We start from the raw sequence: 105,490 nt of genomic DNA on the forward strand, positions 1-105,490 counted from the left end.
TAGGTGTCCCGAGCCGCAAGGCTCCTAAAGACCCCTCGTAGACTACGAGGTTGATAGGCCGGGTGTGGAAGCGGAGTAATTCGCGGAGCTAACCGGTACTAATCGGTCGTGCGGCTTGACCATACCTCTAAGGCAACATTGAAGCTCGCGCGCGGAGTTCGGGTGACGAATCCGCGCAGCTCGAAGCTGTGTTTAGGACGCGACCATGAAGACCACCCCACCGCCACGGGGACCTTCGTGGGTGACACCCAAGTTTTCCGGTGGTGATATCGAGGAGGCCACACCCGATCCCTTCCCGAACTCGGAAGTTAAGCTCCTTGGAGCCGATGGTACTGCTGGGGCGACTCAGTGGGAGAGTAGGACGCCGCCGGGTCTTTTTCTAAAAGCCCGCAAGTGAAAGCTTGCGGGCTTTTTCTTTTCCATCCCCTCACATTCGCGCCCTGCGCCGACCCCATAGGGTGAGGGTTAACGAATCCGCGCAGTTCTCGAAGCTGCGACGAAGATTCGACCACGAAGACAACTCCACCATCACGGGGTCCTTCGTGGCGTTACCCAAGTTTTCCGGTGGTGATATCGAGGAGGCCACACCCGATCCCTTCCCGAACTCGGAAGTTAAGCTCCTTGGAGCCGATGGTACTGCTGGGGCGACTCAGTGGGAGAGTAGGACGCCGCCGGGTCTTTTTTGAAGGCCTGCAAGCAATCGCTTGCAGGCCTTTTCTTTTTCCATCACCCCGCACCCACGCTTCGGCCGCGCTCGCGCCGTCGCCCGCCGCCGGATTCAGCGGCCTCGAGCCCGCCCGTCGGTCCTGTCCCTGGCGGATGTGTTTCAGATCGCTTCGTCGGGTTTCCGCTCGACGTGCTGATTTATTTTCCTGCGGACAGGCGTTGCTACCCTAGGCGAGGGTTTCGTGGCTTCACGGCGCGTCAAGCTGGCACTGGCAGGGGGCGCGGTCGCAACGCTGGCGGCCGCCGTCTCCTTCGGCCCGATCGTGCGCCACGAGGCCACGCGCGCCGCCGAACGTTACGGCGCCGTCGTCGCCATCGACGAGGTGCGCCCCTCGTTCCACGGCGTGAAGCTCCACGGCGTGCAGGTCTCGCTGCCCGAGGTCCCCAGCGCACGGGTGCGCTTCGAGACCATCGACGTCGCGCTCGGCTGGAGCGGCAAGAAGATCGCCCTGCGAGGCGGCGACGTCTCCGCCGTGGGGCCGCGTGAAGCCGTGCTGCGCGAGGCCGAGCAGTGGCAGAAGCGATACCTCGCGAGGCCCTCCGCGGGCGGCGGGGAGAGCTCGAGCTCGGGCCGGACGGACGCCGAGCTCGAGGGCCTGCGCATCACCTGGCAGGACCGCAACGACGCGCCCACCGAGTCCGTCCGCGCCAGCGACGTGAACTTCGCCCGCCAGGAGGGCAAGGTCGGGCTCTCGGCGGCCGAGGCGACCATCACCGTGGGCCCCGTGTCCGTGGCCGTGCAGGGCGGGCACCTCACGCTCGTCAAGCAGCAGGAAGGTGGGTATCGCGTCGCCGCCCTCTCGGCGCGTTCGCTCGACGCGACCTTGACCCTGGCCGCTCCGCTCGAGGAAGCGAAGCCCGTCGAGGGCGCGCACGCGACGCCGACGAAGGAGCCCCAGGCGTCGCCCGCGCCTGCGTCCAGGCGCGGCAAGGCCTCGCAGCGAGGCGCCGCAATGCGGGCCCAGCTCATCCGAGGCGCGACCTTGCTCGACGCCGTCCTCGAGCAGGGAGCGAAGGTCGAGCTCGACAGCCTTCACGCGCAGGTTCGTCGCGGGCGCGACACGCTGAACCTCGGCCCGGGCTCGCTCGTGGTTCGCCGCGACGCCGGCCGCATGCTCGTCGAGCTCTCGCCGCGCGCGCGCGCCGAAAAGGAGGAGCAAGCGCTCACCTTCTCGCTGAGCGTGCCCTTCGGCGAGTCCGCCAGCGGCGAGATCGTCGCCGACGTGAAGGGCGGACCCCTGTACCTCTCCACGCTGGGCATCCGCGACGGGGATTTTGGCCTCTTCGACGTGGCCAAGACCTCCCTCACGACGCGCTCGCACCTCGTCCTCTCCGCGGACGGCAAGCAGCTCCGCGTGGATGGCGACGGCCGCGTGCAGAACCTCTCGCTCCGCAGCGACGCGCTCTCCGACGAGCCGATCGCGGGCCTCGAGCTCGCCTTCCGCCTTCGCGGCGAGACGGCGCTCGACGGTTCTTCGATCAAGGTGGACGAGGGCGAGGTCGATCTCGGCGCCGTCCGCCTGCTCGCGCACGGTCGTTACGATCGCGTGGGCGAGGGCCACCGCGTCCGGGCCGAGTTCGACGTGCCGCTCACGGCCTGTCAGTCGATCCTCGACGCCGCGCCGCGTGGGATCGTGCCGAAGCTCGCGGGCATGCGGATGGCCGGATCACTCGCGGTGAAAGGACACGCGCGTTTCGACACGGCCAAGCTCGACCGCGACTATGACGTCGCGTGGGATCTCGCGAACACGTGCCGCATCACCGAGGTGCCGCCCGAGATCGACGCGGCGCGGTGGCGCAAGCCGTTCCGCCGCACGGTGCTCGGTCCGGCGGGCGAGCGTGTCGAGATCGAGAGCGGACCCGGCACGGCCGGCTGGGTGCCGTACGGCGCGATCTCGCGCTTCATGGAGACGGCCGTGCTGACCACCGAGGACAGCGGCTTCCGTCGGCACGGGGGCTTCGACAAGGAGGCCATCAAGAACTCGATCCGCGACAACCTGCGCTCGGGCCGCTTCATGCGCGGGGCGAGCACGCTCAGCATGCAGCTCGCGAAGAACCTCTACCTCGACCGCGTGAAGAACATCTCGCGCAAGCTGCAGGAGGTCGTGCTCACGACCTACCTCGAGCAGGAGCTCACGAAGGAGCAGATCCTCGAGCTTTATCTCAACGTCGTCGAGTTCGGCCCGATGATCTACGGGATCGGCCCGGCCGCGCGGTACTACTTCAACACGTCCGCCTCCGAGCTCTCGCTCGGGCAAGCGCTCTACATCTCGTCGATCCTGCCGAAGCCGAAGCAGCAACACTTCGCGATCGGCGGCGCCGTGAGCCCGGGCTGGATGAACTACCTGCGCAAGCTCATGGACATCGCGCATCGCCGGAAGTGGATCAGCGACGAGGAGCTCGAAGAGGGGCTGCGTGAGACGGTCATCCGCGGCCAGCCTGCGCCGACGCGCGCCGCGCGGCCGCCCGAGGGCACGGGGAGCGAGGGAGAGCCGGGGGACGAAGGCAGCGGCGACGCGCCCGAGCCGCCGGCGCCGCCCGAGGACTAGGGCGCGGGGCTGGGCTTCGCGCGACGAGGGGCGAAGAAGGCGCGGAGGAGGCCGGCGCATTCGTCCGCGAGGACGCCGCCCTGGACCTCGTACCGATGGTTCAGGCGCCCGTCGCGGCCGATCGTGAAGAGCGTGTCGACGGCGCCGGCCTTCGGGTCGGCGCAGCCGTAGACGAGGCGGGAGACGCGCGCGTTGACGAGGGCGCCGGCGCACATGGGGCAGGGCTCGAGCGTCACGTAGACCGTGAGCCCGGCGAGCCGCCAGGCGCCGCGCTGCCGGGCCGCGTCGCGTAGCGCCTCGACCTCGGCGTGCGCCGTCGGGTCCTGGAGCAGCTCGCGCCGGTTGCGCCCGCGGCCCACGATCGTGCCCGTCGCGTCCACCAGAACGGCGCCCACGGGCACGTCGCCCGCTTCTGCGGCCGCGACGGCTTCCACGATCGCCGCGCGCATGAACGCCGCGTCCCGCGCGAGGGTCTGCTCGTCAGCGCTCGCGGCGGGCGCGAGCGTCGTGGGGTTCTCCGTGCTCGTCATTGAAACTCCCATCCGGCGCGCGAGCCTCGCGTAGGGCTCGAAAGGATGGGGCTTGTCGAGGTTTGGCGCGCCCAGGAAGATTCGAACTTCCGACCCCCGGCTTCGTAGGCCGATGCTCTATCCAGCTGAGCTATGGGCGCAATCGTCGAGTTGTGCCGCGGGATACACGAGTTCCCCCGCGGGTGCGTCGCGTATTGCTGCGCGACAGCGAGGTGGGGCGTTTAAAGGGCTCTCGCGGTTCTGTCAAGAAGAAATCGTCCGGCCCTTCGACGCGCCCCGTTTTTCAGGGCGTTTGTGAGGACGAATTTTTCGGCCCGGTCCGGACGAGGACCCACAAAAGCAACGCGCGGCGGTCCAGGGGAGCCGCCGCGCGCTTTGTACGCTCGTTCAAGCGATGTCGAGGGAGGCAAAGCCAAGAAGTCGGACGTTCAAGCCAAGCGTCAGGAAGCCAAGCGTCGTAAGCCAAGTGATCCGCCGGACGTAGCCCAACACCCGGGGGATAAGCGAAAGCAGCGGCCGAAGCCGGGGCTCTCGAAGCAGTCGTGCAGAAGAAGATAAGCGACCACCGCCGGAGCGATGGGCAGCGACCTCGGCTAGAGCAGCAGCCGTGCCACCCGGTCCAGGTTCCCCCGTCCCGCACGCGCTCTCCAAGGAATGAGGGCGATTCTCCGCGTGTTTCCCGCCGAGAGCGACGACGACGTTCCCGCGCGTCCGGGCATCCGTGTCGTGGTCCCTCGTCCGGGCCGCAAAGTTTGCAGACCTCCGGCTCAGCGCGCTCGACCGAAGACGTGGTCCTCGGGCGCCTCGGCGTGGCATCGCTCACACAAGGCGAGCCGCCCCCGCTGCTCGACCTGGCCGTCGGCACGTACGACGAGGTACTCCCACGCCGCACCCTGGCCCGAGGGCTGCTTGGTCATGGCGAAGTAGAGGGCGACGTCGGGGCTGCCCGGCGCGTACAGCGCCTCGACCAGGACGGCGCCGGCGGCGAGCGGGCGCTGCGGGCCGAGGGCCGGGTAAGCCGTGGCAACCTCGTTGGCGAGGACCTCGGCGTCGTGCTCGCCCGACAGGTGCTGCGAGCGCGCGCGCGGCGTGGCCTTGCGGAGCGAGCTCAGCCGATCGGCGAGCTCCCAGCGCTGCGGCGCCTGGGAGACGGCCCGCGGGGACGGGGTCGGGCGAGGCGGGGCGCCTTCGGTGGACCACGCCGACGGATCGGCGGCCGAAGTGCTGCTCGTATCGGCGGCGGGCGTGCAGGCAGCGGCGAGCAGGGCGAGCAGGGCGAGCGCTCGGCGAGAGCAGCGCATGGCCGCATGCTACACTCGAACGATGCAAAGCGCTGATTCCAGGGACAAATCCCGCGCTGGACGGTCGTCGTCTCGGGTGAGGGCCGCCGCGGTCCGCGGGATCCTCGGGATCGGGGTCGTCCTCGGGATGACGATGGCCCCCGCGCCGCAGGCTTCGGCGGAGCATCGACCCTCGCGGCGGGCGTGGATCGGCGTCGAGCTCGCGCCGGGTCCGGCGGGCGGCGGGGTGCTCGCGAAGCACGTGGTGACGAGCTCGCCCGCGCGCTCGGGCGGGCTCGTCGACGGGGACGTGATCCTCGCGGTCGACGGGGTCGCGCTCGTGAAGCCGGAGCAGCTCGTCGCGCGCGTGGCCATCGCGGGGCCCGGCGGGTCGATGAAGCTCACGATCCGGCGTGGAGCGGCCGAGCGTGAGCATGTGGTGGTCCCGGTCGCGTTTCCGGGGGCGGAGGAGGTCCTGCGCCTCGACAAGGTCGGGACGTTCGCGCCGACGTGGAAGGCGCTCGAGCGCGTCGCGGGGAGCGTGCCGGACAACATCGGCAAGCTGCGCGGGCGCGTGGTCGTCGTGGATTTCTGGGCCTCGTGGTGCGGGCCTTGTCGCGCGATCTCCAAGGATCTTTCGAAGCTCCACGCGGCGTACGGCGACAAGGGCCTCTCCATCGTGGGGCTCACGGGCGAGCCGAAGGCGGTCGCGGAGAAGGCGGCGACGGAGCTCGGGATGCGTTACCCCGTGGCCTCGGATCCCGACGACAGGACGGCCGCGCTGTACGGGATCCGCTCGCTGCCGACGATGTTCGTGGTCGACAAGAAGGGCGTCATCCGCGAAGTCTTCGTGGGATACGGGCCCGGCCGGGGCGCGACGCTCGAGAAGATCGTCGCGGATCTCATCGCCGAGCCCTCGCCGTCCGGCTGAGCAAACGAGCGTGTTACGCGTCCTCGACGAGCTTCTGTGGGTGCTGCGGCGGGAAGGCCTGCCCGTCTCGACGGCGCAGGCGATCGACGCGGCGCGCGTGGCGGCGCTCGTGGGGCTGTCGGATCGGCAGACGCTGCGCGACGGGCTCGCCGCGGTGCTGGCGACGAAGAAGGACGAGCTCGTGCTGTTTCGCGCTTGCTTCGACCGGTTCTTCGCCGCGGAGCACGCGCACCTCGGCGACCTCTGGAGCCGGCTGCGGGTGCGAGGGTTCTCCGAGGCCGAGCTCGGCGCGCTGCGGGAGCTGCTCTCGGCGGCGGCGCAGCGCTCGTCGGGCGACGCGGCGGGGATGCTGGCGTTCACCGGGGAGGCGCTCGAGCTCGATCAGCTCCTCGCTTCGGCCGGGATCGCGCGGGCGCTCGCGCCGATGACGAGCGCGCTGCAGACGGGCTTCTTCACGCAAGAGGTGAACAAGCGGCTCGGGATCCCGGCGCTCGGGAGCGCGCTCACGCGGATGCGGGACGCGTTACGCGAGGCGCTCGGCGAGGAGCGGGGCGCGCTGCTCGCGGCGGCGCTGCGCGAGGAGCTCGACGCGATGAAGCGGCGGGTGCGGGCGCACGTGGAGGCGTCGCTCGCGCGCAAGCTCGGCGACGTGGACGAAGAGGCCGCGCGGGCCGTCGATCGGCCGTTCTCGTCGCTCTCGCCGGAGGAGATGGCGGAGGTGCGGCGCGCGCTCCGGCGCCTCGCCGAGCGGCTGCGGGGCGCCGAGCGGGTGCGGCAGAAGCGCAGCAAGCGAGGTCGGATCGATCCCCATCGGACGCTGCGGCGGAGCCTGCGCACGGGCGGGATCCCGTTCCGGCCGGCGCGGCGCGTGCGCCGTCGGGACAAGCCGCGGCTCGTGCTCCTCTGCGACGTGTCGGACTCGGTGCGGATCGCGTCGCGGTTCATGCTGGAGCTCGTCTGCGCGTCGCAGGAGCTCTTCGCGGAGACGCGCTCGTTCGTGTTCGTGAGTGACCTCGGCGAGACGACCGAGCTCTTCCGGCGCAAGCGGGCCGAAGCGGCGCTCGCGGCGATCGAGAGCGGGCGCGTGGTCGACAGGACACGCAACTCGAACTACGGCCGGGCGCTCGTCGCGTTCGAGGAGCGGCTCGGGCGCTCGGTGGATCGGCGGACGACGATCGTGATCCTGGGGGACGGGCGTACGAATTTCCTGCCGGAGGAGGTCTCGGTCGTGGAGCGGCTCGCCCGGCAGGCTGGATCGGTGCTCTGGATCTGCCCCGAGCCGCCTGCGACCTGGGGCACCGGCGACAGCGCGATGCCACGTTACGCGGCCGCCGTGAGCCGCGTCCTCGTGGCCCGGACCGCGCGAGAGCTCGAAGGCGCGGCGAGGGAGCTTTTGGCGCGACGAAAGTAGCGCTATGCCGCGCGGGACATGTCCCTCGACGATCAAAAGCTCCGTGACCTCTCCGCGCGCGTCGAGCGCGGGGGGGCGCCCAAGTATCACGAGAAGAACCTCGAGCAGGGGAAGCTCTTCGCCCGCAAGCGGATCGAGCTCCTGTTCGACGAGAACAGCTTCGTGGAGGACGCCGCGCTGGCGAACGCCGTCGACCCCGAGCTGCCCGCCGACGGCGTGATCACGGGGACGGGGATGATCGGCGGCCGCATCGTGGCCGTGATGGCGAACGACTCGACGGTGAAGGCCGGGTCGTGGGGCCGTCGCACGGTGGAGAAGATCCTGCGGATCCAGGAGACGGCCGCGCGCCTGCGTTGCCCGCTGTTTTACCTCGTCGACTCGGCGGGCGCGCGCATCACCGACCAGATCGAGATGTTCCCCGGTCGCCGCGGCGCGGGGCGCATCTTCTACAACGAGGTGCAGATGAGCGGGCAGATCCCGCAGATCTGCTTGCTCTTCGGCCCCTCGGCGGCGGGCGGCGCGTACATCCCCGCGTTCTGCGACGTGGTGGTGATGGTCGACAAGAACGCGAGCATGTACCTCGGCTCGCCGCGTATGGCCGAGATGGTCATCGGCGAGAAGGTGACGCTCGAGGAGCTCGGCGGCGCGCGCATGCACTGCTCGGAGTCGGGCTGCGGCGACGTGCTCGTGAAGAGCGAGGAGGAGGCGATCGCCTGGGCGAAGCGTTACCTCGCGATGATGCCGCAGCACTGCGAGGAGGCGCCGGCGCGGATCGAAGCGAGGCCGCCGAAGCCGGGGCAGAAGCCGCTCGAGGAGGTGATCCCCGTCGACGAGAACAAGCCGTTCGACATGATGACGGTCATCGACGCCGTCATCGACGAGGGCAGCTTCGTCGAGATCAAGAGGCTCTGGGCGAAGGAGCTCGTCACGGGCTTCGCGCGCATCGACGGGCGCGTCGTGGGTATCGTCGCGAACCAGCCGAAGCACAAGGGCGGCGTGCTCTTCGTCGACTCGGCCGACAAGGCGGCGCGGTTCATCTGGCTCTGCGACGCGTTCAACGTGCCGCTGCTCTACCTCGCCGACGTGCCGGGCTTCATGATCGGCACGGTCGTCGAGAAGCAGGGCATCATCCGCGCCGGCGCGAAGATGATCGCCGCCGTGAGCGAAGCGACGGTGCCGAAGCTCTCGGTCATCGTGCGCAAGGCCTACGGCGCGGGCCTCTACGCGATGTGCGGGCCCGCGTTCGAGCCCGACGCGTGTATCGCGCTGCCGCGCGCCTCCATCGCCGTCATGGGCCCGAGCGCCGCGGTGAACGCGGTCTACTACAACAAGATCCAGGCCGTCCCCGAGGGGCCCGAGCGCGACGCGATGGTGAAGCGGCTGCGCGACGAGTACCGTGAGGACGTCGACCTCGTGAAGCTCGCGAGCGAGATGGTGATCGACGGGATCGTGCCGACGGTCGCGCTGCGCGACGAGATCTCGCGCCGATTCTCCCGATACGCCGGGAAAGTCGCGGAGCGGCCGCGCAAGAAGCACATCGTGCCGCCCGTCTGAGCCATGCGGTAGGATGGGCACGTGCGTGCCCGATCGCTCCTCGCCTTCGCCGCGGCCCTGCCGCTGCTCCTCTCCGCCACGTCCGCCCACGCCGAGGGCGCGCCCGCGCGATCCCTCGTGCGGCTCCTGCGCAAGCCGACGAAGGTGCATCCGCTCGCGGACGACTCCGGCCGCATCGCCGTGAGCGTGGCGCTGCCACAGGGCGTGGACGCGCGTTCGCTCGGGCTCCTCCCGGTCGCAGAGGGCGTGGGCGCGATCCGGCTCGCGCCCGACGAGGTCGACACGTTCGCGGCGGCGCACCCGGATCTCGCGCTCAGCGTCTCGCCGCCGCTCCAGCCGCTGCTCGACGTGTCCGGGAGCTGGACGCGGATCGGGGCGTTCCGTCAGGCGACGGGCCTCGGGACGGGCAAGGGCGTGGTGGTCGGGATCATCGACACCGGGCTCGACGTCGCGCACCCGGACTTCCGCACGGCGGACGGGAAGAGCCGCGTCGCGTGGATGCTGCAAGCGGGGAGGAAGCCCGCGGGGCTGCACCCGGAGGTCGAGGAGAAGTTCGGCTGCACCGAGTCGAAGCAATGGACATGCGCCATCTTCTCGAACGCGGATCTCGACGCGATGATGAGCGGGCAGTCCGAGCTCGCGCTGCCGCGGGACGCCGGGGGCCACGGGACCCACGTGGCGAGCATCGCGGCGGGCAACGGCGGGCTGATGAGCGGCAAACCTCCGGTGTACGTGGGGGTCGCGCCCGAGGCGACGCTCGTCATCGCGAGCCCTCCGGCGACCGAAGGATTTCGGGACACGGATCTGCTCAACGCCGCGCGCTTCATCTTCGCGGTCGGGGAGTCGCTCGGCCTGCCGACGGTCGTGAACCTCAGCGTCGGCGGGGATTTCGGGCCTCACGACGGCACGAGCGTGATCGAGAAGGGCCTCGCCGAGCTCGTGGGCGACGACAAACCCGGCCGCGCGATCGTGGCCGCCGCAGGCAACAGCGGGACGCTGTACGGGAGCGGCGAGCGCGGTCCGTTCGGCATCCACACGGAAGTGCGCGTGACGGAGGGCGCCGAGGTGCGCGTGCCCATCGCGACGCCGAAGTCGAAGGACGGAAATGGCTACGTGTGGATCACGTTCCGGCCCGGCGACGAGGTGAGCGTGGGCCTCGAAGCTCCGGGCGGCGAGAGCTGGATCGGCCTCGTCGATCCGGGCGACGAGCGCGGTTACACGGGGGAGAACGACACGACGGCCGCCGTGGTCAACCGCCTCGTGAATGGCAAGACGCCGCTGACGGCGGAGACGAACAGCGCGGTCGTGGCGTTCTCCGGCGCGTGGGACGAGGGCACGTTCACGATCCGGCTCTCGGGCCACGGCGACGCGCACCTCTGGGTGACGGGGCAGGGAGACGTGTCGTCGTCGAAGTCGTCGGGGCTGTTCTTCGAGAAGGCCGTCCGGCAGGGGACGATCTCGATCCCCGCGAGCCACCCGAACCTGCTCGCGGTGGGCTGCACGTTGAACCGGGTCGTCTGGGATCCGCTGACCACGGAGCCGATCGAGCTCGCGAAGGTGGGCGGCGAGATCAACCCGCTGCCCGACGGCCAGTGTTACTTCAGCGCGGCCGGGCCCACGCCGTTCGGCGTCGCCAAGCCCGAGATCAGCGCGCCGGGCGGGTTCGTCGCGGCGGCGATGAGCCGCGACGCCGACCCTCGAACGTCGCCCGGGGGCCTCTTCGACGGGTCGGAGTGTCCCAAGGGGGAGCCTTGTTACGTCGTCGACGAGACCCACGCGATCACCGCGGGCACGTCGATGTCCGCGCCGCACGTGGCCGGCGCGATCGCGCTCCTGTTCGAGCTCGATCAGCAGAAGAACGGGAAGGTCACGCTCACGCAGGCGCGCGTGACGGAGCTTCTCCAGGCCGGCGCGCGGTGGCCGACGGGGACCGTGCGGCACGAGACGCAGCTCGGCGTCGGCGCGCTCGACCTCGAAGGGGCGCGGCGCGCGTTCGAGGAAGAGGGGGCCTCCTCGGGGCCGCCGAGCGTCGAGAAGAGCTGGTGGGTGCTGTCGAGCGCGTACGCGCGGCCCGACGAGACGTGGCCGGTGTGGGGGACGGTGGAGCTCCGGCGCGAGGACGGAGAGATCGCGAGCGGGATCGCGGGGACAGAGCTCGAGCTCTCCGTGACGGGCGGGGTCGTCGTGCAGCCGATCACGAAGGTGCGGCACGGGCTCTTTCGGTTCGCCGTGGCGGGCGAGCGCGGGCGGCAGGGCTCGAAGATGATCGTCGACGTGCGTTACGCGGGCCGCTCGATCGAGTCGCCGCGGGAGCTCGCGATCGGCGAGGATCTTTGGAGGTCAAACGGTCTCCTCGACGCGACCTCGGGCGGCTGCGCGTGGTCGGAGGCGGAGAAGACGTCGAGCCGCGGCGGGCCGCTCGGGCCTGCGATCGGCGTGGCGCTGGCGGGCGTCGGCCTCTGGCGCAGGCGCTCGCGGCGGCCCGAGGCGTGATCAGCGAGTGACTGCGATCGTGCGTAACGAGACGAGCCGCTCCTCGTCCGTGCCCGGGAACCTCGCCCAGATGCCGATCTCGTAGAGCCCGGGTTTGTCCTCGTCGCCGAGGTAGGTCCCGAGCGAGAACGTGCTGCCGAGCAGCGAGAGCACGCCGCGAGGACGGGGGAACGGCGTCTTCAGGCGTCGCGGCAGGTAGGCCTCGTAGGGCTCGGGGACGAGGTAGTCGCCCGTCTTGTTGAGGTCCTTCGCGGATCGCGGCGCGGGGCGATCGATCCGCGCGATGCCCACGATCGCGAGCTCGGCGGGCGCGCGGAGCTCGCCGGCGATGTCGACGAAATCGCCCACCGCGACCTCGCGGGGGAGTTTTTCGTAGGTGCCCCAATCATCGACGAACTCCTGCGCGACGCAGGGGATGCGGCTGCCTTCGACCTGGGCCACGCCCACGCCGACCGCGGTGTGGAAGCGCGACAGGATGTTGCGGCGGTGGCCGTCGTGCGGGGGCAGCTCGTCCATGAACGCGCGCTGGAACCGATCGAGCCCCTCCGCCATGTACGGCGCGTCGAGCGCGAGCGGCGAGGCGCTCGCGTCGACGAAGCAGCCGACGTTCTCGAACGCGACGTCCTCGCCGCCCGCCTCGGTGTAGCGTTGCTCCGGCACCGATCCGTCCGAGCCCCAGTGCGCGGTGAACCCACGCGCGGCCATGTCCTCGGCCTGACGCCGCGCCGCGCGCGCCGCGGCCTCGTCCCACGGCAGCGCCGGCAGGCCGTGCGCTTCGCGGTCCTGGTTGATGAGCTCGAGCATGTAACGCTCGGCGTCCACGCGGCGCAGGGGCCGGCCGGCGAGCGCGCTGCGGATCCCGATCGAGCGCTCGGCGTCCGCGCCGCTCACGTCGGGCGCGGGCGCGCTCCCGCAGCCCGGGAGAAGGGCCACGACGAAGAGCGCCGCAAGGCCTGCTCGCGCTCCTCCGCCCGTCCGTTCGTCGACGTCCGCCACGCGCATCCTGCTTCAGCATAAGCAATCACGCGCCGCGTGGTAGCGGCGGGCGCCTCGCTCGGCTAACTCTCGCCCTCGCCCGATGCGACCCTCCGATCTCCCCCTCCCGAAGCTTTGTGGTCAGCTCATCGTCGGCGGCTTCGACGGCCCGAGCTTGCCCGCGTCGTACGCCGAGGCCCTCCGCGCAGGCTCGCGCGGCGGCGCGATCCTGTTTCGGCGCAACGTCCCGGACCTCGCGACGACGCACGCGCTCTGCCGCGCGATCCGCGACGCCGCAGGGCCGGATCTCCCGCCGTTCATCGGCGTCGATCAGGAGGGCGGGCGCGTGGCGCGGCTGCCGAGCCCGTTCCCGAAGCTCCCGCCGATGCGCTTGCTCGGCGGCCTCGGCGATGCCTCGTTCCTGCGGCGTGCTGGGCAGCTCCTCGGTAACGGGCTCGCGGCGGTCGGGTTCAACCTGGACTTCGCGCCCGTGCTCGACGTCGATTCGAATCCGGACAATCCGATCATCGGCGATCGCTCGTTCGGGCGCGAGGCAAACCGGGTCGCGGAGCTCGCGGTGGCGTTTGGCCTCGGCCTGGAGGACGCGGGCGTGCTCTCGTGCGGCAAGCATTTCCCGGGGCATGGAGACACCTCGGTCGACAGCCACGTCGCGCTCCCCATCGTGCATCACGGGATGGACCGCCTCGACGCGATCGAGCTCGCGCCGTTCCGCGCCGCCGCGCGCGCGGGGCTCGGGACGATGATGACGGCGCATGTCGTGGTCACCTCGATCGACGCGAGCGTGCCGGCGACGCTCTCGCGCGCCGTGTGCACGGATCTGCTCAGGGGCGCAGTGGGTTTTCGTGGTGTGCTCTTCTCGGATGACCTCGAGATGGCCGCCGTCGCCGCGCAATACGCCGTGGAGCAATCGGCCATCGCGTCGATCCGCGCAGGCTGCGACGTCCTGCTCATCTGCTCGAACATGGAGTGGCAAGAGCGCGCGCATGCAGCCCTCGTCGCCGAGGCCGAGCGGGATTCCGTGTTCCGCGAGCGATGCGTGGAGGCCGCAGGGCGCGCGCTCGAAGCGCGCCGGAAGATGCCGCCGAGGCCCGTGGCCGACGCAGAGACGCTCCCTGCGCTGATGGAGCGCGCGGAGTGGGTCGCGCTGTACGACGAGATCAAGCGGCGCGCCGTGGACTCGGTCGAGGTGTGAACATGCGATCGTTCCTCCTGCTCGCTCGTCGAATCGTCACGTGTGATCCCGCGCGGGCCACGGAGGCCGATCCGCTCGGCGTGATCGAGGACGGCGCGATCGCCGTCGAGGGAGGCGCGATCGTCGACGTCGGCCCGCGCGAGGAGGTGCTCGCGCGTCGCGGCGGGCTCGCGCTCGTGTCCGGCGAGCCCGCGCCGCTCGTGACGCCGGGCCTCGTTGATGCGCACACCCACGCGCCGTGGGTCGGCTCGCGCGACGCGGAGTATGCCCTCCGGCTCGCGGGCGCCGGGTACGAGGCGATCGCCGCGGCGGGCGGAGGCATCGTGTCGAGCATGCGCGCCGTGCGGGAGGCGAGCCCGGACGAGATCGACGCCACGCTCTCGGCCAGGCTCCGTCGCATGGCCTCGCTCGGCGTCACGACCGTCGAGGCGAAGAGCGGCTACGGCCTCGACGAGGCCGGCGAGACGAAGCAACTCGAGGCCCTCGAACGCGCGTCCGCTCGCCGCGATCTCCCGCGCGTCGTGCCCACCTTCCTCGCGCTCCACGCGATCCCGCCCGAGGCGCGCGCCGATCGCGCGGCTTACATCGAGGCCGTCCGTGAGCGCACCTTGCCGGCGATCGCGGCGCGCAGGCTCGCGCGGTTCGTCGACGTGTACGTCGATCGCGCGGCGTTCTCCGTCGACGAGGCCCGCCCCGTCCTCGCGCGCGCCGCTTCCCTCGGGCTCGGCGTGCGTGTTCATGCGGGCCAGTTCGCCGACGTCGGGGGCGCGGAGCTCGCCGCCGAGCTCGGCGCGGCCTCGGCCGATCACCTCGAACAGGTGAGCCCCGAGGGCGCCCGTGCCCTCGCTCGTGCCGGCGTGCGCGCCGTGCTCCTGCCCGTCGCGTGTTTCACGTTGCGGCAGGACCCTCCGCCCGTCGCGGTTCTCCGCGCCGCGGGCGTCCGCCTCGTCGTGGCGAGCGACGCGAACCCCGGCACCGCGCCCACGGAGAGCCTGCCGCTCGCGCTCGCCCTCGCGGTCCGGATGTACGGCCTCACCGTGCCCGAGGTGATCCTCGGCGCGACCCGGGAAGCGGCGGCGTCGCTCGGGCTCGGCGACGAGGTGGGGGTGGTTCGTCCGGGCACGCGGGCCGATCTCGTGGCCTGGGATCTCCCGCACGAGAATGCGCTCGTTCAGCCCTGGGGCGTCTCGCGCGCCCGCGTCGTCCTCCGGGACGGCGCGCCCATCGCGGGCGACCTCGCCTAGGTCGAGTCGTCGAACGCGCCGCCGCGCCGCGCGATCCAGCGCCGTAGCTGCGTCCGGTGCATCCCGAGCGCCCGCGCCGCGGCCGAGACGTTCCCGCATTCGCGGCGCAGGGTCTCCATGATCTGCTCGTCGTTCGGCTTCGCCGCGTTCTGCGGACCGGCCTCGCTCTCGCCGCCGAGCGCGAGGCCGGCCGAGGGATCGAGGTCGGAGGCCTCGACGACGGTTCGGCCCGCGGCGAGCGTGTTCTCCGCGGCCTGCCGGAGCTCGTGCGACAGCTCGCGCACGTTGCCGGGCCAGACGCGGAGGGCGCAGGCCTCGACGAGCAGCGGGTGCGGCTCGAGCAGCGCGCTCGATCGCTGCAGCGCCTGGCGGATCAGCCAAGGTAGCTCTTCGAGCCGCTCGCGCAGCGGCGGCAAGCGCACCTCGGGGTTGCCGATGCGGTAGTAGAGATCCTCGCGGAAGCGGCCCTTCGCGGCCTCGGCGCGCAGGTTCTTCAGCGTCGCGCCCACCACGCGGATGTCGACCGTCACGGGCCGGTTCGCGCCGAGCGGGAGCAGCTCACCCACCTCGAGCAGGCGCAGGAGCTTCGGCTGTACGCCGCTCTCGAGCTCGGCGATCTCGTCGAGGAAGAGCGTGCCGCCGTGGGCTGCTTGCGCGTATCCCTCGGCGTCGGCCGTCGCGCCCGAGAACGCGCCTTTCCGTGCGCCGAAGAGCAGGCGCTCGGCGACGCCCGAGGGGATGGCCGCGCAGTTCACGGCGACGAACGGGCCATTCGTGCGGGCCGAGGCCGCGTGGAAATGACGCGCCGCGAGCTCCTTGCCGGAGCCGCTCTCGCCCGTGACGAGCAGCGTGCTTCCGAGCGAGGCCGAGCGGGCCACCCGCGCGAGCGCGTCCGCGAGCTTCGGCCCCACGATCATGTCGCCGCGCGTCGAGACCGTCCCTTGCTGGTACGGGCGGACGTCGGCGACGAACATCAAGAGCGTCCGGCCGATGCGGAGCAGGCGGGGCGCGTCGAAGGTCGCCGTGCCTTGTACGCGGGCGCCGTCGACGTAGGTGCCGTTGCGGCTGCCGAGGTCTGTCACGACGAACCCTCCGGCCGCGTGATCGACGTGCACGTGGCGGCGGGAGAGGCGGTCGTCGTCGAGCAGGGCGTCGTGTGTGGCGCGGCCGAGCTCGATAGGCCCGCGCGCGAGGCTGAGCGGCACGAACAGCGGCGACTTGCACGAGAAGAGCCCGACGAGGCCCGGGATGGGCTCGCCCGCGTGCGCGAGCGGCTCCCCCTGCTCCTCGATCGTCTCGTGCACCTGCGACATGACAGCCGGAAGCATACGGCTGCGAAGCGGGGTTTTATAGGGCGGATGAGGGATGGGGGTTCGGGGGCGCAGCTCGGCTCGTCCGAGCGTAGCCCCCGAGTGTCGATGGGGGTTCGGGGGCGCAGCTCGGCTCGTCCGAGCGTGGCCCCCGAGCGTCGACTACAGCGTGGCGAACGCGTCGGTGGGGATGTCGAGCGCGGAGCGATCTTCGCGGCCGAGGACCTCGGCGTGGAAGCGCACCTCGGGCAGGACGTGACGCGCGTAGTAGGCGGCCGCGTGGCGCTTGCCCTCGTAGAAGGCGCGGTCCTTCGCGGCCGACTCGTCGTTCGGCAGCGCGGCGGCCTTCTCTGCGGCGAGCACGGCGCCTTCGAGCAGGAGCCAGCCCACGGCGACGGCGCTCATCATCTCGAGGAAGCGGTTCGCCGCGAGCGGCACCATCGGCATGCGGCCCGTCTGGAACCACGTGAGCATCCGCATCGCCGTGCCCGCGAGCGCTTCCTGCGCGCCGCCGAGCTCGGCGAGATAGGGCCCGACCGTCGGGTGACCCTGGTGCTTCTGCACGAACGCGGCCACGTCGCCGAGGAACTCCTGCAGGTTCTGCCCGCCGCGCTGGGCGAGCTTGCGGCCCACGAGATCCATCGCCTGGATGTGGTTCGTCCCCTCGTAGATCGAGAAGATCTTCGCGTCGCGGCAGTACTGCTCGACCGGGTAATCCTTGATGTAGCCCGCGCCGCCGTAGGTCTGGATCGCCATCTCGCAGACGCGGAAGGCCTGATCCGAGCCGTACGCCTTCACGAGCGGCACCAGGAGGTCGACCTGGCCCTGGTGGTACTGCGCCTTCTGGTCGTCCGAGCCCTGGTGGACGTGCACCATGTCCTGGTGCAGCGCGAGCTTCACGATGAGCGCGCGGATGCCCTCCACCTTCGCCTTCATCTCGAGCAGCATCCGCCGCACGTCCGCGTGCTCGACGATCGGCACGCGCGGCGCCGTCGGATCCTTCCAGTGGTCGATCGACGGGCCTTGCTTGCGGTCGCGGGCGTAGTCGAGCGCGTTGAGGAAGGCGCTCGACGCGACGGCCACGCCCTGCACGCCCACGGCGATGCGGGCGCCGTTCATCATCTTGAACATCTGGGCCATGCCGACGTTCTCGACCTCGCCCAAGAGCTCGCCGATGCACCCGTCGTTCTCGCCGAAGTTGAGCACGCACGTCGCCGAGCCGTTGATGCCCATCTTGTGCTCGATGCTCCCGACTGCGACGTCGTTCGAGCCCTCGATCGTGCCGTCGTCCTTCACGCGCAGGCGCGGCACGACGAAGAGCGACAGGCCCTTCGTGCCGGGCGGGGCGCCCTCCACGCGCGCGAGCACGAGGTGCACGATGTTGTCGGCCATGTCGTGATCGCCGCCGGAGATGAAGATCTTCGTCCCGCGGATCAGGTACCGGCCGTCGTCGAGCTTCTTCGCGGTCGTGCGCGAAGAGCCCACGTCCGAGCCGGCGTGCGGCTCCGTGAGGCACATCGTCCCGCCCCACTGGCCGCCGTAGAGGGGCGGCAAGTAGAGCGACTTCTGTCGCTGCGACCCGAAGAGCTGGATCACCTCGGCCGCGCCGTGCGCGAGCCCGGGGTACATGTTGAACGCCGTGTTCGCGCCCGAGAGGAGCTCCTCGACGAGCGCATACAGCGCGTGAGGCGCGCCCTGGCCGCCCCACTCGGGGTTCACCGAGACGTTCCTCCAGCCCGCCTCGGCGAGCTTGTTCCACGCGTCCTTGAAGCCCTCCGGCGTGTAGACGCGCCCGCCTTCGAGGCGACAGCCGGACCGGTCACCCACCGTGTTCAGCGGCCCGAGGACCTCGCACGCGAACTTGTACGTCTCGTCGAGCACCATCGAGGCCTCGTCGACGCCCCACGCCTCGAAGGGCGCGTGTCCGAGGATCTCACCCAGACGGAATTGCTCGAAGAGCAAAAACTTCATCTCGCGGAGGTCGGCTCGATAGCGATTCTGGCTTGCTTGAGGGTTCGACACGGGGGCCTCCTCGGTAGCGTCGCCCTGCGGATGAGCCCGGCAGAAGCGCGCAGCGAACGGTCGATCGGCTCGTGTCCGGGTAGCATGTCGATGCGTTGCGTCAATCTCCTTCGTGCACGAAACATCTTGTTGCGAAAAGTTTTCCGGAATGGTCCGCGTTGCGATCGTCCCGACACACGGCGCGCGAGGGGGCTCGTCCCTGTCAATCGACGCCGCCCGGGGCCTCGCCGATCACCCGCAAAAAGCCGTGTCCGTGCGCGGTGACGCGGCCTCTCCCCATGCCGTGGATGCCGAGCAGCTCGTCCGTCGTGGCGGGCCGCAGCATCGCCATCTCCACGAGGGCGCGGTTCGGCGCGACCACGTACGCGGGGACGCCGAGCGCCTGCGCCCGCGCCCCCCGATACCGGCTGAGCGCCTCGTAAAGCGCCGTCGGCACCCCCGCGGGCGCGGCGTGGGCGGAGGCGCGCTTCGGGCGTTGTTTCTCGGGTTCTGGCGGCGCCGCGGCCATGTCCTCGAAGCGCGGCGGATCACGCACCGTGTCCGGCGGCTCGGCCTCCACGCACACATCGCAGCGCCCGCAACCACCGTCGATGACACGTGGATCGTCGCCGAAATGCCGGAGCAGGATCCGTTGCCTGCACGCCCGGTCGTTGATGTAACGGACAAGCGCCGCGAAGCGCCCGAGCGCGCGTGACGCCTCTTCGCGGCTCGCAGGCGCGCCGTCGGGGCCGAGGTGACAGAGCCTCCGCCGGAGCGCGAGATCCTTCGGCGTCGCGATCAAGACCCCACGCGCCGCGAGGCCGTCGCGGCCCGCGCGTCCGACCTCCTGGTAGTACGCCTCGAGCGAGCCGGGCGGCTCCGCGTGCACCACGATGCGGACGTCGGGACGATCGACGCCCATGCCGAACGCGTTCGTCGCGACGAGCACGCGGGTCCTTCGTGCCGCGAACTCCGCCGAGATCCGCGCCCGCTCCGCCGCGGCCGTCCCCCCATGGTAGACGGGCGCGTCCCAGCCGTCCGCGCGGAGCGCCGCCGCGAGCGCCTCGGCCGACTTGCGCGTCGCCGCGTACACGATGCCCGCGCCCGGTCCGGCGAGCGCCTCGGCGAGCGCGTGTCGTACCTCGGCGAGCGCATCACGCGTGGTCCTCGCGCGTACGACGCGGAGCGCGAGGTTCGGCCGGAAGAACCCACGCAGGACCGTGACGACCCGCCGCGCATCCCAGCCGAGCTGGCGCACGATCTCCCCTCGCGTGGCCCGCGTCGCCGTCGCGGTGCACGCGATCATGCGCGCAGGACCGGGGCTGGCGAGGAGCTCGCCGATGCGCAGGTAATCCGGCCGGAAATCGTGGCCCCACTGCACGATGCAGTGCGCCTCGTCGATCGCCACGAGCGACGTCCCCGCCGCCGCGAGCGCCGACGCGAGCGCGGTTTGTCCCAGCCGCTCGGGCGCCGCGTAGACCAGCTTGTAGGCGCCCCGGCGGAGCGCGGCGAGGCGGCGGCCGTTCTCCTCGGCCGGCAGGGTCGACGCGAAAAACGTCGCCGGGATCCCCCGCGCGGAGAGGCCGCGGACCTGATCCTCCATGAGCGCGACGAGCGGCGAGACCACGAGCGCCGTGCCCGGCAGCGCGAGCGCGGGGAGCTGATAACAGAGCGATTTGCCGCCGCCGGTCGGCGCGACGAGCAACACGCGGCCGCCCTCGCCCTCCGCGAGCAGCGCGTCGATCGCCTCGCGCTGGAAGGGCCGGAGCTCCACGAAGCCGAAGTGGTTCGCGAGCAGGGCGTCGAGATCGGGCAGGGGGGCTCGGGCGTTCACGGTCCGCGGCCCGAAGCGAGCCTCGTGCCGCGCAGGATCTCCCCCTGGATCATGCGGGGTTCGTCGGGAGAACCGCCCCCTCCCGGGGTGGCGGCGCCATGGTGGCCCCTGGCGGCCGCCTTCTGCTTTACACTCCGTCCTCCATGTCGTTCGCCGGCTCCGACGAACTCCTCGCCTCCTCCGCCCTCGCGCTCGCGTCCCTCGTGCGCGAACGGAAGCTCTCGCCGGTCGATCTCGTCGACCTCTACATCGAGCGCATCGAGGCGGAGAACCCCGCCCTCAACGCCGTCGTCGCCGATCGGTTCGAGCAGGCGCGGCGCGAGGCCAGGCACGCCGCGGACAAACTCGCCCGCGTGAGCGCGGCCGAGGCCCTGCCGCCGCTCTTCGGCGTCCCTTGCACCGTGAAGGAGGGCATCGCCGTCGTCGGCATGCCCCACACCGCGGGCGTCTTCGCTCGCAAGCACCTGCGCGCCGAAGAGGACGCCCGCGTCGTGCGCCGCGTCCGCGACGCAGGCGCCATCGTCCTCGGCGTGACGAACATGCCCGAGGGCGGCCTCTGGCTCGAGACCGACAACCGCATCTACGGCCGCACCAACAACCCCTGGGACCTCGCGCGTATCCCGGGCGGATCGAGCGGCGGCGAGGCCGCGATCCTCGCCGCGGGCGCCTCGCCGTTTGGCATCGGCTCCGACATCGCCGGCTCGATCCGCATCCCCGCCGCGATGTGCGGCGTGTTCGGCCACAAGCCCACGGGAGGCCTCGTCTCGAACCGGGGCTACTGGCCCGACGTGCCCGGCGCGCTCGACACCTTCCTCTGCACGGGCCCCATGACCCGCCGCGCCGAGGACCTCTGGCCGCTGCTCGGCCTCATGGCCGAGCGCACCGTCGAAGGGAGCCCGGACGCGATCGATCTGCGCGGCGTCACCGTCTACCCGCTCGAGACCACCGGCGCGGCGCGCGTCCGCCCTGCCAAACGACAGGCCGTTCGTCGCGCGGCGCAGGCGCTCGAGGCGCGCGGCGCGCGGATCGCCGAGCTTCGCACGAAGGGCCTCTCGAAGGCGCTCTTCATCTGGACCGCGATGATGGAGGAAGAGGCCGGCGCCCTCTCCTACGGCGAGGTGCTCGGCAACGGCCGCCCCATCCACATCACGCGTGAGCTCCTCCGCGCGCCATTCCCCGACGCGCCGCACACCGTCCAGGCGCTCATCGTCGCCGGCGTCGAGGCGATCTTGAAGAGCGTGCCCGCGCCGATCGCCACCTGGTCCTCCGCGGGCAAACGGCTACGCGAGGAGCTCGAGGCCGAGCTCGGCCCGCGTGGCGTGATCCTGCACCCGACGTACACGCGCTCGGCGCCGCGCCACTGGGAGCCCTTGCTCACGCCCCTCGACTTCGTCTGCACGGCCCTCTTCAACGTCCTCGCGTTCCCCGTCACGCAGGTGCCCGCGGGCTTCGACGATCTCGGCTTGCCCCTCGGCGTGCAGGTCGCGGGCAGGCGCGACGCCGACGCCTTGACCATCGCGGTCGCTCGCGCCCTCGAGGAGGACCTCGGCGGCTGGACGAGGGCGCGCCGAAAGACGGCGCCGCGCGGCCGCGCTACCCTCTCGCCGTGACGAGTCCGCGTTTCCTCTACCTCCACGGCTTCGCCTCCGGTCCCCGATCCAAGAAGGGCGTCGCCACCGCCGAACACTACGGCCGCCTCGGCGTCGACATCGACTGCCTCGACCTGCGTTTGCCCTCGTTCGAGCGCCTGCGTGTCTCCGCCATGATCGACGAGGTCCGTCGTCGTATCGGCGGCGATCGTGAGCGCGTGGTCCTCTTCGGCTCTAGCCTCGGCGGCCTCGTCGCGAGCCGCGTGGCCGAGATGGACGCGCGTGTCGCCTCCCTCGTCCTCCTCGCGCCCGCCTTCGATCTCTCGCGACGCTGGCGCGATCGCCTCGGCGCGGAGGGCATGGCGCGCTGGGCCGATACCGGCTTCCTCGAGGTCGACGATCTCACGACCGGCAGCAAGGCCCGCGTCGACCACGGGTTTTTCCTGGACGTCGAGGCCGTGGACGGCAGCTCGGGCGTGTTGCCCGACGTGCGTGTCCCGACGCTCGTCCTTCACGGCACGCGTGACGACGTCGTCACCATCGATCGCTCGCGCGACTTCGCGCGAGGCCGCCGCCACGTCACGTTGATCGAGCTCGACGACGGCCACGAGCTCATCGCCTCGTTGCCTCGTATCCTCTCCGCGTCGGAATCGTTCCTCGCGCCCTTCCTCGGCTCGCTCGCTTGCTCGCTCGTTGCTACACCTCCCAGTCTCCGTCATGCTTGACGTTCCTTGCCCGAGGGGGCGATCATCACCGCGCGCGGCGCACGCTGTGTCGCGGCCTTTTCATCCAACCATCGCGTGCGCCGAGCGGGGAGCACGCGGCGAGCTCGTCGACGTCATGTACGTTCGCGCCAGGGAGCCATGAACGACGGTCGCCTCTCCGACGCGGCGCTCGGCGTCTTCCCCGAGCCCATCGCCATCGTCGACGGTGCCCTCGTGGTCCAGAAGGCCAACGCGGCCTGGTCCACGACGTTCGCCGAGGCTCCCCTCGCCGAGCCCGCTGTCGCGGCCGCCCTCGCGAAGGTCCTCTCGGGTGAAACCACGCGCGCCGAGGTCACGCTGGAGATCCGCGCCGCGGCGTACGCCGTCACGATCGTGCCCGTGCCCGACGGCGATTCTCGCGCCGCGCTCGTGCACGCCCGCGCGTTGTCCGCGCCCGCCCGCGAGCCTCCGCCGCCGCCTCGTTCTCGGGACGAGCGGATCCCCGCGACGCTCCTGCGCCGCATCCTCGATCGCCTCCCCGTGACGGTCTCGCTCGTCGACGCCGAGGGCAAGAGCATCTTCTCCAACGAGACCCGCGCCCGCTTGCTCGGCGCCGCCGCGGAGCAGGAGCTCGAGAGCGGCACGCGCGCGCTCTTGATCGATCCGGCCGACGCCGAGTTCGCGCGTGAGGTCGAGGCGCGTGTCCTCGCCACCGGCACCGAGGAGATCATCACGAGCGACGTGCCCACCGCGCTCGGCATGCGCTCGATGTTCTTCCACCTCGTCCCCGTCGAGGGCGAAGGGCCCGAGGAGCGCCTCGTGCTCTGCGTGGGCCAGGACGTCACCGAGCAGCTCCGCGCCGAGCGGGATCTGCGCGAGGAGCGGGAGTTCATCCGTCAGGTCATCGACAGCGATCCGAACCTGATCTTCGTGAAGGACGACCACGGCACCTTCCTGCTCGCGAACAAGGCCTTCGCCGACATCCTGGGCAAGACGGTCGACGAGATCGTCGGCCAGCACGAGCGTGACCTGCACGATGACGTGAGTACCGGGGGCTTCCTCAGCGTCGATCGACATGTCCTCGCCACGCTCGAGGAGCACACGGTCGACGAGCTGGTCCATTGGCATACGGGGGAAGACCACTGGTACCAGACGACCAAGCGCCCCCTCGTCCGGCCAAACGGCGAGGTGCACGTGCTCGGCTGCAGCGTCGACATCACCACGCGCCTCGAGGTGCAACGCAAGCTCGAGGAGGCCGCGCACGAGGTCGAGCGTCGCGCCGTCGAGGCCTTCCGTCAGGCCGAGGCCAAGGCTGCCCTCGTCGACGAGCTCGACCAGAAGCTCGGCATCATCGAGGCCCAGCACCAGGAGATCCTCACCCTCTCCGCGCCGCTGCTCGAGGTCGCCGAGGGCGTGCTCGCCGTCCCCATCGTCGGCGCGATGACCCAGACCCGCGCCGAGGAGATCATGCACCGCCTGCTCGGCACCATCGTCGAGCGCCAGGTCGCGAGCGTGGTCCTCGACCTCACGGGCCTCGAGACGATCGAGACCCACACCGCCGATCACCTGATGAGCATCGTGCGCGCCATCCGCCTGCTCGGCGCCGACGCCATCATCAGCGGCATCCGCCCCGCGGTCGCCCAGACCATCGTCGAGCTTGGCATCGACCTCTCCGGCTTCGTCACGAAGCGCACCCTGCGCGCGGCGATCTTCTCGCGCGAGGCCGCCCGGAGCGCGGCGTCTCCTCGACGACGCTGAAGGCATTCTCTCGATCTGATTGACGCCTCCCGACCCTTCCGATGTTCTCGCCGGGGGACATCGGAGGCTGAGGCATGAAAATTTACGATGTAATCGGATGGGCCTGCCGCGTGGTGCCCGTGCTGGGCGTGATTGCGCTCGCTGGCTGCGGCGGGGACGAGCCCAAAGGGCCCGAGGGGCTCGTCTGCGCGGCTCCTGCCACGACTCCGCTGCCTGCGAGCCCGAAGGGCCCGCTCTCCTGGAAAGGGCCCGGCGGCCCGGCGCAGACGTATTCGTCGGAGGCGCTCGGCGTCAATTGCGCGTTCCTCGACGGCGGCCCCGAGGACGACACGGATCACCACAACACCGTCACCATGCTCGACGGCTACCTCGTCATGCCCTGGGCCCCCGAGTGGGGCGGCGGCGGCCTCTCCACCTTCCGCTTCGACGACCCCTGCGCCCCCGCGCCCGTCGGCACGAGCTTCTCGCCCCTCATGCGCGAGACCCACGCCGCCGGGTTTGCCCGGATGAACGGCTGGAAGGCCGTCGTCAATGGCGTGAACGGCATTCAATTCTGGGATCTCGCGGACCCCGCCGCGCCCACGGTCACGAGTGATCTCTCGTTCGAGGGCGTCTTCTGGCCCGACGCGTATGCGCGCGTCGTCCTCTCGGTCTTCTGGCAGGCCCCCTACGTGTACGTCGCCGCCGCCGACAATGGGATCTTCGTGGTCGACGCGACCGACCCGGCCAAACCCGTCCCGCTGACGAAATACAAATTCGACCCGCCGCTGCGCGCCGGCGCCATCTTCGCCGTGGGCAACCTGCTCGCGGTCATGGCCGCCGAGGGCTCGCGCACCGTGCTGCTCGACATCGGCGATCCGGCCCGGCCCACGCCCATCCCGGGCGGCACGTTCGAGATCGAGGACGGCGCGGGCGTCCGGCAGGAGGCGTACCACGCCCATTTGAACGGCGACAAGACCTGGTACGCCCGCAAATCCAGCGGCGGCGGCCTCATCATTTACGACATCTCGAACCCCGAGGCGCCGAGGTACGCCGGTGATTACCACGCGCCCGACGGGAACGGCGGGTACGTCTTCCTCAAGGAGAACGTCGCCTTCATCGGGGAGAGCCATTTCGCCGAGGCCGTCGACGTCTCCGATCCGACGAAGCCCGCGCTCCTCCGCCGCTTCGAGCTCACGGGCGACCTCGACACGATCATCCCCATCGGCAACGTCGTCGTCCTCAGCGTCGACGACAAGGCCGACGAGGACCACGGCAGCGCCGTCGCTCCCTTCCTCGAGGCGCCCGACACGCGCGGGCCGGAGGTCACCATGGTGAACCCACGAAATGGCGCCACCTCGCAGCCGCTCACCACGCGGATCGGCCTCACGTTCGGCGAGTTCGTCGATATCGGATCGCTCTGGGAGGGCTCGTTCTTCGTCCGCAAGCTCGGCACGACCGAGCCGATCCGGGGCCAGTATTCGGGGCAGGAGGGCATCGTGAATTTCTGGCCCGCCTCGCCGCTCGAGCCCGACACCGAATACGAGGTCGTCGTGCCCGCCGGCGGGGTCGTCGATTTCAACGGCAACCCCACGCAGACCGAGTTCCGCTCGACCTTCAAGACCGGCCCCTGCGCGCTCCCGCCGAAGCCCACGCCTTACGTGGAGGAGGAGGAAGAATGAGACGCGCGCGCGCCCTCTTCCCCCTCGTGAGCCTGTTTGTCGGGGCCGCCCTCGCCTCGTGCGGCGACGGGGCCTCGCGAGAGCCCCCCGCGCCCGAGCCCTTCGCGCTCGGCAAGATCGAGGGCCCGGACGTCGCGTTCGTCGGCGATGCCGCTTGTTTTTCGCTCACGGTCGCGGGCGGGAGCGCCGAGATCACGTGGAACCTGGGCGACGGGACGGCGCTTCCCCCGGCGATCCTGGGGACGGAGGTTTGTCACGCATATACGGAGCCCGGCCGTCGCCTCGTCGGCGCGACCGCCGTCTTGAACGGGCAGAAGCTCGTCGCCACGCGCGGCGTGGCCGTGGTGCGAAAGCCCATGGTGATCCCGCCGGCCGCGTCGAGCACCATCGTCCTCGACACCGAGCGCTCTTCCGTCTTGGTCGCGAATACGGATCACGATCACGTCGCGCGGCTCGACATGGGGCTCTCGGGCGCGCCCCCCGTGCCGCTCTTGAGCTGCGACGCGCCGCGCACGCTCGCGATCTCCGGCGCGATCCTCGCGGCGGCTTGCCAGGGCGACGGCACGGTCGCGTTTTACGACCTCGAAAAGCAGGAGCCACGCGGTTCGGTCGATCTGGGTCCGGGCAGCGCGCCCTTCGGCGTCGTCGCCGAGCTCCGGACCGCGGGCCTGTTCTTCGTGACGCTCTCCGGCACGGGCGAGCTCGCGGCCGTGAGCGCCGACGGGAACCAGATCCTCTCGAGGACTCCCGTTTTTCCGGACGTACGCGGCGTCGCGGCCACCGCGGTCGGCAGGGTGCTCGTCACGCGCTGGCGCGCGACCGCGGAGGGCGCGGAGGTGGCCCTCATCGACGCGTCCGACCCGACGGCGCTCGCGGACGTCGTGCCGCTCCTGCTCCCGCCGGACGTCGGGCTCGACAGCGACACGAACAACAGCGGCGTGCCGAGCTTCTTGAACCAGATCGTCCCGTCGCCCGACGGCGGCCGGGCCATCGTCCCCTCGCTCAAGGCGAACACCATCACGGGAATGTATCGGACGGGCAAACCGCTGAGCTTCGAGACGACCGCGCGGGCGATCCTCACCGAAATCGAGCTCGACGCGACCCCGGGCAAACCCATCGAGCGGCCCGGCGGGCGGTATGCGTTCGACGACCTCGACTTCGCCTCGGCGGCCGTCTTCTCGCCGAAGGGGGATCTCGTCTACGTGGCGATCCAGGGCGCCGAGCGGGTCGAGGTGCGCGACGCCGTGAGCTTCGACGTCGCCGGCTCGATCGACGACGTCGGCCACGCCCCCGACGGTCTCGCGCTCCACCCCGATGGAACGCGGCTCTTCGTGCACGCCTCCCTCTCGCGCCAGGTGCGCGTCTACGACGTGAGCGACCTGTCGAGCCCGCCCGCCCCGCTCGGAGAACTCCCGACGGCGACGACCGAGCCGCTGCCCGAGGTGGTTTTACGGGGAAAACAGATCTTCAACAGCAGCCGCGATCCCCGCATGAGCCGCACGTCGTACATGTCGTGCGCCTCGTGCCACCTCGACGGGGAAGGGGACAACCTCGTCTGGGATTTCACCCAGCGCGGCGAGGGCCTGCGCAACACGATCCCCCTCGCCGGGCGCGCGGGCACGGCCCACGGGCCGCTACACTGGAGCGCCAATTTCGACGAGGTGCAGGACTTCGAACACGACATCCGCGGCCCCCAGGCCGGGACCGGCTTTTTGCCGGACGACGTGTTCCACGCCGGCATGGTCGACCAGACCCTCGGCACCCCGAAGGAAGGTTTGTCCGAAGACCTCGACGCGCTCGCCGCCTACGTCGCCTCGCTCGGCTCGTTCGGCAGGAGCCCCTATCGATCGAACGATCCCGTCTCTCTGGCCTCACGCCAGAAGGGAAAGGACATCTTCTTTTCGGCCGAGGCCGGCTGCTCGACCTGCCACGCGCCGCCCCATTTCACCGACAGCGCGCTCGCGGCCGGACAAACCTTCGTGCTCCACGACGTCGGCACGCTCGGGCCGGGCTCGGGATCGAGGCTCGGGGAGCCGCTCCCGGGGCTCGACACGCCCACGCTGCGCGGCTTGTGGAAGAGCGCGCCCTATTTGCACGACGGCTCCGCGCCCACGCTCCGCGCCGTGCTCCGTGATCACAATGCCACGGATCAGCACGGCAAGACGAGCCACCTCGGCGACGCCGATCTCGCGGACCTCGAGCGATATCTGCTCACCCTCGACGACGACGAGCCCTGAATGGCAAAAAAGGCCGCGGCAGGACGGTTTTTCGTCCCACCGCGGCCCTCGCGTGGCTCAGCAGCCTTCGACGGCTCGGCCCGGTTCAGCTCTTGTTCGAGCTTCCGCTGCCCTGTCCGCCGCCGCCCTCGGACTGCTTGCCTTCCTCGATGAGCTCGCGCACGCGCTGGCCGCCCTTGTGGCCGATCTCGGAGTAGAACTCGGAGCCGCGCTCGTCACGGACGGTCTCGCCGCCCTTGCGCCCCGCCTCCTCGACCGTCATCTGGCCTTTCTTCTGCTCCTGTGCCATGACGCAACTCCCTCTTCGAGTGGTTGTTTGTCGCGGCGATCCACGCCGGTCGGACCGCCCGACCGCCCGCGTTCTCCGCGTCAGTTCCACACCCGGTTCCTGGGGTGCGCTCCCTCGGGCGTCGAGCGGTCGCCCCCCCGAAGGGATCCTTTTGAAATGGCCCGGGTCGGCCGGTTTGTCCCTACGCCCGCGCCCGGCGGAGCTCGGCGAAAACGGCGACCTCGAGCGCGCTGCCGAGATCGGCGCGGAGGAGCGCCGGCGCGAAATCGAGGCCCTGCTCCACGGCCGTACGTGCCGCCGCCGGCGACACGCCGCAAAGCACGACCCGTGCCCCGAGCAGCGACAAAGCCCGCGCGATTCGAACGAGGCCCTCGGCCACGACAGGATCGATGGCCAGCGCCCCCGTGATATCGAGGATCACCGTACGCGCGCCCGCCTGGGAGGCCCGCGCGAGCACGCGCCCCTCGGCCTGCGCGAGCAGCGAGGCGTCGAGCGCCCCCGCGATCGGGACCAGGAGCACGGAGCGATACACCTCGAGCACCGGCGCCGAGAGCTCCCGCACCCGCGCGAGCAGCCGCTCCTGCTCCGCGCGCGCCTCTTCGAGCTCCGCGACGCGCGCCTCGAGCTCGCGACCGCGCATTTCGAGCTCCTTGCGCCGCGCCTCGTCCCGCTCGCGGCTGCGGCGCAGCTCCCGCGCGACGCGGGCCACCATGTTCGCCACGACGCCGAGCTCGTCCTTGCGATCGAGGAAAGGCAGCTCCTCGTATTTCCCGATCAGGACCCGGCTCATGCGCGAGCCAATCCAGCGCAGGAGATCCATCTCCTCGTCGAGGAGGCGCGCGGCGAGCGGCAGCCTCTTTTGCTCGTCTTCCGTGCCGTCGCTCATCGAGTCACGACGCTCATTCCTGCCACCGCGTGTCGAAGGTGCAGAACGGATCCCCCCTTCGAACACACGTGGTATGCGCGATCTCCACGTCGTAGCCGTCGAGCGCCTCGATGAAGCCGCGCAGCCCGCCGACCTCGAACTGGCAATTGAATGGCTGACGCGACTCGACGATCGCGTGCCGCTCCCCTCGCATCGAGGTGCGCCAGGTGCCGCTGTCGCCACGCGTGGCGAACGTCCACATGGACGGGAGCTGAAGCACGAAATCGGACGGCGTCTTGATGCCGAGCCCGTGGAGCTGGGTCCGGAACATGAAATAAATGTTCCGACCGACGAGCTCCGGCAGCTCCGGATCCTGGTCTTCGAGCTTGCTCAGGATCGTCTCGAGGTCCTGTCCGAGGTACCAGGCGTCCGCCTCGATGTGGCGACACGCGGCCCGGATCTCCGCCGGGACGTCCTCCCCGCCGACGGTCACGAGCATGGTGAAGACGGCCCCGAGCGTCAGCACGGGCCCGGAGCGGTCCTCCATGCCGGGATCGGCCTGGGGGCGCAGATCGAGCGGCGCATGACGCGAGAATCGTTGCATGATGACGACGATCCTCCCGCCGCGCGCGCTCGGGCGTCAAGGAGAACTTCGGTGTTCGATCAGTAATGCAGATCGAGAATGGCAGGATCCGTAGTCACCGAGAATACTTCATTGCAGCGCCGGCAGCGATACTTCACCTTGATCGGCCGGGCCGAGATGCCGAAAAAGAGGCGGAGATAGCCGGACGTGGTGTACACGCCCTCGGCGCTCACCATGTGATGTTCACGCCCATATCCACATGAGCACGTCCGCGGCTTCGAGGTGGCCGCTCTCCCGGTGGGTTCCTCGGTCATGGTCACTCCACCCGGATATAGCGCTGGATCAGGCTCGAACCACCCCTCGTGTCACGAAGGACGCCCCAGATCTGGTAATAGCCGGGGTCGGCAGGCGGGATCCACTTCGTGCTGTGTTCGCCCTTGTATCCCTCGGTCACGCCGCTGATGAGCGAGATGCCGCCGCCCGTGAGGTCGCCCGCCTCGACGAGCCAGTCGACCCAGACCGCCTCGAAAATCTGCTTCCCGTCGACCATTTCGCCGGGATCGATCTCGGCGATCATGGGATCGACGACGAGGTCGATCTCGTGCTCGGTGCAACCCTCGTACGGGTCGCCCGCGAAGCAGCCGACGGCGCGGCGCTCGTCGACCGTGGAGGGGCAAGCCTTGACCGCCGGCATTTCGGCGAAATCCTCGGAGATGGGCTCGCCGTCGAGGGTCATGCCCGAGGCGACGGGGTTCTGGTTCGTCCGGCCGTCTTCGAAGGTGTAAATCTGGGCATAACCGGGGACGAAGCTGTCGGCGTCGAGGCGGTTGCCCTCGGCGTCGAAGCAGCCGAACGGGAAGAAGCCCGCCTTGCCCGAAGGGTCGAGCTCGATGGGCTGGATCTGGCCGGCGCACGCAAAGAAAAACACGAATTGCACGCCGTACTTCGAGCCGCCGTCCGGCGTGGGGCGCTGGGAGAGGATGTCCTCGGGGATCGTGGTCGTGAACGTGGGCCCGAAGCCGATGAGCCCGGGCGGAGGGGTGCCGCCGCCCTCGCCGAGGCTCTGGAACGTCTGCAGGAGCTGCGGGAAGCAGCCATAATAGAGGTCGCCCGGCGGGTTATAGCAGCCGCCGATCCAGAGGATCTGGACCGGGCGCGGGCCGTCCCCCTCGGGATCGGGGTAGCCGTCGTACAAGGTCATGTCGAAGCGGACCTCTTCGCCCGGCTGCGCGTAAGGTTTGTCCGCGGTGACCGCGAAGATCCGCAGGCCATCGACGAGGTTCGACGAGACCCAGCCTGGCGTGCATCCGGCAGAGATCACCGGGGCGGCGAGCGTCGCCGCGGCGAGAGCACCGAGCACGTGACGTCGGAGACCGCGTGTTTGCTTCATCCCATTCCCTCCTCGCGGATCCGCCCTAGAAATCACCACGAATGCCGAAGCTCGGCAAGATCGGCACCCCCGTCACGTATTGCCGCGCGGTGTAGTTGAAGTTGTAATCGATGCCCTCGACGTTCTGGCTGTTGTAGACGTTCTGGACGTCGAGATAGAGCGAGAGCTGCCAGCTCTTGAAGCGGAAGCGACGATCCAGGCGGATGTCGAGCTGGTGGAACATGGGGAACCGCTCGCTGAAGGGGCCGCTGTACGGGAGGGCGGTGTAGGTGCCGACGGACGCATTGTAAAGGGCGTTCGCGCGGTTCGGGATGCAGCCCTCTTGCTCGAAATTGCAGACGTTGGGCGTCGTGAGGTTGCCCGAGACGAGGCGGAACCGCGCGCCGAACTCCCAGCCGCCGCCGAGGCGATAGCTGCCGAGCGCCGTCAAGATGTGCGTCTGGTCGAACGAGACGGGTTGCTCCTCGGCCCCCGGCAGCGGCGTGCGCAAGCTGCGCGAGAGGGTATAGGCGACCCAGCCGAAGAAATTCGAGTCGGCCTTGTATTTGAGCAAGAACTCGGCGCCGAAAATGCGGCCCTTGCCGAGGTTCTCGCGGACGGTGCCGCCCCCGACGGCCGAGGGGCGCTGCGAGACGAGGCGATCGAGCTGCTTGTAAAAACCCTCGACGCTGAGCTCGATGTTGCGCGTGAACTCCTGCTCGGCGCCGATCGCATAATGAATCGCCCGGTTCGACCGGAGCCCGGCCGTGCCGAACGGAGGAATGGTCTCCTGCGGCTGCGGCGGCTGGGTGTACGCGCCCACGCCACCCTTGATCGTCGAGCGCGGGAACTTGGAGGTGAGGTCGACGCGGCCATTGACGCGCGGCGAGACGTCGATGCCCTCGGTGCGGCTGTTGCCGTCGATGCGGATGCCAGGGACGAGCTTGGCCCGGCCCGTCGGCGCGATCTCGAGCTCGACGTAACCCGCCGGGCTCGTGACCCAGCCGCTGAACTCGCTCTCGATGAGCGGGCGCGTGGAGAAGGGGCCGCCGGAGGGCTCACCCGGGCGCGGCGGCGCCGGGCCGCGGTACTTCGCGTCGGCGTAGTTCGTGAACACGTCGAGGCCCGTGTTCAGCGTCATGCCCTTGCTGATGCGGCGCGTGTACTCGGCGCGGCCGGTGATGCTGTAGTTCGTGAGGTTGAAGAAGAAGGGGCCGACGCCAAAGTCGAGCTGGTCGATGCCGAACGCGGCGACCGCGGAGAAGCGGTTCTTGTCGTCGATGTCGTTGTCGTAGCGGAGCTGGATGCGGTGAAAGCCGGTGTGGAAGCCGGCGTTGCCGCTGATCGCAGGCTCGCCGGGCGGTGGCTGATCCGCGACGAGCGCGATGGAGTCGTCCGCGCCGAAGAAGGTGAGGCGCACGCTCGAGCTCGGCGTGGGGTTCGCCTCGAGGCCGAGCTGATAATCCCAGTAGACGGGGAGCTGCGTGATGCCCGCGCCCGCGGCGTCGAGGGCGAGGCCAAGCGTGGCGTCGAGGTAGCTGCGCCGCGCGCCCGCGATGAAGCGGACCTTGTTCTTCGTGCCAGGCACGGGGCCCTCGGCGATGAAGCGCGCGTCGACGAGGTCGGCCTGCGCCATGCCGTGGTACTTGCCGTCGTTCTTGGGCGCGCGGACCGCGACGTCGACGATGCCGCCCATGACGCGGCCATACTGCGCGCTGAAGTTGCCCGGGAAGAAGTCGATGCGCTCGATCATCTCGGTCGGCACGACCGAGGACAAACCACCGAAGTGGTAGATGAGCGGGATCTGGGTGCCGTCGAGGAACGTCTGCGTGTCCTGCGGGGCCGAGCCGCGCACGAGCAGGATGCCCGCGATGGCAGGCGGGCGCGCGACGCCAGGCAGGTTCTGGAGCGCGCGGAGGGCGTCGCCGTTCGTGCCGGGGATGCGCAGCATCTCGCGCTGCTCGAGGGTCCGCTTGGTGACCTCGCGCGGCGAGCGCGCGCCACGCACGACGACCTCGAGTCCGTCACTCGCCGCGACGAGGCGGTACTTGACCTCGATGGCCTCGCCCGCGGCGATCTCCTCGGTGACGTCGAGCGCGTCGTAACCAGGCGCCGTGATGATCACGCGGTACTTGCCCGGCCCGAGCCCGTCGAAGCGGAAGCCGCCGCTCTCGTCGACCGTGGCCTCGTTCTGCCCATCGGGCCCGCTGAGGAGGACGGCGGCGCCCGCGAGCGGGACGTCGCCGTCGCTCGTGATCACGACACCTCGAAGGGACTCGCTGGCCTGCGCGGCAGAGGGTTTGTCCCCGGAGCCCACGTCGGGCGGCGGCTCGGCCTTCTTCAGCGCGAACGAGTAGCGGTAGAGGATACGCGCAGCCGCGGGCGTGCCGTCGGCCTTGCGCGCAGGGTCGAACTCGAGCTTCTTCGCGGCCTCGACGGCGGACTCGTCGAAGCCATGCCCCGCCGGCTCGATGACGACGACGTTCTTGACCTTGCCGGTCTTGTCGATGTCGAGCTGCAGGGTGACGGTGGCCTCGAGCCCGGCCTTCTCGGCCTCGGGCGGATAGACCGGCGGCTGGTAGTTGAGCGGCCGCGGCATCGCGGGGCCCGAGGCCGGCGGCGCAGGTGCGCCGGGCGAAGCCGCGTCACCGGGCGGAGCGGTCTGCGCGAGGGCAGGGGCCGCGGAAGACCCGGCGACGAGGCCCGCGAGGAGGAGGGCGAAGGCGCGCTTCTGACAAGGAAGGACGTTCACGTGGTCATACCGGATCGCGGCGCTTCAAGATGATGCAAAGCACGACGACGAGGGAGATCGTGAAGCCCCCGAGCACCGCGAAGGGCAGCCACGTGTTCTCGTAGTTCGTGAAGCCCCAGCCGCCCGCGAGGCTGTCGGAGGCCATCTGCGCGATCGAGCACTTGAACTTGCCGGCCTCGATGAAGTCGGCAGGCGCGCTCTCCGTGCGGCCGAGGTCGATGACCCACGAGGGATCCTCCTTGAGCGCGATGCGCTCGTGGACGATGGATCCCTCGAAGCCCCAGCGGGCCGGCATGATCATCATGAGGGGCTTGAGGTGGGGCACCGTCGTCATCGGGACCATGAGCCCCCCGAGGACAACCTGGGGGATGAGCGCGATGGGCGTCAAGGCCATGGCCGCCTCGGAGGAGGTGACGACGGTCGAGAGGAGGAGCCCGAGCGCGACGGCCGCGAGCGAGGTGGCCACGAGCGAAGCGAGCTGCGCGAAGAACGCCGGCGCCCCGCCGTGGAAGCCGAGCGTGAAGAACACGATCGCGAGCAGGATCGTGCACTGAACGACGCAGAAGAACGCGAGCAGGATGTACTTCGACAGGACGTAGTTGAGCAGGCCGAGCGTGACCATGCGCTCGCGCATGTAGATGGCCCGCTCGGCGACGATCTCGCGCGCCGCGTTCGAGGTGCCGAACCAGACCGAGGCGACGACGAGGAAGAAGATGGCGCCGGTGTTGTCGGCGGTGGCCGTCATGCCCTTCAAGATGTCGCCGGTGCTCGTGTCACCGCCGAACTTCTTGCCGAGCTCCTGGAGCGCGCCGAGGCACCACGCCGGGACGGCCTTCTCCTGCCAGCCGAACACGATCGCGAGCAGGATGCCGATGATCGGCGCCTGCGCGAGCATGATGACCGTGCCCGCGGTGTCTCGTATCTTCGTCTTGAAGTAACGCGAGAGTAAGAGGCCGAGCTGCCCCTTCGTGGTGGCGCGCCGCTCGGGGATCGCGCGCTGGCCCTGGCCGGCGCCTATCTCGCGCCGGCCCGTGTACATCTTGCGGTAGGTCGGGTTCTGATCGCTGAAGTACTCGCGGCGCCACTCGAGCGCGGCGGTCTTGCGCGCGTGACCACGCGGCACGTTCGGATCCCGCGCGCGCATCTGGTCGTAGATGGCCTTCTCGCGCGAGGCGATCATCTCGAACATGTCGCGCGGGTTGTCGATGTCGTTGCGCTGGCCCTGGCGCTCCTTCCACGTGCCGAAGAAGCGGTACGACTCGCCGTGCGTCGAGCCGAAGAACATGGGCACGCCGCCGTATCCCATGATCAGCGTGTGCGTGAACTTCTCGTACTCGTCCTTCGCCGGCTGATGGATCGTCATGATGATCGTCTTGCCCGTCGCCTTCGTGAGGTCGTGCAAGAGCGTGATCAGCGCGGTGGTGTCGTCGGCGGCGAGGCCGGAGGTGGGCTCGTCGAGGAAGAGGATGACGGGGTCGGTGACGAGCTCGAGCGCGATGTTGACGCGCTTGCGCTGACCACCGGAGAGGATCTTCTTCTCGGGCTTGCCGATCTGGAGGTTCTGCACGCCCTCGAGGCCGAGGTCCTTGATCGTCTGCTCGACGCGCGCGTCGATCTCCTCCTCGGAGTAGTCGGGCGGGAGGCGGAACTTCGCGCTGTACTTCACGGCCTCGAAGACCGTGAGCTCGGGGTGCACGAGGTCGTCCTGCGGGACGTAGCCGATCGAGCCGCGCAGGTTGTCGTAGATGTTGTAGAGGTCCTCGCCGTTGATGCGCACGACGCCGCTCGTGGGCGGGAGGTAGCCGTTCAGCGTGAGCAAGAGCGTCGTCTTGCCCGCGCCCGAAGGGCCCATGAGCGCGATCATGTCGCCCGGCAGCGCCTTGAACGAGACGTCGTCGAGCAGGCGCTTCATCTCGCTCGGGTTGTCGCGATCGGGGACCTCGAGGACCAGGCTCCACGCCTCGATCTCGTAGAGAGGTTTGCCCGCCCAGCGATCGGCCGAGTACTCCTCCTGCACGACCTGGACCGCGCCCGTCGCGCCGAGCTCGATCTGCAGCGGCATCGGGCCGATGAAGAACTTCTCGCCGCTCTGGATGCCGATCTTCTGGCCCGGCGGGATGCGATGGCCGCGGACGTAGGTGCCGTTGGCGCTGCCGCGATCCTCGACGAAGAGCTGCCCGTTCATCTGGTGCACGAGCGCGTGGCGGCTCGAGACCTGCGGGTGCTGAATGACGATGTCGTTGTCGGGCGTGCGGCCGATGCTCTTCTGCCCACCGCCGCTCGGGCCCGCAAAATCGAGCTGGCCGAGGACGGTTTTGTTCTTCTTGCCAGGCGCTCCTGCCGCAGGCGGCGCGCCCGAGACGGGCGGATATCCTTGCTGTTGCGGCATGGAGGGGTAGCCCTGCTGCGGCATCGCGACGTTGGTCTGCGGCATCGGCGCAGGCGCGGGCTGCTGCGCGTACGCGCCGCTCTGCACGGGCATGGCGCCGCCACGCGAGGCCTGCGCGAGGCGCGCGAGCAGCTCGACCGGGACGGGCACGGGGCCAAACGCGATGACGCCGTTCGGATCGATCGGCGCAGGCTGCGCAGCCTGGAGCTTCGTGGTGCCGACGTAGGTGCCGCTCGTCGAGCCGTTGTCGACGACGAGCATGCGATCGAGCATCACGGTCGCGTGCTGGCTCGAGACGCTCGGGTGCTGAATGACGAGCGACGCGCGCGCCGGATCACGGCCGATCACGAGCTGCCCCGCAGGCGCAGGCGTGCTGCCCGTGGCCATGATCGACAGGATGATCGCTGGGTGGCTGAGCGGGACGGGCGCGCGGCCGACGACGAACTGGGTGCGGAAGTCGAAGGGGACCTCTTCACCCGGCGCGAGCTGTCGGTTGTTCGCGAACGAAGGCGCAGCGCCGCCGCCGATGAACACGAGCCTGCCGCCGCCCTGATGGACGAGGCGCGCGTGCTCGGGCGCGACGCTGGGATCCGCGATGACGACGTCGCACGTGGGAGCGCTGCCGATCGTGAGGGTCTGCTTGCCGAAGCCGGGGACCATGCGGGCTACCTTTCACCACGAACGTCCGCGGAGGGCAACGGGGACGGCCGCGCTCCGCGAGACGAGGGCAGGATAGGCGCGCTCGGGCGGCCTTGGCCACCCGTGTTCAGCGCAGGAAAAGAGCCCAGATGAGCAAGAGCAAGAGCACGGCGATCACCGCCGACATGCCGATGATCAGGTACACGATGCCGCTCTGGGTGGGCCGCACGCTCGGCGCCAGGGAAATGGGCGCCGCAGAAGGAGGCGGGGAGGGCTCGGCCGCGGGGCGCGTCGGCGAGGGGCCCTGGCCCGAGACCTGGGTCGGCTGGGGAGGCGCATAACGCGCCGAGGGCGGCGGCAAGGGGAGCTGGGCCGCGAAAGGCGCGAGGCGCGGCTGCTCGGGCACCGTGGGCGAAGGCGCGACGGGCCGATCGACGGCCGTCGGCTGCACCGGGGCAAAACCCGGCGACGAAGGCGAAGGCGGCGGCAAGGGGAGGCCACCCGCGTCGGGCGCGGTCGAGGCCGATGCCGGGGCGCCCGACGAGAGCAACGTGGGGACAGGGACGGGCGGAGGCAGGGCGAGCTGCATCGCCGACGTGTTCTTCGCCGTCTCGACGGCGGTCATCGGCCGCGTCTCCTGCGGCGGCGCGGGCCGCAGGGCCGCGGGCTCCGGCGCGTTCGCGGGCGCCTGCGGGATGGTGTGCGAAGCGCGCGGCACGAGGTCCACGATCCGCACCATCTGCACGGTGATGTTGTCGTGTCCGCCGCGATCGTTGGCGAGGTTGACGAGCTGGTTGCAAGCGTGCGGCAGCGCGCCCGAGGCGAGGGCCTGGCGCACGGCGCCGAGGATGTCGACGCCGAGGACGAGGTCGGTGAGGCCGTCGCTCGACTGGAGGAAGATGTCGCCCGGGAACATCTCCATCGGCTCGGGCCGCACCTCGACCTCGACCTCGGGGCGCATGCCGAGCGCGCGCGTGATCTTGTTCGCGTCGGGGTGCCCGATGGCCTCGGCCTCGGTGAGCATGCCGGCGTCGATCATGCCCTGCACCATCGAGTGGTCGCGGGTGAGCGGGTAGATCTGGCCGGCGCGGATGCAGTAGGCGCGGCTGTCGCCGACGTGCGCGACGTCGAGCCCGCGATCGCCGATCAACATGGCCACGACGGTCGAGCCGGGCCGCCCGCGGTTCTCGGGCGGCCCGCCGAGCGCATACACGCGCCGCCCGGCCTCCTCGACCGCGGCCTTGAGCGCGAGCGCGGCCGTCGTGCCGGGCGGAGCTTGGTCGATGACCTCGAAGATCGTGGCGATCGCGGTGCGGCTCGCCTCCCGGCCGCCGTAGTGCCCGCCCATCCCGTCGCAGAGGACGACGAGGTGGCCGAAGCGCGTGTCGGCGTAGCCGCACGAGTCCTCGTTGACCTGCTTGTTCGGGTCACGGCCCGGATCGCTGGCCTGTGCGAACTCGATCCGGACGCGTGTTCCGAGGGCCTGAGGTTGGCTCATCGCGAGGGGGCCGGGGCTTTGGGGCCGGGAGGATCGTTCGAGGTCAGACTACTCGAAACGGACGTTGAACTCGATGGGGCCGAAGCGCAGCATCGAGCCGGGCGGGACCGGCGTCCACACGAGCGGCGGGATGCGGTTTCCGTTGATGCTCGTGCCGTTGTTCGAGTTCTCGTCACGCACGAAGAGCTGGCCGCTCTCGAACTTGACGACGGCGTGGCTGCCGGAGACGCGTGGCTCGTTCACCACGATCTGGCAGGTCGCGGCGTCGCGGCCGACGCGCATCTCCGTGCCCGGGTTGAAGGTGAAGATGCCGAGCGCGCCGGAGAGCACCGCGCGGTTTGCGGCGCCGCCCATGGGGCTGCCGCCCATCGGAGGCGGACCGTAGCCGCCGCCGAAATCGGGGCCGCCCATGCCGGGCATGCCGCCGCCCATGGGCACGGCGGGCGCGTAGCCGCCGGGCATGGGGCCGGGCGCGGGGGTGACCGGGCGCGGAGCCGTCGTGGGCGAGGCGCCGGCGCGGCGCTTGTTGCCGCCGCTGCGGAAGATGGAGACGACGAGCAGGACGAGGACCACGCCGCCGAAGGTGATGGCGCCGATGAGCAGGTAGGGCAGCGGCGCCTCTTTTGCCTTCACCGTGATGATCTTGTCGGCGGTGATGGCGCTCGTGCGCTTGGCCTGGTTGTCGTAGACGACGAGGCGGGCGGTCATCTGATCGCCCTTGCCGGAGAGGAACTTGTCGGTGTTCGGCAGTTCGAACTCGACCATGCTCTCGCCGGCCGTGATGGCCTTGCCGCGCATGCCTTGCTCGATGAGCGTGCGCTGCGCCTTCTTCGCGTCGTCGATGCTGCCGCCCTGGAGCGAGGCGGGCGCGGGCTGGTTCTTCGGGACCATGTAGAGCTCGGCCCGCTGCATGTTGCCGCCCCAGCAGAAGTTGCCGAAGACCTTCACGGTGCCGCCCGGGTGGACGGGGTCCTTCTGCGCGGCGCGCTCGGTGGCCTCGCGGTCGACGTCGAGCGGCCACTGCGAGGGATCGATGCCGACGGGCACGTTCTGGAACGTCGCGTCGCCGGCGATCGGGGGATCGGTGTTGAGGAACGCGAGGCGGATGGTCTGCGTCAAGCTCAGCGCGACACACGAGACGCGCCACTTGACGATGTGCATCTTGTTGAAGCGCGAGCGGACGGCGTTGACGATGTTGGCCGCGCGCGACTCCTGACGGTCGCGGACGATGGAGTAGAAGCCGCCGATCTCGGGGTTCGCGAGCCCTTCCATGAACTCGCGCGAGTTCGCGGTGAACTCCTCGACGAGCTTGCTCGGGAACCAGATCGAGATGACCGGCACCGGCGTCTTCGGGAGGACCTCGTTGTTCTCCGGGAAGCGGCCCTTCGTGAGGTAGTCCTTGAGCAGGTTCGAGGCCGCGGAGTTCGAGCTCGGATCGGCGCCGGCCGCGCCGTTCGAGAGCACGACCATGGCCTGGTGCATCGGCACGACGACGTTCGAGCCGACGTTGCCGAGCTCCTTGAAGCCGTCGGTGGCCGCGGTCTTGATGATGTTGAAGAGCGGGCGCGTGCGGCCTTGCGTGGGGAACGTCTTGGGGACGGCGGTGATCGTCTGGAGCGCCGTCTGCTTGTTGTTCACCCACTTCGAGTCTTCGACGACGCTCTTGTCGTTGAAGAACATCACGTTGACGATGTCGTTCGGCCCCATCGCGTTGATGAACGCGGTCGCGACGGCCTTCGCCTCGTCGAAGCGCGTGCCCATCGAGGAGGCGGCGTCGATGAGGATGAGCCACGCGGTGCCCACGCCAGGCTGGCTCGTGCTCTCGCCCCAGCGCGCCTTCGACTCGAACCGGGCCGCGGTGTCGGAGCCGTCGACGACGACCGTGAGGATCGCGTTCTTCTCCGGGAAGTCGAACGACGAGTAGAGCGCGTTCGGCTGCTCGACGGCGTTCGCCACGCAGTCGTTGAACGCGTCGCCGTTCAGCGCCGCGCAGGGCCGCGTCGCGTCCGACATGCGCTTGTTCTGGACGAGGTCGATCACGGTCGTGAGCACGGGCGAGCCGTCGACCGTGCTCGTACGCGGATCGATGCGGAGGATCTTGGCCTCCGGTGCGGCGAAGGTGGGCGCGGCAGCGAAGAGGATCGCCGCGAGCGCCGCGAGCGCGGGGAGCGCGAACAGGGGAGCGTTCTTGCGCGCAGATCGAACGCCTGCGCGGGCGGCTCCGTGGGGCAACGGGTTCATGCTTGAGCCTCCAACATGGGGTCCTCGGCGGGCGCACCGGGTCACGCGAGCGCGCGGGTGCGTCATCTCGTCGAGGAGCGGGGTAGGGTGAAGAGGGCGTTTCGCACGGGGCTTCTCCGCGCGACCCCTAGGTCCGAGCGGTCACGATGATGGTGATGACGCTGAAGCCGCCGAAGCGGATCTTGTCGCCGTCACGCAGCTCGCGCCTGCCCTTGAAGCCGATGGCTTCCTCGTTGTGGAAGGTGCCGTTCGTCGAGCCGAGATCACTCAGGATGAACCTCCCACCTTCGCAGTCGATCGTCGCGTGATGCGTGGACGTCGTGCCGTGCGCGATCTCCACGTCGACCTTCTGACCCGTGTCCGCGCGACCCACCGCGTTCTTGCCCTGCCAGAGCGGCCAGAACTTGCCGAGCGGATCGTCCTGATAGCTCACCAGGAAGCCCGCGAGCGCGCGGCGACCCTCGGGGCTCGGCGTGCCTGCTTGCCGACCAGGCATCGGCGGAGGATTGCCCGGCACCGCGGTCGAGGCGTTCGGCTTCGCGCGCGGCGGCTCCCGGAGATCGAAGCCACCTTCGGGCATCGGCGGCGGCGCGTACCCCTCGGGTTTGTCCGCGAGCGGCGGCGGCCCGAACGGCCGAGGCGGCGGCGGATACCCACCCGCGGCCGCGGGCTCCGGCGGGGGCGGCCCGAAGCCGGGCGGCGCAGGCGGCGGACCAAAGCCGGGCGGCGCAGGCGGCGGACCAAAACCGGCGGGCGGCCCAGGCGGCGGGCCAAAGCCGGCCGGCGCGGGAGGCGGCGGGCCGAACCCCCCGGGCGAGGGAGGCGGCTCGGGAGGCGGGCCAAACCCTGCCGGGGCCGGCGGGGGCGGACCAAAGCCGGGCGGCGCAGGCGGCAAACCGAACCCCTTGGGCGGCGAGGGCGGCTCGGGCGGCAGCCCGAAGCCCGCCGGGGGCGGGGGCGGCGGGCCAAACCCTCCCGCGGGCGAGGGTGGCTCGGGCGGCGGGCCGAAGCCTGCCGGCGCCGGAGGCGGCGGGCCGAAGCCGGCCGGGCTGGGAGGAGGCCCGAACGCGGGGGCCGGGGGCGGCGGGCCGAAGCCGGGCGGAGCCGGCGGGGGTGCGCCGAACGCGGGGGCGGGCGGAGGCCCGAACGCGCCGGGGTTTGCCGCGGGCGGCGGTCCGAAGCCGCCTCCGAAGCCGGGCGGAGCCGGCGGGGGCGCCCCGAAGCCCGCAGCCTCCGGGGGCGGCCCGAAGCCCCCCTGCTGCGGGGGAGCCGGCGGGGGACCGTAGCCCTGTTGCCCGAACGCGGGAGGGGGCGGAGGAGGACCAAAGGCACCGGGCCCCGGGGGCCCGAGCGGAGAGGCGCAGATCGCGCAGAACTTGTCGGCGGGTGTGGCAGGCGCGCCGCAACGCGGGCAGTTCATAGTGTCCTTCTCGTCTTGACGGACCAAAGACCTCGTCCGCCTCGGCGGCAGCATACCGTGGGGGCCGGACCGAGGATCAAGAAGAAGTGCTCTTTCCCTCGGCGGGGGGATCGTGCCCCCCGGATCACGACGCAGCGCGGCGCGCCTCCTGGGTCGCGGGCGTGGGCGCTCGAGCGACGAAGTCCTGCGGCGCGGGTGTCTCGCAGCGCGGAGACGGCGGCCCAAACACGAAAGGGTGTCCTGGGCCGGATCGGCCCCTGGGACACCCTTCGTGGTGTGTTCGGGAGAGAGCGGAGCGGAGGTGATGGGCCCCGAGGTGGGGCCTATCGGATCAGCCGTCCTTGGCGTCGCGCACGCGGGCGGCCTTGCCGGCCAGCGAGCGGAGGTAGAACAGGCGCGAACGACGAACGACGCCGCGCGAGACCACCTCGATCTTGTCGATACGGGGGCTGTGCATCGGGAAGATGCGCTCCACGCCCACGTTGAAGCTCACCTTGCGGACCGTGAAGGTGCTGCGCGCACCGGCCCGATGTTGCTTCAGGACGACGCCCTGGAAGACCTGGATACGCTCCTTCTCGCCCTCGACGATGCGGTAGTGGACCCGCACGGTGTCGCCGACGCGGAACTCCGGGAGCCCCTGGCGGAGCTGCGGGGTTTCGATCTTCGCAAGTACGTTCGAGGTGAGCATGTCGCGGTCCTTCGACTGGGGAGGGTCCCGGCTGTTGGGGCAAACGGCTCCACGCCTGCCGGAGACGACGAGGGAGCGGCATTATGCATACCGTCCCCACGCTGTCAACCGATCATGGAGCGTGTGGAGGCGGTGGATCGCGCGAGCAACGCCCCGCACGATCGATTCGAGACACCTAACGGCGGACGGGGATGATCTGCACGCGGCGGGCGTCGCCCTCGCCGTCGCTCTTCGTGACCACGCCGGGGAACTTGGCGAGGGCGAGGTGGACGACGCGGCGATCCTGCGGGTTCATCGGTTCGAACGTGATGATCTTGCCCTCCTCGACGGCCTGCTTGCCGAGGCGACGGGCCATCGAGGTGAGCGTCTCCTCGCGGCGCGCCCGGTAGCCCTCGGCGTCGATGATCACGTGGCGGCGCTGCTTGCCGGGCCGGTTGATCACGCGGTTCGCGAGGAACTGCAGCGCGGCGAGCGTCTGGCCCTTCTTGCCGATGATGCGGCCGGCGTCCCTGCCCTCGATCTCCAGCCGGATCTCCTCGGGCGGATCCTCCGGCTCGTTCTCGAGCAGGTCCACGGTGCAGTCCATGCCCATCGCCGCGAGCGTATCGATGACGAAGTCGAGCGCTTGATCGGCGCGACCATCCTCCTCGAACGGGGCTCTCGCCTCGTCGCCGCGCTCGTCGCGCTCGTCGTCCTGCCGGGTGCCTTCGGCGTTCACGCTGGTCTTCCCGGGAGCTCCATTATCCACGGACACGTGCCTTTCCCTTTCCAAGAGCAGGCGCCGACTTGGTTTCGTCGCCCGAAGATTTGCTGGGCTTCTCGCGCACCTCGATGCCGGCGGGGCCCTGCGTCTTGCGGCTCAGGTAGCGCTCGACCGCGACCTGCTGGGCGATGCCGAGCCACGTGTTGGTCAGCATGTACACGCCGAGGCCCGCGGGGAGGTAGAGCATCATCACCACGAAGATGCCGGGCAGCACGTACTGCATCATCTTCTGCTGCATCGGATCGCCCTGCGGCGGCATGAGCTTCTGCTGGAAGTAGCTCGACGCGCCGAGGATCGCGGGGATGACGAAGTATTCGCCCTTGTCCGAGAGGTCCGGGATGATCCGGGCCGAGAGGAAGGGCACGTGGTAGAGCTCGACCGCCGTCTGCAGGGCCTGGTAGAGCGCGAACCACACGGGCATCTGCAAGAGCACCGGGATGCAGCCGAGCACCGGGTTCGTCACGCCGTGCTTGCGCCAGAGCTCCTGGAGCGCGAGCCCGCGCTGCGCAGGGTCGTCCTTGTAGCGCGCGTTGAGCTCGTCCATCTCCGGCTTCAGCCGGCGCATCGCGGCGCTGCTCTTGATCTGCGAGATGCTGAGCGGGAAGAGCAACATGCGCACGGTGATCGTGAGCAGCGCGATCGCGAAGCCCCAGCTCCCGACGGCCTTGTAGAGGAACTTGAGGTAACCAACGAGGACCTTCGCGATCGGCGAGAACGTGCCGAGATCGATCACCTCGGTGATGCCCGGGCCCACGGCCGCGAGCACCTCGCGCTCCTTCGGGCCCGCGTAGCTCAGGACCTTGTACGTCTGCGTCGCCTGCGGCGCGAGCTCGACCTCGGGGTAGGCGAGGCGCGCGCGGTAGACGTGGCCGTGGTTCTTCTCGTCCTTCTTGCGGTTCGCGGCGGAGAACGTGGCGCGATCCCAGTCCTCCTCGATCTGCGTCTCCGCGAACGGCGTCGGGCCCTCGACCGGGATCGCAGTCTTCGTGAAGTAGACGCTGCTCACCCCGACGTACTTCGCCGCGCCGGGGCTGCGCCGCCAGAGCTCGGTCGTGAACTCCGGGTCCTTGAAGTCCTTCGGCTCGAACGCGTCGGCGTGCAGGCGATCGACCTTCTCGGTCGTGACGGCGAGGACGTCCGTCATGTGCTCCGAGATGCGGCCCAGGCTGCCCTCGACCTCTTTCGAGGTGCGCCACGAGGTCTGCTCCACCGTGAGGCGATGCTTGAGCGGCTCGGCGGCGAGGTTCTGCACCTCGACCGCCATCTCGAGCTCGAAGGGTTTGCCCGTCTCGCGCACGATCTTCGTGATCTTCGCGCTCGGACCCTCGTGGACGAACGTGCACGACTTGCCGTCCTGCGCGGTGATCTTCCAGTCGAGGTTGTCGACGGCGACCTGCTGTTTGTCGACGCCGGGCAGGTGGAAGTTCGTCCGGAGCGGGCTCCGCCACTCTCGCGAGGTCGTCACGAGATCGATCGGCTGCCCGTTCTTCGAGTACTTCGCTTGATCGGTGAGCCGCAGGTGGCGAAGTGATGCGCCGTGCGACGACAGCTCGGCCTCGAAGCGGGGCCCGGTGATGGTGCACGTCTCTTCGGGAGCTCGCTGGGCATCGGCGGCCGGGAGGTCGTAAAACGTGTTCGGCTGGACGTCTGCGTCGCCGCCGCCGAACAAGTTGCCGCCGAACTGCCAGAACAAGATGGCAGCGATGCCGATGAGCACCCACTGAGCGATTTTGCCGCGTTCCATGAAATCCTTCGGCAATCTCCTTGCCGTGAAACCCTACAGATCCTTGCCTCGCCCCGTGGCCGCGTGATCACCCCGGACGAGCTCGCTCGCTTGGCGAGCATGCGTGAGGAAACTAGCCAGCCTCATGGATCGCGCCACTGCTCCACGGCGAAAGTCGAGCGTCGTGGGAAGAAAGGTCGTCTCCTTCCACGCTCCGATCCGGGCCCTGCCGCGCGGGCTCTTCCGTGCGCGAGCGGCCGATCCGTGGAGGCGGCGGAGGATCGTAGCCGCCCGGATGGAACGGGTGGCACTTACACAGGCGCTTCACTGAAAGCAAGCTCCCGCGCAGCGCTCCATGGCCCGCGATGCACGCGGCGGCATACCGCGAGCAGGACGGTTCGAAGCGACAAACAGGGCCGAAGAGCGCGAGCAGCACCTTCGAGAGCGTCAGTTGGTAGACGCGGATCAGCAGGAGGAGGAGCTTGGCCAGCATGATGCGGGGCGGGGCCGGCGAGACGAGATCGGGAGGCGAAGCTTGGGGGCCCGCGTTCTCGCTTGCAAGCTCGAGCGCAGCCTTTACGGCCCTCGTCGGGGCGGTTTCTCGGGGCCGCCTGCCGGCTTGCCGCCCGCGCGCTTGCGCACGAGGGGGAGCACCGCCTGGACCTCGGCCTCGAGCTCCGCGCAAGCGAGCTCGTCCACGCCCGGACGCACGATCACCACGACGTCGACGCCTGGCGGGAACGACGCCGCGTTCTTGCGGAAGACCTCACGCAGAAGACGTTTCGCCCGGTTGCGCTGCACGGCGCACCCCACCTTCCGCGACGCGACCACGCCGAAGCGTGTGGTCGTGTCGTCGGGGCGGGGGGCGATCAGGATCAGGAGGTGGCGCGTGGTGACGCGGGCGCCGCCCTCCTGCACGCGCAGGAACTCGGAGCGGCGCCGTAACCGTCGCGCTCGCGTGAACCGCAACTACTTCTTGTAAATCGACGGGGCGAGGCGCGCGCGGCCCTTGCGCCGGCGGTTGTTGATGACCTTGCGGCCACCGCTCGTGGCCATGCGCGCCCGGAAGCCGTGCGTACGCGCGCGGCGGGTGTTGTGGGGCTGGAACGTGCGCTTCATCGTAGGACCCTTCAGAACCCTTCGTTTTCGGGGCGCGCAAAGTAAGCACAGGTCCGCTCGCTGGTCAAGACCACGAAACGGCCTGGATCGCGCGTCCTCCGTCTCGTTCGATTTACCCGTCCCCGTGCCGCGCGCAAGAGGGAAGGCGAGCTCTTGCTTTGCGGCTTCTCCCTACACTGCAAGTCGTTCCATGGGCCCGCACGCCTGGTGTAGCCTCCGCTTGCACGGGGGGCCCGGTGCTTCATCGCGCGAAGATCGCGCCCGGGCCTCTCGCTTCCGCGCGCAGCGCGCGCCGAGGAGACGCCAAAAACCATGGCCCAGTCCGACCATCCCCGAGCCCGATCGTCCGCCGGTGACACCGCGACGCGAGGCCCCGAAGACGAGCGCGCGCAGAAGCCCGGTCGCACGTCTCTCCTGCGCCGCGTCGCTTCGGCTTGCTCGGCCGCCATCGCGGCTGCCGCCGTTTTCCTGGGCGCGCCCGCGGAAGCCGAGGCACAGCAGTCCACGATGTACCTCGATCGCCTCTTCATCGGAGGCGCGCCCGAGGACGCGATCGGGCTCTGGCGCCCGCACTTCAACCCGCAGACGCGGTTCTTCGGCCAGCTCGGCATGGGCTTCGCGCTGAACCCGTTCCGCATCGAGAACCATCAGGACGATCCGCGAGACGCCGGCCTCTTCAGCCAGCGCAGCAGCGCGCCCGTCGGCCCGCAGCTCATCAGCTACCTCGACGTCGGCATCGAGGTCCTCGAGCGCGTATCGTTCCAGGCGAACTTGCCGATCGTGCTCTTCCAGGACGGCGGCACGACGTACCTCGCGAGCGTCTCCGGATCGCAGACCGTCAGCATGCGGGCGACGGCGCCGATGGACATGCGCCTCGACGCGCGCGTGCTCCTGTGGAGGAACGCCGCGCGCACCTTCAAGCTCGGCCTCGAAGGCGCGGTCTGGCTCCCGACGGGTGACAACGACTCGTTCGCCGGCGACTCGAGCGCGAGCGGCGGCTTCCAGGTCGCGGTCGAGTACGACCTCAAGAGCTTCTTCATCGTGGCCAACACGGGCCTGCAGTTCCGGCCCCCGGGCGGCGTGAACGACTTCCGATCCGGCTCCGAGTGGCGCTGGGGCTTCGGCGGCTTCCTGCCGCTGCGCGGCGGCGCGCTCCGCCTCGGCGCGCAGATCTTCGGCTCCACGGGCATCGTCGGCGACACGGTCTTCGACGTCGACAACACCCCGATCGAGTGGATGGTCGAGGGTCGTTACGCGTTCGATCAGAAGAAACGCGCGTGGGTCGGCGTCGGCGGCGGCACGCGCATCACGCCCGGATACGCGCCGGATTTCCGCGCCGTCGCGACGGTCGGTTACGCGTTCCCGATCAAGGACACGAACCCGCCCTCGCCGAGCAAGCGCTTCAAGAGCGGGCGCTGGGCCGAGCACGGCGCGGACACGGACAAGGACGGGCTCCCGGACGACATCGATCTGTGCCCGACGGACCCCGAGGATCACAAGCCGCCGAACACGGACGACGGCTGCCCGCAGCCGCCCGATCGTGACGGCGACGGCATCCCCGACAACGTCGACAAGTGCCCCGACACGCCCGAGGACTTCGACAAGGTCGACGATCAGGACGGCTGCCCCGAGGACGATCCCGACAAGGACGGCATCGGCGACGCGACCGACGCCTGCCCGAAGGAGCCCGGCGACGCGAACCCCGATGCCACGAAGAACGGCTGCCCGACCTTCATCCGCAGGGTCACCGGCTCGAACGAGATCCAGATCCTGAAGAAGGTCGAGTTCGCCACGGGCAAGTCGACGATCCTGCAGCAGAGCTACCCGATCCTCGACGAGGTCGTGCGCCTCTTGAAGGTGAACCCCGAGATCAAGCACCTCGCGATCGAGGGCCACACCGACAACCGCGGCTCCGACGAGCTCAACGAGAAGCTCTCGACCGATCGCTCGAACGCCGTCCTCGACTACCTCGTCAAGAAGGGCGGCATCGCGCCGGAGCGGTTGAGCGCCACCGGCTTCGGTCCACGCCGGCCCATCGCCGACAACAACACGGCCGCCGGAAGGCAGACCAACCGGCGCGTCGAGTTCCACATCCGCGAGAAGGCGGCGGATGTACCGGCGCCGCAATGATGGCGCCGCCGCGCTCCTGCTCGCGCTCGCCGCGGCCGTCCTCGGCTCCGGGTGCGAGAAGGAGCGCGGCTCGCCTTACGCCTGCTCCTGTACGTTCCTCACGGACTTCGACGACAACTCCGGCAGCGAGGTGACGGTGTGCTCGCCCTCGGACGAACGCGCCCCCGATTTCGCCCGGGGCTGCGCGCAGTCCGGGGCGCCTGCGCCGGTGGAAAAGTGTACCTGCAAGGTCGAAAGAGGAGCCGGGACGTGTGAGGTCGGGCTCTGTCGGAATCGACCTCGCGGCGAGTGAAATCTCCGTGCATTGCCGCTCCACGCGGGCCGTCGAAGAGGCACAATGGCCATGATGAAGCTCGCCTCCGCCCTCTTCTTCGCCCTCGCCCTCGTGCCCGGCGCGGCGCTCGCCGAGGTGACGCGCGCCGAGCCCGCCGCGAAGCCGGACGCCGCGCCGCCGAAGGGCTTCGTCACCGTCGCTTGCAACCCGGGCTGCGAGGGTGTGCTCGTCGACGGCCGCTCGCTCGGGCCTTCCCCGGTCGTGCGCGCGGAGTTGCCCGCGGGGACCCACAAGCTCACGCTGCGCCGCAAGGGTTACCCGGAGAAGAAGGTCGACGTCGTGGTGAAGGCGGGCGCGACGGCGCTCGTCGACGTCAAGCTCGTCCAGCAAGCCGCGCCGCCGAAGGAGCCGCCGTCCGACATCGCGGCGCGCGTCGCGGCCCGGAAGATCAAGGCCGACGGCTTCCTCTCGGTCGTCTGCGATCCGGCCTGTGATCAGGTCATCGTCGACGGCAAGCGCAAGCTCGGCCCCGCGCCGCACACGAACGTGTCGTTCCCCGGCGGCCAGCACGAGATCAGGATCCAGCGCAAGGGCGCGCCCGACAAGGTGATGGTCGTGAACCTCGTCCCCGGACAAACCACGGCCTTCCGGGTCGCGATGCACACCGAGGCCGAGCGCGCCGTCGTGCCCGCGAAGGCCTCTGCCGAGCCGAAGGCGAAGCCGAAGCGCTGACGACTACTTCCTGTCGAGCAGCCCTTCGAGCGCCGTCACGTCCGACACGGGCGCCGAGCAGGTTCGATTCCGACAAACATACGCCACGGTGTCGTCGCCCCGCGCGCCCTTGCCCTCGGCGAGCACCTTCACCGCCTCGGCCGTCTCCGGGCGGCGCGGATCCACCCACACCACGTTGCGATGCGGCAAGTAGCGGCGGAACACGGCCGCGGCGAGCGTCTGCGCCCGCTCGCCCGAGGGATCACCCACGAGGACCACGTCCACCGTCCCACGCACGAGCCTGTCGAGCACGGCGACGGCCTTGCCGAGGCCGAGCGGGTTGTCGATCGCGGTCGGGCCGACCGGCTCGATCTGCCTCCGCCCGTGCTCGGCGTACGTCTCGTCCGCGATCTCGCCGAGGCGCAAGCAAAGCTTTGCGGCCATCGAGGCGCCGGACGGCACGGCCTGATCGAAGACGTCCTTCGTGCGTGCGATGAGCGCGTCGCCGTCGTCGGGCGCGAAGAAGAAGCCGCCCTCGCGTGTGTCCTCGTGGTGCTCGAGCATCGCGTCGGCGATCTCGCGCGCGACGGCCACGTACCGCGGGTCTCCCGTGGCCTCGTAGAGGTCGAGCGCGGCGCTCGCGACGTAGGCTTGATCGTCGAGGAAGCCGCGCCTCGCCTCCGGCGCCTCATCCTCGCCCGGCATGAAGTACCGGCGCACGCGGCCGCTCCGCACGAGGCGCTTCTCGATCGCCGCGAACGCGGCCTTCGCCGCGCCGATCCACGCGGGCTCGTCGAGCGCACGACCGGCCTCGGCGAGCGCGCCGATCATGAGCGCGTTCCAGCTCGCGAGGATCTTGTCGTCGCGTGTCGGCCGCGGGCGCTGCTCCCGCGCCGCGAGCATCTTCGCCCTCGCTCGTTCGAGCGCGCGCCTCGCCACGTCGGCGTCGAGATCCACGATCGCCGCCGCGCGTTCGATCGAGCGCACCTCCGAGAGCACCGTCGCGCCCGTCTCCTCGAAATTGCCTTCTTCCGTGATGCCGAAGTAGACCCGCGCGACCTCGTACGCCTCGTGATCGTCGCCCACGGCCGCGCGCAGATCGCCGAGCTTCCACACGAAGAACTTCCCTTCCTGGCCCTCGGAGTCCGCATCTTGTGTCGCGTAAAACGCGCCCGACGCGTCGCGCATCTCGGCGAAGAGGTACGCGACGAGCGCGCGCGCCGTCTCCGCGAAGCGCGCGTCGCCGAGCGCGCGGTGGCCGTCGACGTAGAGCCGGAGCAGGAGCGCGTTGTCGTAGAGCATCTTCTCGAAGTGCGGCACGAGCCAGCGCGCGTCGGTCGAGTAGCGGTGGAAGCCGCCGCGCAGGTGATCCCAGATCCCGCCCTTCTGCATCTTGTCGAGCGCGAGCTCCACGCTCTCCTTCGACACCGCGTCGCCCTCGAGCGCGCCGCGCATGAGCAGGAGGTCGAGCGACATCGTGTTCGGGAACTTGGGCCGCGAGCCGAAGCCGCCGTTGTGGCTGTCGAAGCGCGCGAGCAGGCGCCGGCATGCCTTGCGCAAGAGGTCCTGCCCGATCGCGCCCTCGCCCGGCGGCAGCGCGCCCACGCGCTCGATCTCCTGCGTGATCTCGCCGGCCTGCGCGAGCACCTCGCCGCGCCTCCGCTTGTACGCGTCCGCGACCGCCTCGAGGATCGCGGGGAAGCCGGGCACGCCGTACTTGTCGGCCGGCGGGAAGTACGTCCCGGCGAAGAACGGCTTTTGATCCGGCGTCAGGAACACCGTGAGCGGCCAGCCGCCGCTCCGGCCCATGAGCTGCACGACGAGCTGGTAGACCTGATCGAGATCGGGCCGCTCCTCGCGATCGACCTTCACGTTCACGAAGAGCTCGTTCATGCGCGCCGCGATCGAGTCGTTCTCGAACGACTCGCGCTCCATCACGTGGCACCAGTGGCAGGCGGCGTAGCCGATCGAGAGCAGGATGGGTTTGTCCTCCTGCTTCGCTCGTTCGAGCGCCTCGGCGCCCCACGGGTACCAGTCGACCGGGTTTCGCGCGTGCTGCAGGAGGTACGGCGACTTCTCCTTCGCGAGCCTGTTTTCGTGGGCGCTCATGCGGAGCACCTAGGGCATCGAGGACCCGGCGGGAAGGCGGAATTCCCCGACTTCAGGCCTTGCCGAGCACGAGCGCGCAGTTGTGCCCGCCGAACCCCGCCGAGCACTTCGCCGCCCAGCCCAGCCGCGCCGGCCTCCTGTCCCGCACGACGTCGAGCGGGCCGAGATCCGGATCGAGCTCGTCGACGTTGATCGACGGGTGCAGGACCTGATCACGCAGCGAACACACGACCGCGATCGTCTCGGCCGCGCCCGCGCCGCCGAGCAGGTGGCCGATCATCGATTTCGTCGCCGACATCGGGATCGCCGCGAGCCTCTCGCCGAAGACCCGACGCAGCGCGACGATCTCGGCCATGTCGCCTTGCGGCGTCGAGGTCGCGTGCGGGTTGATGTAATCGATCGCCTCGGGGCCGATGCCGGCCCGCTGGATCGCGCGTTCGAGCGCGAGCGCGAGGCCGAGCCCCTCGGGGTGCGGGCGCGTGAGGTGCTCGGCGTCCGTGGTCATGCCGAAGCCGCCCACGACCGCGAGCGGCCTGGCCCCGCGCCGCTTTGCGTGTTCTTCCTCTTCGAGGACGAGCACGCCCGCGCCTTCGCCCATGACAAACCCCTGGCGCCGTTTGTCGAAGGGCCGGCTCGCGCGCGTCGGATCTCCCTCGAACGCCTTGGAGAGCGCCCGGGCATTGCCGAAGCCCGCGACGGTGTTCATACGCGTCGCCGCCTCCGCGCCGCCGGCGATCATCACGTCGGCCTCGCCGGCCTCGATGAGCAGCGCGCTCGTCGCGATCGAATGCGTGCCCGTCGCGCAGGCGCTCGCCAGGCTGTAGGACGGGCCCATGAAGCCATAACGCATCGAAATGAGCGCGGCGGCGCCGTTCGGCATGACGCCGGGCACGAAATATGGCGACACCGCTCGGGGCCCGCGCTCGTTGCTGCGCGCGATCTGCTCCTCGAAGATGTCGACCGATCCCATGCCCGTCGACATCAGGCAGCCGACGCGCGACCGCTCCGCGGAGGACGCTTTTTCGAGCGCGGCCATGGTCACGGCCTCGACGGCCGCGCCGAGGCTGAAATGGGTCACGCGGCCGTAGACCTCGGCCTCCTTGGGGGACATGTACCGCAAAACGTCGAAATCGCTGACGCTCGCGGCGATGTCGCTGCGGAGTTTGTCGGTCGGGAACGCGCGGATGTACGAGACGCCCGAGCGCCCGGCGAGCAGGCTCTCCCAGAAGGCCGGGACGTCGAGCCCGACGGGGCTCACGACGCCCATTCCGGTCACGACGACGCGGCGGGGCATTGCGAGAGGTCTCAGCCGCCGGCGGCGAGCCGGGCCTCCACCTTCTGGCAGAGATCGCCGACCGTGACGAGCTCGACGAGGTCCTCGTCCGGGATCACGATCCCGAGCTCGGTCTCGAGCTCGCCGACGATCTGCATCACCGAGAGCGAGTCGATGCCGAGCTCGCTGATCTTGGAGCCAGGCGTCACGTTGGGGAAGGGGCGCTTGTCGACGCGCGCGGCCACGGTCTTGAACATCTCGAGCAGATCGCGCTTCTCAGTCATGTCTCAGCCAATCCTCTCGAGCTCCATCTGGACGAGGGAGCTGTAGTGGATGTCGAATGCGCGGACGCAGGTGGAGAGATAGCGGTCGTAGTCGTCGAAGACCTTGTCGCCCCACTTCGCCCGGATGGTGGTCTCGTTCAGGCGGAGGCGCCGGAGCCACTCCGCCGTCGTGCGCTGGTAATGCGTCCGCCGCGTGTGGAGCGTCTTGACCTCCCAGAAGGGATTGATCGCCTGGATCAGCTCCTCCAGCCGCGGGTTCAGGCCGTTCGGGAAGATCTCCTTCGACGAGAACGAGAAATCCTCGAGGTCCTTCCGCGTATCGGCGGGCAATGCGCCCCAGGGCCGCATCTTCGGCGTGCGATTGCGCAAGATCGCCTGGAAGCCGAACGAGGAGCCCGGCTTTGTGATCCGCCAGCATTTCTCGAAATACCGCCGGTAGATGTCGACGGCCTTGCCCTGCCGCGCCTCGTCGAGCGAGCAGAGGTGGTCGATCATGCAGATCGAGACGAGGCCGTCGAATTTCTCCTCGGTCTCCCATTGCATGAAATCGGCCGCGACGCACTCGACGCCCGGGATGTTCCGCTGATTCACCTCCGCGGCCATCGCGCGGGAGAGCGTGATCCCGACGGCCCTCTGGACCTTGCGCGTGGTCGCGAGGTACTCGACGCACGCGCCCCAGCCGCAGCCGATGTCGAGCACGCTCTTGCCCGGGCCGGCCTTCGCATAATCGCTGAGGATCCGCAGCTTGTTGAGCTGCGCGGCCTCCAGCGATTGATCGGGCGACTCGAAGACCGCGCACGTGTAGTTCATGCGCTCGTCGAGCCAGAGGCGGAAGAACTCGTTGGAGACGTCGTAGCTGACCTCGACGTCCGCTTGGCTGGATCCCATCAGAGAGCTCCTCGGGTTTCGGTCTCCCGGGCGGGCGCGCGGGGAGAAGGAACGGAAGGGGTATCGAGGGGCGCGCTCGTCTCCTCGCCGAGCTCACCCACGAGCTCGAGTTGCCCGTTTTCGAGCCGCATCTTCGTCTCGCGGCGTCGCACCTTGCCGCTCGACGTCTTCGGCAGCGTGCCGCGCTTGATCAGCACCACCTCGGCGAGCTGCACGCCGAGCTCGGCGCGCACCACCTGCGTGACCGCCTCGACGAGCGCGCGTTTCGCCTCGCCCAGGCGGCGCGACTCGGCCACGAGCACCGCCTCCTCCGCGCCGCTCTCGCCGCGCCGCGCGAAGGCCACGCATTGCGCGTCGCGGATGCCGTCCACCGTGCAGGCGACGCGCTCGATGTCCTGCGGGTAGTGGTTTTTCCCGTTCAGGATGATGAGGTCCTTCGAACGGCCGCAGATGTAGACGTTGTCGTCGGCCCGGTAGCCGAGGTCGCCCGTGCGCAAGAAGCCGTCGCCGAAGGACTCGGCCGTCGCCTCGGGATCACCGAAATACCCTGCGGTCACGCTCGGCCCGCGCAGCCAGATCTCGCCGACCCGACGATCGCCGAGCGGCGCGCCGTCCGGCCCGGCGATCACGAGATCGTGCCCGGGGAAGGGGCGCCCGCACGAGACGAGCTCGAGCGCGGGCGCCTCGTCCTTCGCCGGCTCGGCGCGGCCGTTTTTCATGGTCGCGAGGTCGATCCGATCCGTGACGAGTGGCTTGCCGAGGTCGTGGAACGTCACGGCGAGCGTCGCCTCGGCCATGCCGTAGCAGGGCAGGATGCTCTCCGGCGAGAGGCCGTGTTTCTCGAAGCGCGCGAGGAAGGCGCGCAGGACGTCCGCCTGGATCGGCTCGGCGCCGCAGCCGAGCGCGCGCATGCACGAGAGATCCCAGTCCTTGGCCTGGCCCTCCGTGACGGCGCGGGTCGCGAGGGCGAAGGCGAAGTTCGGCGCGAAGGTGATCGTGCCGCGGAAGCGGTGGATCGACTCGAGCCAGAGCGAAGGCCTGCGGATGAAGGACATCGTCGGCAGGAACATGACCTGCACGAGCGCGTAGACCGGCGCGATCACGAAGCCGATGAGGCCCATGTCGTGGTAGAGCGGCAGCCACGAGACGCCCCGATCGTCGGGCGTGGAGCGCAGCCCGTCGAACATGATCGCGTGGCTGTTCACGCTCAGGTTCTCGTGCGTGACCATCACGCCCTTGGGCCGCGAGGTCGAGCCCGAGGTGAACTGGAGGAACGCGAGATCCTCGCCACGGACGTCGGGCAACGTGGCGTGCGCCGAGCCGGGATCGATCGCGCCGAGCTCGCGCTCGAGCACGAGGCGCGTGCCGGCGCTCTGCGAGCCGAGCAGGTGCTCCTGGATGAGCGGGCGGAGCGTGTCGTTCGTGACGACCACGCGCGCGCCGGACGCCGCGAGCACGTGACGCACGGTGTCGCCGTACGCTTCGAGCTTGGCGAGGGTCTGCGGCGGGTACATCGGCACGGCGACGAGGCCCGCCGTGAGCGCGCCGACGAAGGACAGGACGAACTCGTCGGGCTCCGGCAGGATCAACGCGACCCGATCACCCTTGGCGAGGCCGAGGGCGCGGAGCGCGCGGGCGCGGCGGCTCGCCTCGGCCCAGAGGTCCGGATATGCGACGCGGCGCTCCTGGCCGTTCGTGCGCACGAAAGTGACCGCACGGTCAGCATGAACCGTGTTGTCGCGAAGGACATCGATGAACGTGCGCATGGCCCTCGGGAGGTACGTCCGGGCTACCCGGCCGGGAAGCGCCGGAAAAGCCGAGACGCAGGCATAAGCGAATCCCGGACCAAATCAACCAGAAACGATAAATAATGGAAATTACACGAAAATTCGACCATGCCTCGAGGGAGGTGTGTCGGATTTTCGACAGGTGCGGCGCGTCATTCGCGTGTGCGATCGTACCGTTTTGGTGTCGACGTCAGAGGGTCCAGACGTAGGTGCCGGGCTGGCTGTCGACGCCTTCGGGGGCCTTGGCCCCGGGATCGAAGCGGCAGGTCATCGGGCGGTGCTCGATCACGAAGGTCGGCTGGGTCGCGGGTTTTCCGGCCGCAGGTGGAGGTTGCGGCTTCGGGGGCGCAGGGCGGAAGACCCAGCCCTGCGCGAGGTCGCCGCCGAGGACGGCGACCACGGGGACGCGGCCGAGGCCGATCGCCTCCCACGCCGCGACACAAGGCGCGTCCTTGGTCCCGTGGAGGACGAGGCCGGCAGAGAGCAGGGTGATGGGCTCGGTGAGCGGGGGTTTTTTCGCCGGGGACTCGCTCACGAGGACCGGGTGGCGGCGGCCGGGGTACATGGGATCGCGGCCGAGGAAGGCGTGCGCGGCGAAGCGCGGCGTCGCGCGGCGCTCGTCCGGTGTGCAGGCGCGCGGCGGGTCGGGCAGGTCGAACGGCGTGGGGACGATCGTGGCGGGGCCGAAGCTGCCGTCGCTGCGGAAGGGGTGGAACGAGGCCGCGGCGAAGCCCGCGCGTGGCTCGCTGTAGACCACGAGGTCGCCGAGCGTCGTGCTGCCGAGGTAGCTCCAGTCGCTCCGCGCGAGCCGCGCGCCGTCGTCCGTCGAGCCCGGCCCGAGGGACATCGCGGCCGTGGACCAGGCGCCGCCTTCACCCTGGCGCGCGAGCAGGAAGGTGAGCGGGCCGGTGTCGTCGTCGTCGACGCTGGCGACCGCGAGCGGCTGACCCCCGGCGAGCACGGCGTCCGTGCGGATGTCGGTGACGTCCTTCGGCAGGAGCTTGGTCCACAGGGGATACGGGAACGTCCTGCGTTTGCCCTTCGGATCGAGCAGGAACGTGAGAGCGTCGCGGGACTCGGGGGCGTGGGGCCGGAAGAACAACGCGCCCGGCGTGACCGAGATGAGCGCCGTATCGAGGCGAAAGCGAGCGCCGTCGGCCTTGACGTCTCCGTCCTTGAACACGCCCGCGTCGGGGAGGCGAACCTTGGCGGTGGTGCCGTCCATGAAGTTCTCCCAGGCGAGCTCGATGTCGCGCATGGGGCCCGAGGCGCGTGGGCCTTCGGCCGATTTCTGCGGCGGCAAGCGCACGCGCGCGACGGCGTACCCTTCCATCTGGTGCGAGACGTCCATCGCGACCTCGGCGCCCGCGGGCGCGCGTCCGAGGAGCGAACGCGTCGTCACGCGCGCCTCGCCTTGACCACGCTCGGGGCCGAGCGCAGCCGTCACGTTCACGGCGCCCGTGCGGGGATCGAACGAGAGCACGGACCAGAGAGCGCGTCCGCGCGCGAGCTGATCGACGCCGGGCAGCCCGAGCGCGTGGATGGGATCGACGTCCTCGATACGCGCCCAGTTCACGCGCGGATCGAGCTCGCAGACGATGGGCGTGCGCGGCGAAGGGACGCGGCGCTGCTCGGAGGGGCGCTCCGGCGGCGAGCGGAAAGCTTCGACCTGCCCGTTCCATCCGACGCGGCTCATCGTGTCGCCGACGAGGCAACCGGCGCTGCTGCAGACGAGCGTGAGCGGCCCCGAGCCGATCTCGCGCGCGAGGCTCTGCGTGGCGGGGATCTCGGCCCACGTCGCGCCGCCGTCGAGCGACTCCCACGCGCCGATCGTCTCTCCGTCATCGCGCCTCTCGCGGATCGAAAACGCGACCGCGTGCCGGCCCGCGCCGCCGACGAGCCCTGGATCCACCGGCGGGCGCGCGGCGCCGAGCAGACGGCCATCGTCGTCGGTCGTGACGTACACGAGCCCGCGCGGCGTGAGCAACGTGAGGCCCACGGTGCCGTCGTCGCCGGGCCGAAGCGCGGAGGGATCCCGCGGATCGAGCTCGGCGTCGGTCTCCTCCTCGGGGACCTCGTGACCCTCCTCGAACGTGCCGCTCTCGTCACCCCGCACGCGCGACACGTCGAGCGCGCGTTCGCTGAAGGCCTCGCCGCCGTCGTGCGACACGTAGAGCGCGAGCATGTCGTCCTTGCCGCGGCGCGCGAGGAAGTACGCCGAGCGGCCGTCGATGGAGAACGCAGGCGAGACCGGCGCGCCCGCGAGGGGTGGTGTCGCCGCGACCGTGGCCACGAGCTTGCCACCCTCGCGGCGCACGAGCATCGGCGCGCCGTGGCCACATCCGCTCGATCCGCCGGCGGCGCCGTGGGCCTTGCACGCGCCCGTGACGAGCGCGCTCCCCTCGCTGGAGACGGTGATGGAGGTGAACGCCTCGTCCGTGTGGAGCGTGAGCGGCTCGCTGAAATGCTCGCCGCCGTCGTCGCTCGTTCGCACGAGGATGACGCTCTCGTCGTCGGCTCCCTTCATGCAACCGAGCGCCACGTGACGGCCGCGCGCGCCGAGCTTCATGCTCGTGCACGTGCTCGTGCCGGGGAGGCGCTTCGGCGCGAGCGGGCCTTCGAGGGGGCCCGTCAGCAAGGCGTAGTCCTCGCCCTCGGCGGGGAGCGCGACCTCGACGTAACGAAAACCGTCGAGCACGGCGCGGCCCTCGAGCACCGCGCTCGCCGAGGGCGCGTACGAGGTCTCGAGCGTGATCGAGCCCGGTCCCGTGGTGATGGCCTCGTCGCGCCGCGCGAACGCCGGGCTCGCCTGCGGATCCCACACGAGGATCCCGAGCAGGCCCTCCACGGCGAGTTTTCCTTCCGCGGTGCGCCCGACACGACGCGCGCCGATGCGCGCAGCGTCCTTCGCGGGCCTCCACGTCTTGCCATCGTCGCTCGTCAGCAGCGCCTCCGGGAACGCGAGCGCGAGCGCGCGACCGTCGTCCCCTACGGCGACGTCGAAGACGCGCTCCGTGATCGCCACGCGCCTCCACGTCGGCCCCTCGTCGAGGTGGAAGAGCTCTCCGCTCGCCGTCGCGCCGAGCACCGTGCGCCCTCCGCTCTCGATCCGCGTGAACCGCGCGGGTGCGGCGATCGTGCGTCGGAGCGGCGCGAGCGGGCCTTCGGCCTCGTAGATGCGCCCGCTCCGTCCCACGAACAGCCACGCCTTTCCTTGCGACGTGATGCCCACGATCGGCTCGGGCGCCACGTCCGGCGCGGCTTCGGCGCGCCCGAGGCACGTCGTCGTGGCGCCGGTCCTCGTGGCGCGCGCCGCGCGGAAGCGGTGCCCTTCCGCCGTGGCGAGCAGGCAGCTTCCATCCTCGAGCGCGAGCGTGGCCGTGGCCGACGCGGGCATCGGCGGGTGGAACGACCAGCGCGCGGGGGAGACGAAGGGCGGCGGCGGGGGCTCGGTGGTGGATGCCGGCGGCGCTTGGGGGCGCGTGGCGGGCGGGGGCTCGCCGGCTCCGCATCCCGCGGCGAGGAGGCTTCCGCCGAGGAACGTGAAGGCGCGCGAGCGGAAGGTCATTTCTCGGCAAAGGCCCAGCGGGCCACGAACAGGTTGGTCTCGCCGGGCGTCGTGCCGAAGCGGTTCGAGGCGAAGACCAGGTACTTGCCGTCGGGCGAGAACATCGGGAAGCCGTCGAACCCGTCGTAGAACGTGATCCTCTCGCTCGCGGGCGCGCCCGTCGTGGTGACGGGCCCCTCCGAGTCGACGACGTAGAGCTCGAAATTCGGCGCGCCGCGTAGCTCCGGCGGCGAGTCCATGTTCGACGAGAAGATCACGCGGCGCGAGTCGGGAAGGAAGTACGGCCCGAAGTTCGCCCGCCCGTTCTTCGTGATGGCGCGCGCGTTTTGCCCCTCGAGCCCGCCCACGAAGATCTCGAGCTGCGTCGGCCGGACGAGCCCCTTCGCGAGCAGCGCGCGGAAGTCCTCGAGCTCCTTGCCTTCGGGCCGGCTCGCGCGCCAGACGAGCTTCGTCGAGTCGGGCGAGAAGAACGCGCCGCCGTCGTAGCCGGGCGTGTTCGTGATCCTCCGGATGTCGGTGCCGTCCGGCTTCATCGTGTAGAGCTCGAGGTCGTTGTCGCGGCTCGACGTGAACACGATCCGCGAGCCGTCGAACGCCATCGTCGCCTCGGCGTCGTACGCCGGTCCGCCGACGAGGAGCTTCGTATCCGAGCCGTCGGGGTTGGCGACGTAGATGTCGTGGGGCTCGAGCGGCCAGACGTAGCCGAGGGCGCGATCGGGCTTCGGCGGGCACGCGGGGCCCGCGGCCTCGGTCGAGCTGTAGAGGATCTTGTCGCCCTTCGGATAGAAGAAGTAGCCGCAGGTCGTCCGGCCCTTGCCGCTCGAGACGCGCTTCGTCTCGCCCGACTCGAGGTCGAGGACGAACTGTTGATCACACGCGGCGCCGTCGCGCGTCGACTGCAGGATCAGCTTCTTGCCGTCGGGCGACCAGTACGCCTCGGCGTTCTCGCCGCCGAACGTGAGCTGCCGGAGATCGGCGAGGTGTTTTTCGCGCGGGTCTGCGGCCACGGGCTTGCCTGCGCGGATCACGAAGGGGATCCACTCGGGCTTGGCCGTCGTGGTGGCGCTCGGGATCTGGCCGAGCGGCTCCTTCGGTTGTGGCTCGGGCGTGCAAGCGGCGGCGGCGAGCGCGAGGGTCGAGGCGAGGAGGCGGAGGAGAGATCGGTTCGTCGGGGTCACGGCGGGGCGCACTCTAGCGCGCTTTGGCCATCGTCACGACCTTCCCGCGCGCGAGGTCCACGGCGCTCACGATCTGCTGTGCGCCGAGCTCGGGCGCGAGCCACGCCGCGGCCAGATCCACCGAATGGAAGACCCTGTGCGGGAACGGCAGCTTCGCCACGAGCTGCAGGCCCGTGGCCACGCCTCGCACGAGCGCGCCTCGGAAACCGCCGCCTTCGAAGCACACGGCGGAGCGCCGGATCCGCTTCCCCGTGGCGCCCATGGCCAGGGCGGTGATCGCGTCGCTCACCTCCTGCGAGGGCAAGGGCGCGTTCTCCGCCACGATCGTCAAGCACGACACCCCGTCCGGGTATTTCTTCTCCAGGAGCTCGAACGCCTTCCGGCACGCGGCCACGGCCGAGAGCGTGGTCTCGCGCTCGAAGACGAGGAGGATCACCCGGTGAAAGACGGCCACCACGTGGTCCTTCGTGGCCTCGATGGTGATGAGGGAGAGTGCGTCCCGCATGCGAGTTTGTCTAAACGGATCCCCTGCGGGCGGCAACGGGGGTGATTGGGGGGCACGAATTTGGTGACGCTCCTGGCTCTGGGCGGACGAGCTCGGCGCGCGCGTGCCCCCGCTGCAATCGCGCCTCGTCGGACCGCGGCAGAAGCAGGCCCCGGCCGAGGCCTGAGCTCGCTGGCGTTTGTCCCCGCCTTCGCGCATGATCCACCCATGAGCAGCGCCGCCCGCGAGACGAAGCCCGCCACGTACGCCGACCTGGAGGCGCTCCCGCCCGGCGTGAAGGGCGAGATCATCGAGGGGGTCCTCTACACGCAGCCCCGCCCGCGCGGCGGGCACGCCAGGGTCTCGTCGTCGCTCGGCCATGACATCTTCGGTCCCTTCGACAGGGGCATCGGCGGTCCTGGCGGCTGGTGGATCCTCATCGAGCCGGGGATCGAACTCCCGAACAGCCCCGAGGTCGCGCCGGACATCGCCGGCTGGCGCCGCGAGCGTTTGCCCGAGGTGCCAGCGGAGGGGCCCATCACGGTCGTACCCGATTGGGTCTGCGAGATCCTCTCGCCCTCGAATCGCAAATACGATCTCCGCATCAAGTTCCCATTTTATGCCAAGGTCGGCGTCGCCTACCTCTGGGTCGTCGACCCGCCCGAGCGGACGGTCCAGGTGAAGAAACTCATCAACGGCCATTTCACCGACATCGCCGTCTTCGCCGACGACGAGCTCCTCCGCGCCGAACCCTTCGACGCCGTCGAGATCGCCCTCGCGCCCCTCTGGTTTCGCGGCCCGTAGGGAACAGGACCAGCTCGCGGCTCACCGCGGCTTCTTGGCGACGAGGAACGCGACGATCTTCTCGGCGCCGACGTCGGGACCGGTCACGTCGACGAAGCCGGCCCGCTCGACCTCCCGCACGAGGGTCTTTCGGGAGACGATCTTCACCGTCGGCGCCTTGCCGAGCCAGCGCATGACGCGGAGCAGCGGGGCATAAGGCACCCAGGTGTCGCCGAGGCAAACGGTGGACGAGACGAAGAGCCCACCGGGCCGGAGCAGGTGATGGATCCGGGCCAGCGCGGCGTCACGATCCTCCACGAGGTGGAGCAGGCTGTAGGCACAGATGCCGTCGAGGCTCCCTTCCTCGAGCGCCGTGAAGCCCTCGTCGAAGGGGCCGGTGTGAAACGTCACGTTCTCGGCACGCTGGGCGGCGGCCTTGCCGTTGGCGATGCGGATCATCTCGCTCGAGAGGTCGAGCCCGTGGACGTGGGCGCAGCTCGACGCGAGGCGCAAGGCCAGCGATCCGGTCCCGCAGCCGATGTCGAGCACGACGTGGTCGGGCTGCATGAGCGACCTGGTGATCGCGATCTTGCGCTCGAAGGCGTCGGGGTTGGCGACGGGCTTGCGCGCGTAGCCGTCGGCGGCCTTGTTCCAGAAGGTGGCGTTCGTCCGGGTGGTTGCGGTCATGCGCCTCAGTTTACGAAGGCCGAGCCGGGCCGTCCGATGCGATTTCGGGACGGCCGGGTGCATCCGTGCACCACCCCTCGCCTGTGAAAAGCCCGGCGTGGCGTCGCATGGCGTCGGCGATGCATGCGCGCGTCGCGCGGAACCGCGCGTTGTCACGCAGATCGGGGTGGCTGAGGAGCCAGAGGTCGGCCATGTGGCGGAGATCGGGCCGCGCCAGACGGCGCAGCGCGGGCTCGCGGTCGCCGACGTAGGTTGGCAACATCACGAGCCCGAGGCCCTCGCAGGCGGCCCGGACCACGAGCTCGAATGTCGAGAAGGCGCCCCAGGCCGGGACGTGCGGGTAGCTCGAGTCGGCGATCAGGACCTCCTGCATTTTACGATCGTCGAACGAGATCCACCGCGGCTCGGTGCCGTCGAGCTCCGGGGCGAGGCGCTCGGCGTGGACGGTCGCGACGTAACTCGCGATGGTCACAGGCGCGAGCTTGATCCCGATCAGGTGCTCGGGCGGCTGTGCGCCGCGGCTCAGGGCGCGGATGGCGACGTCTGCCTCTCGCTTGGACAGATCGAAGGGGCGGCTGTCGACGGTGAAGCTCAGCTCGACCTCGGGATAGGCGCGACAGAACCGGGTCAGCTCGCGAAGCAGGACATCGGCGAGGTAGTTGTCGCAGCAGGTCAGCGCCACCTCGCCGCAGAGGCGCTCGTCCTGCCCGACCAGGCCGCGCTCGAGCGCCGCCATCTCGTGCTCGATCCGCTCGGCGCTGGCGAGCATCTGGAGGCCGGCCTCGGTCAGCGTGTAGCCGTCCCGGCTCCGGTCGAACAGCCGCGCGGCGAGCCGCGCCTCGAGGCCATCGACCCGCCGCGCCACCGTCGAGTGGCTCACCCCCAGCGAGGCGCCCGCGGCCCGGATCGAGCCCGAGCGAGCGAGCGCGAGGAAGTGCCGGACGTCGTCCCAGTCCATGGGTTGGTCCTAGCAGCCGCGGGTGAGCTCGGCGAAGGGCAGTACCGCGGGGCCGGCGCCAACCTGCCTAGAAACGCCTTGCTCGCCCGCGCCCCCTCGTCGCACCATCCGGCGCATGGAGCGACCCTTCGAGATCCCCGAAGACCTCAACATGGCCGACTGGTTCCTCCGCGCGCGCCTGCGCGAGGGCCACGGTGATCGTGTTGCCATCCTCGCGGGCGATCGGCGCCTCACCTACGCCGACGTCGATCACCTCGCTTCTCGTTTCGGCCACGTCCTCCGGGGTCTCGGCGTTCATCCCGAAGAGCGCGTCATCGTCGCCCTGCCCGACATCCCCGAGTTCGCGGGCGCCTTCTTCGGCACCCTCGCCATCGGCGGCGTCGTCGTCATGGTGAATTGCCACCTCAAGCCCGACGAGATCGCCTACTTCTACGATTACACGCGCGCCGCCGTGGCGGTCGTCCACGCCGATCACCTCGCCGCGTTCGTCGAGGCCACGAAGGGCGCGCGGCACCTCCGCCGCATCCTCGTCGTCGGCGGCGGAGAGACCACCGAGCCGCATGCCTCGTTCGAGGCCCTCGCCGAGGCCGCGCCCGATACCATCGACCTCTTCCCCAGCCACCGCGACGACGCCGCGATATGGATCTTCTCGGGCGGCACCACCGGCCGGCCCAAGGCGGCCGTGCAGACGCACGCCTCGTTCGTCAACACGACCGAGCTCTTCGGCAAGCGCGTCCTCGGTTATGGCCCGGGTGATCGCACCCTCTCCGTCCCGAAGCTTTATTTTGGTTATGCCACCGGCTGCAACCTGCTCTTCCCGTTCTCCGTCGGCGGCAGCACCATTCTCTTCCCCGAGCGTTGCACGGCCGACGCCCTCTTCGAGCAGATCGAGAAGCACCGCCCGACCATCCTGATCAACGTCCCCACGATGATCAACCACATGGTCTCGCACCCCGACGCGGCCGCCCAGGATCTCTCCTGCGTGCGTGTCTCCACCTCCGCGGGCGAGGCCCTGCCCGTCGAGCTCTACGACCGCTGGAAGAAGACCTTCGGCGTCGAGCTCTGCGACGGCCTCGGCACCGCCGAGATGTGGCACATTTTCCTGACGAACCGCCCCGGCGACGTTCGTCCGGGCACGCTCGGCAAGGTCGTCCCCGGGTTCGAGGTCAAGATCTGCGACGACGACGGCCGCGAGGTGCCCGACGGCGAGGTCGGCTGGCTCTGGGTCCGCGGGCGATCCCGCGCCATTGCTTACTGGCAGCAGATGGAAAAGACGATGCGCGTCTTCCGCGGCGAGTGGTACGTCTCCGGCGACATGCTGCGCAAGGACGCGGACGGCTATTTCGTTTATTGCGGCCGCGGGGACGACATGCTCAAGGTCGGCGGCAAATGGCTCGCCCCCGCCGAGGTGGAGAACTGCCTGCTCCGCCATCCGGCCGTCGCGGAGTGCGCGGTCGTCGGCGTACCCGACGAGAATGGTTTGATCAAGCCCCACGCCTACGTCCTCGCCCGGGAGACGCGGCCGGGGCTCGACGCGGAGCTCAAGACGTTCGTGAGGGAAAAACTCGAACCTTACAAGGCCCCGCGCGAGCTCTTCCTCGTCGACGAGCTGCCCCGCACCCACCTCGGCAAGATCGATCGCGGCAAGCTCCGGCGCTCCTGACGCTCAGGGCTTCACCTCGAGCGCCTGCACCATTCCGTCGAAGAACCGCTCGGGCGTGCACTCCGGGCTCTTGTGGAGCTCGATGTACATCGTCTTCACGTGGTGGATCTTCCAGCTCCCCACCTGCATCGTCTCCCCGCTCGGGATCTGGCCCCCGTCGTCGCCGAGCAGCGCCGAGATCGAATAGAGCGTCCGGCGGTCCGCCTCGGGGCAGTCCTTCGGCTGCTCGCTCACGCACGCGAGCGAGAGCACGAGGCTCGGCCCGCCGGGCAGCGCGGGCAACGCCGCCGGCACATCCGCGTTTGCGTAACGCATCACCACGGCCTGCCCTTTCGTGCCGCTCACGAGGTACGATTGCCCCTCCTGCTTCGCCGTCACCATGTCCCCCACGGCGAACACCTCGCCGAGATCCGGGCCCTGCCAGGCGAGCCGCGCGGGCATTCCTCCTGCGTCGAACGCGAGCTCCATCCCGAATGCATCCACCACGGCCACCGTCGCCTGCGCGCCGCTCGACAGATCCGGCGTCGCATCCTCGAACCCGAGCCACGGCCACGATGCCTGCACGACCGCATTCTGCTCGGCCGTACACGCTGACCCCGCCATCCCGCCTGCGCCTCCGCTGCCGCTGCCGCCTCCGCCGCCGTCTCCGCCCCCGCCTGCGCCTCCGCTGCCGCCGCCGTTTCCGCTGCCGCCCTCGCCGCCGCTTCCGCCGCCGCCGCACGCCGCGAGGCACGCCGCCATGGCGATCACGAGCCCGGATGCCCGAGAGAATCGTCGTTCCATGCCCCATGAAGCGCATGCAATACGTGCGGCGTCAATCCCTCGAAACTCCACCGAAGCGCCACCGTCCCTCCTCCCGGCGCCCGGGGGCGCGTGGTCTCCTCCGGCGCATGCACTTCACCGCCGCCGGCCGCGGCCTCCATTATTCTGCCGCGCGTGGCGTCGTGGAATCGGCGCTCCGGGTCCTCTTCCGCGGCGATTGGCCCGCCCGCGCCTGGGGACGCTTGCCCGTCGCCTCCTCCGTGCGCGTCGTCCACCGGCGTATCCCGCTCCCGACGCCGCGACCTTCACCTCTGCGTATTGCCTTCGCCTCCGACCTCCACCTCGGCCCCACCACGTCGGCGAAGACCCTCGACGAGGCCTTCCGCCTGCTCGCCGTGGCTCGGCCCGACGTCCTCGTCCTCGGCGGCGATTACGTCTTCCTCGACGCCACCCCGGCGCGCGCGCGTGAGCTCGAGGCCCGCGTCAGGGACGTGCCCGCCCGCCTCAAGGTCGCCGTCCTCGGCAACCACGACCTCTGGACCCGCCATTCCCTCCTCGAAGACGCGCTCACCCGCGCCGGCGCCGTGGTGCTCGTCAATGCCGCCGCCCGCCTCGACGACCTCGCCGTCGTTGGCCTCGACGACCCCTGGACCGGCGTCCCCGACGGCGAGCGCGCTTTTGCCGCGGCCGAGGGCGCGGCGCTCACCATCGCCGTTTGCCATGCCCCGGGTGGCTTCCGTCATGCGCGTGGCCGCGGCGCCTTGCTTTATCTTTGCGGCCACACCCACGGCGGCCAGGTCGCGCTGCCCGGCGGCGTCCCCCTCGTCGTCCCCGGCGGCCGCCTCGCGCGCCGCTTTCCGCACGGCGTTCACCAGGTCGACGGCACGACCCTCTTCGTCTCCCGCGGCCTCGGCGGCGTCGAGATCCCCCTCCGCGCCTTCGCGCCTCCCGACATCGGCCTCTTCGACCTCGGCTGATCGCGCGGCCGGACCTTCACCACCCCCCGCGCGCCCCGCCGCCGCCCGAGCGGCCCCCGCCGCCCGAAAAGCCGCCGCCGTCCCCGCCGCCCCCGCCGCGACCTCGCGTGATGACCCACAGCAGCGTGAGCGCGAGCGACGGATTCACGGCGAACAGCACCAGAAAGGCGACCACGAGCACGCCGATCCAGATGAAATCACGCGTCCTCGGCTGGGGCTCGGCCGTCTCCCCGGGCCCGGGCGTGAAGGGTTTCCCCTCGATCGCCTGCAAGAGCGCATTCACGCCCCCGGTGATGGCGCCGTCCGGATCCCCCGCTCGTAGCCGCGGCGCCATCACCTCCCGGATGACCCGCGAGGCGATCGCGTCCGGCACCTGGCCCTCCAGGCCATAACCCACTTCGATGTCGATCTTTTTGTCCTTTGCCAGGACGAACACCACGATCCCGTCGTCCTGCCCCTCCCGCCCGACCCCCCACGCCTCGAACGTCCGCACGGCCCAGTCCGCGAGATCCGCCCCTCCGATCGTGTCCCCGATCCACACCACGACCTGGTGCCCGGTCTGCCGCTCGTATTGCGTGAGGCGCGCGTCGAGCCGGGCTCGCGCGTCCGGCGAGAGCAGCCCCACCGTATCCGTGACGTGACGGGTCGGCGCCGGGGGAATGGGCGCGGCGGCCGTCTGGCCACGCGCGAGCCCGACGAACGTCAGCCACGCGGCGAGGACGAGGAACGTGAACGCTCGAATCATGAACGCCTGTCAGAACTGCACGGCGGGCGGCCGATCGGCGCCGGCCGTGGCCCGGAAAAACGTCTTCGTGGCGAAGCGCTCCCCGAACATGTCGGCGACGAGGTTCGTCGGGAAGCGATTACGCGCCGTGTTGAACTCCCGCGCCGCCTCGTTGTACCGCATGCGCTCGACCGCGATCCGGTTCTCGGTCCCCTCGAGCTGGGCCTGGAGATCGCGGAAGTTCTGCGTCGCCGAGAGCTCCGGGTATCGCTCGACGACCACGAAGAGCCTGCCCAGCGCCGACGAGAGCTGATCCTGCGCGGCCTGGAACCGCTCCATCGCGGCGGGATCCTCGGGCGCCGTCGAGGTCGTGGCCCCGGCCTGCGGGCCGCCGCCCGTCGTCACGGCCGCGGCGCGTGTCCTCGCCTCGGCGACCTGGAGGAACGTATCCCGCTCGAAGTTCGCCGCGCCTTTGACGGTCTCGACGAGGTTCGGCACCAGATCGAGGCGCCGCTGGTAGACGTTCTCGACCTGCGCCCATTGCTGTTCGACCTGCTGATCGAGCGTCACGAGCCGATTGTACGTGCCGATGCTCGCGCCTGCGACGACGAGCAAGAGGATGAGCACGCCTGCCAGGACGAAGAGCGCCTGCTTCATCGATACCCCCGTGCACACGGCGCATGCCGCGCCGCGCGGGGGGATGCACGGACCGTGCTGGCCCGTTCTGGCGGCGTCAGCTCCTCCGCTTGCGCCGCCGGAGGGCCATCGAGGCCATGGCCACGATCAGCCCGAGCCCGCCCGCCGCGCCCGCGTCGCGCCCGACGGCCCGACAGCCGCAGTCGCTCTCGTCCGGCGTATTCGCGGGTGCGCCGCCGCGCCCGCCCGCGCCGCCATCTCCGCCGCCGCTCCCGCCTGCGCCGCCGCTCCCGCCTGCGCCGCCATTTCCGCCACCGCTTCCGCCTGCGCCTCCGCTGCCGCCGCTGCCACCGCTGCCGCCGCCACCGCTTCCGCAATCGGGGATCGGCACGTATTGACAGCCCGCCACCGGATCACACGAATCGTCCGTGCACGGGTCGCCGTCCACGCACACCCTCGCTCGCCCCGTGCAGACGCCGAAGGCGCAGGCATCGTCGAGCGTGCAGGCATTCCCGTCCTCACACGGCGCCGTGTTCGCCGTGTGGGTACATCCGAGCTGCGGATCACAGGCGTCGTCCGTGCACAGATTCCCGTCGTCGCAGCTCGTGGCCGCTCCGCCCGTGCACGCGCCCCCCGAGCACGTCTCGCCCGTCGTGCAGGCGTCGCCGTCGGCGCAGGCCATTCCGTCGCTCGCGCCCGCGTCCTGGCAGACGTCCTTCACCAGGATCTCCGCGCGTGTCATCTCGATCGGCGCGACGCCCGGCACGTCCTTGTTGTGCTCCCAGATCTGCCAGATCGTGTCGCCCCACGCCCGGAGCGCCCCGAAGAACGGGTCCGTCTGCGCGATGTATGCATTCGGCTCGCCCGAGGGCGCCGGGCTCCCGAGCGACGTCGCCGTCCCGTTGATCTCGTCCCGCAAGAACTCCGCATACTCGCGGCTCGTCGTCTGGTAATAGAGCCGCACCTCCACCCGGCTCCCGCCGGCCGGCAACGTCAAGCTCACGTCGTCGTAGCCGCCCGTGTACTCCTCCGCCGAGAAGAAACCCGGCGAGATCGCTCCTCCCCAGACCGGCTCCGTCATTCGCGTCCCCGCTTCGGCGATCCGGAAGCCCTTCGGCGGGATGCGGTTGTCCTTCGACCGCTCCGTCCCGAGGAGGAAATGGAACGATTGGGTCTGTCCCGTCAGCGCGCTCGCCATCTTCGCCTCGTAAACGAGCGCGTCCTCGTACGTCTCATTTGGCCCGAGCGGCGGGCTCGAAGGCGCGTGGGACGGGTCGAGCCCCCGGAGCGTGCCGACCGCCATGTCGTACGGGTTCACCTCGTGGACCAGCGCATCGCCGTCGAAGACACGCACGTTCAGGAACATGCGCCGGCCCTCGGGATACCCCGTGATCAGCTTGTGCCCCGTGTTGTTTCGCACCCGGAACGACGTCGCGCCGCTCAGCGGATCGTAGGAGAGAGATAGAATGTTCGCCGCGCGCCCGAGCGTCCAGATCGCCCGGTTCGCGCCTGCGATCAGCGCCGCCGCGTCGAGCTTCGTCCCCGCGTCGAGCGAGAGCGTCAGCGCCGCCGCGCCTTGCCCGAGCAACGCCGCGTTCGTCGCGTCGTGGTTCGGCGACGACGGCACTGTACTCGCGAGCAGCCACGGCACGAATGCATTGCCGCCCGTCAGATCGTGCACGGGTTGCCCGCTCGACGGGTGCTCCACGCTCTCCGTCGGCCGGATGACCGACCCGACGATCGACGCGCCCGCGCCCACGCTGTCCGGCATGTGGCAATCCTGGCACGACGCGATCGTGTTGTTTGGCTGCCCCGTCTCGAACTTGTCCGGCGCGTACGGCCCCACGCCCGGCGCGCCGCCGGGCAGCCCGTAATCGCTCAGCATGAACTCCGACCACGTACGCTCCACGTGGAAATACTCCGCCGGCGCCTTCGCCTCCGTCGGCAGCACCGTCGTCCCGTCGTTCGGCATCGTGCCTTTGGCCGACATGTTCGCGAAGACCGGGTTCGACACGTCGTGGCACGTCCCGCAATAATACTTGCTCTTGTGGTAGCGGCTGTATTGCATCGGGTGGAACGCCTGCGCGTCCGCGAACGACCCGCGCCGCTCCGGCTTGTCGCTCACGTAATATTGCCCGGCCCCGTTCTCCCGGTAGTCCGTGCTCACGGGCCGATGATCCGCGCCGTACATCGGGCTGCCGTTGAACAGCGTGTGCGACTGCGATTGCAGGATGTCCGCCTCGCGCGTCTTTTGCGCTCCGGCCGACGACATCGTCTCGCTCATGTTCGTCTCGTCCCAGTACCCCGGCCAGTCGCTCCCCTCGCGTATCCCCTGGAACGTGTCCTCGAAGAACGGATCCACCATGCGGTGGCAGAAATCGCATTGCACGCCGTCGAAATCGAAGTCGCTCATCGCCTGGCCGTTCGTCGGATCGCTCCGGAGCTCCAGCCAGCCCTTCGGCATGTGGCAACGCAGGCAGATGTCCGTCCCGTTCGGGTTGCCGAGCGCCCATATCGAGTCCTGCGCGGCGACCGCCAGCGCGGCCCAGAAGAACGGGTCGCGCGCGGCCTGCCCCATCATCGAGCCTTTCCACCCGAACCCCGGCTCGATCGACGGCGCATACCCCGCGTGACACCCGAGGCACTGCACCGAAGGCTCGATCGTCATGTCGCCCCGCGGCTGCGTCCCTGGCATGCGGATCAGCGGATCGTATTGCACGATCATGGGCTCCCAGCCCCACGCGAGGGCGGGCGCGGCGGCGAGCGCGAAGGCGAGCAGGGCAGGGGTCTTCATGCGGGGGCGGGCGCGTTTCGTCATGCCAGGGCCCATTCTCGCACGAAAGGGCCCTACCGCGAAGGCCTCTTTTGCCGCTGCCTCTCCGCGTAGAACACGAGGTTCTTCTGCAGCCGCTCGTCGTCCGGCCGCGCCCTCGCGGCCTTCTGCGCGGCCGCCTCGCCGACGGCGAACTCCCCGAGGAAGTAGGCCGACGAGGCCACGAGATCGGCCATCTTCCACGTGTACACCTCCTCGTCCACGAAGAGCCTGTCGTTCACTGGCAACGGCAATTCGTAGCCGCGGCGCGCGTAGAGGAACGTGAGCGCGTGCTCCTTGCGTGCGTCGTGGTGCATCGCGATCGCGTGCAGCGGCTCGGCGCGGTGTGGCGCCGCGAGGTGCGCGTCGAGCCAGCGCGTCAGCACCCGCGGCCATGGCAGGTTCTGCCCCACCCCGCACCGCGCGATCCCCATGTACGACTCGAACACCTCCTCCGCCCATCCCCCCATCGAAATGCGCCGCGCGAATGCGGCCTCCGCCTCCGCGTACCGGCCGAGCCAGAGCAGCGTCTCGGCGAGGTAAAACGCCGCGCGTGTGTCCGCCGGATCCTCGGCCAGCGCCTTTTCGAGCAGCCCCACGTCGCGCTCCCAGCGCCTCCGGCTCCGCTCCGCCGACGCCTCGCCGCGGTGGTGCCGGATCAGCACCTCGGGCACCCGGATGCTCGGCGGCGGCCTCTCGTCGTGCGTCAGCACCTCGTGCACCACGCCGCGGAACCGATGACCCGCGTGGCTCCGCACGATCCGCGGCGAATCGAAGTGGATCCCGAGCGCCACCCGCACGTAATACGCCTCCCGCGAAGGCCCCCGCGCCTCCCGCTCTCGTTCGAGGAATGCCCGGAGCGCCTGTCCATTCTCGAGCTCGTCGTCCGCGTCGAGCCAGAGGACGAACTCCGTCGCCGTGCCCGCAAGCTCCAGCGCGCGGTTCCTCGTCGTCGCGAAATCGACGAACGGCTCCTCGAAGAGCTCCCCCGGGACCCCGCTCATTTCGTGACGAACCACCTCCTGCGTGCCGTCGGTCGACCCCGTGTCGAGGATCACCCACCGATCCACGAAGGGCTTCACGCTCCGCAACGTGCGCGCGATCGTCGCGGCCTCGTCCTTCACGATCATCGACAACGTGAGCAGGCTCCCGTGCTTGTCCGGCATGGCTCACGCCATGGAAGCGCCCGGGGCAGGGGGGTTGTCAAGCGTGAGGGGGCCTGAGGACAGGAGACATCAACCTCCCGTGGAAACTGAGGCGACCGCCCCTCACCCTTTTGCTTTCCCACCTGGAAACGGCGGGAATCACGGCGTCAGCAGACTGGCGCATCCCTTGCCAGGCGCGTCCGACCATGACAGAGGCAACGAATCGAGATCGGGTTGGCTTTCGCCGTCACGGGATTCTTTCACGGAGGGGCGCCTCGCGAGGGCTCGGCATTCTCGGTGTGCTCGGCCTCCTCTGCGTGGCGCCTCCGCCGCTCGCCGCGTCCGGCGGCCCGGAACGGCTGCCTTGCGGCGACGGCGTGGTCGACGCCGCCGAGACCTGCGACGACGCCAACTACAACGACGGCGACGGCTGCAGCGCCGTCTGCCAGATCGAGCCGTTTTACGGCTGCAACGGCGCGCCCTCGCAATGCGCGCTCCTCGACACCGACGGCGACGGCCTCGCCGACCTGCACGAGACCCTCCTCGGCTACGACCCGAACGCCGCGGACGCGGACGGCGACGGCGTCCCGGATCCGGTCGACCTCGACCTCGACAACGACGGCATCCCCAACGACGTCGAGTGCGACAACACCGCCATTTCCCTCGTGAATGGCAGCTTCGAGACGCCTGATATCCCGGACAGCACCTACCAGCTCATCGACCAATCCATGGTGCCCGGCTGGACGACGACGGCCGCCGACGGATTGCTGGAGTTCTGGGGGACCGGCTTCGACGGCGTGCCCGCCGCGGATGGGACACAATTCGTGGAGCTCAACGCGAACGTGGCGTCGACCCTCTACCAGGACGTCCCCACGACGCCCGGGCAGGCCTATCTCTACCGCTTCTATCATCGCGGGCGCACCGGCCCCGAAACGATGCAGTTCTACGTCGGCGCGCCCGAGGACGAGCCCTCGCTCATCACCGAGGTCACGACCGGCACCATGGAATGGCAGCTCGTGACGGGTATTTACGTCGTCCCCGCCGGGCAGACCGTCTCCCGCTTCGCGTTCGCGTCGTCCCAGGGCGGCAGCGTCGGCAATTTCCTCGACGGGATCGTCTTCACGCCCGGCTGCGCGGTGGACACGGACGGCGACGGCATTCACGAGTTCCGCGACACGGACTCGGACGCCGACGGCTGGCCCGACGGCGTCGAGGCGGGCCACGGCCTCGCGGACATGAGCGGCGTCGTCCCCGGCCCCTATGGCACGAACGGCCTCGCGGACACGGTCGAGGCGCCCGTCGACGGCGGGAGCATCGATTACACCGTGGTGGACACGGACGGCGACGGGACGCCGGACTATCAGGACGTCGACAGCGACGGCGACGGCGTGAATGACGACGCCGACGGCTGCCGGCTGGTCGAGGACGCCGACCAGGCGGACACGGACGGCGACGGCGTCGGCGACGCCTGCGACGACAGCGACGACGACGGCCTCCTCGACGGCGACGACAATTGCCCCACGGTGGCGAACCCGGATCAGGCGGACGAGGACGGCGACGGAATCGGCGACGTCTGCGAGTCGCTGCCGCCGCCCGACGGGGACATGGACGGCGTGCCCGACGAAGACGACAATTGCCCGGATGTGGCGAATGCGGATCAGGCGGACGCGGACGAGGATGGAATCGGCGACGCCTGCGAGCCGCCGCCCGGCGACGGGGACATGGACGGCGTGACCGACGACCGCGACAATTGCCCTGCGGTGGCGAATGCGGATCAGCTCGACGCGGACGTCGATGGAATCGGCGATGCCTGTGACGACAACACCGTCCTCGTGGGAGATGGGTTCCTCTGCAGCCTCTCCTCGCAGCCTGGCCGTGAGACCTCGTTGCCCGTGGTCCTCGCGGCGTTGATGGCCGCGGGCCTCTTGCGTCGTCGTCGCGCGCCTCGCGTTTGACCCCTTGCCGCCCGGGGCGCCTTCTGCTCTCCTCCGGCCCATGCGTCATTTCTTGATTGTTTTGGGTCTCCTCGCTCCGCTCGCCCTCGCCGCGCCGGCCTTCGCGGACATCCCCAGCCCTGGCGCCGGTGGTAGCCCCGGCGTCGGCGGCGCCGGGGGCCTCGGCGGCAACGGCGGCAACGGTGGCAAGGGTGGCAGCGCCGGTGCCGGCGGCTCCACGGAAGCTCCGCCCGCCGAGGAGAGCGGCTGCGCCGTCGTGGCCCCGGGGGCCGCGACCTACGGCGCCGCCGGCGTGTGGCTCCTCGGCCTCGGCGCGCTCGCCCTCAGCCGCCGATCCCGCCGCCTCGCCTGAGCCGCTCCTCCCTCCCGCGATGGCGAACGATCGTTGACCCGGATACGAATGATCCATGACCCGGGTACGGATGATCGTTGACCCGGTTGCCGATGATCCATGACCCGGGTACGGATGATCGTTGACCCGGATACGAATGATCCATGACCCGGGTACGGATGATCGTTGACCCGGATACGAATGATCCATGACCCGGGTACGGATGATCGTTGCCCCGGTTGCCGATGATCCGCCGATCGGTTGCCGATGGTTCGCCGATCGGTTGCCGATGATCCGCCGGTCCTCCCTCGTGGTCTGGTGTCCTGGGCACCGCCGCAGTACCATGCCCCCGTGAAGGCCGGCTTCATCGGGGGTCCTCGCTTCGACCTCGTGTTTTTTTTCGGCAGCGCGCTCGTCGCCGCGCTCGTCGGGGCCTTCGCGCTCGCCGTCCCGGCCGCGATCGTACCTCTCTTCGTGGCCTTCCTCCTGCTCGTCGACGGCCCTCACCTCGTGGCCACCTGGGCGCGCACCTACCTCGACCCGGGCTTCCGCGCGCGCCGCCGCGGCTTGCTCCTCGTGAGCCTCGCCTGGCTCCTGCCGGGCCTCGGCGCCTTTGCGCTCAGCCGCGTCACGGGCGAGCGCGCCCCGATGGACCTCTTCCTCCTCGTCGCCGCGCTCTGGAGCTTTCACCATGCCGTCCGGCAATCGTACGGCGTCCTCGCCATCTACCAGCACCACGCGCGCACCACGCTCCCGGCGCGCAAGACCGATCGCCTCTTCTTGCACGGCGCCCTCTGGCTCGCCTTTGGCCTCTTCTCGTTCGGCCACCCGCAGAGTCGTGTCTTCCTCGGCTTGTCCGCGGATCCTCCGCCCATTCTCGCCACGCTTGGCCTCGTCCTCTTTGGCCTGCTCCTCGTCGCGACGCTTGGTTATGGCATCTACCGGCGGACCCGTTTTCCCGGCGAGGATAGGCGACCGCTCCTCTATCTGCTCGGACCCACGCTTGGCCTCCAGCTCTTCGCGCTCTTCGTGGTTGGCTCCTTCGAGCCGCTCGTCCCGCACCCCGAGGATCCCGAGCAGGCGTTCATGGCGAGCACGATCGTCGGGGGGACCGTGCACGGCGTGAATTACCTCGGCATCGTGTTCGCCGTCTCCCGGCGCCGCTTCGAGGGCGACGAAGGCGGCTCGCTCGTGGCGATCGCTGGAAAGCGCCCGCTCGGGGCGTATGCCGCGTTCGTCCTCGTCTCGCTTGGATACCTCGCGCTCAACGCCGCGCGTGGCGTCGTCCCGGGCCTCTCGCCTTTCCCGCGTGGCGCCGCGTTGCCCGAGCTCTTCCTCGTCCTTTATTGGGGCATCTTCTTCCACCATTACTACATCGATCAGAAGATCTGGCACGTGCGCGAGGATCAGACGTTGCGGTACGAGCTGGGGCTCGGGGGCGCAGCTCCGCTTGTCGGAGCGGAGCCCCCGAACGTCGACCGCCTGGAGGCGCCATCGTGACCGAAACCCGGCGCGCGCTCGTGCTCGGCGGCAGCGGTTATGTCGGCCGTGAGGTCGTGTGTTCCCTCGCGGCCGCGGGGGCGCGGGTGGTTTTTACGTACCGGCGCGGCGCGGCCGTCGCCGAGGCTCTTTCGGCCGAGACCGGCGCGCGGGGGTATTCGACGGACCTCGCCAGCCCATCCGCGATCCGCGCCCTCTTCGCCGAGCTCCACGCCGAGGGGACCTCGCCCGACCTGCTCGTCCATTGCGCGGTCGTCTCGGGCACGGACGCGCTCGCCGACGTCACGGACGCGCGCTTCGACGAGCTGCACGCGGTCAACGTCCGCTCCGTCTTCGTCGCCGTGCAATCGTTCGCCGCGTACCTCTCGGGCCGGCCCGGGGACGTGGTGCTCACGGCGGCGCTCGATGGAATTGCGAAGATCCCCGCATCGGTGCATTTCGCCGCGACCCAGTCGGCGCGCCTCGGAATGACCCAGGCCCTCGCCAAGGAGCTCGGCCCGAGGGACGTCCGCTTGAACCTCGTCCTGCTCGGCGCGCTCGGCGGCGGCATCTCCGCGGGGCTCGATCCGGCGCGGCTCGCCGATTACAAGCGGTACAGCGCCCTCCAGCGGACCGGCGCGCCCGCCGAGGCTGCGCGCGCCATCACCCGCCTCGCGCTCCACAATCGATGGATGACCGGCTCCGTCTTGCCCATCACGGGGGGCCTGTGACGCCGCGCTGGGTCGGGGTCCTCCTCTTCGTGATCCTCGTCCTGCACGCGGTGATCTCCAAGATGCCGTTCGGGCTCCTGCCCGAGATGCTTTATGCCTGCCACGTGGCCACGGCCGTCCTCGCCGTCGGCGTGCTGCTCGAGAGGCCCGCGCTTGTCCTTTTTGGGTTTTCTTTCCACCTCGGCGCCGGCGTCTGGGGATATCTCTTCGACCTCTGCGAGACGGGCACGACCACCTGGACCTCCGTGCTCGTGCACATCACCCCGCTCGTCGTGGGCGCCCTCGAGGTCCGCCGCTCGGGCCTGCCGCGCTGGGCTCCCTGGGCCTCGTTTGTTTTCCTCGCCGCGATGGTCGTGCTCGCGTATTACGCGACCCCGCCCACGCTCAACGTGAACCTCGCGCACCGGCCTTTCCCGCCCGTCGCGCGCCTCACCCCGGCCCTCTGGGCCACCTGGGTGACGAACCTCGTCTTCGGGTTTTTCCTCATTCACACGACCGATTTTGCGGTCCGGAGATGGCTCGGGCGACCATGGCAGACGGAAGCGACGAAGGCGTGATCCTGGCCGCGACGACGGGCCTCTGCAGGACGTGCAAGCGCGCCGTCCCGGCCGAGACCGTCCGCGTCGCGGGCGAGGTTTACCTGCGCAAACATTGCGACGAGCACGGGCCGGAGGAGGTGCTCCTCTCGAGCTCCGCGGACTGGTACGAGGAGACCGTCCGGAGCACCTCCGTCCTCGAGCGCCCCGCGGCGCCGCGCCCCGTCTCCGCCGGCTGCCCCTACGATTGCGGCCCGTGCGAGCAGCACGAGCAACGTAATCACCTGCCGGTCGTGCCGATCACCTCGAAATGCGACCTCGATTGCCCGATCTGCTACACGCACAACAAGAACGAGGGCGCGTACCACATGTCCGAGGAGGAGCTCGCCGCGATTCTGCGGCACCTCGACCATGTCGCGCCCGACCGCCGCATCATCAACCTCACCGGCGGCGAACCCACGCAGCACCCCGATTTCGAGCGCCTCGTCGAGATGTGCGTGTCCGCGGGCGTCCGCCGCGTGACCGTCTCCACGCATGGCCTGCGCTTCCTCCGCGACGAGGCTTTGCTCGAGCGCCTCGCCCGCAAAGGCGCGCGCGTGATCCTCTCGTTCGACTCCTTCGAGCCCGAGGCGAACAAGAAGATGCTCGGCGGCCACCACCTGAACGCAAAGCTCAGGATCCTCGAGCTGCTCGAAAAACACGGCGTGCCGACGACGCTCCTGCCCGTGCTCGCGCGGGGCGTGAACGACCACGAGGTCTCGGCCTTCATCGACCTCGCGCTCTCGAAGGATTTCATCCGCTCGGTCGAGTTCCACCCCATGACGTTCACGGGGCAGAGCGGCGCCTCCTTCGAGCGGAGCGCGCGGTACACGGCCTTCGACGCGCTCTCCGACATCGAGCGTCAATCGGGCGGCCGGATCGTGGTGCGTGATTTCGTCCCTTCGCCGCTCGCGCACCCGCTCTGTTACCAGATCGCCTATCTGCTCCGCCTGAAGGACGGCCGCTGGTTGCCGTTCACCCGCTTCATGAGCCGCGAGGACCTGCGTAGCCTGCTCTCGCAGGAGCTCTACATCGTCCCGGGCCCCGAGATGGAGCAGATCCTCGCGGACGTCCTCAATCGGCTCTGGGCGGGCGACATCGAATGCGAGGAGACCGACGCGGTGCTCTCCGCCCTGAAGGACCTCGTCGAGCGTATGTTCGCGCCGGGCACGGACGAGGCGATCCGCATGCGGATCGCCGAATCCCACACGAAGGCCATTTACGTGCACACCCACATGGACGAGGAGACCTTCGACACGGACCGCATCCGCCGCTGCTGCGTGGGCATGCCCGGCCCCGACGGCTCGAACGTGCCGTCCTGCGCCTACAACGTCCTCTACCGCGAGCGCGACGCGCGGTTCTCCCCGCGCCCGGCGGCGCCGCTCGTGCAGCTCGGCCGCGGGAGGACACGATGAGCGTGCGCCTCGCGGGCAAGCGCTGCCTCGTGACGGGCGGCTCGCGGAACCTGGGCCGCGCCATAACAATGGCGTTCGCCCGGGGAGGCGCGCGCGTGGCCTTCACGTACCACGAGCGCGACGACGCGGCCGAGGAGACACGCGGCGCGCTCGAAGCCGCGGGCGCCACGCCGCTCGTGCTGAAGGGTTCGGTCTCGGACGCCGCGCACGTGACGGCGGCGGTGAAGGCGGTGGAGGCGGCGTACGGCGGCATCGACGTGCTCGTGAACAACGCGGCGCTGACGCAGGTCCTGCCGATCGCGCTGCTGGAAGAGGCGGAGTGGGACGCGGCGATGGACACGAACGTGAAGGGGCCGTACCTGTTCGCGCGCGCGGCGTTGAGGTCGATGATCCGCCAGAAGAAGGGCCACATCCTGAACGTGGGCTCGTTCGGCGCGGACCGCGTGCTCGACGCGCCGGTCCATTACGCGGCCTCGAAGGCGGCGCTCGTCGGGTTCTCGCTGGCGCTCGCGAAGGAGGTGGGTCGTTATGGAGTCGCGGTGAACTGCCTGGTGCCGGGGCTGCTCGAGACCGGGCTGTCCGCGCGATTGCCGAAGCACCGCGTGGAGAGTTACGTGGCGCAATCGGCGCTGGGCAGGCTGGGGACGGTGGAGGAGGTCGCGGATCTGGCGGCGTGGCTCGTCTCGGACGAGAACTCGTTCATGACGGGCGGGCAGGTGGTGATCGACGGGGGGCTTTGATGGTCCACCGTGCGGTTGGGGTACGGCCGTGTGTTCAGCGCTGCGCCGGCGGTTTTTGCTTCTTCTGCATTCGTGCTACTGCGCGCTTCAGGACATCGACATCGGCGATGTCCTGAGGTCTCCCCGAAGCCTGCTTGGAGGCGACGAGATCCTCCAGCGATATGTAATGCGCGGGCGTAGCTCCGTAGACTCCATCGACCCGACGTTTCCACGCTGCGGCGAAGGAGGGAACACCGTCGATGCTGGTAAGGATATCGATTCGAATCGGGTCGACGCCGAGGATGATCAGCGTCCGCGGGTGGACGAGCTTCTCCTCGGTGATGTTCGGCGCGTCGTTCCCCAGGAAATCGATCATCGCCTGTCTCGCGCGCCGGGCGTTCGCCCTCGACCTATCGACGAGGATGTCGATGTCCTTGGTCGCCCTCGGTCGCGCGTGAAACCCTACCGCGTAGCCTCCCACGATCAGGTACCTCACGCGATGGGCGTTCAACGACGCGATGAACTCTTCGAAGTCGGGGAACGTCACGAATACCTTCCAGGCGGAGGCCATCGAGGACGCACTCGCTCATGAGCTCGATCCTCTGCTTCGGCGTGAGCTCGATCCACGGCGAGAGATCGTCGTTCTCCTCGACGGGCATGACAGTCACGGTCCACGTGCGACCGGCACGGTCCCGGACGCGGGAGACATCGTCTTGTCGCGCGCGAGGCGCACGCGTGGAGCCTTCCCCTCGGCGGGTCGTCGCCTCGCGTATGGCTTTCGTGGCTCGCTGGGTCGACATGGGTGTGAGGGACAGTTTCTCCGATGACGAAGGCGGTTGCAAGCATCCGGGCCCAGCTCGAGGGTGGGGGCCTCGATCTGGAAGAAACTCGCGGGTGCGCGGACGAGTACACGGCATCCATCCGGGCCGCGTTCTCAACCTTCTAGGCCGCGTGGAGAAGGCGTGATCGCCGTCGAATCGAAGCCATTAAACCACCACACCCCGCTTCTTCGCCTCCACCATGTTCACGAACGTCTGCACCGAGAAGAGCCCCAGGATCTGCACCGCCCGCAGCCCCGGCACGATTCGGTCCTTCGCCTCCGGCATCAGCTCGCGCAGGCGCTCGAGGCCCCTCTCGCTGACCACGCCGCCCGGCGCGAACTCCTCGTCGCTCATGTCGCCACGCGCGGCTTTTTGCATCTCGCCGCGCGTGATCTGGATGCCGAACGTCCGCTCGATCTTGAACACGATATCCAGGTAATCGAGCGACTCCGCCCCGAGGTCGCTCATCAAGAGCGACTCGTATTTCACCGCGGCGGGATCGAGGGCGAGGGCCTCGGCGATGATGAGGCGGACTTTTTCGGCGATCTCGGGGTCGTTGCCTTCGGACATCGGGAGCGATCCTACGCGATCACCAGTCCCACATCAATCCCGGCGGCAGGGCGTCCGAGACCACGCGCCCGATCCGGTCCATCTCCGCGAGATCCTGCACGTCGAGCGACACGTCCCCGGCGCGCGTGTTCTCCGCCGCCTGCGCCGCGTCCCTCGCGCCCACGACCGCGCACACGTTCTTCTGCGCGACGAGCCACGCGAGCGCGAGGTTCACGAGCGAGAGGCCATTCTTCGCGGCGATGGGCCGGAGCTCGTCGAGCGCCCGGAGCGCCTCTTCGAAGACCTCGCCCTTGAAGAGCCGGTTGTCCGCGCGGTTGTCGCCCTCGGCGAACACGTGCCCGCGGCCGAACTTGCCCGTGAGCAAGCCCTGCGCGAGGGGTGAATACGCGAGGACCGTGATCCCATTCTCCTCGCAATACGAGAGCGTGTCGTCCGCGGCCTTCCGGAAGAAGAGCGAATAACAGGGCTGCAGGCTGTCGACCCGGCCCACGCGGCAGGCCGCTTCGAGCTGCGACCGATTGAAATTCGAGACCCCGATCGCCCGGATCTTCCCCTGCGCTTGCAGCTCCAGGAGCGCGCCCATCGTCTCCTCGATCGGCACGGGCTCGCTGCCGAAGCTGCCCGCCGGCCAGTGGATCTGGTAGAGGTCGATTCGATCCGTCGCGAGGTTTCGTAACGAGCGCTCGCACGCCTCGATCACCTTCGCGCGGCGCAGGTTGTTCCAGGACACCTTCGTCGCGATCACGATCCGCCCGCGCTCGCCGGCGAGCGCCTTCGTGAGGATCCGCTCGCTGTGCCCCGCCCCGTACTCCTCGGCCGTGTCGAACGTGGTCACGCCCGCGTCGAGGGCCGCCCGGTGCGCGGCGATCTGCGCGTCGTCGTCAATGCCGACCCACGACTCCTTGCCCGCTTGCCAGCCGCCGAAGACGATGGAGCTCACCTCCATCGAGGTCTGCCCGAGCTTCTTGTACTTCACGGCGCTCCTCCCGACGTGCCCGTGTTCTCGTCGATCCAGGCGAAAAACTCCGGCAGGCCCACGGCGATGGGCGTCGCGACGATCTGCGGGAGCTCATAGGAATGTGTGGCTCGAACGAACGCGACGATTTCGTCCCAGAGGCCCGCGCGCGAGACGAGCGTCACGCGGTGCTCGGGGTGGGCGTGGAGCGCGCCCTTCCAGCGGTAATGCGTGGTCGTGATCGCCTCGACCTGGGCCGAGGCGGCGAGCCTGCGCGCGACGGCGGCCGTGCCGAGCGCCTCGGCCTCCTCGGCCGAGCGCGTCGTGACGTGGACGAGGAGATACTCGGTCACTTCGCGATCTTGAGGATCTCGCCCGTGCCCCTGTTTGCCCAGTAGATACTCGTGCTGGTGACCGCGATGCCCCAGGGCTGGGGTTGTCCGGCGATGACGGTCACGGGCGCCGCGCTCCCGTCCTTGGGCATGGCGCGGATCTCACCCTTGTCCTCGATCGTCCAGTAGACCCGCGCCTCGTCGAGCGCGATTCCCCGCACGCTCGGGCCTTCGGTCGCGAGAACGGTTTGCTCGCCGCCCGTGGTGGGCACGCGGTGGATCCCCATGCTGGAGATCCAGTAAACGTGGGTCGCGTCGACGAGGAGGTCGGAGGCGCCGCCCACGCCCGAAGCGACGAGGAGCTGGGGGCTCTCCACGCCGATCGGCGCGCGGTACACCTCGCCGACGCCCGTCGTCCAGTAGAGGTGCGTCGCGTCGAGCGCGAGGCCCATGACGCCATTGTTGTAGCAGCATAGATACCCGTTCGAGCTGCCGTCGCCGACCTTCCCGGTCCGGATGGTATTGCCATTCGTCCAGTACACGTCCGTCAGCGTCGCGACGACCCCGCGGGCGCTCTGGCTGCCCGAATACGTCTTGGAGCTGCCGCCATCGAGGAGGATGTGGGTGACGCTGTTGTTCTGGTATCCGACGAAGAGGCCGGCCCCGTTCACCCACATCGAGAGGACGCCGCCGAAGCCGAGGCCGCCGAGGGTGGTGACGCTCCCGCCGCCGAGGGGCACCCGGAAGGTCGGCCCGCTCATGCCCGGGGCGGGCCCGCTGTAGACGAACGAGGCGTCGATCGTGATCTCGGCGGCGCCCGATCCCAGCGGCGCCTTGCCGAGCACGACCGACTGGCAGGCGCCGCCCACGCACGCCCCGCCGTCACAATCGTGGCCGCAGGCCCCGCAATGCTTCGGATCGGCGAGGAGGTCCTGCTCGCAGCCGTCGTTCGTGAGCCCGTTGCAATCGTCGAACCCGGTGGCGCAGTTGATCACCTTGCAGACGGAGGAGACGCAGCCGACCGTGCCGCTGCTGTCGCTGGTGCAGGGCTGGTTGCAGCCGCCGCAATGCTCGTTGCTCGACGTGAGGTCGGCCTCGCAGCCGGTCGCGGCCTGCCCGTCGCAGTCCTCGAAGTCCTCGAAGCACTGCGCGATCTCGCAGACGCCCTGCACGCACGCCGTCACGGCCTTCGACGCGGCGCAGGTGTTGTCGCACGCGCCGCAGTGGTCGTAACTCGTGAGCGGGTTCGTCTCGCAGCCGTTGTCGGCGAAGTCGTCACAATCGAGGCGGCCCGGATCACACGTCGTGAGCTCGCAGACCCCAGCCTCGCACGTGCCCGCCCCGTTCGGGAAGTCGCAGGTGTTCTTGCAGGCCCCGCAATTCTCGGCGTCCGTGGCGACGTCCGTCTCGCACACGGTCGTCGGATCGCCGTCGCACTCGCGCTTGCCCTCCGGGCAGCCGTCGCCCTCGTAGTTGCGCTCCTCGGGCTTGCACGCGGCGCCGAGGACACCCGCCAGCGCGAAGAACACCAGCGCCGCCCGGACCGTCGTTCGATGTGCCGAAGTCATCTCCGGACGATATCACGATTCGCCGCGCAGGATCTCCCGCAGCTAGGAACAAAACTTCTGCACGACGTCGAACAGGAGCTCCGTCCCCCATTTCAACCCGTCGACCGGGATGCGCTCGTCGTGGCCGTGGAAGAGGTCGGCGAAGCGGAGCCCCTTCGGCATCTTCACGGGGGAAAACCCGTACCATTTCGCGCCGAGCTGCGTGAAGTACTTCGCGTCCGTGAACCCCGGGATCATGTAGGGCACGACCGTGGCCCCGGGCTCGCGGGCCACGATGGACGCGCGGATCACGTCGAAGAGCGGCGAATCGACGGGGTCGGTCGTGGTGGGCGGCGCGCTCTTCACGATCTCCAGCGAGACCTCGGGCCCGAGCACCGCGCCGAGCTCGCGGAGGAAATCGGCCTCGGTCTGCCCAGGCAGCGTGCGCCCGTCGATCTCGGCCTCGGCGAAGCCGGGGATCACGTTGACCTTGCTCCCCGCGCGTAGGACCGTCGGCGACGCCGTGTTCGAGAGCATCGCCGCGAAGGAGCGCGCGATCGAGCGATCGGGCAGGGCGCGAAGGACGTGCGGCGCGATCGCGGGGTGCAGGAGCCGGCGCAGGAGCGCGCGCAGCGGCGCAGGCTGGTTCGACGCGAGGCCGTCCACGAAATCGCGGACGTACGGCGTCACGTGCACCGGCAGCGGCCGCTCGCCGAGCCGCGCGATGGCGTCGGCGAGCTTGATGACGGCCGAGTCCTCGCGAGGCATCGAGCCGTGGCCGGGCTCGCCGCGCACGCGCGCGCGCACCCAGCAGAGGCCCTTCTCCGCGACCTGGATCGGGTAAAACGCAGCCTTGCCGAGGTGCACGGTGTAGCCGCCGCTCTCGCCGATCGCGTACTCGGCGCGCACGAGATCGGGGTGGTTCTCCACGAGGAACCGCGAGCCGTGGTCGCAGCCCGCCTCCTCGTCCGCGACCGCCGCGAAGATCACGTCGCGCGAGAGGCGCGCCTTCTCTCGGGCGAGGCGCGTCAGGATCGCGACCGACATCGCGGCCATGTTCTTCATGTCGATCGCGCCGCGCCCCCAGAGGCAGCCGTCCGCGACGACGCCCGAGAACGGCGGCTGTTTCCACATCGAGGACTCGGCCTCGACGACGTCGAGGTGCGCGGTGAGCAGGAGCGGAGGTTTCTCGCCCGTGCCGCGCAGGCGCGTGACGACGTTCGCGCGCTCGGGCGCGCTCTCGAGCGTCACGGGCTCGAGCCCCGCCGCGGCGAGCTCGCCGGCCACGACCTCCGCCGCGGCCCGCTCGCGGCCGGGCGGGTTCGTGGTGTCGATGCGGAGGAGCGTCTGGCAGAGTCGGAACGCGTGCTCGCCGAGCTCACGATCGGGCGTTTTCGCGGAGGGTCCCTGGGCGGAGACGGACGTCATGGCGCGCGCATCCTATCAACCGCGCCGCGCGAGAGGGTAGGTCTTTTCCTGCGGGCGCCTTGCGGAGGCCCGGCGCGTGCGCGTATCCTCGAGCGGCACGGGGCGCGAGGTCATGCACGGCAAGAAATGGCGCATCAGCACGCTCTCGGAGGTCGTCTGGATCGTGCCGCGCTTCGGCGTGGGCGCGGTGCCCGAGGGCGCGTCGCCGGTCGCGCGGGGGCTCGCGGTGTGGCTCGTGGATAGCTGGCTCCCGGACGAGACCCGCTCCCGCAGCCTCGTCGCCGACATCGCGGCGCACCTCGCGGGCCCGCTCGGGGCGCCGGAGGGCTCGTTCGGCGCGCGGCGGGCGCGCATCCGCCGGGCGCTCGAGGGCGGCGAGCTCTGTGCGTTCAAGATGGAGATGCAGTTCGTCCTCGCGGCGGGCGGCAAAAAAGAGGAGCCGAAGGGCGAGCGCGTGGCGCCGCGCGAGGAGAAGACGTGGTTCGGCATCGAGCTCGTGGACGACGACGATCCGCCGAAGCCCGTGCCGTTCAAGCGTTATCGCGTCGAGCTCCCGGACGGCGCGACGCGCGAGGGCATGCTCGACGAGAATGGCCGGGCGCGGATCACGGGGCTCGATCCGGGCAACTGCGCGGTCGCGTTCCCCGATTTTCACGGCGAGGATTGGCGCCGGCTCTAGCCGGAACGGAGGCAATGGCGTGGGCAAAGAGCTCGTGGAAGTCGTGGAGTTCGTCCGCGCCCGCGCCCGCGGGAACGCCGTCGTGGAGCTGGCGCGGCTGAACTTGCTCGTCGGGCGCGCGTTGTCGCGCAACGCCGGGTCGATCCCGGACGAACCGGAGCTCGTCGCGCGCGCCTGGTCGTGCGCGCGGGAGATCCTCGAGCACGAGAGGAGGGGAAAACGATGAGCTTTCACCAGGCCCCGAAGGCGGACCTCGAGCGCGGCGTCTCCACGCTGGGCGGGCGGCGGCTCGTGTTTCACTGCCACCATTACAACGTTTTTCTGCAGCGCACGATCGAGGACGCGCTGCAGGAGCGGGCGCCGGGGCTGCTCGTGGCGGCGGGGATGGAGGCGGCCCGGGCGATGTTGCAGGGGCTCGAGGCCGAGGCGGCGAGCGCCTCCCCCGCGGAGGCCTTGCGGCGGGCGGCGGACACGTTCGCGGCGCAGGGCTTCGGCCGGCTCGACGTGGGCCTGCTCGGCGCGGGCGGGGGAGAGGTGACGGTCGCCCCTTCGCATTATGCGGTCGGCTGGGTCTCGCGCTGGGGCAAGAGGCCGACGCCGGCCTGCTTCTTCGTCGCGGGTTTCCTCGGCGGCGTGGTCGCGGCCGCCTACCGGCTCGCGCCCGAGCGAATCACGAGCCGCGAGTGCACCTGCGTCGCCGCGGGCGACGAGCGTTGCTCCTTCCGCGTGGAGGTGTGGTGATGGCCATCGACGAGCGCGTGATCGTCGAGGCCGTCTCGGGGATGAGCCTCGCCGGCAACGAGGAGGGCCTCATCCCGGCGTTCGGCCTGTACCTGACGAACCATTACGCCGATTTTTACAATCGCATCTCGTTCGGCGTCCTCGGCGCGCTCGTCCGGGAGAACCCGGAGCTCACGGAGGACGCGATCGCGCTCCTCACGGAGGCCGCGCATGTCTGCGCCTTCCACACGTTCGGCGGCATCATGGTGTCGGTCGAGTGGGACGCGCTCGTCCAGCCCATGATCGACAGCCGCGAGGACTGGGTGCGCGGCATGGTGGCGGTGGTGAACGCGCTCGGCTGGGGCCGCTTCCGCGTCGCCGAGCTCGTGCCCGGGGAGCGGCTCGTCGCCACCGTCTCCGATAGCTACGAGGCGAGCGGCTACCTCGAATCGTATCCGCGGGCCGATGGGCCGCGGTGCTTTCTGGCGAACGGGGGTATGGCGGGGCTCATGAACCTCGTGTATCAGGGCGACATCACGCGGAGGCCCTCGCTCACGGAGGAATTGTATCGCGAGGTCTTCGGCCATCCGCGCTCGTTCCGGTCGCGCGAACGCCTCTGCGCGGCGAAGGGGGATTCGCACTGCGAGTTCATCGTGGAGCGAATGCAGGGATGACGGCGGGGGCCGGAGAGGACCGGCGGAGCTTCGCTTCGTACGGAGAAATCCTCGACGTGATCGACGTGGGCCGCGTGCGGATCACCCGTCGTTACGGCTGCATCCGGCGGGATCAGTTCGAGATCGCGACAAAGGAGCCGTTTCCTCCCGCTTTTCGCGATTGGCTCGTGTCTCGCGGCGAGGTGCGGGAGCGGCCCGCGCTCTACGTGCTGGAGGTCCCGGGCGCCTTTCAGCTCACGGTCGCGCCGCGCGCGGGGCGCGCGATTCTGATGCCGCGCCTTGCAACGGACCTCACGTGGCAAGCGCAGGCCGCGCGCGAGATCGCCGAGGTGCTCGACGGAATGCCGCTCTCCGCTTGAATGCCTGGCGGTCGCTTCGCAAGCGGGGTAGAAGGCCGTCGTGGACGCTCTCGAAATGCAGTCGAGGATCGCGGCGCTCGAGGCGCGGCTCGCCGAGGAGAGGCAGGCGCGCGAGGCGCTCGCCGAGGAGCTCGATCTGCTCCGCGCGGTGATCGACGAGATGCCCGTGGGGGTGATGGTCGAGGACGGGTCGGGCCGCACGAGAATGTACAACGCGCAGATGCGCGCCATCGCGGGCGAGCCGGGGGCGCGGCCCATATTCGTCTCGGATGGCGTCTCGCCGGCGCCGCCGGAGCGGGATCCGACGCGGAGGGCCCTCGCGGGCGAGGTCGTCGACAACCTCGAGAGCCTGCTCGGCGCGACCGCCGAGGGCGGCGAGGGCACGTGGATCTCCCAGTCTTCGCGCCCGCTCCGCGGGGCGGACGGCGCGGTGCGCGCGGCGGTGACCGTGACCCGCGACGTCTCCGAGCACAAGGACATCCTGCGCGAGCTCGACGAGGCGATCGTGGCGAGCGACGACGAGAAGCGCGCGCTCATCGACCGGCTGGAGGCCGGGATCGACGCGCTCTCGACGCCGATCATCGAAGTCTGGGACGACGTGCTCGCGTTGCCCGTCATCGGCGCGGTGGACGACCGGCGCGGCGCGGAGATCACCTCGCGGCTGCTCGACGCGGTCGTATCGCGGGGCTCGCGTCACGTGATCATCGACTGGACCGGCGTCGATACGATGGACACGAACAGCGCGCGCCATTTGCTGGATCTCGTCCGCGCCGTCGAGCTCGTGGGCGCCGAGTGTATCCTCACCGGGATCCGGCCCGCCGTCGCCGTCTCTTTGCTCCACCTCGACGTTCGATTCGAGCACCTCCGCCTGCTCCGCAGCGTGAAATACGGGCTCCGGCATTGCTTCGCCCGGCTCGGTCGGAGGGCCGGGTAGCCGTCACTCCTCGACCCATTGCACGACACGATCGATCGGCTTTCGCCCGGGCGGCGGCGCCTCGCCGGCGGGATACCCGATCGCCACGGCGCCGACCATCCGGTACGGCTCCCGGATGCCGAGCAGCGCCTCGATCTCGGGCTTCGCGATCATCGGGCCCGCCATCCAGCAGGCGCCGAGGCCCTCGGCGTGGGCCTGGAGGAGCATCGCCATCACGGCCGCGCTCGTCGAGCAGAGCTCGGCCTGCATGCTCCGGGCCGTGTGATAGAGCGAAGGATCCCCGCCGCCCGAGGTGATGAGGTCGGCGATGAGGTCGGGGTAATCGCGCCATTGCGGCACCACGATGGCCGCCGCGCTCTCCAGCGGCTCGTGGAAGAAGTCGCCATAACTGGCGAAATCCTCGGCGTGGTGGCCGCGGTGGATGATCGCCTCGATCTCCTCGGCCCGCGCCCGCACGGCCGCGGCGATTCGTTTGCGTTTGTCCTCGGCCGTCACGACCGTGAAGCGCCAGGGCTGCCGATTCGTGTTCGAGGGCGCCGTGATCGCGGCCTGCACGAGCCGTTCGAGGACCTCCTTCGGCACGGGTTCGTCCTCGAACACGCGGCGCGACCGCCGCGTCTCGAGCCAGGCCAGCATCCCCAGGCCCTTCACGCCTCCAGGGCCGCTCATTCCAGCTTGAATCCGCCGTCCACGTTCCATATCTGTCCCGTCACGTAGCTCGCCTCGTCCGAGGCGAGGAAGGCGACCACGGCCGCGATCTCCTCGGGGTGGCCGACACGCTTGAGCAGGATCCGCCTCTGGAGCTCTTCGGGCGCGAGGGCCCGGAGCTCGGCCGTCATGTCGGTCTCGACGAGGCCCGGCGCCACCGCGTTGACCCGCACGCCACGCGGCGCGAGCTCGACGGCGAGGGCGCGGGTGAACGACTCGACGGCGCCCTTCGACGCGGCATAAAGCGATTGCCCGCGGCCCGGCCTTTGCGCGGCCACGCTCGAGACGTTCACGATCGCGCCGCGCCGCCGCGAAATGAAGCGCCGCGCGGCCTCGCGACAGCAATGGACGACGCCCGCGGCGTTGGTCTCGAAGACGTGATCGTAATCCTCGTCCGTGCTCGCGCCGAGGAGGCCGTCCCGCGTGACGCCGGCATTGCAGACGAGCACGTCGAGCGGCCCGAGCGCCGCCTCGGCCTGCTCGAAAAGAGACGCGACCTCCGCGGGGCGAGAGACGTCGGCGCGGAGAGCGACGGCCCGCGCCCCGAGCGCCTCCACGGCGGCGACGGTCATCCGAGCGGCGTCCTCGTCGCTGCGGTAATCGACGGCGACGGCATATCCACGCCGCCCGAGCGCCTCCGCGATGGCGCGGCCGATCCCACGCGAGGCGCCCGTGACGAGGGCGACGCGGGATCGCTCCTTGGTTTCGCTCATGGAACCTCCACGCGCACGGCGCCGGCGAGGCCGGGCATGCCGGCGGAGAGGGCGAGGGCCGAGCGGGCGCGTGTCGCCTCCGCGCGGACGAGCGGGCGCAGCGGGCCTTCGGAGGGTCGATCGAGGCCCGCGATGGGCGGCAAGACGCCGGCGCGGAGGGCCTCGGCGAGCAGGATGGCCTGCACCACCGCGGTCGCGCCGCCGAGCTGGCCCGTGGCGGACGAGAGGGCGAGCAGCGTGGCCGAGGGGCCGAGGACGTCGGCGAGCGCCACGCGTTCGGCCGCGTCACGCGCGGGCGAGGCGAGGGCGGCGCCGTCGACGATGGTCTCGCCCGCGGCGAGATCGGCGGCGAGGGCGGCGAGGGCGCGCGAGGAAGGAAAATCCACGGCCCCGTCCGCCGTGGCCGCGGCCGAGACGAACGAGATCGCTCGATCTCCGGCATCTGCGGGCCGCTCGAGCACGACCGCCGCGGCCGCCTCGCCGGGCACGATCCCGGCCGCGTGTTCGTCGTACGGGGCCACGAGGGAGGCGGGCGAGGGGGCGTTCGTCGCGGCGCCGGACGTGCCGAGCGAGAGGATCGTCTCCGGCTCGACGAGCGAGTCGTACGCGAAGACGAGCGCCGCGTCGACGCTGCCCACGGCGAGGGCGACGCTCGCGGCCCGGAGCGCCTGCGCCCCTGCATTCGAGCCCGCCGCGGTCGTGCCGTCCCCTCTCGCGCCCGCGTCGATCGAGAGCAAGGCGTGCGCGTTGTTCGACAGGTGGAAGAGCATCCAGAAGGGGTGCAGCGAGGAAAAACCCCGCGACCAAGCGTTCGTCGCGTGAGGGTCGCCCGCCTGCCGTTCGAGCACGGGCAAGAGGTCGTCCCAGTGCGCGCGCAGGCCGCCATAACCGCAAAAAATGCCGAGCCGCGCTCCTCTCGCCGGAGCGCCCGCGCGGGCGAGGGCCTCGGCGCCGACCTCCATGCCGAGGAGGCCCATCCGCTTGACGAACTTGCGGTGCTTCGTCGGCCGCGGCGCGGCGGGGATCGTGGCGGCGAGGCGGCAGGTGTAGGTGCTCGCGTCGAAATGGGCGTTCGGGGCGGCGGCGCGCTCGCCTTTGCAGAGCCTCCGGAGGACGGCGGCGGCGTCGTCCCCGAGCGGGGTGCGCAGAGAAAAACCCGTGACGGCCATCCGGCCCGGGTGGGTCGGCGGGGTCATCTGCGTCATCAAGGCCTCCCGAGGAGCACGCTCACGTTTTGCCCGCCAAACCCGAACGAGTTCGAGAGCACGTGGTCCACGCGTCTCTCCAGGGGGGAAGGGCCGATGACGTGGACCGGGCACTCCGGGTCCGGCTCCTCGAAATGGGCCGTCCCGGGGAGGAGATCCCGCGTGAACGCGAGCAGGCACGCGGCGAGCTCGATCGCGCCGGCCGCGGCCATGAGGTGGCCGACGGCGCCCTTGATGCTGCTCGTCGGCACGTCGCCGAGGAGCGCGCGGATGGCCTTCGCCTCGGCGGGATCATTGAGCGGCGTCCCGGTGCCGTGGGCATTGACGTACCCGACGTCGGCAGGGGTGAGGTTGGCACGACGAACGGCGCGCTCCATGGCCGCGAGCGCGCGCGCGCCGTCGGGCCGCGGCGCGGTGGCGCGGTAGGCGTCCTGCGTGGTCGCGTAGCCCGCGATGAGGGCGAGGACCTCGGCGCCACGCGCGCGCGCTCGGGACGCCTCCTCGACCACGAACATCGCCGCGCCCTCGCCGACGACGAGCCCGTCGCGCCGCCTGTCGAAGGGCCGGCACGCCGAGCTCTCGGCGCGGGGCGAGGGGGCGCCGAGGCGCGACATGCCGCCGATGCCGAGGGGATTGACCATCGAGTCGGCCGCGCCGCAAAGGACGACGTCGGCCGCGCCCCGCTCGACGAGCGAGGCCGCGTGCGCGACGGCCATGCCGCCCGCCGCGCAGGCCGAGACGTGCACGGCGACGCGGCCCGAGAGGCCGAGCACGTTGCGGATCTTCTCGGCCGTGAGGTCGACACGCGACCGAAACCGTACGCCGTCCGCGCCCGCATGTTCTCCCGCGCCCACGCGGATCACGTCGCCTTCGAGTTCGCCCGCGAGGTCTTCGAGGAACGCCTGTTCGAGCCCGAGCCCGATCGAGAGCGCGCCCTTGCGTTCGGCCGTTCCACACCGCGCGCTCCGCCACGCCTCGGCCGCCGCGACGAGGCCGAAGCTCACCTTGCGATCACGCAACAGGCCCGATTCCTCCCACGCATCGGCCTCGCCGACGTGCAGGAGGAGGCCGCGGTGTTTTTCCAGGAACGCGGCGCTCGTCTTCTCGATCGGGACCTCGCCGGCGACACGGGTGGGGAAGGTGCGCGCGTCGAAGTTCTTGATCGGCCCGATCGCGCTCCGGCCCGCGGCGAGCCCGCTCGCGAGCGCGTCATACCCGACGCCGAACGCGCTGACCGCGCCGACGCCCGTGATCACCGCGCGCCGCCCGCTCATTACGCACCTCCCTCACCGATGGGGGCTGCGCTCGGGCGAGTCGAGCTACGCCCCCAAGCCCCCCGTCCAAGAACCACGGCCCCGAGATCCCCGTCCGGGCCCGCCGAGAGCACGAGCGCGCGCTCCTTGTCGGCCGCCGCGAGCAGATCGAGCGCGAGCACCCACGCGAGCGCCGGCGTCGCCGCGAGGGCCTCCCCGAGGAAACGCGTCGCGTCCACCGAGAGGGGAACCTCCAGCATCTCGGGCAGATCCTGGAGCGCCTCGCGCGCGGGCGCGCCCCAGGGCGCGAGCACGACGACGTCACACGAGAGATCGTCGAGCGCGTCGAGCGCCGCGGGCACGGCCGCGTCGCGGAGCACGCCTGTGCGAGGCACGAGCGCGCCGCGGGGACGGTCGACCGGAAACACCCGCACCGCTTCGACGAAAGCGAGCGGCGCGTCGGAAGCGGCTGCGATCGCGAGCGCCGCCGCGCCCTCGGCGGGCACGAGGCCTTGCCGCGAGAACCCTTCCCGCTCGAGCTCGGCCAGCGTCACCGGATGCAACGCCGTGTCCGCGCCGCCGACGAGCACGCGCTCGCAGTCCCCTGCGAGGATCGCGGCGCACGCCTCTTCGAGCGCCGTCACCGTGCCCGTGCCGCGCGAGAAAAACGCGGCATTTGGCCCGGCGAGGCCTTCGAGGATGGCCCCGTGGCAGAGCGTGAAGTTGTTCATGATCTGGAACGCGAAGAGGGGATTACACGCGTCGAGCCCCTCTTCGCCGCAACGCGCGAGGGAGAAGCGCTCGCCCTCCAGGCTCGCCGCGACGAGCCGCGCGACCTCGTCCATCTCCGCGCCCGACGCGCCGACGCCGAAGAAGGCGCCGATCTCGGCGCGCTGCTCCGACCACTTCGCCTCCACGAGCGCCCCGCGCATCACGAGCGCGGAGAACCACGCGGCGCGCGACATGAGCTTCTTCTGTCGGATGTCCTCGGGCCTCGACGGCGAAGGCGCGGGCACCTCGCGCGGCGGCGGGTGGTTGCCTTCGAGCACGCGCTGGCCGAGCCCGCGGCTCGAGAGGCCCGCCGCCGTCAGCGTGGAGACGGCGACGACGGGTAGACCTCTTCCGTCTAGGCGCATCGGCTCACCACGAGGCTCGTGTTCGCTCCGCCGAACGCGAAGGCGTTGACGAGCGCCGCCTCCACGGGTCTTCGTTTCGCCGCCCCCACGACATGCGGCAAGGTGCACGCCGGGTCCGGCGTGGCGAGGCCCGCGGTCGGCAGGCACAGGCCCTCCTCGACGGCCGCGAGCGCGCACAAAAATCCGATCGCCCCCGCGCCTGCGATCCAGTGTCCGACCGCTCCTTTGACCGCGCCGACGTGCACGTCCGCGAGCGCGTCGCCGAGCACCCGCCGGATCGCCGCGGCTTCGACGGCGTCGTTGAGCTCGGTGCTCGTGCCGTGCGCTTGCACGTACCCGATCGTCGGGTGTCCCGCGTCCTCGAGCGCGCCTCGTATGGCCCGCTCCGCCCCGTCGCCCGTCGGCTCCGGCGCCGTCAGGTGAAACGCGTCGAGCGTACGCGCCGCTCCTCGGACCTCCGCGCGCGCCGGGCCCGGCTCCGCCGCGAGCACCACGAACGCCGCGCCTTCGCCCACGACGAACCCGTCACGCCGCAGATCGAACGGGCACGACACGCCGCGCGCCGAGAGCGCGCCGAGCAGCCCGAACCCTGCGAGCATGAACGGATCGACGTCCGCGCCCACGCCACCCGCGAGCGCGACGTCGCAGAGCCCGAGCCGGATCGACTGCGTCGCCGAGACGATCGCGGCCGCGCCCGAGGCGCAGGCGAGCGAGATCGTCTCGACGGGCCCCGCCGCGGAAAAACGCGCCGCGAGCGCCGAGGCCACCGCGGCGGGCGAGACCGCGGCCGCGTGCACGGCCGTCGCGAGGCCACGCGCCTCCTCGCCGAAGCGCGCGTGATCGAAGCGCGCCCCGCCGCCCGCCGCGCGGGAGAGCGCGAAGATCGTCGCGTACGTGGCCCTGCCGCTCTCGGCCCCGACGAACACGCCGATCCGCGAGGGCGCGGCCTTGATCTTCGCTTCGGCCCACGCCTCGTCCGCGGCGCGCCGCGCGAGCGCGAGGCGCCGATCGCTGGCCTCTTCGAGCGCGAACGGGACGGTCGCCGCCACCTGCGAGGGATATCCTTGGACGTCAAACGAAGTGACGGGCGCGACGGCCGATCGCCCTTCGGCGAGCGCGTCCCTCGAGGCGGGCCACGTCTCGCCGAGCGGCGTGATCGCGCCTCTTCCGCGCACGTAGACGCGCCGCCTCAAGGCTCCTCCGCCGCTCCGGTCAGCCACACGTCGAGCACCTCGCGCCGCCGCGCGAGCACCTTCGGGTTCGTCACGCGCGTGAACGCGAAGCCGAGCTCGGCCGTCGCCACGACCTCGCCGTCGACCTGCGCCTTGCCTCTCACCTGCCCGCCTTCTTCTCGCGCGAGGATCACCTCCGCTTCGAGCTCGAGTTTGTCCCCGGGCCGTACGATGCGCCGGAAGCGGGCCCGATCGATCATCGTGAGCAGCGCGTGGACGTCCTCCTGCCCCTCGGCGCGCCGGCTCGCCTCGAGCAGCACGCCGCCGAGCTGCGCGAGCGCCTCGATCACGAGCGCGCCGGGCATCACGGGGTGACCCGGGAAGTGATCCGCGAACGTGTCGTCGGAGAGCGAGACACACTTGACACCGGTCGCGAGGCGCGGCGGCTCGAGCCGCGTGATCCGATCGAGGAGCAGGTAACGCACGCGCGCCGAGAATAGCAGTACGAATTGACGGCCGACGTGCGGAGAGAGGAAGATACGTGCTCGCGAGGGGAGCCTCCATGGATTGCGTTAGCTGTATCACGCCGACCCGACAGGACCGGCCGCACACGTTTTTTCACCACGAGCGCGCGGCGTGTCCGACGTGCCGCGAGACGCACGAGGGTCGGGTGGTGCTGCGCGGCGACAGCCCCGTACGGCTCCTCCTTTGCCCGACGTGCGGGCCTTCCGAGGAGATCCTGCCCGGCACGTCGAGCGCGTACGTCGAGCGTTTCCTCGCGCGTGGCGAGGTGCCCGAGGGCTTCGAAGGAGAAATCGAGTTCAAGGAGACGACCTCCACCTGCCCGGGTTGCCTCACGCTCCTGCCCGCGAAGGTCGTGATCCGCGAGGGCCGCGTGTATTTCAAGAAAAACTGCGCGGCGTGTGGGCCCTCCGAGGCGCTCGTGTCGGAGGACGCGAAATATTACGTGCGGGCTTATGCGTTCGCGCGCGCCGGCACCGAGCCCTTGAAGTTCGCCACGAAGGTCGAGCACGGCTGCCCCACGGATTGTGGGACCTGCGAGGATCACGAGCAGCACACCTGCCTGCCGATCATCGAGGTCACAGACCACTGCAACCTCGAGTGCCCGATCTGCATCGTCGACAACCAGTACTCGAACCACATCGATCTCGACACGTTCACGCGGATGATCGACACCCTCGTCGCGAACGAGGGCCAGTGCGAGTCCGTGGCGCTCTCCGGCGGCGAACCCACGAGCCACCCCCGGATCCTCGACCTCGTGCGTATCGCGAGCCGCCCCGAGATCGGGCGCGTCGTGGTCATCACGAACGGCATCCGGCTCGGCAAGGACCGGGCGTTTGCCCAGGCCCTCAAGGAGAGCGGCGCCTACGTGGGGCTGCAGCTCGACGGCTTCTCCGCCGAGACCCACGAGAAGATCCGCGGCCGTGACCTCGTGAAGGAGAAGGAGGCCGCGCTCGTGATGCTGCGCGAGCTCCAGATCCCCACGCAGATCATCTTCGTCGCGACGCGCGGGGTGAACGACGATCAGATCGGAAAGGTCGTCGAGCTCTTCCTCTCGGAGGACCATTTCCTCTCGCTGAACTTCCAGCCCGCGGCGTACACGGGCCACGGCGGCGGCCTGTTCGACCACGATCCGATGGATCGGCTCACCATCCCGGGCGTCGTGCGGCGCGTGGCCGAGCAGACGGGCGGCAAGCTCGAGGTCGACGATTTTTTCCCGCTGCCCTGCTCGCACCCACAATGCGTGTCGCTCACGTATCTGCTCCGCCTCGAGGACGGCACGTTCCTGCCGTTCTCGCGGTTCGTCGATTTCACGAAGCACGGCTCGCTCCTCCGCTCGAGCGCGACCTTGCCCGCGACGCCGGAGATGGAGCAGACGCTGCAGGACGTGCTTTACGACGTCTACGCGCGGCAGGACGAGATCGAGCGGGGGCCCGAGATCCTCGCGGCGCTCAAGCGCACGCTGAAGGTGATGTTCCCGGACCGGCCGATGACGCAAAAAGAGAGCCTGCTCGTCGGGGAGCAGCAGGCGAAATCGATCTTCTTGCACCATTACATGGACCGGCACGACTTCGACCTCGAGCGCCTGCGCAAATGCTGCCACCACTACCCGCAGACGGACGGGCGGATCATGCCGGCGTGTGGGTTCAACATGTTCCACCGCGGCGCGGCGAAGGGCCCCGGCACGCAGACGCCGAGCTGGGGCAAGAAGCCCTGGGTCAAGGAAAACGGGACGACGCGCCTCTCGATCGTGAATACATGACGAAACTCTGCGAAGGGCACGTCGCCCTGGTGACGGGCGGATCCAAGGGCCTCGGGCGGGCGATCGCGGTGACGCTCGCCCGGGAGGGGGCGCACGTCGGGTTCAACTGGACGAAATCGGAGGGCGAGGCGAAGGAGACGCTCGCCGCGATCGAGGCGCACGGGGTGCGAGGGTTTTCCTTCCGGACGAGCGTGCTCGACAAGCAGGGGCTCGCCGCGGCCGTGAAGGAAATGGAGAATGTGGTGGGGACCGTGGACGTGCTCGTGAACAACGCGGGCGTCTCCGACGTGGTGCCGGTCGCCTTGATGGACGAGGAGGACTGGGATCGCGTGATGGATACGAACGTGAAAGGCACGTTCCTCGCCACGCAGGCCGTCCTGCGGGGCATGGTGAAGCTGCGGCGCGGGCGTATCCTCAACATCGGATCGCTCGCCGGGGTGAAGATGATGCAGGCGCCGGTGCATTACAGCACGGCGAAGGCGGCCATCAAGGGTTTTACCGAGTCGCTCGCCAAGGAGATCGGGCGGTACGGGATCACCGTGAACAACCTCGCGCCCGGGGTGCTCGAGGGCGGGGTCAGCGTGAACCTGCCCAAAGGTCGGCTCGACGAGTATCTGCGGCACACGGCGCTCGGCAGGCTCGGCACGTTCCAGGAGGTCGCCGAGATGGCGGCGTTCCTCGTGTCGGATCGCGCGTCGTACGTGAATGGGGCGACCATTCTGGTGGATGGGGCGGTCTGATGAAGAAGAAGCGCAAAGAGCCCGAACTCGTCATCCCGCTGCGGAAGCCGTACACGCCGCTCGTCCTCGCCATCCTGTTCTTCGGCGCGTGCGCCGCGTTCATGTTCCACCGCGCGAGCGTGAACGATCGCGGCCTCGTGCTGAACGGGCTCATTCACTTCGAGCCCGGCGGCGCCGACGTCTTTTATGCGGTGATGGGCCTGCTCTCCTTCGGTTTTGTCGTCATGGGCGGGCTCGGCATCTACAATTTCTCGCGGATCGAGCCGTTTCAGCTCGTCGTCGGCGACAGGCGCGTCCTCATGCCTTCGGGCCGCCCGACGGGGATCCGGATGGTCGAGCTGCGGGTCGACGACATCGAGTCGGTCGCGCTTTTCCCGCACGGAGCCGAGGCGAAGGCGGTCGTCGTCCGCACCTTCGACGGTCGAATGCATTCGATCGCGGCGAGCTGGTTACCCCCTGCGTTCCCGGCGGTCGAGGTATCCAAAGAGATCGCGGCGCGGCTCCGGGTGCGCCAGGGTGACGCGGTCGAGCTCGACTGACGAGAGCGACTCCTCGGACGCGCGCGTTCGTGCTAGAGGCTGCCCTCATGACCGCCTCGTTCGACCCCAACGCGCCCGCGGCTGCGGACTCCGGCATGTATGGCCTGCCCTTCACCGAGGAAGAGGCCGCCGTCGTGCTCGTGCCCGTCCCCTGGGAAGTGACGACCTCGTACGGCGGTGGTACGTCCGGCGGCCCCGCGGCGATCCTCGAGGCGAGCCGGCAGGTCGACCTCTACGACCTCGACGTGGAGAAACCGTACGCGGCCGGCATTTTCATGCAGGACGTGTCCGAAGAGATCGCCCGGTGGAACGAGGAGGGGCGGGCGCTCGCGCAGAAGATCATCGAGGTGGCCGGCGTCGTCGAGACGGACGAGCTCCGCGCGGCGCTTTCGCGGGTGAACGAGCTCGGCGGTATGCTCAACGCGCGCGTCGAGGCCGAGACGGAGCGGCTCTCCGCGATGGGGAAGATCGTCGGAATCGTGGGCGGCGACCACGCCGTGCCCCTCGGCGCGATCGAGGCGCTCGCCCGGCGGCGCCCGGGGCTCGGCGTCCTGCATTTCGACGCGCATTCGGACACGCGCCGCGCCTACGAGGGGTTTACCTTTTCGCACGCATCGATCATGTACAACGTGCTCACGCGCGCGCCGGGCGTCGGCAAGCTCGTGCAGGTCGGCATCCGCGACGTGTGCGAGGAGGAAATGGAGTACGTGGCGACGCAGGGCGATCGGGCGCGGGTGTTCTTCGATCGTGACCTCGCGCGGCGCAAGTTCACGGGCGAGCCCTTTGCCGAGATCACGCGCGGGATCGTGGACGCCTTGCCGCGTGAGGTCTGGGTCTCCTTCGATATCGACGGCCTCGATCCGCGCTTCTGCCCGCACACGGGCACGCCCGTGCCCGGCGGGCTCGATTTTCACGAGGCGGTGTACGTGATCGGGGAGGTCGTGCGGTCCGGCCGCACGATTGTCGGCTTCGACCTCAACGAGGTCGCGCCGGGGCCGGACGGCGACGAGTGGGACGCGAACGTGGGGGCGCGCCTGCTTTACAAGCTGATCGGCTTTGCCCTGGCGAGCCAGGGCAAGGCCACGCTTCGCTGATCAGGGCAGCTTCGACGGCTTGGGCACGGTCGTGCCGGTGCGGACGGCCTCGACGACGAGGTCGTTCAGCGCTTTATCGGCCTTCTCGCATTTCGCGGAGACCGCGCCCATCGTCGCGCCCTTGCACTCCTTCTTGCGCTCGATGGCGGTCGCCGCGAGTTTTTCGTGTTGCTTGAGCGCCTCCTGCGTCGCGTCCTCGAGGATGCGCCACGGGATGATGGCGTGTTTCGGCTTCGGCGGGGCCTGGAAGCGGACCTCCTCGGTCGACAACGTCGCGCACGTGCCGTCCCAGCGCAGGACGTCGACGCTGCCCGTCGCGCCGCTCACCTGCATGCCGCCCGTATCTGCCTTCATCTGGCCGAGCACGAGCAGCTCCTCGTCGAACGTGAGCTTCTCCTCGGCGCTCGGGCCGCCGAGCCCGTTGAACGGCGCGATCTCCTTCACGGCGACGTAGGCGCGGCGCCACGGCGAGCCCTTCTGGAAGAAATAAAGCGCGAGCTCGGGATACACGCCGTTGCAGAGGCGCTTGACGAAGCCCTTCGGCATGACACACGCGGCCGCGTCACCCGCGCAGGCCTCGGGGAGGCCCTTGACGTCCTCCTCGGCCTTGGGCGCCGCCGCGGTCTCGGTCTTGCTCTCGGCGGCGTCGGTGGACGCCGCGGCCTCGGGCTTCGGCTCCTCGGCTTGGGGGGCGCTCCCGCCGCAACCCACGGCGGCGAGCAGGATCAGGGCAGCCATCGAATGTCGCATGGCCGAACCGTACCAAAGAGTGCCGGCCGCCGTCTAGCCGTCGAGCGTCCGCCGCAAGATCCCCTCGAGCTCGTCGTCCGTCAATTCGATCGGATTCGAGCGCATGCTGCCCGCGCGTGAGCCCGCGATGATGGAGGCGAGGTCGGCCTCGCCGACCCCGTAGCCGCGGAGCGGCGGCACGCCGAGTTTGTCCCGTAAAGCACGAAACGCGTCGGCCGCGCGCTCGGGGCTGCGATCGGGCGCGTCTCGCGGCAGGAGCAGGTCGGCGACCTCGTGGGCGCGGGCGAGGGCCGGGTGCGCGGGCGCGCGGGCGCGCAGGGCGGCGACGTTCGTGGCGAAGGTGGCCGGCAAGAGGCAACCACAGCCGGCGCCGTGTGGGACGCCGCAGAAGCCGCCGAGCGGCGCGACGAGGCCATGCACGGCGCCAAGCCCCGCATTGGCAAGCGCAATGCCGCCCCAGAGCGCCGCGAGCGCCATGGCCTCGTGCGATTCGTCCGTCGCCCGATCCTCGGCGAGCGCGCCGAGCGCGCGATAAGCGAGCGTGATGCCGGGGACGACGAGCACGTCGGTCATCGGCTGCGCGCCCTTCGAAAGGTACGCCTCGACGAGGTGCGTGAGCGCGTCGAGTCCGGAGGAGGCGGCGACGCTTCTTGGCGCCGTCGCGATGAGCGCGGGGTCGACGATCGCGACGCGCGGGACCATGAGGTCGCTGCGGATGCTGCGCTTGACGCGGAGCTCGGGGACGCGCAATACGCTGTTTTTCGTGACCTCGGAGCCGCTGCCCGCCGTCGTGGGCACGGCGACGAGCGGCAAGGGCGCTCGCGTGATCGATTTGCCGGCGCCGACGGCCTCGACGTAATCGATCGCCGCTCCCTCGTTCGTGGCGAGCGCGGCCGCCGCCTTTGCCGCGTCGATCACGCTGCCGCCGCCGATCGCGAGCACGACGTCGCAGCCGCCCTCGCGGGCCACGCGCGCGCCCTCGTCCGCGACCACGAGGTCTGGCTCGCCATCGACACGATATCGCGAAAGCGCCACGCCCTGCGCCCGGAGCCCGTCCTCGATCTGGGCGAGTTTCCCCGAGCGTTCGAGCGAAAACCTGCCGGAGACGAGCAAGCAACGCCGCCCGAGCCGCGCCACGGCCGCGGGGGCCTCGGCGAGGCTGCCTGCGCCGAAGTGGATCTCGGGCGTCGTGCGGAACGAAAACTTCACGGGAACACGCGGCGGCGCGTCAGGCCCAGGGCTCGGGGAACAAGGAGGCGTATTTCTCACCGACACGAGGGACGGCCATCATCGGCGCGACGCGCTCCTTCCAGCGGAGGTAATGCGGCGTCTGCTGGTGGGCCTTGAAATCGGCCTCGGTGTGGTACACCTCGTACAGGAAAAACCGGGTGAGATCGTCCGCGGCGCGCAGGACGTCGAAGCGGACGTTGCCCGGTTCGGTACGCGTGCCCCGGGCATTGTCGAGCGTGGCTTCGGCGAAGGCGTCGACCTGATCGGCGAGCACGGAAACCTTGACGCAAACGACGTACATGACGAGCTCCGTTCAAAGCTTCGGGGCGACGAGCAGCGGCATGAGGCCGTCGAGCTCCGCGGGGGAGAGCAGCGGGCGCAGGGCCTTGATGAGCTTCTCGGCGATGACGGGATCATCCACGCTCGACGAGTCGAAGCTGCGGAGGTTGACGCCCGTCACGAGGATCAAGCGCGAGATGAAGAACGAGCCGTGTTTCTGGTCGAGCAACCGGACGGCCTGGTAGATGCCGCCCTTCGTGTGCCTGACCCCCGACCGCGGCTGCCCCGACGCCGGTGTGCTCGAAGGCCCGCTGCTCGGCGCGGGCCCGGACGAAGGCGGCATGCGACTCGAAGGCACGCTCGCCGGCGGGAGCCTCTCGCCCCGCACCGAGATGGGCACCGCGTCGAACCCCCGCGCGATCACGCCCGAGAAAGAGGTGGACGTCGGCGGCTGACTCTCAGGCCCGGTGCGCGGATCGTCGACGCCCGGATCGCTCCGACGAGGGCCACGATCCGGGGGTCTTTGTGGGTTGCTCACGTGTGCAATTTTCCGACAACCCGGGGCCAATGTCCATGAGGAAGCGCGCGCGGAGGTGGGGTGAGGGGGGGCACGTCCTTGACTTGCCGCCCGAGTCGGATGAGATGGCGCCATGAGCCACGTGCCGGTGAGGCCAGGCGATGTGCTCGCGCGGAAGTACCGCGTGGAGCGGGTGCTCGGCGCGGGGGCGATGGGCGTGGTCGTGGCGGCGCGGCACGTGGAGCTCGGGCAGCTCGTCGCGGTGAAGGCGCTGCTCACGGGCCGCGCGGTGATCCCGGAGCAACACGAGCGGTTCTTGCGCGAGGCGCGCGCGGCGGTGCGGCTCAAGAGCCATCACGTGGCGCGGGTGCTCGACGTGGGCGCGGACGAGAAGGACGCGCCGTACATCGTGATGGAGTACCTGGAAGGGCAGGACCTCGCGGCTGTGCTGAAGGCGCGGCGGATCCTGCCGTTCGAGGAGGCGGTCGCGTACGTGCTGCAGGCGTGCGAGGCCGTGGGCGAGGCGCACGCGGCGGGGATCGTGCACCGGGATCTGAAGCCGGCGAACCTGTTCCTGACGCACGACGTGAGCGGCGCGCCGTGCGTGAAGGTGCTGGATTTCGGGATCTCGAAGGTCGCGTCGGCGGACGTGGCGCTGACACACGAGTCGCAGATGCTCGGCTCGCCGCTCTACATGTCGCCGGAGCAGATGACGGCGCCGAAGAGCGTGGACGCGCGGAGTGATGTCTGGGCGCTGGGGGTGATCCTGTATCAGCTCGTCGCGGGCAGGACGCCGTTTCACGCGGAGACGGTGCACGCGGTGAGCGCGCTCGTCGTGGCGCGTGAGCCGACGCCGCTCGGGCACCACCGGCCCGACGCGCCGCCGGGGTTCGAGGCGGTGATCCGGCGTTGCCTGGTGAAGGATCGCGAGGGGCGGTTTCGTGACGTCGCGGAGCTCGCGGCGGCGCTCGCGCCGTACGCGCCGGCGGAGGCGCGGCCGTACGTGGAGCGTGTCGCGCGGGTGGTGGGGGCGCGTGGATCGAGGGGGAGCTCATCGGCGGGGATGGTCGCGGCGGCGGCGACGGCGGCGCCTTCGATGCCGGTCGGGGCGTCTCCGTCGGCGCCGGTGGTGGCGAGCGCGGCGCGCAAGGCGCCGGTGCCTCTGGGCGTGCTCATCGCGTCGGGGGTCGCGGCGGCGGTGGTGGCGGGGCTGCTCGTGGTGTTCGTGCTGATGAAGAGGGAGCCGGTCGCGGCATCGGCGGCGGTGGTGGAGACGGAGGCGGCGGCGGTCGTGGTCGCGGATGCGGGAGCGGGGGCGGATGCGGGGGCGGATGCGGATGCGGGGGCGGGGGCGGATGTGGGGGCGGCGCTTCCGGTCGTGCCCACGGTGTCGCCCGTGCCTGAGGTGGCTCCGGCGAAGGTGGTCCCTGTGGTGAAGCCGCCCGCGCCGGGGAAGGCGCCTGCGAAGCCGGCGAAGCGGACCGAGGATCTCTACGCGCCGTGAGCGTTTCCATCCCTTGTGGCGTCTCGCGGGATGGCGCGGGAGGCGTCGCAGGCGCCTGCGAGCGACGCCGCGTTCGCGCGGGAGCGTCGGCGGGCGACGGCGACCTGCGCTGGGCCGTCGCGGCGCGTGTCACAGGCCGCTTGCGTGAGGTGGTGGGATGGCGCGGAGCGTGTCGCAAGCGGCTGTGACGGCTTCTGCGCCATCACGGCGACGTGTTCTGCCGCTCGTGGACGCCTTCGCGTCATCGCGGCGGTGTCTTCCGACGCTCGCGGCGTTCTCCGCGCCGCGGGCGGGCTTCAGGGCGTGGTTTCGGCCTCGGCCGGCGCTGCCGCGGGGCTCGATTTGCGCGCCTTGCGCCAGGGGAGCGTGAAGAGGGCTGTTTTTTCGCGGTCCTTGAGGAGGGACTGGATGGCGCCGAGCTGGGCTTCGCGCGACTGCGAGAGCTCGGACTTGTAGAGCGTCAGCGCCACCTTCCCGCTCTGGAGCGCGAGGCGGGCCAGGTCTTCCTTTTTGTCGGCGTCGTGGAACTCGCCGAGCTCGATCTCGAGCTTTTTGAGGAAAGCGAGGCGCAAGGGGTGCTCTTCGGGGAGCGACTTGAGGTTGGAGATGGCGGCGCCGGCCCGTTCGGTGAAGGCCGCGGCGGTGGTGCGGCGGAGGGCGGAGGGCGCGTCGGGCAGGAGGGTGAGGACCTCCTTGGGGTTTTTCACGGCCATGGTGCGGCGGAGCTCGGTATACACGTCGAGCACGTCGAGCTTCTCGGCGTCCTCGATGGCGCGGGCGCGAATCTGCTGGTCCTCGGCTTTTTGCAGTTCGTTCCGGCGAGAATCGATCTGCGCGACGACGGCATTGGCGTCCGCGCCGATGGCTGCGAGGCCTGGATAACGCTTTTCGAGCGCGCCGCAGATGGCGTCGCGGTGGATGAAGTCCGCGCGAAAGGCCTCGAGCTGCACCTCGTCGGTGTACGTCTGGTAGGTATGGTTCGCCATGGTGGTGGGGGGGCCTCCGTGGGTGGGAGCGGTGAGCGGGGGAGGGTATTGTGGTGCGGGTTTTGCTGTCAAGCGTACGCGGGGTACGCACGTGTTTTGCTGACGAGTGGAGCGGGCGTTGGTAACGTGAGTGGTGATGGGCTCGATGTTGCGGTGGATCGGGGTTGCGTTCGTTGTGGGGTTGTGCAGCGGGCGCGCGTATGCGGGGCCGGCGGAGGACCGAGCGGCGGCGGACGTGCTGTTCAGGGAGGCGCGGGCGCTGGCGAAGGAGGGTCGTCACGGGGAGGCGTGCCCGAAGTTCGCAGCGAGCCAGGCGCTCGACCCGAGGCCGGGGAGGTTGCTGGCGCTGGGAGATTGTTACGAGAAGGCAGGGCAGACGGCGAGCGGATGGGCGACGTTCCGGGAGGCGGAGGCGGCCGCGGGGGCAGTGGGGGACGATGCGCGGAGGGAGGAAGCGGCGAGGAGGGCGGGAGAGCTCGAGCCGAGGTTGTCGAAGCTGGTGATCGAGGTGGGGGCAGGCGCGCGGGTGGGGGGGCTCGTGGTGAAGCGGAACGGGGAGGTGGTGGAGGCAGAGGCGTGGGGGAAGGCGGTGCCGGTGGATCCAGGGCCGCAGGTGATCGAGGCGGGGGCGCCAGGGAGGAAGGGGTGGGCAGGGAAGATGGTGGTGGAAGGGGAGGGGGCGACGGTGAGGGTGGAGGTGCCGGGGTTGGAGGTGGTGAGGGTGGAGCGGGCGGTGCCGGCGCAGAAGGTGGAGGGCGGAGGGAAGAGTGGGGCGGTGGTTGCGGTGGGCGGGGGGCTTGCGCTGGTGGGGGTTGGGGTGGGGGTGGGGTTTTTGGTGGCGGCGAGTGGTGCGGACAAGTGTGCAACCGGAATCTTGGGTGACACTTCAGACCGGCAGCCTGGGTGACACTTCCTCGCTCCTCGAGGCATCGACCCACCACCTTGGGTAGCGCGGACCGGCGGCGCAGGGACGTGGACCGGCAGC

Annotated in this window: 92 protein-coding genes, 1 tRNA gene and 3 rRNA genes; 40 read left to right on the forward strand and 56 right to left on the reverse strand. The window is 70.1% G+C overall.

What is annotated here, in order from left to right; genetic code table 11:
* From GF068_RS39495 to GF068_RS39510, 4 genes are all read left to right on the forward strand, one after another.
* A 23S ribosomal RNA gene (locus GF068_RS39495) occupies positions 1–123 on the forward strand; the annotation flags it as partial.
* Positions 124–256: 133 nt separating this feature from the next.
* Positions 257–373 (forward strand): 5S ribosomal RNA (rrf, locus tag GF068_RS39500).
* Between the two features lie 187 nt (positions 374–560).
* A 5S ribosomal RNA gene (gene rrf, locus GF068_RS39505) occupies positions 561–677 on the forward strand.
* Positions 678–908: 231 nt separating this feature from the next.
* A complete protein-coding gene (locus GF068_RS39510) occupies positions 909–3,275 on the forward strand; it encodes a transglycosylase domain-containing protein (RefSeq protein ID WP_338046758.1) in 2,367 nt (788 codons plus the stop codon).
* On the opposite strand, the gene tadA is transcribed toward GF068_RS39510, so the two are convergent.
* The 3 genes from tadA to GF068_RS39525 all read right to left on the reverse strand — a co-directional run bounded on the left by tadA (position 3,272) and on the right by GF068_RS39525 (position 5,106).
* Positions 3,272–3,805 (reverse strand): tRNA adenosine(34) deaminase TadA, encoded by a 534-nt coding sequence (tadA, locus tag GF068_RS39515; RefSeq protein WP_275939341.1) that lies wholly within the window; start codon positions 3,803–3,805, stop codon positions 3,272–3,274. The two genes, GF068_RS39510 and tadA, sit on opposite strands and share 4 nt — an antisense overlap.
* Positions 3,806–3,868: 63 nt before the next feature.
* Positions 3,869–3,945, reverse strand: a tRNA-Arg gene (locus GF068_RS39520).
* A 627-nt stretch (positions 3,946–4,572) separates the two neighbouring features.
* Positions 4,573–5,106, reverse strand: coding sequence for a hypothetical protein (locus tag GF068_RS39525; RefSeq protein WP_153824724.1), 534 nt, complete (start codon positions 5,104–5,106; stop codon positions 4,573–4,575).
* A 22-nt stretch (positions 5,107–5,128) separates the two neighbouring features.
* Here GF068_RS39525 and GF068_RS39530 point away from each other — a divergent pair, with 22 nt between their 5' ends.
* The 4 genes from GF068_RS39530 to GF068_RS39545 are packed head-to-tail and all read left to right on the forward strand — an operon-like array spanning position 5,129 to position 11,474.
* Positions 5,129–6,016, forward strand: coding sequence for a TlpA disulfide reductase family protein (locus GF068_RS39530; protein WP_170319951.1), 888 nt, complete (start codon positions 5,129–5,131; stop codon positions 6,014–6,016).
* A gap of 10 nt (positions 6,017–6,026) precedes the next feature.
* Positions 6,027–7,427: a VWA domain-containing protein gene (locus tag GF068_RS39535; protein WP_338046759.1), complete on the forward strand. Its 1,401-nt coding sequence runs from the start codon at positions 6,027–6,029 to the stop codon at positions 7,425–7,427.
* A gap of 18 nt (positions 7,428–7,445) precedes the next feature.
* Positions 7,446–8,981 carry an acyl-CoA carboxylase subunit beta gene (locus GF068_RS39540; RefSeq protein WP_153824726.1) on the forward strand — a complete coding sequence of 512 codons (1,536 nt, stop codon included), beginning with the start codon at positions 7,446–7,448 and terminating at the stop codon, positions 8,979–8,981.
* A 21-nt stretch (positions 8,982–9,002) separates the two neighbouring features.
* Positions 9,003–11,474, forward strand: a complete 2,472-nt coding sequence (locus tag GF068_RS39545; RefSeq protein ID WP_338046760.1) for a S8 family serine peptidase — start codon at positions 9,003–9,005, stop codon at positions 11,472–11,474.
* Here the strand turns inward: GF068_RS39545 and GF068_RS39550 are convergent, their stop codons facing one another.
* Entirely contained in the window at positions 11,475–12,476 is a 1,002-nt protein-coding gene (locus GF068_RS39550; protein ID WP_153824727.1) for a CAP domain-containing protein, read from the reverse strand. It lies immediately after the preceding gene.
* Positions 12,477–12,552: 76 nt separating this feature from the next.
* Here GF068_RS39550 and nagZ point away from each other — a divergent pair, with 76 nt between their 5' ends.
* On the forward strand, positions 12,553–13,662 hold the full coding sequence (nagZ, locus tag GF068_RS39555; protein ID WP_153824728.1) for a beta-N-acetylhexosaminidase: 1,110 nt from the start codon (positions 12,553–12,555) through the stop codon (positions 13,660–13,662).
* Positions 13,663–13,664: 2 nt separating this feature from the next.
* A complete protein-coding gene (gene hutI / locus GF068_RS39560; RefSeq protein WP_153824729.1) occupies positions 13,665–14,906 on the forward strand; it encodes an imidazolonepropionase in 1,242 nt (413 codons plus the stop codon).
* Here hutI and GF068_RS39565 read toward each other — a convergent pair.
* The 3 genes from GF068_RS39565 to GF068_RS39575 all read right to left on the reverse strand — a co-directional run bounded on the left by GF068_RS39565 (position 14,903) and on the right by GF068_RS39575 (position 20,051).
* Positions 14,903–16,219: a sigma 54-interacting transcriptional regulator gene (locus tag GF068_RS39565; RefSeq protein ID WP_153824730.1), complete on the reverse strand. Its 1,317-nt coding sequence runs from the start codon at positions 16,217–16,219 to the stop codon at positions 14,903–14,905. The two genes, hutI and GF068_RS39565, sit on opposite strands and share 4 nt — an antisense overlap.
* Before the next feature lie 159 nt (positions 16,220–16,378).
* Positions 16,379–18,187: an acyl-CoA dehydrogenase family protein gene (locus tag GF068_RS39570; protein WP_153824806.1), complete on the reverse strand. Its 1,809-nt coding sequence runs from the start codon at positions 18,185–18,187 to the stop codon at positions 16,379–16,381.
* A 253-nt stretch (positions 18,188–18,440) separates the two neighbouring features.
* On the reverse strand, positions 18,441–20,051 hold the full coding sequence (locus GF068_RS39575; protein WP_338046762.1) for a RecQ family ATP-dependent DNA helicase: 1,611 nt from the start codon (positions 20,049–20,051) through the stop codon (positions 18,441–18,443).
* A gap of 143 nt (positions 20,052–20,194) precedes the next feature.
* Here GF068_RS39575 and GF068_RS39580 point away from each other — a divergent pair, with 143 nt between their 5' ends.
* The 5 genes from GF068_RS39580 to GF068_RS39600 all read left to right on the forward strand — a co-directional run bounded on the left by GF068_RS39580 (position 20,195) and on the right by GF068_RS39600 (position 28,000).
* A complete protein-coding gene (locus tag GF068_RS39580; RefSeq protein WP_153824731.1) occupies positions 20,195–21,661 on the forward strand; it encodes an amidase in 1,467 nt (488 codons plus the stop codon).
* Positions 21,658–22,365, forward strand: a complete 708-nt coding sequence (locus GF068_RS39585; protein ID WP_338046763.1) for a YqiA/YcfP family alpha/beta fold hydrolase — start codon at positions 21,658–21,660, stop codon at positions 22,363–22,365. The genes GF068_RS39580 and GF068_RS39585 overlap by 4 nt, the downstream gene beginning before the upstream one ends.
* A 138-nt stretch (positions 22,366–22,503) precedes the next feature.
* Positions 22,504–24,102 (forward strand): PAS domain-containing protein, encoded by a 1,599-nt coding sequence (locus GF068_RS39590; protein WP_153824733.1) that lies wholly within the window; start codon positions 22,504–22,506, stop codon positions 24,100–24,102.
* A gap of 74 nt (positions 24,103–24,176) precedes the next feature.
* Entirely contained in the window at positions 24,177–25,763 is a 1,587-nt protein-coding gene (locus tag GF068_RS39595; protein WP_153824734.1) for an Ig-like domain-containing protein, read from the forward strand.
* Positions 25,760–28,000, forward strand: a complete 2,241-nt coding sequence (locus GF068_RS39600) for a c-type cytochrome (protein ID WP_153824735.1) — start codon at positions 25,760–25,762, stop codon at positions 27,998–28,000. The genes GF068_RS39595 and GF068_RS39600 overlap by 4 nt, the downstream gene beginning before the upstream one ends.
* A gap of 85 nt (positions 28,001–28,085) precedes the next feature.
* On the opposite strand, the gene GF068_RS46690 is transcribed toward GF068_RS39600, so the two are convergent.
* The 16 genes from GF068_RS46690 to rpmH all read right to left on the reverse strand — a co-directional run bounded on the left by GF068_RS46690 (position 28,086) and on the right by rpmH (position 46,338).
* A complete protein-coding gene (locus GF068_RS46690; RefSeq protein WP_153824736.1) occupies positions 28,086–28,289 on the reverse strand; it encodes a KGG domain-containing protein in 204 nt (67 codons plus the stop codon).
* Between the two features lie 181 nt (positions 28,290–28,470).
* A complete protein-coding gene (locus GF068_RS39610) occupies positions 28,471–29,175 on the reverse strand; it encodes an STAS domain-containing protein (RefSeq protein ID WP_153824737.1) in 705 nt (234 codons plus the stop codon).
* Between the two features lie 13 nt (positions 29,176–29,188).
* Positions 29,189–29,758, reverse strand: coding sequence for a hypothetical protein (locus GF068_RS39615; protein WP_153824738.1), 570 nt, complete (start codon positions 29,756–29,758; stop codon positions 29,189–29,191).
* 59 nt (positions 29,759–29,817) lie between these two features.
* Positions 29,818–29,973, reverse strand: coding sequence for a hypothetical protein (locus GF068_RS39620; RefSeq protein ID WP_240808102.1), 156 nt, complete (start codon positions 29,971–29,973; stop codon positions 29,818–29,820).
* 80 nt (positions 29,974–30,053) lie between these two features.
* Positions 30,054–31,127, reverse strand: coding sequence for a hypothetical protein (locus GF068_RS39625; protein WP_153824740.1), 1,074 nt, complete (start codon positions 31,125–31,127; stop codon positions 30,054–30,056).
* Between the two features lie 25 nt (positions 31,128–31,152).
* Complete coding sequence (locus tag GF068_RS39630; RefSeq protein ID WP_338046764.1) at positions 31,153–33,858, reverse strand: TonB family protein; 2,706 nt, start codon at positions 33,856–33,858, stop codon at positions 31,153–31,155.
* Between the two features lie 4 nt (positions 33,859–33,862).
* Entirely contained in the window at positions 33,863–36,907 is a 3,045-nt protein-coding gene (locus GF068_RS39635) for an FHA domain-containing protein (RefSeq protein WP_153824741.1), read from the reverse strand.
* Between the two features lie 106 nt (positions 36,908–37,013).
* Positions 37,014–38,384, reverse strand: a complete 1,371-nt coding sequence (locus tag GF068_RS39640; protein ID WP_153824742.1) for a PP2C family protein-serine/threonine phosphatase — start codon at positions 38,382–38,384, stop codon at positions 37,014–37,016.
* A gap of 48 nt (positions 38,385–38,432) precedes the next feature.
* Positions 38,433–40,625, reverse strand: a complete 2,193-nt coding sequence (locus GF068_RS39645) for an FHA domain-containing protein (protein WP_153824743.1) — start codon at positions 40,623–40,625, stop codon at positions 38,433–38,435.
* Positions 40,626–40,752: 127 nt separating this feature from the next.
* Positions 40,753–42,045 (reverse strand): FHA domain-containing protein, encoded by a 1,293-nt coding sequence (locus tag GF068_RS39650; RefSeq protein WP_153824744.1) that lies wholly within the window; start codon positions 42,043–42,045, stop codon positions 40,753–40,755.
* A 331-nt stretch (positions 42,046–42,376) separates the two neighbouring features.
* Positions 42,377–42,733 (reverse strand): 50S ribosomal protein L19, encoded by a 357-nt coding sequence (rplS, locus tag GF068_RS39655; protein WP_153824745.1) that lies wholly within the window; start codon positions 42,731–42,733, stop codon positions 42,377–42,379.
* A gap of 175 nt (positions 42,734–42,908) precedes the next feature.
* Entirely contained in the window at positions 42,909–43,487 is a 579-nt protein-coding gene (locus GF068_RS39660) for a Jag family protein (RefSeq protein ID WP_338046766.1), read from the reverse strand.
* Complete coding sequence (yidC, locus tag GF068_RS39665; RefSeq protein ID WP_153824746.1) at positions 43,474–45,240, reverse strand: membrane protein insertase YidC; 1,767 nt, start codon at positions 45,238–45,240, stop codon at positions 43,474–43,476. The genes GF068_RS39660 and yidC overlap by 14 nt, the downstream gene beginning before the upstream one ends.
* 112 nt (positions 45,241–45,352) lie before the next feature.
* Complete coding sequence (gene yidD / locus GF068_RS46695) at positions 45,353–45,712, reverse strand: membrane protein insertion efficiency factor YidD (RefSeq protein WP_153824747.1); 360 nt, start codon at positions 45,710–45,712, stop codon at positions 45,353–45,355.
* A gap of 83 nt (positions 45,713–45,795) precedes the next feature.
* Entirely contained in the window at positions 45,796–46,188 is a 393-nt protein-coding gene (rnpA, locus tag GF068_RS39675; protein ID WP_153824748.1) for a ribonuclease P protein component, read from the reverse strand.
* Positions 46,189–46,338, reverse strand: coding sequence for a 50S ribosomal protein L34 (rpmH, locus tag GF068_RS39680; protein ID WP_153824749.1), 150 nt, complete (start codon positions 46,336–46,338; stop codon positions 46,189–46,191).
* Between the two features lie 312 nt (positions 46,339–46,650).
* Here rpmH and GF068_RS39685 point away from each other — a divergent pair, with 312 nt between their 5' ends.
* The 3 genes from GF068_RS39685 to GF068_RS39695 are packed head-to-tail and all read left to right on the forward strand — an operon-like array spanning position 46,651 to position 49,474.
* Positions 46,651–48,468 carry an OmpA family protein gene (locus tag GF068_RS39685; RefSeq protein WP_153824750.1) on the forward strand — a complete coding sequence of 606 codons (1,818 nt, stop codon included), beginning with the start codon at positions 46,651–46,653 and terminating at the stop codon, positions 48,466–48,468.
* Entirely contained in the window at positions 48,449–48,760 is a 312-nt protein-coding gene (locus GF068_RS39690; RefSeq protein WP_153824751.1) for a hypothetical protein, read from the forward strand. Before GF068_RS39685 ends, GF068_RS39690 begins: the two co-directional genes overlap by 20 nt.
* 51 nt (positions 48,761–48,811) lie before the next feature.
* Entirely contained in the window at positions 48,812–49,474 is a 663-nt protein-coding gene (locus GF068_RS39695) for a PEGA domain-containing protein (protein ID WP_170319952.1), read from the forward strand.
* Positions 49,475–49,477: 3 nt separating this feature from the next.
* On the opposite strand, the gene GF068_RS39700 is transcribed toward GF068_RS39695, so the two are convergent.
* The 8 genes from GF068_RS39700 to GF068_RS39735 form a co-directional block, all read right to left on the reverse strand.
* Positions 49,478–51,562, reverse strand: coding sequence for a thioredoxin domain-containing protein (locus GF068_RS39700; protein ID WP_153824753.1), 2,085 nt, complete (start codon positions 51,560–51,562; stop codon positions 49,478–49,480).
* 52 nt (positions 51,563–51,614) lie between these two features.
* A complete protein-coding gene (locus tag GF068_RS39705; protein WP_153824754.1) occupies positions 51,615–52,856 on the reverse strand; it encodes a beta-ketoacyl-[acyl-carrier-protein] synthase family protein in 1,242 nt (413 codons plus the stop codon).
* Positions 52,857–52,867: 11 nt separating this feature from the next.
* Positions 52,868–53,119, reverse strand: a complete 252-nt coding sequence (locus tag GF068_RS39710) for an acyl carrier protein (RefSeq protein ID WP_153824755.1) — start codon at positions 53,117–53,119, stop codon at positions 52,868–52,870.
* 3 nt (positions 53,120–53,122) lie between these two features.
* Positions 53,123–54,007 carry a class I SAM-dependent methyltransferase gene (locus tag GF068_RS39715; protein ID WP_153824756.1) on the reverse strand — a complete coding sequence of 295 codons (885 nt, stop codon included), beginning with the start codon at positions 54,005–54,007 and terminating at the stop codon, positions 53,123–53,125.
* The gene (locus GF068_RS39720) at positions 54,007–55,710 is read right to left on the reverse strand and encodes a fatty acyl-AMP ligase (RefSeq protein ID WP_338046767.1); all 1,704 of its coding nucleotides are present in this window, start codon (positions 55,708–55,710) and stop codon (positions 54,007–54,009) included. The genes GF068_RS39715 and GF068_RS39720 overlap by 1 nt, the downstream gene beginning before the upstream one ends.
* A 274-nt stretch (positions 55,711–55,984) precedes the next feature.
* Positions 55,985–59,362: a beta propeller repeat protein gene (locus tag GF068_RS39725; protein WP_153824758.1), complete on the reverse strand. Its 3,378-nt coding sequence runs from the start codon at positions 59,360–59,362 to the stop codon at positions 55,985–55,987.
* Positions 59,359–60,540, reverse strand: a complete 1,182-nt coding sequence (locus GF068_RS39730; protein WP_240808103.1) for a hypothetical protein — start codon at positions 60,538–60,540, stop codon at positions 59,359–59,361. The genes GF068_RS39725 and GF068_RS39730 overlap by 4 nt, the downstream gene beginning before the upstream one ends.
* Before the next feature lie 13 nt (positions 60,541–60,553).
* Entirely contained in the window at positions 60,554–61,045 is a 492-nt protein-coding gene (locus tag GF068_RS39735; protein WP_153824759.1) for a hypothetical protein, read from the reverse strand.
* Between the two features lie 207 nt (positions 61,046–61,252).
* Between GF068_RS39735 and GF068_RS39740 the strand changes: the two genes are divergently transcribed.
* Positions 61,253–61,828 (forward strand): Uma2 family endonuclease, encoded by a 576-nt coding sequence (locus GF068_RS39740; protein ID WP_153824760.1) that lies wholly within the window; start codon positions 61,253–61,255, stop codon positions 61,826–61,828.
* A 21-nt stretch (positions 61,829–61,849) separates the two neighbouring features.
* Here GF068_RS39740 and GF068_RS39745 read toward each other — a convergent pair whose 3' ends face one another.
* Both GF068_RS39745 and GF068_RS39750 read right to left on the reverse strand, forming a co-directional pair.
* Entirely contained in the window at positions 61,850–62,494 is a 645-nt protein-coding gene (locus GF068_RS39745; RefSeq protein WP_153824761.1) for a class I SAM-dependent methyltransferase, read from the reverse strand.
* A gap of 10 nt (positions 62,495–62,504) precedes the next feature.
* Positions 62,505–63,452 (reverse strand): LysR family transcriptional regulator, encoded by a 948-nt coding sequence (locus tag GF068_RS39750; RefSeq protein ID WP_153824762.1) that lies wholly within the window; start codon positions 63,450–63,452, stop codon positions 62,505–62,507.
* Between the two features lie 115 nt (positions 63,453–63,567).
* Between GF068_RS39750 and GF068_RS39755 the strand changes: the two genes are divergently transcribed.
* Positions 63,568–65,115 (forward strand): benzoate-CoA ligase family protein, encoded by a 1,548-nt coding sequence (locus tag GF068_RS39755; RefSeq protein ID WP_153824763.1) that lies wholly within the window; start codon positions 63,568–63,570, stop codon positions 65,113–65,115.
* 3 nt (positions 65,116–65,118) lie between these two features.
* Here GF068_RS39755 and GF068_RS39760 read toward each other — a convergent pair whose 3' ends face one another.
* A complete protein-coding gene (locus tag GF068_RS39760; protein WP_153824764.1) occupies positions 65,119–65,898 on the reverse strand; it encodes a hypothetical protein in 780 nt (259 codons plus the stop codon).
* A 107-nt stretch (positions 65,899–66,005) separates the two neighbouring features.
* On the opposite strand from GF068_RS39760, the gene GF068_RS39765 reads away from it, so the two are divergent.
* Positions 66,006–66,854, forward strand: coding sequence for a metallophosphoesterase (locus GF068_RS39765; RefSeq protein ID WP_170319953.1), 849 nt, complete (start codon positions 66,006–66,008; stop codon positions 66,852–66,854).
* A 16-nt stretch (positions 66,855–66,870) separates the two neighbouring features.
* Here the strand turns inward: GF068_RS39765 and GF068_RS39770 are convergent, their stop codons facing one another.
* The 4 genes from GF068_RS39770 to GF068_RS39785 form a co-directional block, all read right to left on the reverse strand.
* Entirely contained in the window at positions 66,871–67,599 is a 729-nt protein-coding gene (locus GF068_RS39770; RefSeq protein ID WP_153824766.1) for a TPM domain-containing protein, read from the reverse strand.
* A 9-nt stretch (positions 67,600–67,608) separates the two neighbouring features.
* Entirely contained in the window at positions 67,609–68,235 is a 627-nt protein-coding gene (locus tag GF068_RS39775; protein ID WP_153824767.1) for a LemA family protein, read from the reverse strand.
* A 76-nt stretch (positions 68,236–68,311) separates the two neighbouring features.
* Entirely contained in the window at positions 68,312–71,032 is a 2,721-nt protein-coding gene (locus GF068_RS43955; protein ID WP_170319950.1) for a hypothetical protein, read from the reverse strand.
* Positions 71,033–71,061: 29 nt separating this feature from the next.
* Positions 71,062–72,192: a glycosyltransferase gene (locus GF068_RS39785; RefSeq protein WP_153824768.1), complete on the reverse strand. Its 1,131-nt coding sequence runs from the start codon at positions 72,190–72,192 to the stop codon at positions 71,062–71,064.
* A 278-nt stretch (positions 72,193–72,470) separates the two neighbouring features.
* Between GF068_RS39785 and GF068_RS39790 the strand changes: the two genes are divergently transcribed.
* The 7 genes from GF068_RS39790 (at position 72,471) to GF068_RS39815 (ending at position 79,397) form a co-directional block, all read left to right on the forward strand.
* Positions 72,471–74,126 (forward strand): thrombospondin type 3 repeat-containing protein, encoded by a 1,656-nt coding sequence (locus GF068_RS39790; RefSeq protein ID WP_170319954.1) that lies wholly within the window; start codon positions 72,471–72,473, stop codon positions 74,124–74,126.
* 40 nt (positions 74,127–74,166) lie between these two features.
* Positions 74,167–74,478, forward strand: a complete 312-nt coding sequence (locus GF068_RS44630; protein ID WP_206079654.1) for an MYXO-CTERM sorting domain-containing protein — start codon at positions 74,167–74,169, stop codon at positions 74,476–74,478.
* A 330-nt stretch (positions 74,479–74,808) separates the two neighbouring features.
* Positions 74,809–75,957 carry a hypothetical protein gene (locus GF068_RS47280; protein ID WP_170319955.1) on the forward strand — a complete coding sequence of 383 codons (1,149 nt, stop codon included), beginning with the start codon at positions 74,809–74,811 and terminating at the stop codon, positions 75,955–75,957.
* A complete protein-coding gene (locus tag GF068_RS39800; RefSeq protein WP_170319956.1) occupies positions 75,954–76,667 on the forward strand; it encodes an SDR family oxidoreductase in 714 nt (237 codons plus the stop codon). The genes GF068_RS47280 and GF068_RS39800 overlap by 4 nt, the downstream gene beginning before the upstream one ends.
* Positions 76,664–77,224: a hypothetical protein gene (locus GF068_RS39805; RefSeq protein ID WP_153824771.1), complete on the forward strand. Its 561-nt coding sequence runs from the start codon at positions 76,664–76,666 to the stop codon at positions 77,222–77,224. Before GF068_RS39800 ends, GF068_RS39805 begins: the two co-directional genes overlap by 4 nt.
* Complete coding sequence (locus GF068_RS39810) at positions 77,197–78,657, forward strand: radical SAM protein (RefSeq protein WP_170319957.1); 1,461 nt, start codon at positions 77,197–77,199, stop codon at positions 78,655–78,657. The genes GF068_RS39805 and GF068_RS39810 overlap by 28 nt, the downstream gene beginning before the upstream one ends.
* On the forward strand, positions 78,654–79,397 hold the full coding sequence (locus tag GF068_RS39815) for an SDR family NAD(P)-dependent oxidoreductase (RefSeq protein ID WP_170319958.1): 744 nt from the start codon (positions 78,654–78,656) through the stop codon (positions 79,395–79,397). Before GF068_RS39810 ends, GF068_RS39815 begins: the two co-directional genes overlap by 4 nt.
* Before the next feature lie 34 nt (positions 79,398–79,431).
* On the opposite strand, the gene GF068_RS39820 is transcribed toward GF068_RS39815, so the two are convergent.
* From GF068_RS39820 to GF068_RS39845, 6 genes are all read right to left on the reverse strand, one after another.
* On the reverse strand, positions 79,432–79,947 hold the full coding sequence (locus GF068_RS39820) for a DUF6036 family nucleotidyltransferase (protein WP_153824774.1): 516 nt from the start codon (positions 79,945–79,947) through the stop codon (positions 79,432–79,434).
* 415 nt (positions 79,948–80,362) lie between these two features.
* Positions 80,363–80,767: a phosphopantetheine-binding protein gene (locus tag GF068_RS39825; protein WP_153824775.1), complete on the reverse strand. Its 405-nt coding sequence runs from the start codon at positions 80,765–80,767 to the stop codon at positions 80,363–80,365.
* Between the two features lie 19 nt (positions 80,768–80,786).
* Entirely contained in the window at positions 80,787–81,743 is a 957-nt protein-coding gene (locus GF068_RS39830) for an aldo/keto reductase (RefSeq protein WP_338046768.1), read from the reverse strand.
* A complete protein-coding gene (gene cutA / locus GF068_RS39835) occupies positions 81,740–82,075 on the reverse strand; it encodes a divalent cation tolerance protein CutA (RefSeq protein WP_170319959.1) in 336 nt (111 codons plus the stop codon). The genes GF068_RS39830 and cutA overlap by 4 nt, the downstream gene beginning before the upstream one ends.
* Positions 82,072–83,622, reverse strand: a complete 1,551-nt coding sequence (locus GF068_RS39840; protein WP_153824777.1) for a hypothetical protein — start codon at positions 83,620–83,622, stop codon at positions 82,072–82,074. Before GF068_RS39840 ends, cutA begins: the two co-directional genes overlap by 4 nt.
* 42 nt (positions 83,623–83,664) lie before the next feature.
* Entirely contained in the window at positions 83,665–85,029 is a 1,365-nt protein-coding gene (locus GF068_RS39845; protein ID WP_153824778.1) for a M20/M25/M40 family metallo-hydrolase, read from the reverse strand.
* A gap of 76 nt (positions 85,030–85,105) precedes the next feature.
* Here GF068_RS39845 and GF068_RS39850 point away from each other — a divergent pair, with 76 nt between their 5' ends.
* Genes GF068_RS39850 through GF068_RS39875 form a run of 6 tightly spaced genes read left to right on the forward strand, consistent with a single transcriptional unit; the run spans position 85,106 to position 88,395 of the window.
* The gene (locus GF068_RS39850; protein ID WP_153824779.1) at positions 85,106–85,708 is read left to right on the forward strand and encodes a hypothetical protein; all 603 of its coding nucleotides are present in this window, start codon (positions 85,106–85,108) and stop codon (positions 85,706–85,708) included.
* A gap of 19 nt (positions 85,709–85,727) precedes the next feature.
* A complete protein-coding gene (locus GF068_RS39855; protein WP_153824780.1) occupies positions 85,728–85,934 on the forward strand; it encodes a hypothetical protein in 207 nt (68 codons plus the stop codon).
* Positions 85,931–86,449, forward strand: coding sequence for a 4-vinyl reductase (locus tag GF068_RS39860; RefSeq protein ID WP_153824781.1), 519 nt, complete (start codon positions 85,931–85,933; stop codon positions 86,447–86,449). The genes GF068_RS39855 and GF068_RS39860 overlap by 4 nt, the downstream gene beginning before the upstream one ends.
* Positions 86,449–87,102 carry a V4R domain-containing protein gene (locus GF068_RS39865; protein ID WP_153824782.1) on the forward strand — a complete coding sequence of 218 codons (654 nt, stop codon included), beginning with the start codon at positions 86,449–86,451 and terminating at the stop codon, positions 87,100–87,102. Before GF068_RS39860 ends, GF068_RS39865 begins: the two co-directional genes overlap by 1 nt.
* Positions 87,099–87,461, forward strand: a complete 363-nt coding sequence (locus tag GF068_RS39870; RefSeq protein ID WP_153824783.1) for a hypothetical protein — start codon at positions 87,099–87,101, stop codon at positions 87,459–87,461. The genes GF068_RS39865 and GF068_RS39870 overlap by 4 nt, the downstream gene beginning before the upstream one ends.
* 40 nt (positions 87,462–87,501) lie before the next feature.
* The gene (locus GF068_RS39875; RefSeq protein WP_153824784.1) at positions 87,502–88,395 is read left to right on the forward strand and encodes an STAS domain-containing protein; all 894 of its coding nucleotides are present in this window, start codon (positions 87,502–87,504) and stop codon (positions 88,393–88,395) included.
* Positions 88,396–88,398: 3 nt separating this feature from the next.
* Here the strand turns inward: GF068_RS39875 and GF068_RS39880 are convergent, their stop codons facing one another.
* Genes GF068_RS39880 through fabZ form a run of 7 tightly spaced genes read right to left on the reverse strand, consistent with a single transcriptional unit; the run spans position 88,399 to position 95,067 of the window.
* A complete protein-coding gene (locus tag GF068_RS39880; RefSeq protein ID WP_170319960.1) occupies positions 88,399–89,064 on the reverse strand; it encodes a nitroreductase family protein in 666 nt (221 codons plus the stop codon).
* Positions 89,061–89,816 (reverse strand): SDR family NAD(P)-dependent oxidoreductase, encoded by a 756-nt coding sequence (locus tag GF068_RS39885; RefSeq protein ID WP_153824786.1) that lies wholly within the window; start codon positions 89,814–89,816, stop codon positions 89,061–89,063. Before GF068_RS39885 ends, GF068_RS39880 begins: the two co-directional genes overlap by 4 nt.
* Positions 89,813–91,021, reverse strand: a complete 1,209-nt coding sequence (locus GF068_RS39890; RefSeq protein ID WP_153824787.1) for a beta-ketoacyl synthase N-terminal-like domain-containing protein — start codon at positions 91,019–91,021, stop codon at positions 89,813–89,815. Before GF068_RS39890 ends, GF068_RS39885 begins: the two co-directional genes overlap by 4 nt.
* Entirely contained in the window at positions 91,021–92,295 is a 1,275-nt protein-coding gene (locus GF068_RS39895; protein WP_153824788.1) for a beta-ketoacyl-[acyl-carrier-protein] synthase family protein, read from the reverse strand. Before GF068_RS39895 ends, GF068_RS39890 begins: the two co-directional genes overlap by 1 nt.
* Positions 92,295–93,410 carry a beta-ketoacyl synthase N-terminal-like domain-containing protein gene (locus GF068_RS39900; protein WP_153824789.1) on the reverse strand — a complete coding sequence of 372 codons (1,116 nt, stop codon included), beginning with the start codon at positions 93,408–93,410 and terminating at the stop codon, positions 92,295–92,297. Before GF068_RS39900 ends, GF068_RS39895 begins: the two co-directional genes overlap by 1 nt.
* Complete coding sequence (locus tag GF068_RS39905) at positions 93,401–94,603, reverse strand: beta-ketoacyl-[acyl-carrier-protein] synthase family protein (RefSeq protein WP_153824790.1); 1,203 nt, start codon at positions 94,601–94,603, stop codon at positions 93,401–93,403. The genes GF068_RS39900 and GF068_RS39905 overlap by 10 nt, the downstream gene beginning before the upstream one ends.
* On the reverse strand, positions 94,600–95,067 hold the full coding sequence (gene fabZ / locus GF068_RS39910) for a 3-hydroxyacyl-ACP dehydratase FabZ (protein WP_206079655.1): 468 nt from the start codon (positions 95,065–95,067) through the stop codon (positions 94,600–94,602). Before fabZ ends, GF068_RS39905 begins: the two co-directional genes overlap by 4 nt.
* A gap of 77 nt (positions 95,068–95,144) precedes the next feature.
* Here fabZ and GF068_RS39915 point away from each other — a divergent pair, with 77 nt between their 5' ends.
* From GF068_RS39915 to GF068_RS39930, 4 genes are read left to right on the forward strand one after another with little or no spacing between them, the layout of a single operon-like run.
* A complete protein-coding gene (locus GF068_RS39915; protein ID WP_153824792.1) occupies positions 95,145–96,866 on the forward strand; it encodes a radical SAM protein in 1,722 nt (573 codons plus the stop codon).
* A complete protein-coding gene (locus GF068_RS43965; protein WP_170319961.1) occupies positions 96,863–97,606 on the forward strand; it encodes an SDR family NAD(P)-dependent oxidoreductase in 744 nt (247 codons plus the stop codon). Before GF068_RS39915 ends, GF068_RS43965 begins: the two co-directional genes overlap by 4 nt.
* A complete protein-coding gene (locus GF068_RS39925) occupies positions 97,606–98,145 on the forward strand; it encodes a hypothetical protein (RefSeq protein ID WP_153824793.1) in 540 nt (179 codons plus the stop codon). Before GF068_RS43965 ends, GF068_RS39925 begins: the two co-directional genes overlap by 1 nt.
* Positions 98,146–98,192: 47 nt before the next feature.
* The gene (locus GF068_RS39930) at positions 98,193–99,239 is read left to right on the forward strand and encodes an arginase family protein (RefSeq protein WP_153824794.1); all 1,047 of its coding nucleotides are present in this window, start codon (positions 98,193–98,195) and stop codon (positions 99,237–99,239) included.
* On the opposite strand, the gene GF068_RS39935 is transcribed toward GF068_RS39930, so the two are convergent.
* Genes GF068_RS39935 through GF068_RS39950 form a run of 4 tightly spaced genes read right to left on the reverse strand, consistent with a single transcriptional unit; the run spans position 99,240 to position 101,841 of the window.
* Positions 99,240–99,989 (reverse strand): hypothetical protein, encoded by a 750-nt coding sequence (locus GF068_RS39935; RefSeq protein ID WP_153824795.1) that lies wholly within the window; start codon positions 99,987–99,989, stop codon positions 99,240–99,242.
* A 33-nt stretch (positions 99,990–100,022) separates the two neighbouring features.
* Positions 100,023–101,198, reverse strand: coding sequence for an iron-containing alcohol dehydrogenase (locus tag GF068_RS39940; protein WP_153824796.1), 1,176 nt, complete (start codon positions 101,196–101,198; stop codon positions 100,023–100,025).
* Between the two features lie 19 nt (positions 101,199–101,217).
* The gene (locus tag GF068_RS39945; protein WP_153824797.1) at positions 101,218–101,520 is read right to left on the reverse strand and encodes an antibiotic biosynthesis monooxygenase; all 303 of its coding nucleotides are present in this window, start codon (positions 101,518–101,520) and stop codon (positions 101,218–101,220) included.
* Positions 101,521–101,532: 12 nt separating this feature from the next.
* Positions 101,533–101,841 carry a hypothetical protein gene (locus tag GF068_RS39950; protein ID WP_153824798.1) on the reverse strand — a complete coding sequence of 103 codons (309 nt, stop codon included), beginning with the start codon at positions 101,839–101,841 and terminating at the stop codon, positions 101,533–101,535.
* 307 nt (positions 101,842–102,148) lie between these two features.
* On the opposite strand from GF068_RS39950, the gene GF068_RS46700 reads away from it, so the two are divergent.
* On the forward strand, positions 102,149–103,519 hold the full coding sequence (locus GF068_RS46700; RefSeq protein WP_153824799.1) for a serine/threonine-protein kinase: 1,371 nt from the start codon (positions 102,149–102,151) through the stop codon (positions 103,517–103,519).
* 296 nt (positions 103,520–103,815) lie between these two features.
* Here GF068_RS46700 and GF068_RS46705 read toward each other — a convergent pair whose 3' ends face one another.
* Positions 103,816–104,505, reverse strand: a complete 690-nt coding sequence (locus tag GF068_RS46705; protein ID WP_153824800.1) for a hypothetical protein — start codon at positions 104,503–104,505, stop codon at positions 103,816–103,818.
* Positions 104,506–104,641: 136 nt separating this feature from the next.
* Here GF068_RS46705 and GF068_RS39965 point away from each other — a divergent pair, with 136 nt between their 5' ends.
* Complete coding sequence (locus GF068_RS39965) at positions 104,642–105,412, forward strand: hypothetical protein (protein ID WP_153824801.1); 771 nt, start codon at positions 104,642–104,644, stop codon at positions 105,410–105,412.
* Positions 105,413–105,490 lie beyond the last annotated feature (78 nt).

Source organism: Polyangium spumosum (assembly GCF_009649845.1).
Lineage (GTDB): Bacteria > Myxococcota_A > Polyangia > Polyangiales > Polyangiaceae > Polyangium > Polyangium spumosum.

Coding starts and splice junctions, on each gene's coding strand:
- GF068_RS39715 (WP_153824756.1), bottom strand. CDS start 54,007: ATGGGATCCAGCCAAGCGGACGTCGAGGTCAGCTACGACGTCTCCAAC.
- GF068_RS46690 (WP_153824736.1), bottom strand. CDS start 28,289: ATGGCACAGGAGCAGAAGAAAGGCCAGATGACGGTCGAGGAGGCGGGG.
- GF068_RS39815 (WP_170319958.1), top strand. CDS start 78,654: ATGAGCGTGCGCCTCGCGGGCAAGCGCTGCCTCGTGACGGGCGGCTCG.
- GF068_RS39770 (WP_153824766.1), bottom strand. CDS start 67,599: ATGATTCGAGCGTTCACGTTCCTCGTCCTCGCCGCGTGGCTGACGTTC.
- yidC (WP_153824746.1), bottom strand. CDS start 45,240: ATGGAACGCGGCAAAATCGCTCAGTGGGTGCTCATCGGCATCGCTGCC.
- GF068_RS39600 (WP_153824735.1), top strand. CDS start 25,760: ATGAGACGCGCGCGCGCCCTCTTCCCCCTCGTGAGCCTGTTTGTCGGG.
- GF068_RS39890 (WP_153824787.1), bottom strand. CDS start 91,021: ATGACGCAGATGACCCCGCCGACCCACCCGGGCCGGATGGCCGTCACG.
- hutI (WP_153824729.1), top strand. CDS start 13,665: ATGCGATCGTTCCTCCTGCTCGCTCGTCGAATCGTCACGTGTGATCCC.
- GF068_RS39760 (WP_153824764.1), bottom strand. CDS start 65,898: ATGGAACGACGATTCTCTCGGGCATCCGGGCTCGTGATCGCCATGGCG.
- GF068_RS39615 (WP_153824738.1), bottom strand. CDS start 29,758: ATGCAACGATTCTCGCGTCATGCGCCGCTCGATCTGCGCCCCCAGGCC.
- GF068_RS39540 (WP_153824726.1), top strand. CDS start 7,446: ATGTCCCTCGACGATCAAAAGCTCCGTGACCTCTCCGCGCGCGTCGAG.
- GF068_RS39860 (WP_153824781.1), top strand. CDS start 85,931: ATGAGCTTTCACCAGGCCCCGAAGGCGGACCTCGAGCGCGGCGTCTCC.
- GF068_RS39785 (WP_153824768.1), bottom strand. CDS start 72,192: ATGCCGGACAAGCACGGGAGCCTGCTCACGTTGTCGATGATCGTGAAG.
- GF068_RS39740 (WP_153824760.1), top strand. CDS start 61,253: ATGAGCAGCGCCGCCCGCGAGACGAAGCCCGCCACGTACGCCGACCTG.
- GF068_RS43955 (WP_170319950.1), bottom strand. CDS start 71,032: ATGACGAAACGCGCCCGCCCCCGCATGAAGACCCCTGCCCTGCTCGCC.
- GF068_RS39685 (WP_153824750.1), top strand. CDS start 46,651: ATGGCCCAGTCCGACCATCCCCGAGCCCGATCGTCCGCCGGTGACACC.
- GF068_RS39570 (WP_153824806.1), bottom strand. CDS start 18,187: ATGAAGTTTTTGCTCTTCGAGCAATTCCGTCTGGGTGAGATCCTCGGA.
- rplS (WP_153824745.1), bottom strand. CDS start 42,733: ATGCTCACCTCGAACGTACTTGCGAAGATCGAAACCCCGCAGCTCCGC.
- GF068_RS39550 (WP_153824727.1), bottom strand. CDS start 12,476: ATGCGCGTGGCGGACGTCGACGAACGGACGGGCGGAGGAGCGCGAGCA.
- GF068_RS39880 (WP_170319960.1), bottom strand. CDS start 89,064: ATGAGCGGCCCTGGAGGCGTGAAGGGCCTGGGGATGCTGGCCTGGCTC.
- GF068_RS39945 (WP_153824797.1), bottom strand. CDS start 101,520: ATGTACGTCGTTTGCGTCAAGGTTTCCGTGCTCGCCGATCAGGTCGAC.
- GF068_RS39840 (WP_153824777.1), bottom strand. CDS start 83,622: ATGACTTCGGCACATCGAACGACGGTCCGGGCGGCGCTGGTGTTCTTC.
- GF068_RS39595 (WP_153824734.1), top strand. CDS start 24,177: ATGAAAATTTACGATGTAATCGGATGGGCCTGCCGCGTGGTGCCCGTG.
- GF068_RS39710 (WP_153824755.1), bottom strand. CDS start 53,119: ATGACTGAGAAGCGCGATCTGCTCGAGATGTTCAAGACCGTGGCCGCG.
- GF068_RS39695 (WP_170319952.1), top strand. CDS start 48,812: ATGATGAAGCTCGCCTCCGCCCTCTTCTTCGCCCTCGCCCTCGTGCCC.
- GF068_RS39935 (WP_153824795.1), bottom strand. CDS start 99,989: ATGCGACATTCGATGGCTGCCCTGATCCTGCTCGCCGCCGTGGGTTGC.
- GF068_RS39705 (WP_153824754.1), bottom strand. CDS start 52,856: ATGCCCCGCCGCGTCGTCGTGACCGGAATGGGCGTCGTGAGCCCCGTC.
- GF068_RS39565 (WP_153824730.1), bottom strand. CDS start 16,219: ATGTCGCAGGTGCACGAGACGATCGAGGAGCAGGGGGAGCCGCTCGCG.
- nagZ (WP_153824728.1), top strand. CDS start 12,553: ATGCGACCCTCCGATCTCCCCCTCCCGAAGCTTTGTGGTCAGCTCATC.
- GF068_RS39690 (WP_153824751.1), top strand. CDS start 48,449: ATGTACCGGCGCCGCAATGATGGCGCCGCCGCGCTCCTGCTCGCGCTC.
- GF068_RS39870 (WP_153824783.1), top strand. CDS start 87,099: ATGACGGCGGGGGCCGGAGAGGACCGGCGGAGCTTCGCTTCGTACGGA.
- GF068_RS39745 (WP_153824761.1), bottom strand. CDS start 62,494: ATGACCGCAACCACCCGGACGAACGCCACCTTCTGGAACAAGGCCGCC.
- tadA (WP_275939341.1), bottom strand. CDS start 3,805: ATGACGAGCACGGAGAACCCCACGACGCTCGCGCCCGCCGCGAGCGCT.
- rpmH (WP_153824749.1), bottom strand. CDS start 46,338: ATGAAGCGCACGTTCCAGCCCCACAACACCCGCCGCGCGCGTACGCAC.
- GF068_RS39640 (WP_153824742.1), bottom strand. CDS start 38,384: ATGAGCCAACCTCAGGCCCTCGGAACACGCGTCCGGATCGAGTTCGCA.
- GF068_RS39590 (WP_153824733.1), top strand. CDS start 22,504: ATGAACGACGGTCGCCTCTCCGACGCGGCGCTCGGCGTCTTCCCCGAG.
- GF068_RS39620 (WP_240808102.1), bottom strand. CDS start 29,973: ATGGTGAGCGCCGAGGGCGTGTACACCACGTCCGGCTATCTCCGCCTC.
- GF068_RS39930 (WP_153824794.1), top strand. CDS start 98,193: ATGACCGCCTCGTTCGACCCCAACGCGCCCGCGGCTGCGGACTCCGGC.
- GF068_RS39810 (WP_170319957.1), top strand. CDS start 77,197: ATGGCAGACGGAAGCGACGAAGGCGTGATCCTGGCCGCGACGACGGGC.
- GF068_RS43965 (WP_170319961.1), top strand. CDS start 96,863: ATGACGAAACTCTGCGAAGGGCACGTCGCCCTGGTGACGGGCGGATCC.
- GF068_RS44630 (WP_206079654.1), top strand. CDS start 74,167: ATGCGTCATTTCTTGATTGTTTTGGGTCTCCTCGCTCCGCTCGCCCTC.
- GF068_RS46705 (WP_153824800.1), bottom strand. CDS start 104,505: ATGGCGAACCATACCTACCAGACGTACACCGACGAGGTGCAGCTCGAG.
- GF068_RS39825 (WP_153824775.1), bottom strand. CDS start 80,767: ATGTCCGAAGGCAACGACCCCGAGATCGCCGAAAAAGTCCGCCTCATC.
- GF068_RS39845 (WP_153824778.1), bottom strand. CDS start 85,029: ATGACGTCCGTCTCCGCCCAGGGACCCTCCGCGAAAACGCCCGATCGT.
- GF068_RS39950 (WP_153824798.1), bottom strand. CDS start 101,841: ATGCCGCCTTCGTCCGGGCCCGCGCCGAGCAGCGGGCCTTCGAGCACA.
- yidD (WP_153824747.1), bottom strand. CDS start 45,712: ATGCTGGCCAAGCTCCTCCTCCTGCTGATCCGCGTCTACCAACTGACG.
- GF068_RS39650 (WP_153824744.1), bottom strand. CDS start 42,045: ATGAACTGCCCGCGTTGCGGCGCGCCTGCCACACCCGCCGACAAGTTC.
- GF068_RS39915 (WP_153824792.1), top strand. CDS start 95,145: ATGGATTGCGTTAGCTGTATCACGCCGACCCGACAGGACCGGCCGCAC.
- GF068_RS39965 (WP_153824801.1), top strand. CDS start 104,642: ATGGGCTCGATGTTGCGGTGGATCGGGGTTGCGTTCGTTGTGGGGTTG.
- GF068_RS39530 (WP_170319951.1), top strand. CDS start 5,129: ATGCAAAGCGCTGATTCCAGGGACAAATCCCGCGCTGGACGGTCGTCG.
- GF068_RS39775 (WP_153824767.1), bottom strand. CDS start 68,235: ATGAAGCAGGCGCTCTTCGTCCTGGCAGGCGTGCTCATCCTCTTGCTC.
- GF068_RS39885 (WP_153824786.1), bottom strand. CDS start 89,816: ATGAGCGAAACCAAGGAGCGATCCCGCGTCGCCCTCGTCACGGGCGCC.
- GF068_RS39580 (WP_153824731.1), top strand. CDS start 20,195: ATGTCGTTCGCCGGCTCCGACGAACTCCTCGCCTCCTCCGCCCTCGCG.
- GF068_RS39700 (WP_153824753.1), bottom strand. CDS start 51,562: ATGAGCGCCCACGAAAACAGGCTCGCGAAGGAGAAGTCGCCGTACCTC.
- GF068_RS39900 (WP_153824789.1), bottom strand. CDS start 93,410: ATGCGCCTAGACGGAAGAGGTCTACCCGTCGTCGCCGTCTCCACGCTG.
- GF068_RS39765 (WP_170319953.1), top strand. CDS start 66,006: ATGCACTTCACCGCCGCCGGCCGCGGCCTCCATTATTCTGCCGCGCGT.
- GF068_RS39625 (WP_153824740.1), bottom strand. CDS start 31,127: ATGAAGCAAACACGCGGTCTCCGACGTCACGTGCTCGGTGCTCTCGCC.
- GF068_RS39895 (WP_153824788.1), bottom strand. CDS start 92,295: ATGAGCGGGCGGCGCGCGGTGATCACGGGCGTCGGCGCGGTCAGCGCG.
- GF068_RS39735 (WP_153824759.1), bottom strand. CDS start 61,045: ATGCGGGACGCACTCTCCCTCATCACCATCGAGGCCACGAAGGACCAC.
- GF068_RS39645 (WP_153824743.1), bottom strand. CDS start 40,625: ATGAACCCGTTGCCCCACGGAGCCGCCCGCGCAGGCGTTCGATCTGCG.
- GF068_RS39755 (WP_153824763.1), top strand. CDS start 63,568: ATGGAGCGACCCTTCGAGATCCCCGAAGACCTCAACATGGCCGACTGG.
- GF068_RS39820 (WP_153824774.1), bottom strand. CDS start 79,947: ATGGCCTCCGCCTGGAAGGTATTCGTGACGTTCCCCGACTTCGAAGAG.
- GF068_RS39925 (WP_153824793.1), top strand. CDS start 97,606: ATGAAGAAGAAGCGCAAAGAGCCCGAACTCGTCATCCCGCTGCGGAAG.
- GF068_RS39865 (WP_153824782.1), top strand. CDS start 86,449: ATGGCCATCGACGAGCGCGTGATCGTCGAGGCCGTCTCGGGGATGAGC.
- GF068_RS39525 (WP_153824724.1), bottom strand. CDS start 5,106: ATGCGCTGCTCTCGCCGAGCGCTCGCCCTGCTCGCCCTGCTCGCCGCT.
- GF068_RS39750 (WP_153824762.1), bottom strand. CDS start 63,452: ATGGACTGGGACGACGTCCGGCACTTCCTCGCGCTCGCTCGCTCGGGC.
- GF068_RS39635 (WP_153824741.1), bottom strand. CDS start 36,907: ATGGTCCCCGGCTTCGGCAAGCAGACCCTCACGATCGGCAGCGCTCCC.
- GF068_RS39610 (WP_153824737.1), bottom strand. CDS start 29,175: ATGAGCGACGGCACGGAAGACGAGCAAAAGAGGCTGCCGCTCGCCGCG.
- GF068_RS39725 (WP_153824758.1), bottom strand. CDS start 59,362: ATGACCTTCCGCTCGCGCGCCTTCACGTTCCTCGGCGGAAGCCTCCTC.
- GF068_RS46700 (WP_153824799.1), top strand. CDS start 102,149: ATGAGCCACGTGCCGGTGAGGCCAGGCGATGTGCTCGCGCGGAAGTAC.